This window comes from Actinokineospora sp. UTMC 2448 (assembly GCF_024760565.1).
Lineage (GTDB): Bacteria > Actinomycetota > Actinomycetes > Mycobacteriales > Pseudonocardiaceae > Actinokineospora > Actinokineospora fastidiosa.
On sequence record NZ_CP031087.1, the window covers coordinates 1,527,935 to 1,637,101 of the forward strand.

At 72.5% G+C, this 109,167-nt stretch carries 121 protein-coding genes, 3 tRNA genes and 4 pseudogenes (2 of these 128 only partly in view); 72 read left to right on the forward strand and 56 right to left on the reverse strand.

Annotated features, from left to right (window positions below; all coding sequences use genetic code 11):
- The 15 genes and pseudogenes from Actkin_RS07230 to Actkin_RS07300 all read left to right on the forward strand — a co-directional run.
- A pseudogene (locus Actkin_RS07230) lies at window positions 1-156 on the forward strand (PhoH family protein) (its annotated part extends 555 nt beyond the left edge of the window); the annotation flags it as partial.
- A 393-nt stretch (window positions 157-549) separates the two neighbouring features.
- A pseudogene (locus Actkin_RS07235) lies at window positions 550-978 on the forward strand (LAGLIDADG family homing endonuclease); the annotation flags it as partial.
- Window positions 979-1,233: 255 nt separating this feature from the next.
- A pseudogene (locus Actkin_RS07240) lies at window positions 1,234-1,575 on the forward strand (PhoH family protein); the annotation flags it as partial.
- Between the two features lie 18 nt (window positions 1,576-1,593).
- Window positions 1,594-2,145 (forward strand): rRNA maturation RNase YbeY, encoded by a 552-nt coding sequence (ybeY, locus tag Actkin_RS07245; protein ID WP_189212060.1) that lies wholly within the window; start codon window positions 1,594-1,596, stop codon window positions 2,143-2,145.
- 2 nt (window positions 2,146-2,147) lie between these two features.
- The gene (locus Actkin_RS07250) at window positions 2,148-3,467 is read left to right on the forward strand and encodes a hemolysin family protein (RefSeq protein WP_189212476.1); all 1,320 of its coding nucleotides are present in this window, start codon (window positions 2,148-2,150) and stop codon (window positions 3,465-3,467) included.
- Entirely contained in the window at window positions 3,460-3,795 is a 336-nt protein-coding gene (locus Actkin_RS07255) for a cytidine deaminase-like protein (RefSeq protein WP_189212059.1), read from the forward strand. Before Actkin_RS07250 ends, Actkin_RS07255 begins: the two co-directional genes overlap by 8 nt.
- Complete coding sequence (locus Actkin_RS07260) at window positions 3,792-4,109, forward strand: (2Fe-2S) ferredoxin domain-containing protein (RefSeq protein WP_258906453.1); 318 nt, start codon at window positions 3,792-3,794, stop codon at window positions 4,107-4,109. Before Actkin_RS07255 ends, Actkin_RS07260 begins: the two co-directional genes overlap by 4 nt.
- Window positions 4,102-5,001, forward strand: coding sequence for a GTPase Era (gene era, locus Actkin_RS07265; protein ID WP_189212057.1), 900 nt, complete (start codon window positions 4,102-4,104; stop codon window positions 4,999-5,001). Before Actkin_RS07260 ends, era begins: the two co-directional genes overlap by 8 nt.
- Window positions 5,002-5,012: 11 nt before the next feature.
- Window positions 5,013-5,432 carry a DUF2752 domain-containing protein gene (locus tag Actkin_RS07270; RefSeq protein WP_258906454.1) on the forward strand — a complete coding sequence of 140 codons (420 nt, stop codon included), beginning with the start codon at window positions 5,013-5,015 and terminating at the stop codon, window positions 5,430-5,432.
- Between the two features lie 80 nt (window positions 5,433-5,512).
- Entirely contained in the window at window positions 5,513-5,935 is a 423-nt protein-coding gene (locus Actkin_RS07275; RefSeq protein ID WP_189212055.1) for a CD225/dispanin family protein, read from the forward strand.
- Window positions 5,936-5,944: 9 nt separating this feature from the next.
- Window positions 5,945-6,682 carry a DNA repair protein RecO gene (recO, locus tag Actkin_RS07280; protein WP_189212054.1) on the forward strand — a complete coding sequence of 246 codons (738 nt, stop codon included), beginning with the start codon at window positions 5,945-5,947 and terminating at the stop codon, window positions 6,680-6,682.
- Window positions 6,683-6,735: 53 nt separating this feature from the next.
- Complete coding sequence (locus Actkin_RS07285; protein ID WP_373292417.1) at window positions 6,736-7,581, forward strand: isoprenyl transferase; 846 nt, start codon at window positions 6,736-6,738, stop codon at window positions 7,579-7,581.
- On the forward strand, window positions 7,578-8,015 hold the full coding sequence (locus Actkin_RS07290) for a hypothetical protein (RefSeq protein WP_258906455.1): 438 nt from the start codon (window positions 7,578-7,580) through the stop codon (window positions 8,013-8,015). Before Actkin_RS07285 ends, Actkin_RS07290 begins: the two co-directional genes overlap by 4 nt.
- 57 nt (window positions 8,016-8,072) lie before the next feature.
- The gene (locus tag Actkin_RS07295; protein WP_258906456.1) at window positions 8,073-9,092 is read left to right on the forward strand and encodes a permease; all 1,020 of its coding nucleotides are present in this window, start codon (window positions 8,073-8,075) and stop codon (window positions 9,090-9,092) included.
- Window positions 9,089-9,916, forward strand: a complete 828-nt coding sequence (locus Actkin_RS07300; RefSeq protein ID WP_258906457.1) for a TIGR03943 family putative permease subunit — start codon at window positions 9,089-9,091, stop codon at window positions 9,914-9,916. The genes Actkin_RS07295 and Actkin_RS07300 overlap by 4 nt, the downstream gene beginning before the upstream one ends.
- A 133-nt stretch (window positions 9,917-10,049) precedes the next feature.
- On the opposite strand, the gene Actkin_RS07305 is transcribed toward Actkin_RS07300, so the two are convergent.
- The 3 genes from Actkin_RS07305 to Actkin_RS07315 form a co-directional block, all read right to left on the reverse strand.
- Complete coding sequence (locus Actkin_RS07305; RefSeq protein WP_189212050.1) at window positions 10,050-10,463, reverse strand: Fur family transcriptional regulator; 414 nt, start codon at window positions 10,461-10,463, stop codon at window positions 10,050-10,052.
- Window positions 10,460-10,834 carry an ArsR/SmtB family transcription factor gene (locus tag Actkin_RS07310; RefSeq protein ID WP_189212049.1) on the reverse strand — a complete coding sequence of 125 codons (375 nt, stop codon included), beginning with the start codon at window positions 10,832-10,834 and terminating at the stop codon, window positions 10,460-10,462. Before Actkin_RS07310 ends, Actkin_RS07305 begins: the two co-directional genes overlap by 4 nt.
- Window positions 10,835-10,938: 104 nt before the next feature.
- Complete coding sequence (locus tag Actkin_RS07315; protein ID WP_229787091.1) at window positions 10,939-11,211, reverse strand: DUF6703 family protein; 273 nt, start codon at window positions 11,209-11,211, stop codon at window positions 10,939-10,941.
- Between the two features lie 72 nt (window positions 11,212-11,283).
- On the opposite strand from Actkin_RS07315, the gene Actkin_RS07320 reads away from it, so the two are divergent.
- Complete coding sequence (locus Actkin_RS07320; protein ID WP_189212048.1) at window positions 11,284-11,649, forward strand: antibiotic biosynthesis monooxygenase family protein; 366 nt, start codon at window positions 11,284-11,286, stop codon at window positions 11,647-11,649.
- Window positions 11,650-11,796: 147 nt separating this feature from the next.
- Window positions 11,797-13,182, forward strand: a complete 1,386-nt coding sequence (locus Actkin_RS07325; protein WP_189212047.1) for a glycine--tRNA ligase — start codon at window positions 11,797-11,799, stop codon at window positions 13,180-13,182.
- 465 nt (window positions 13,183-13,647) lie between these two features.
- Here Actkin_RS07325 and Actkin_RS07330 read toward each other — a convergent pair whose 3' ends face one another.
- Window positions 13,648-14,595, reverse strand: coding sequence for a hypothetical protein (locus tag Actkin_RS07330; RefSeq protein WP_258906459.1), 948 nt, complete (start codon window positions 14,593-14,595; stop codon window positions 13,648-13,650).
- A 232-nt stretch (window positions 14,596-14,827) separates the two neighbouring features.
- Between Actkin_RS07330 and Actkin_RS07335 the strand changes: the two genes are divergently transcribed.
- From Actkin_RS07335 to Actkin_RS07350, 4 genes are all read left to right on the forward strand, one after another.
- The gene (locus tag Actkin_RS07335) at window positions 14,828-15,412 is read left to right on the forward strand and encodes a YdcF family protein (RefSeq protein ID WP_229787090.1); all 585 of its coding nucleotides are present in this window, start codon (window positions 14,828-14,830) and stop codon (window positions 15,410-15,412) included.
- 13 nt (window positions 15,413-15,425) lie between these two features.
- Window positions 15,426-16,715, forward strand: a complete 1,290-nt coding sequence (locus Actkin_RS07340; RefSeq protein WP_258906460.1) for a deoxyguanosinetriphosphate triphosphohydrolase — start codon at window positions 15,426-15,428, stop codon at window positions 16,713-16,715.
- A gap of 53 nt (window positions 16,716-16,768) precedes the next feature.
- On the forward strand, window positions 16,769-17,845 hold the full coding sequence (locus Actkin_RS07345; protein ID WP_258906461.1) for a serpin family protein: 1,077 nt from the start codon (window positions 16,769-16,771) through the stop codon (window positions 17,843-17,845).
- 72 nt (window positions 17,846-17,917) lie between these two features.
- Window positions 17,918-18,484: a carboxymuconolactone decarboxylase family protein gene (locus Actkin_RS07350; protein WP_189212043.1), complete on the forward strand. Its 567-nt coding sequence runs from the start codon at window positions 17,918-17,920 to the stop codon at window positions 18,482-18,484.
- Window positions 18,485-18,913: 429 nt separating this feature from the next.
- Here the strand turns inward: Actkin_RS07350 and Actkin_RS07355 are convergent, their stop codons facing one another.
- Window positions 18,914-19,834, reverse strand: a complete 921-nt coding sequence (locus Actkin_RS07355) for a sigma-70 family RNA polymerase sigma factor (protein WP_258906462.1) — start codon at window positions 19,832-19,834, stop codon at window positions 18,914-18,916.
- A 38-nt stretch (window positions 19,835-19,872) separates the two neighbouring features.
- Between Actkin_RS07355 and dnaG the strand changes: the two genes are divergently transcribed.
- From dnaG to Actkin_RS07370, 3 genes are read left to right on the forward strand one after another with little or no spacing between them, the layout of a single operon-like run.
- Window positions 19,873-21,780 carry a DNA primase gene (dnaG, locus tag Actkin_RS07360; RefSeq protein WP_258906463.1) on the forward strand — a complete coding sequence of 636 codons (1,908 nt, stop codon included), beginning with the start codon at window positions 19,873-19,875 and terminating at the stop codon, window positions 21,778-21,780.
- The gene (locus Actkin_RS07365) at window positions 21,777-22,304 is read left to right on the forward strand and encodes a hypothetical protein (protein WP_189212040.1); all 528 of its coding nucleotides are present in this window, start codon (window positions 21,777-21,779) and stop codon (window positions 22,302-22,304) included. The genes dnaG and Actkin_RS07365 overlap by 4 nt, the downstream gene beginning before the upstream one ends.
- A 43-nt stretch (window positions 22,305-22,347) precedes the next feature.
- The gene (locus tag Actkin_RS07370) at window positions 22,348-23,100 is read left to right on the forward strand and encodes a trans-aconitate 2-methyltransferase (protein WP_258906464.1); all 753 of its coding nucleotides are present in this window, start codon (window positions 22,348-22,350) and stop codon (window positions 23,098-23,100) included.
- Here Actkin_RS07370 and Actkin_RS07375 read toward each other — a convergent pair.
- Window positions 23,097-23,309 (reverse strand): hypothetical protein, encoded by a 213-nt coding sequence (locus Actkin_RS07375; RefSeq protein ID WP_373292416.1) that lies wholly within the window; start codon window positions 23,307-23,309, stop codon window positions 23,097-23,099. The two genes, Actkin_RS07370 and Actkin_RS07375, sit on opposite strands and share 4 nt — an antisense overlap.
- Window positions 23,310-23,410: 101 nt before the next feature.
- Between Actkin_RS07375 and Actkin_RS07380 the strand changes: the two genes are divergently transcribed.
- Window positions 23,411-23,483 (forward strand) — tRNA-Asn (locus Actkin_RS07380).
- Between the two features lie 90 nt (window positions 23,484-23,573).
- Window positions 23,574-23,647: transfer RNA gene (locus Actkin_RS07385), tRNA-Ile, on the forward strand.
- 10 nt (window positions 23,648-23,657) lie between these two features.
- Here Actkin_RS07385 and Actkin_RS07390 read toward each other — a convergent pair.
- Window positions 23,658-24,104 (reverse strand): hypothetical protein, encoded by a 447-nt coding sequence (locus tag Actkin_RS07390; RefSeq protein ID WP_258906466.1) that lies wholly within the window; start codon window positions 24,102-24,104, stop codon window positions 23,658-23,660.
- Window positions 24,105-24,171: 67 nt separating this feature from the next.
- On the opposite strand from Actkin_RS07390, the gene Actkin_RS07395 reads away from it, so the two are divergent.
- Window positions 24,172-24,639 carry a hypothetical protein gene (locus tag Actkin_RS07395; RefSeq protein ID WP_258906468.1) on the forward strand — a complete coding sequence of 156 codons (468 nt, stop codon included), beginning with the start codon at window positions 24,172-24,174 and terminating at the stop codon, window positions 24,637-24,639.
- Window positions 24,640-24,658: 19 nt separating this feature from the next.
- Window positions 24,659-25,300 (forward strand): DUF2625 family protein, encoded by a 642-nt coding sequence (locus Actkin_RS07400; protein WP_258906470.1) that lies wholly within the window; start codon window positions 24,659-24,661, stop codon window positions 25,298-25,300.
- Window positions 25,301-25,460: 160 nt separating this feature from the next.
- On the opposite strand, the gene Actkin_RS07405 is transcribed toward Actkin_RS07400, so the two are convergent.
- A complete protein-coding gene (locus Actkin_RS07405) occupies window positions 25,461-26,321 on the reverse strand; it encodes an NAD(P)-dependent oxidoreductase (RefSeq protein WP_258906471.1) in 861 nt (286 codons plus the stop codon).
- 91 nt (window positions 26,322-26,412) lie between these two features.
- Here Actkin_RS07405 and Actkin_RS07410 point away from each other — a divergent pair, with 91 nt between their 5' ends.
- Both Actkin_RS07410 and Actkin_RS07415 read left to right on the forward strand, forming a co-directional pair.
- Window positions 26,413-26,742: a winged helix-turn-helix transcriptional regulator gene (locus Actkin_RS07410; RefSeq protein ID WP_189212034.1), complete on the forward strand. Its 330-nt coding sequence runs from the start codon at window positions 26,413-26,415 to the stop codon at window positions 26,740-26,742.
- Between the two features lie 28 nt (window positions 26,743-26,770).
- Window positions 26,771-27,223, forward strand: a complete 453-nt coding sequence (locus tag Actkin_RS07415; RefSeq protein WP_258906472.1) for an SDR family NAD(P)-dependent oxidoreductase — start codon at window positions 26,771-26,773, stop codon at window positions 27,221-27,223.
- Here Actkin_RS07415 and Actkin_RS07420 read toward each other — a convergent pair.
- On the reverse strand, window positions 27,220-27,621 hold the full coding sequence (locus Actkin_RS07420) for a hypothetical protein (protein ID WP_189212033.1): 402 nt from the start codon (window positions 27,619-27,621) through the stop codon (window positions 27,220-27,222). The two genes, Actkin_RS07415 and Actkin_RS07420, sit on opposite strands and share 4 nt — an antisense overlap.
- Window positions 27,622-27,737: 116 nt before the next feature.
- Between Actkin_RS07420 and Actkin_RS07425 the strand changes: the two genes are divergently transcribed.
- Window positions 27,738-28,163: a pyridoxamine 5'-phosphate oxidase family protein gene (locus Actkin_RS07425; RefSeq protein WP_258906473.1), complete on the forward strand. Its 426-nt coding sequence runs from the start codon at window positions 27,738-27,740 to the stop codon at window positions 28,161-28,163.
- A gap of 10 nt (window positions 28,164-28,173) precedes the next feature.
- Window positions 28,174-28,446, forward strand: a complete 273-nt coding sequence (locus Actkin_RS07430; protein ID WP_258906474.1) for a putative quinol monooxygenase — start codon at window positions 28,174-28,176, stop codon at window positions 28,444-28,446.
- Here the strand turns inward: Actkin_RS07430 and Actkin_RS07435 are convergent.
- From Actkin_RS07435 to Actkin_RS07465, 7 genes are all read right to left on the reverse strand, one after another.
- The gene (locus tag Actkin_RS07435; protein WP_258906475.1) at window positions 28,443-29,111 is read right to left on the reverse strand and encodes a VOC family protein; all 669 of its coding nucleotides are present in this window, start codon (window positions 29,109-29,111) and stop codon (window positions 28,443-28,445) included. The two genes, Actkin_RS07430 and Actkin_RS07435, sit on opposite strands and share 4 nt — an antisense overlap.
- 3 nt (window positions 29,112-29,114) lie before the next feature.
- A complete protein-coding gene (locus Actkin_RS07440) occupies window positions 29,115-30,386 on the reverse strand; it encodes an MFS transporter (protein ID WP_189212029.1) in 1,272 nt (423 codons plus the stop codon).
- A 26-nt stretch (window positions 30,387-30,412) separates the two neighbouring features.
- Window positions 30,413-31,108, reverse strand: a complete 696-nt coding sequence (locus Actkin_RS07445) for a peptidoglycan-binding domain-containing protein (RefSeq protein WP_258906476.1) — start codon at window positions 31,106-31,108, stop codon at window positions 30,413-30,415.
- Window positions 31,109-31,118: 10 nt separating this feature from the next.
- Entirely contained in the window at window positions 31,119-31,286 is a 168-nt protein-coding gene (locus Actkin_RS07450) for a hypothetical protein (RefSeq protein WP_189212027.1), read from the reverse strand.
- A 64-nt stretch (window positions 31,287-31,350) separates the two neighbouring features.
- Window positions 31,351-32,295 carry a CobW family GTP-binding protein gene (locus Actkin_RS07455; RefSeq protein WP_258906477.1) on the reverse strand — a complete coding sequence of 315 codons (945 nt, stop codon included), beginning with the start codon at window positions 32,293-32,295 and terminating at the stop codon, window positions 31,351-31,353.
- 54 nt (window positions 32,296-32,349) lie between these two features.
- Window positions 32,350-32,595 carry a hypothetical protein gene (locus Actkin_RS07460; RefSeq protein ID WP_258906478.1) on the reverse strand — a complete coding sequence of 82 codons (246 nt, stop codon included), beginning with the start codon at window positions 32,593-32,595 and terminating at the stop codon, window positions 32,350-32,352.
- Between the two features lie 132 nt (window positions 32,596-32,727).
- Entirely contained in the window at window positions 32,728-33,204 is a 477-nt protein-coding gene (locus tag Actkin_RS07465) for an NUDIX domain-containing protein (RefSeq protein WP_258906479.1), read from the reverse strand.
- Window positions 33,205-33,292: 88 nt separating this feature from the next.
- Between Actkin_RS07465 and Actkin_RS07470 the strand changes: the two genes are divergently transcribed.
- Genes Actkin_RS07470 through Actkin_RS07485 form a run of 4 tightly spaced genes read left to right on the forward strand, consistent with a single transcriptional unit; the run spans window position 33,293 to window position 39,490 of the window.
- Window positions 33,293-35,455 carry an NHL repeat-containing protein gene (locus Actkin_RS07470; protein ID WP_258906480.1) on the forward strand — a complete coding sequence of 721 codons (2,163 nt, stop codon included), beginning with the start codon at window positions 33,293-33,295 and terminating at the stop codon, window positions 35,453-35,455.
- On the forward strand, window positions 35,452-36,432 hold the full coding sequence (locus Actkin_RS07475) for an AAA family ATPase (protein ID WP_189212022.1): 981 nt from the start codon (window positions 35,452-35,454) through the stop codon (window positions 36,430-36,432). Before Actkin_RS07470 ends, Actkin_RS07475 begins: the two co-directional genes overlap by 4 nt.
- Complete coding sequence (locus tag Actkin_RS07480) at window positions 36,429-37,505, forward strand: DUF58 domain-containing protein (protein ID WP_258906481.1); 1,077 nt, start codon at window positions 36,429-36,431, stop codon at window positions 37,503-37,505. The genes Actkin_RS07475 and Actkin_RS07480 overlap by 4 nt, the downstream gene beginning before the upstream one ends.
- Window positions 37,502-39,490: a transglutaminase TgpA family protein gene (locus Actkin_RS07485; RefSeq protein ID WP_258906482.1), complete on the forward strand. Its 1,989-nt coding sequence runs from the start codon at window positions 37,502-37,504 to the stop codon at window positions 39,488-39,490. Before Actkin_RS07480 ends, Actkin_RS07485 begins: the two co-directional genes overlap by 4 nt.
- Here the strand turns inward: Actkin_RS07485 and Actkin_RS07490 are convergent.
- From Actkin_RS07490 to Actkin_RS07505, 4 genes are read right to left on the reverse strand one after another with little or no spacing between them, the layout of a single operon-like run.
- Window positions 39,487-41,484 carry a protein kinase domain-containing protein gene (locus Actkin_RS07490; protein ID WP_258906483.1) on the reverse strand — a complete coding sequence of 666 codons (1,998 nt, stop codon included), beginning with the start codon at window positions 41,482-41,484 and terminating at the stop codon, window positions 39,487-39,489. The genes Actkin_RS07485 and Actkin_RS07490 overlap by 4 nt on opposite strands.
- A gap of 37 nt (window positions 41,485-41,521) precedes the next feature.
- Window positions 41,522-42,202, reverse strand: a complete 681-nt coding sequence (locus Actkin_RS07495; protein ID WP_258906484.1) for a copper homeostasis protein CutC — start codon at window positions 42,200-42,202, stop codon at window positions 41,522-41,524.
- 32 nt (window positions 42,203-42,234) lie between these two features.
- Window positions 42,235-42,654: a VOC family protein gene (locus Actkin_RS07500; RefSeq protein ID WP_189212018.1), complete on the reverse strand. Its 420-nt coding sequence runs from the start codon at window positions 42,652-42,654 to the stop codon at window positions 42,235-42,237.
- Window positions 42,655-42,698: 44 nt separating this feature from the next.
- Window positions 42,699-43,760: a WD40/YVTN/BNR-like repeat-containing protein gene (locus tag Actkin_RS07505; RefSeq protein ID WP_258906486.1), complete on the reverse strand. Its 1,062-nt coding sequence runs from the start codon at window positions 43,758-43,760 to the stop codon at window positions 42,699-42,701.
- Window positions 43,761-43,861: 101 nt separating this feature from the next.
- Between Actkin_RS07505 and Actkin_RS07510 the strand changes: the two genes are divergently transcribed.
- Genes Actkin_RS07510 through Actkin_RS07520 form a run of 3 tightly spaced genes read left to right on the forward strand, consistent with a single transcriptional unit; the run spans window position 43,862 to window position 46,649 of the window.
- Entirely contained in the window at window positions 43,862-44,365 is a 504-nt protein-coding gene (locus Actkin_RS07510) for a PH domain-containing protein (RefSeq protein ID WP_189212017.1), read from the forward strand.
- Window positions 44,362-45,867 (forward strand): PH domain-containing protein, encoded by a 1,506-nt coding sequence (locus tag Actkin_RS07515; RefSeq protein ID WP_309569121.1) that lies wholly within the window; start codon window positions 44,362-44,364, stop codon window positions 45,865-45,867. The genes Actkin_RS07510 and Actkin_RS07515 overlap by 4 nt, the downstream gene beginning before the upstream one ends.
- Before the next feature lie 14 nt (window positions 45,868-45,881).
- Window positions 45,882-46,649, forward strand: coding sequence for an SGNH/GDSL hydrolase family protein (locus Actkin_RS07520; protein WP_189212016.1), 768 nt, complete (start codon window positions 45,882-45,884; stop codon window positions 46,647-46,649).
- Here Actkin_RS07520 and Actkin_RS07525 read toward each other — a convergent pair.
- From Actkin_RS07525 to Actkin_RS07535, 3 genes are read right to left on the reverse strand one after another with little or no spacing between them, the layout of a single operon-like run.
- A complete protein-coding gene (locus Actkin_RS07525) occupies window positions 46,639-47,694 on the reverse strand; it encodes an FAD-dependent oxidoreductase (protein WP_258906487.1) in 1,056 nt (351 codons plus the stop codon). The two genes, Actkin_RS07520 and Actkin_RS07525, sit on opposite strands and share 11 nt — an antisense overlap.
- Before the next feature lie 14 nt (window positions 47,695-47,708).
- On the reverse strand, window positions 47,709-48,125 hold the full coding sequence (locus Actkin_RS07530; protein ID WP_258906489.1) for a GNAT family N-acetyltransferase: 417 nt from the start codon (window positions 48,123-48,125) through the stop codon (window positions 47,709-47,711).
- 10 nt (window positions 48,126-48,135) lie between these two features.
- Window positions 48,136-48,894 (reverse strand): helix-turn-helix domain-containing protein, encoded by a 759-nt coding sequence (locus Actkin_RS07535; RefSeq protein WP_229787085.1) that lies wholly within the window; start codon window positions 48,892-48,894, stop codon window positions 48,136-48,138.
- 70 nt (window positions 48,895-48,964) lie between these two features.
- Between Actkin_RS07535 and Actkin_RS07540 the strand changes: the two genes are divergently transcribed.
- Genes Actkin_RS07540 through Actkin_RS07555 form a run of 4 tightly spaced genes read left to right on the forward strand, consistent with a single transcriptional unit; the run spans window position 48,965 to window position 53,556 of the window.
- The gene (locus tag Actkin_RS07540) at window positions 48,965-49,546 is read left to right on the forward strand and encodes a TIGR03086 family metal-binding protein (protein WP_189212014.1); all 582 of its coding nucleotides are present in this window, start codon (window positions 48,965-48,967) and stop codon (window positions 49,544-49,546) included.
- 10 nt (window positions 49,547-49,556) lie between these two features.
- Window positions 49,557-50,591, forward strand: coding sequence for an NAD(P)/FAD-dependent oxidoreductase (locus Actkin_RS07545; protein WP_258906490.1), 1,035 nt, complete (start codon window positions 49,557-49,559; stop codon window positions 50,589-50,591).
- A 36-nt stretch (window positions 50,592-50,627) separates the two neighbouring features.
- Complete coding sequence (locus Actkin_RS07550) at window positions 50,628-52,001, forward strand: FAD-binding oxidoreductase (RefSeq protein WP_258906491.1); 1,374 nt, start codon at window positions 50,628-50,630, stop codon at window positions 51,999-52,001.
- Between the two features lie 13 nt (window positions 52,002-52,014).
- Window positions 52,015-53,556, forward strand: coding sequence for an acetolactate synthase large subunit (locus Actkin_RS07555; protein WP_258906492.1), 1,542 nt, complete (start codon window positions 52,015-52,017; stop codon window positions 53,554-53,556).
- 66 nt (window positions 53,557-53,622) lie between these two features.
- Here Actkin_RS07555 and Actkin_RS07560 read toward each other — a convergent pair whose 3' ends face one another.
- From Actkin_RS07560 to Actkin_RS07575, 4 genes are all read right to left on the reverse strand, one after another.
- Window positions 53,623-53,922, reverse strand: a complete 300-nt coding sequence (locus Actkin_RS07560) for a hypothetical protein (RefSeq protein WP_189212010.1) — start codon at window positions 53,920-53,922, stop codon at window positions 53,623-53,625.
- Window positions 53,923-54,117: 195 nt separating this feature from the next.
- Window positions 54,118-54,366, reverse strand: a complete 249-nt coding sequence (locus Actkin_RS07565; RefSeq protein ID WP_189212009.1) for a hypothetical protein — start codon at window positions 54,364-54,366, stop codon at window positions 54,118-54,120.
- Window positions 54,367-54,383: 17 nt separating this feature from the next.
- Window positions 54,384-55,490, reverse strand: coding sequence for a fatty acid desaturase family protein (locus Actkin_RS07570; protein WP_258906493.1), 1,107 nt, complete (start codon window positions 55,488-55,490; stop codon window positions 54,384-54,386).
- 9 nt (window positions 55,491-55,499) lie between these two features.
- Window positions 55,500-56,576 carry a ferredoxin reductase gene (locus tag Actkin_RS07575; protein ID WP_309569122.1) on the reverse strand — a complete coding sequence of 359 codons (1,077 nt, stop codon included), beginning with the start codon at window positions 56,574-56,576 and terminating at the stop codon, window positions 55,500-55,502.
- 135 nt (window positions 56,577-56,711) lie between these two features.
- On the opposite strand from Actkin_RS07575, the gene Actkin_RS07580 reads away from it, so the two are divergent.
- The 5 genes from Actkin_RS07580 to Actkin_RS07600 all read left to right on the forward strand — a co-directional run bounded on the left by Actkin_RS07580 (window position 56,712) and on the right by Actkin_RS07600 (window position 61,132).
- Window positions 56,712-57,338, forward strand: a complete 627-nt coding sequence (locus Actkin_RS07580) for a TetR family transcriptional regulator (protein ID WP_258906495.1) — start codon at window positions 56,712-56,714, stop codon at window positions 57,336-57,338.
- 126 nt (window positions 57,339-57,464) lie between these two features.
- Window positions 57,465-58,553, forward strand: a complete 1,089-nt coding sequence (locus tag Actkin_RS07585) for a Re/Si-specific NAD(P)(+) transhydrogenase subunit alpha (protein WP_189212005.1) — start codon at window positions 57,465-57,467, stop codon at window positions 58,551-58,553.
- Complete coding sequence (locus tag Actkin_RS07590) at window positions 58,554-58,850, forward strand: NAD(P) transhydrogenase subunit alpha part 2 (protein ID WP_189212004.1); 297 nt, start codon at window positions 58,554-58,556, stop codon at window positions 58,848-58,850.
- A complete protein-coding gene (locus Actkin_RS07595; protein WP_258906497.1) occupies window positions 58,847-60,226 on the forward strand; it encodes an NAD(P)(+) transhydrogenase (Re/Si-specific) subunit beta in 1,380 nt (459 codons plus the stop codon). Before Actkin_RS07590 ends, Actkin_RS07595 begins: the two co-directional genes overlap by 4 nt.
- Window positions 60,227-60,259: 33 nt before the next feature.
- Complete coding sequence (locus tag Actkin_RS07600; RefSeq protein WP_229787083.1) at window positions 60,260-61,132, forward strand: oxygenase MpaB family protein; 873 nt, start codon at window positions 60,260-60,262, stop codon at window positions 61,130-61,132.
- A 46-nt stretch (window positions 61,133-61,178) separates the two neighbouring features.
- On the opposite strand, the gene Actkin_RS07605 is transcribed toward Actkin_RS07600, so the two are convergent.
- Window positions 61,179-61,511: a histone-like nucleoid-structuring protein Lsr2 gene (locus tag Actkin_RS07605; protein WP_189212002.1), complete on the reverse strand. Its 333-nt coding sequence runs from the start codon at window positions 61,509-61,511 to the stop codon at window positions 61,179-61,181.
- Window positions 61,512-61,682: 171 nt separating this feature from the next.
- On the reverse strand, window positions 61,683-62,948 hold the full coding sequence (locus tag Actkin_RS07610) for a hypothetical protein (protein WP_258906498.1): 1,266 nt from the start codon (window positions 62,946-62,948) through the stop codon (window positions 61,683-61,685).
- Window positions 62,949-63,183: 235 nt separating this feature from the next.
- On the opposite strand from Actkin_RS07610, the gene Actkin_RS07615 reads away from it, so the two are divergent.
- Window positions 63,184-63,687 (forward strand): DUF3145 domain-containing protein, encoded by a 504-nt coding sequence (locus Actkin_RS07615; protein WP_189212000.1) that lies wholly within the window; start codon window positions 63,184-63,186, stop codon window positions 63,685-63,687.
- A gap of 9 nt (window positions 63,688-63,696) precedes the next feature.
- Window positions 63,697-64,272, forward strand: coding sequence for a hypothetical protein (locus Actkin_RS07620; RefSeq protein ID WP_229787082.1), 576 nt, complete (start codon window positions 63,697-63,699; stop codon window positions 64,270-64,272).
- Window positions 64,273-64,329: 57 nt separating this feature from the next.
- Here Actkin_RS07620 and Actkin_RS07625 read toward each other — a convergent pair whose 3' ends face one another.
- From Actkin_RS07625 to Actkin_RS07645, 5 genes are all read right to left on the reverse strand, one after another.
- A complete protein-coding gene (locus Actkin_RS07625; protein WP_189211999.1) occupies window positions 64,330-65,574 on the reverse strand; it encodes a beta-ketoacyl-[acyl-carrier-protein] synthase family protein in 1,245 nt (414 codons plus the stop codon).
- Between the two features lie 50 nt (window positions 65,575-65,624).
- Window positions 65,625-65,876 carry an acyl carrier protein gene (locus tag Actkin_RS07630; RefSeq protein WP_189211998.1) on the reverse strand — a complete coding sequence of 84 codons (252 nt, stop codon included), beginning with the start codon at window positions 65,874-65,876 and terminating at the stop codon, window positions 65,625-65,627.
- A 60-nt stretch (window positions 65,877-65,936) separates the two neighbouring features.
- Window positions 65,937-66,911: a beta-ketoacyl-ACP synthase III gene (locus Actkin_RS07635; RefSeq protein WP_189211997.1), complete on the reverse strand. Its 975-nt coding sequence runs from the start codon at window positions 66,909-66,911 to the stop codon at window positions 65,937-65,939.
- Window positions 66,908-67,849 (reverse strand): ACP S-malonyltransferase, encoded by a 942-nt coding sequence (locus Actkin_RS07640; protein WP_309569123.1) that lies wholly within the window; start codon window positions 67,847-67,849, stop codon window positions 66,908-66,910. Before Actkin_RS07640 ends, Actkin_RS07635 begins: the two co-directional genes overlap by 4 nt.
- A 130-nt stretch (window positions 67,850-67,979) precedes the next feature.
- Window positions 67,980-69,179, reverse strand: coding sequence for a PucR family transcriptional regulator (locus Actkin_RS07645; protein WP_189211995.1), 1,200 nt, complete (start codon window positions 69,177-69,179; stop codon window positions 67,980-67,982).
- A gap of 889 nt (window positions 69,180-70,068) precedes the next feature.
- Here Actkin_RS07645 and Actkin_RS07650 point away from each other — a divergent pair.
- On the forward strand, window positions 70,069-70,890 hold the full coding sequence (locus tag Actkin_RS07650; protein ID WP_189211994.1) for a mechanosensitive ion channel family protein: 822 nt from the start codon (window positions 70,069-70,071) through the stop codon (window positions 70,888-70,890).
- Window positions 70,891-70,984: 94 nt separating this feature from the next.
- On the forward strand, window positions 70,985-71,602 hold the full coding sequence (locus tag Actkin_RS07655; protein ID WP_258906502.1) for a nicotinamide mononucleotide transporter family protein: 618 nt from the start codon (window positions 70,985-70,987) through the stop codon (window positions 71,600-71,602).
- A 20-nt stretch (window positions 71,603-71,622) separates the two neighbouring features.
- Here the strand turns inward: Actkin_RS07655 and aceE are convergent, their stop codons facing one another.
- Entirely contained in the window at window positions 71,623-74,385 is a 2,763-nt protein-coding gene (gene aceE, locus Actkin_RS07660; protein ID WP_189211992.1) for a pyruvate dehydrogenase (acetyl-transferring), homodimeric type, read from the reverse strand.
- A gap of 290 nt (window positions 74,386-74,675) precedes the next feature.
- Here aceE and Actkin_RS07665 point away from each other — a divergent pair, with 290 nt between their 5' ends.
- From Actkin_RS07665 to Actkin_RS07675, 3 genes are all read left to right on the forward strand, one after another.
- Window positions 74,676-75,107: a DUF3052 domain-containing protein gene (locus Actkin_RS07665; protein ID WP_189211991.1), complete on the forward strand. Its 432-nt coding sequence runs from the start codon at window positions 74,676-74,678 to the stop codon at window positions 75,105-75,107.
- 94 nt (window positions 75,108-75,201) lie between these two features.
- Entirely contained in the window at window positions 75,202-75,663 is a 462-nt protein-coding gene (locus Actkin_RS07670) for a peroxiredoxin (RefSeq protein WP_258906503.1), read from the forward strand.
- A gap of 41 nt (window positions 75,664-75,704) precedes the next feature.
- Window positions 75,705-75,779: transfer RNA gene (locus tag Actkin_RS07675), tRNA-Val, on the forward strand.
- A 132-nt stretch (window positions 75,780-75,911) separates the two neighbouring features.
- On the opposite strand, the gene Actkin_RS07680 is transcribed toward Actkin_RS07675, so the two are convergent.
- Window positions 75,912-76,565, reverse strand: coding sequence for a hypothetical protein (locus Actkin_RS07680; protein ID WP_258906504.1), 654 nt, complete (start codon window positions 76,563-76,565; stop codon window positions 75,912-75,914).
- Window positions 76,566-76,592: 27 nt separating this feature from the next.
- Between Actkin_RS07680 and Actkin_RS07685 the strand changes: the two genes are divergently transcribed.
- Window positions 76,593-77,249, forward strand: a complete 657-nt coding sequence (locus tag Actkin_RS07685) for a DUF6218 family protein (RefSeq protein ID WP_258906505.1) — start codon at window positions 76,593-76,595, stop codon at window positions 77,247-77,249.
- A 13-nt stretch (window positions 77,250-77,262) separates the two neighbouring features.
- On the opposite strand, the gene Actkin_RS07690 is transcribed toward Actkin_RS07685, so the two are convergent.
- The 4 genes from Actkin_RS07690 to Actkin_RS07705 all read right to left on the reverse strand — a co-directional run bounded on the left by Actkin_RS07690 (window position 77,263) and on the right by Actkin_RS07705 (window position 80,604).
- Entirely contained in the window at window positions 77,263-77,943 is a 681-nt protein-coding gene (locus Actkin_RS07690) for a DedA family protein (protein ID WP_258906506.1), read from the reverse strand.
- A gap of 118 nt (window positions 77,944-78,061) precedes the next feature.
- Window positions 78,062-79,063 (reverse strand): lipoyl synthase, encoded by a 1,002-nt coding sequence (lipA, locus tag Actkin_RS07695; protein ID WP_189211986.1) that lies wholly within the window; start codon window positions 79,061-79,063, stop codon window positions 78,062-78,064.
- A 46-nt stretch (window positions 79,064-79,109) separates the two neighbouring features.
- Window positions 79,110-80,027 (reverse strand): oxidoreductase, encoded by a 918-nt coding sequence (locus Actkin_RS07700; protein WP_258906507.1) that lies wholly within the window; start codon window positions 80,025-80,027, stop codon window positions 79,110-79,112.
- Between the two features lie 61 nt (window positions 80,028-80,088).
- Window positions 80,089-80,604 (reverse strand): hypothetical protein, encoded by a 516-nt coding sequence (locus Actkin_RS07705; protein ID WP_258906508.1) that lies wholly within the window; start codon window positions 80,602-80,604, stop codon window positions 80,089-80,091.
- Between the two features lie 115 nt (window positions 80,605-80,719).
- On the opposite strand from Actkin_RS07705, the gene Actkin_RS07710 reads away from it, so the two are divergent.
- Both Actkin_RS07710 and Actkin_RS07715 read left to right on the forward strand, forming a co-directional pair.
- Entirely contained in the window at window positions 80,720-81,325 is a 606-nt protein-coding gene (locus Actkin_RS07710; protein ID WP_258907879.1) for a TetR/AcrR family transcriptional regulator, read from the forward strand.
- Window positions 81,326-81,356: 31 nt separating this feature from the next.
- Window positions 81,357-82,376, forward strand: a complete 1,020-nt coding sequence (locus Actkin_RS07715) for a hypothetical protein (protein WP_258906509.1) — start codon at window positions 81,357-81,359, stop codon at window positions 82,374-82,376.
- Window positions 82,377-82,536: 160 nt separating this feature from the next.
- On the opposite strand, the gene lipB is transcribed toward Actkin_RS07715, so the two are convergent.
- The 5 genes from lipB to lpdA all read right to left on the reverse strand — a co-directional run bounded on the left by lipB (window position 82,537) and on the right by lpdA (window position 88,033).
- Entirely contained in the window at window positions 82,537-83,268 is a 732-nt protein-coding gene (lipB, locus tag Actkin_RS07720; RefSeq protein WP_229787081.1) for a lipoyl(octanoyl) transferase LipB, read from the reverse strand.
- Window positions 83,265-83,882 carry a phosphatase PAP2 family protein gene (locus tag Actkin_RS07725; protein WP_189211981.1) on the reverse strand — a complete coding sequence of 206 codons (618 nt, stop codon included), beginning with the start codon at window positions 83,880-83,882 and terminating at the stop codon, window positions 83,265-83,267. The genes lipB and Actkin_RS07725 overlap by 4 nt, the downstream gene beginning before the upstream one ends.
- Window positions 83,879-84,754 carry a TIGR01777 family oxidoreductase gene (locus Actkin_RS07730; protein ID WP_189211980.1) on the reverse strand — a complete coding sequence of 292 codons (876 nt, stop codon included), beginning with the start codon at window positions 84,752-84,754 and terminating at the stop codon, window positions 83,879-83,881. The genes Actkin_RS07725 and Actkin_RS07730 overlap by 4 nt, the downstream gene beginning before the upstream one ends.
- A gap of 99 nt (window positions 84,755-84,853) precedes the next feature.
- The gene (sucB, locus tag Actkin_RS07735) at window positions 84,854-86,596 is read right to left on the reverse strand and encodes a 2-oxoglutarate dehydrogenase, E2 component, dihydrolipoamide succinyltransferase (protein ID WP_189211979.1); all 1,743 of its coding nucleotides are present in this window, start codon (window positions 86,594-86,596) and stop codon (window positions 84,854-84,856) included.
- A gap of 60 nt (window positions 86,597-86,656) precedes the next feature.
- Window positions 86,657-88,033, reverse strand: coding sequence for a dihydrolipoyl dehydrogenase (gene lpdA, locus Actkin_RS07740; RefSeq protein ID WP_258906510.1), 1,377 nt, complete (start codon window positions 88,031-88,033; stop codon window positions 86,657-86,659).
- Between the two features lie 193 nt (window positions 88,034-88,226).
- Here lpdA and Actkin_RS07745 point away from each other — a divergent pair, with 193 nt between their 5' ends.
- Window positions 88,227-88,562: an oxidoreductase gene (locus Actkin_RS07745; RefSeq protein WP_258906511.1), complete on the forward strand. Its 336-nt coding sequence runs from the start codon at window positions 88,227-88,229 to the stop codon at window positions 88,560-88,562.
- A 25-nt stretch (window positions 88,563-88,587) separates the two neighbouring features.
- Here Actkin_RS07745 and Actkin_RS07750 read toward each other — a convergent pair whose 3' ends face one another.
- Window positions 88,588-90,081 carry a leucyl aminopeptidase gene (locus tag Actkin_RS07750; protein ID WP_189211976.1) on the reverse strand — a complete coding sequence of 498 codons (1,494 nt, stop codon included), beginning with the start codon at window positions 90,079-90,081 and terminating at the stop codon, window positions 88,588-88,590.
- 179 nt (window positions 90,082-90,260) lie between these two features.
- On the opposite strand from Actkin_RS07750, the gene Actkin_RS07755 reads away from it, so the two are divergent.
- The gene (locus tag Actkin_RS07755; protein WP_258906512.1) at window positions 90,261-91,373 is read left to right on the forward strand and encodes a hypothetical protein; all 1,113 of its coding nucleotides are present in this window, start codon (window positions 90,261-90,263) and stop codon (window positions 91,371-91,373) included.
- A 73-nt stretch (window positions 91,374-91,446) separates the two neighbouring features.
- On the forward strand, window positions 91,447-92,538 hold the full coding sequence (locus tag Actkin_RS07760; protein ID WP_189211974.1) for a branched-chain amino acid aminotransferase: 1,092 nt from the start codon (window positions 91,447-91,449) through the stop codon (window positions 92,536-92,538).
- A 19-nt stretch (window positions 92,539-92,557) separates the two neighbouring features.
- On the opposite strand, the gene Actkin_RS07765 is transcribed toward Actkin_RS07760, so the two are convergent.
- The 3 genes from Actkin_RS07765 to Actkin_RS07775 are packed head-to-tail and all read right to left on the reverse strand — an operon-like array spanning window position 92,558 to window position 94,867.
- Window positions 92,558-93,223 (reverse strand): adenosylcobinamide-GDP ribazoletransferase, encoded by a 666-nt coding sequence (locus tag Actkin_RS07765; protein ID WP_396122945.1) that lies wholly within the window; start codon window positions 93,221-93,223, stop codon window positions 92,558-92,560.
- Window positions 93,224-93,273: 50 nt separating this feature from the next.
- Window positions 93,274-94,317, reverse strand: coding sequence for a nicotinate-nucleotide--dimethylbenzimidazole phosphoribosyltransferase (cobT, locus tag Actkin_RS07770; RefSeq protein ID WP_258906514.1), 1,044 nt, complete (start codon window positions 94,315-94,317; stop codon window positions 93,274-93,276).
- 16 nt (window positions 94,318-94,333) lie between these two features.
- Window positions 94,334-94,867: a bifunctional adenosylcobinamide kinase/adenosylcobinamide-phosphate guanylyltransferase gene (locus Actkin_RS07775; RefSeq protein ID WP_258906516.1), complete on the reverse strand. Its 534-nt coding sequence runs from the start codon at window positions 94,865-94,867 to the stop codon at window positions 94,334-94,336.
- 26 nt (window positions 94,868-94,893) lie between these two features.
- Here Actkin_RS07775 and Actkin_RS07780 point away from each other — a divergent pair, with 26 nt between their 5' ends.
- Window positions 94,894-95,076: a hypothetical protein gene (locus Actkin_RS07780; protein ID WP_258906517.1), complete on the forward strand. Its 183-nt coding sequence runs from the start codon at window positions 94,894-94,896 to the stop codon at window positions 95,074-95,076.
- 31 nt (window positions 95,077-95,107) lie between these two features.
- Here the strand turns inward: Actkin_RS07780 and Actkin_RS07785 are convergent, their stop codons facing one another.
- The 4 genes from Actkin_RS07785 to Actkin_RS07800 form a co-directional block, all read right to left on the reverse strand.
- The gene (locus Actkin_RS07785; protein ID WP_258906518.1) at window positions 95,108-96,541 is read right to left on the reverse strand and encodes an MFS transporter; all 1,434 of its coding nucleotides are present in this window, start codon (window positions 96,539-96,541) and stop codon (window positions 95,108-95,110) included.
- A 73-nt stretch (window positions 96,542-96,614) separates the two neighbouring features.
- The gene (locus Actkin_RS07790) at window positions 96,615-97,103 is read right to left on the reverse strand and encodes a MarR family winged helix-turn-helix transcriptional regulator (RefSeq protein ID WP_258906519.1); all 489 of its coding nucleotides are present in this window, start codon (window positions 97,101-97,103) and stop codon (window positions 96,615-96,617) included.
- 96 nt (window positions 97,104-97,199) lie between these two features.
- Window positions 97,200-98,189 carry an aldo/keto reductase family protein gene (locus Actkin_RS07795; protein ID WP_189211968.1) on the reverse strand — a complete coding sequence of 330 codons (990 nt, stop codon included), beginning with the start codon at window positions 98,187-98,189 and terminating at the stop codon, window positions 97,200-97,202.
- Between the two features lie 51 nt (window positions 98,190-98,240).
- Window positions 98,241-98,891 carry a DUF3043 domain-containing protein gene (locus tag Actkin_RS07800; protein ID WP_189211967.1) on the reverse strand — a complete coding sequence of 217 codons (651 nt, stop codon included), beginning with the start codon at window positions 98,889-98,891 and terminating at the stop codon, window positions 98,241-98,243.
- A 33-nt stretch (window positions 98,892-98,924) separates the two neighbouring features.
- On the opposite strand from Actkin_RS07800, the pseudogene Actkin_RS07805 reads away from it, so the two are divergent.
- The 3 genes and pseudogenes from Actkin_RS07805 to Actkin_RS07815 all read left to right on the forward strand — a co-directional run.
- A pseudogene (locus tag Actkin_RS07805) lies at window positions 98,925-99,233 on the forward strand (glycerate kinase); the annotation flags it as partial.
- A gap of 127 nt (window positions 99,234-99,360) precedes the next feature.
- Window positions 99,361-100,035 (forward strand): glycerate kinase, encoded by a 675-nt coding sequence (locus Actkin_RS07810; protein WP_258906520.1) that lies wholly within the window; start codon window positions 99,361-99,363, stop codon window positions 100,033-100,035.
- Between the two features lie 108 nt (window positions 100,036-100,143).
- On the forward strand, window positions 100,144-100,506 hold the full coding sequence (locus tag Actkin_RS07815) for a HesB/IscA family protein (RefSeq protein WP_189211965.1): 363 nt from the start codon (window positions 100,144-100,146) through the stop codon (window positions 100,504-100,506).
- Between the two features lie 49 nt (window positions 100,507-100,555).
- On the opposite strand, the gene Actkin_RS07820 is transcribed toward Actkin_RS07815, so the two are convergent.
- Window positions 100,556-100,723: a hypothetical protein gene (locus Actkin_RS07820; protein ID WP_189211964.1), complete on the reverse strand. Its 168-nt coding sequence runs from the start codon at window positions 100,721-100,723 to the stop codon at window positions 100,556-100,558.
- Window positions 100,724-100,894: 171 nt separating this feature from the next.
- Between Actkin_RS07820 and Actkin_RS07825 the strand changes: the two genes are divergently transcribed.
- Window positions 100,895-101,830, forward strand: coding sequence for a carbohydrate kinase family protein (locus Actkin_RS07825; RefSeq protein WP_189212463.1), 936 nt, complete (start codon window positions 100,895-100,897; stop codon window positions 101,828-101,830).
- Window positions 101,831-102,697 (forward strand): NsdA family TPR-like regulatory protein, encoded by an 867-nt coding sequence (locus Actkin_RS07830; RefSeq protein ID WP_258906521.1) that lies wholly within the window; start codon window positions 101,831-101,833, stop codon window positions 102,695-102,697. It abuts the gene before it with no gap.
- Here the strand turns inward: Actkin_RS07830 and map are convergent.
- Window positions 102,586-103,350 carry a type I methionyl aminopeptidase gene (gene map / locus Actkin_RS07835; protein WP_258906522.1) on the reverse strand — a complete coding sequence of 255 codons (765 nt, stop codon included), beginning with the start codon at window positions 103,348-103,350 and terminating at the stop codon, window positions 102,586-102,588. The genes Actkin_RS07830 and map overlap by 112 nt on opposite strands.
- Window positions 103,351-103,406: 56 nt before the next feature.
- Here map and Actkin_RS07840 point away from each other — a divergent pair, with 56 nt between their 5' ends.
- The gene (locus Actkin_RS07840; protein ID WP_189211961.1) at window positions 103,407-103,655 is read left to right on the forward strand and encodes a helix-turn-helix domain-containing protein; all 249 of its coding nucleotides are present in this window, start codon (window positions 103,407-103,409) and stop codon (window positions 103,653-103,655) included.
- 94 nt (window positions 103,656-103,749) lie between these two features.
- Here the strand turns inward: Actkin_RS07840 and asnB are convergent, their stop codons facing one another.
- Window positions 103,750-105,678 (reverse strand): asparagine synthase (glutamine-hydrolyzing), encoded by a 1,929-nt coding sequence (asnB, locus tag Actkin_RS07845; protein ID WP_258906523.1) that lies wholly within the window; start codon window positions 105,676-105,678, stop codon window positions 103,750-103,752.
- Between the two features lie 245 nt (window positions 105,679-105,923).
- Between asnB and Actkin_RS07850 the strand changes: the two genes are divergently transcribed.
- The 4 genes from Actkin_RS07850 to Actkin_RS07865 form a co-directional block, all read left to right on the forward strand.
- A complete protein-coding gene (locus Actkin_RS07850) occupies window positions 105,924-106,895 on the forward strand; it encodes an aa3-type cytochrome oxidase subunit II (RefSeq protein WP_229787079.1) in 972 nt (323 codons plus the stop codon).
- Window positions 106,896-106,919: 24 nt separating this feature from the next.
- Window positions 106,920-107,318 (forward strand): cytochrome c oxidase subunit 4, encoded by a 399-nt coding sequence (locus tag Actkin_RS07855; RefSeq protein ID WP_189211958.1) that lies wholly within the window; start codon window positions 106,920-106,922, stop codon window positions 107,316-107,318.
- A 246-nt stretch (window positions 107,319-107,564) separates the two neighbouring features.
- Window positions 107,565-108,737: a pyridoxal phosphate-dependent aminotransferase gene (locus tag Actkin_RS07860; protein WP_229787078.1), complete on the forward strand. Its 1,173-nt coding sequence runs from the start codon at window positions 107,565-107,567 to the stop codon at window positions 108,735-108,737.
- Window positions 108,730-109,167, forward strand: the 5' end (the start) of a protein-coding gene (locus tag Actkin_RS07865; RefSeq protein ID WP_258906524.1) for a 2-hydroxyacid dehydrogenase. The gene runs 543 nt beyond the window's last position; 438 of the gene's 981 nt are visible here — the first part of the coding sequence; its start codon is at window positions 108,730-108,732; the stop codon falls past the right edge of the window. The genes Actkin_RS07860 and Actkin_RS07865 overlap by 8 nt, the downstream gene beginning before the upstream one ends.

The following is a 109,167-nucleotide window of genomic DNA, read 5'->3' on the forward strand; positions in this document are numbered from 1 at the left end:
CTCGGCTTCCTGCCCGGCACCCTCTACGAGAAGATCGACCCCTACCTGCGCCCCCTCTACGACGCCCTCCACGACATGGTCGACCCCGACTCCATCCCGCGCCTGATGACCGCGGGCACCATCGAGGTCGCCCCACTGGCATACATGCGCGGTCGCGCTCAACCGGTCTTCACCAAGGTGCTGACCCCGGACGGCTTCCGCCCGATCGGCGAGCTGCGGGTCGGCGACCTCGTGATCGGCTCGAACGGCGAGCCGACGCCCGTGCTCGGGGTCTACCCGCAGGGTGAGAAGGACATCTACCGCGTCACCGCGCAGGACGGGGCCTCCACGCTCTGCTGCGGCGAGCACCTCTGGACCGTCCGCACCCGCGCCGACGTGCGCCGGAACAAGCCGTGGCGGGTGCTGCAGACCAGGGAGATGATCGGGAAGCTGCGCGCGGCCCACGCCCGCCGGTTCGAGTTGCCGCTGCTGACCGCGCCGGTCTGCCACCCCGAGCAGCCCGTCCCGATGGACCCGTACGCGCTGGGTCTGCTCCTCGGCGACGGGTGCATGACCGGCTCGACGACCCCGTCGTTCGCCACGGACGACAGCGAGCTCGCCGTCGCCCTCGGCGCTGCGCTGCCCGGTGTCGCGGTCCGCCGGACGAGCGGGGTCGACTACACGCTCAACCGCGTTCGCCAGCCGGGAGAGGTCATCACGCTGGAGAACCCGGTCACCGGCGCTCTGCGAGCGCTGGACCTGCTGGGAACCCGCTCCCACACGAAGTTCATCCCGGAGGTCTACCTCCGCAACAGCGCCGAGGTCCGGCTCGCACTCCTGCAGGGCCTGCTCGACGCCGACGGTGGCCCGGTCAGCCAGCGGGGACGGACGTGCCGGGTCCAGTACGGCACGACCTCGCCGATGCTCAGGGACGGCGTGATGGAGCTTGTCCGCTCCCTGGGCGGCGTCGCGTACACGCGCACCCGAAAGGTCGAAGGCCGCAAGCCTGGGCTCGCCAAGGGACGCGTGGTCCGCTACTGCCACGACAGCCACGTCGTCGACATCCGGCTGCCCGAGGGCGTCGAGCCCTTCCGCCTCCAGCGCAAACTGGACAGGTACCGCGCCGCAGGCGGCGGCAGGCCGATGCGGTTCATCGACAGCATCGAGCCCGCGGGTCGCGCCGAAGCGGTGTGCATCCAGGTCGCGGCACAGGACTCGCTGTACGTCACCGAGGACTACCTGCTGACGCACAACACGCTCAATGACGCCTTCATCATCCTCGACGAGGCGCAGAACACCACGCCTGAGCAGATGAAGATGTTCCTGACCCGGTTGGGCTTCGGCTCGAAGATCGTGGTCACCGGCGACGTGACCCAGGTGGACCTGCCGGGCGGGCAGCGCAGCGGTCTGCGGGTGGTCAAGGAGATCCTCGAGGGCATCGACGACGTCCACTTCGCGACCCTCACCAGCGGCGACGTGGTCCGCCACCGGCTGGTCGGCGACATCGTCGACGCCTACGAGCGGTGGCAGAACGACCAGGACGACGACGAGCCCGCGCCGAGGGTGCGCGCGGGTGGGCGCAGGCCGGGTCGCTAGACCGGGGACAATGGCCGGGTGAGCATCGAGATTGCCAACGAGTCGGGAGTGGCGGTCGACGAGGCGTCGATCGTGGCCGCCGCCCGGTTCGCCCTGGACCGCATGAACGTCAGCGCGCTGGCCGAGCTGTCGGTCCTGCTCGTCGAGCTGGACGTCATGTCCGACCTGCACGAGCGCTGGATGGACCTGCCGGGCCCGACCGACGTCATGGCGTTCCCGATGGACGAGCTGGACAACGCCCGCAGGCCCGACGCCTCCGACCTGGGGCCCGCCCTGCTCGGCGACATCGTGCTGTGCCCGGAGTTCGCCAAGGACCAGGCCCGCAAGGCCGGGCACACCCTCGGCGACGAGCTGCACCTGCTCACCGTGCACGGCGTGCTGCACCTGCTCGGCTACGACCACGCCGAGCCCGCCGAGGAGCGCGAGATGTTCACGCTCCAGAAGCGCATCCTTGCCGACTTCAAGGCCGCCACGGCCGACGCCAAGCGGCGGGCGGCGCAGCGGGTCGAGGACGACAAGCTCCTCGGCGCGGTCGGGCTCGCCGAGCCCGATCCCACCGAGCGGGGGTGAGCGTGTCCGCGGACTCGGCAGGCCTGCTCGTCATCGCCGTTCTGCTCGTGCTCGCCGCGGGCGTGTTCGCCGCCGCGGACGCCGCGCTGTCCACGGTCTCCCAGGCCAGGGTGGACGGCCTGGTCCGCCAGGGCAGGGCGGGCGCCAAGCAGCTGCTCGCCGTGCTGGCCGAGCGGCCCCGGCACATCAACCTGCTGCTCCTGCTGCGGCTGAGCTGCGAGCTGGCCGCCACGGTGCTGGTCGCCGCCGTCTGCCTGCGCCACATCGACCCGGGCGTGCTGGCCGGCCTCATCGCCGCGATCGGCATGATCGTGGTGTCGTACGTGCTCGTCGGCGTCGGGCCGCGCACGATCGGCCGCCAGCACCCCTACGGCGTCGGCCTGCTGGTCGCCGGTCCGGTGCGCGTGCTGGGGACGCTCCTCGGGCCGCTGTCGCGGTTCCTGATCCTGGTCGGCAACGCGATCACCCCGGGCAAGGGCTTCCGCGAGGGCCCGTTCTCCTCCGAGGTCGAGCTGCGCGAGCTGGTCGACATGGCCCAGGAGCGCGGCGTCGTGGACGCGGGCGAGCGGGAGATGATCCACTCGGTGTTCGAGCTGCGCGACACCATCGCCCGCGAGGTGATGGTCCCGCGCACCGAGATGGTGTGGATCGAGCAGACGAAGTCGGTGCGGCAGGCGCTGGCGCTGTCGCTGCGCACCGGCTACAGCAGGCTCCCGGTCATCGGCGAGAGCGTCGACGACATCGTCGGCCTGGTGAACCTCAAGGGCCTGGTCCGCGCGTGGATGGAGCCCGGGGCGGAGAACCGCACGGTCGCCGAGCTGATGAGCGCCGCGGTGTTCGTGCCCGACACCAAGCGGGTGGACGACCTGCTGCGCGAGATGCAGCTGTCGAAGAACCACCTCGCCATCGCCGTCGACGAGTACGGCGGCACGGCCGGGCTGCTGACCATCGAGGACATCCTGGAGGAGATCGTCGGCGAGATCACCGACGAGTCCGACACCGACGACCGGCCCCCGGTCGAGCACCTGGAGGACGGCGCGGTGCGGGTCAGCTCCCGGCTGCCGGTCGAGGACCTCGGCGCGCTGTTCGGCCTGGTGCTGGAGGACCCGGACGTGGAGACCGTCGGCGGGCTGCTGGCCCAGCGGCTGGGACGTGTGCCACTTCCCGGGGCGGAGGCGGAGATCACCGGGCTACGGTTCCGTGCCGAGGGCGGCAAGGACAGCCGCGGCCGGGTGCGCATCACCTCGGTCGTCGTCCGCCGTGCCGAGACCGACGAGGCGATCGAGCAGATCGCGGGGGAGAGGAGCGCCGACCGTGGCTGAGCTTGACCCGGAGGACGCCAAGATCGTGACGCTGGCGCGGTCGAGCCGGGCGCGCACCGGCGCGGCCGAGGGCGCCGCGGTCCGCGACACCGACGGCCGCACCTACGCCGCGGCAAGCGTCGACCTCCCCTCGCTCAAGCTCACCGCCCTGCAGGCCGCCGTGGCCGCGGCGGTGTCCAGCGGCGCGCCCGGCCTGGAGGCCGCCGCCGTCGTCACCGCGGCCGACGCCGTGGACGCCGCGTCCGTGGCCGCCGTGCGCGACCTCGCGCCGCAGGCACCCGTGCTGCGGGCGGACGCGTCGGGCGCCGTCGTCGACGTGGTCCGGTGAGGCTCACCGTCTGCGGCGACTGCTACGCCGAGGACGCCGACCGCGCCGCCGGGCTGGAGCGCCTGCGGGCGGTCGCGGCCCGGGTCGGGGCGAGCGTGCGGCTGGTCGACTGCCTGGACGCCTGCGACACCGCCAACGTCCTGGTCGTGCAGCGCCCGGGCGAGTCCCCGGTCTGGCTCGGGTGGGTGCTCGGCGCCGACGTCCTCGCCGACGTGGCGGCCTGGCTGACCTCGGGTGGGCCGCTGCCGGACATCCTCGACCTGCACCGAGTCACCGCGCCCGGACTGCGGAAGGCACAATGGGCCGGTGAGTGACACGCACCGTTCCGGGTTCGCCTGTTTCGTGGGGCGGCCCAACGCGGGCAAGTCGACCCTGACCAACGCGCTCGTGGGCGGCAAGGTCGCCATCACCTCCAGCAAGCCGCAGACCACGCGCCACGCCATCCGCGGGATCGTGCACCGGCCGGACGCGCAGCTGGTCATCGTCGACACCCCCGGCCTGCACCGTCCGCGCACGCTCCTCGGCGAGCGGCTCAACGACGTCGTCCGGCAGACCTGGTCCGAAGTGGACGTCGTCGGGTTCTGCGCGCCCGCCGACCAGAAGGTCGGCCCCGGCGACAAGTTCATCCTCGGCGAGCTGGTCAAGGTGGCCCGCAAGACGCCGGTGATCGGCGTGGTGACCAAGACCGACCTGGTGCCGCCGGAGCAGGTGGCCGCGCAGCTGCTCGCCCTGCAGGAGGCCTTCGACTTCGCCGAACTCGTTCCGGTGTCCGCGAAGGACGGTTACCAGGTGGGCACGCTGGCCGACCTGCTGGTCGCCCGGCTGCCCGAGGGCCCGGCGCTCTACCCCGGCGGTGAGCTGACCGACGAGCCGGAGGCCGTGCTGGTCGGCGAGCTGATCCGGGAGGCGGCGCTGGAGGGCGTGCGCGACGAGCTGCCGCACTCGATCGCGGTCACCGTCGAGGAGATGGTCCCCCGCGAAGGCCGCGACGACCTGCTGGACGTGCACGCGTTCGTGTTCGTCGAGCGGCCGAGCCAGAAGGGCATCATCCTCGGCCACCGCGGCGAGCGGCTCAAGCAGGTGGGCACGGTCGCGCGGCAGCAGATCGAGGCGCTGCTGGGCACCCGGGTGTACCTGGACCTGCACGTCAAGGTCGCCAAGGACTGGCAGCGCGACCCGCGCCAGCTGCGCAGGCTGGGCTTCTGACCGTGGTGATCATGCCGCGGCGGTCGCTGCCCGCGGCGCTGGCGCCGCCGCTGGCCATCGGCGCGCTCGCCGCGGGCGGGTGCGCGGCCGTGCTGCTGGCCGATCCGACGACCCCCGGCGGCTGGCTGCCGACCTGCCCGACCAAGGCGCTCGCCGGGGTGTGCTGCCCCGGCTGCGGCGGCCTGCGGATGCTTTACAGCCTGCTGCACGGCGATATCGGCGCGGCTTTGCGCTACAACGCGGTGTCGTTCGTCTTCCTCGGACTGTTCGCCTGGGCCGTCGCGGCGTGGACGGTCAGCCGGGTTCGGGGGCGGCACGTGCGCTCCTGGCTGCACTGGAAGTACACCCCGCACGCGGTGATCCCGCTGCTCATCGTGTGGTTCGCGGTCCGCAACCTGCCCTTCGCGCCGTTCTCCGCGCTTTACGTGTGAATCCGCCACACGGCGGTCGGTGGCACCGGTTATCCTTCCGCGAAGTCGACACCGTTTCCGGGTTTCCCAGGGGGACTTTCGTGACCAATCCCTATGGTCAGCCGCAGCAGCCGTACGGGCAGCAGCCGCCCTACGGCCAGCCGCCGTATGGCCAGCAGCCCTATGGGCAGCCGCCCCAGCCGTACGGCCAGCCGGGCTACGGCCAGCCGTACGGGCAGCCCTACGGCCAGCCCGGTTACGGTCAGCCCTACGGCGACATCAACGCCATCCCGGACTACAAGGGCTGGGCGATCGCCAGCTTCTTCATCGGCGGCATCCTGTTCGGCATCCTCGCGCTGATGAAGTCGAACGAGGTCGGCCAGCACAAGATGCGCGGCGACTACCAGATGGCGCTCTCGGCGTCGAACACGACCAAGACGATCTGCCTGATCGGCACCATCATCGGCGGTCTCGGCTGCGTGTTCGGCATCATCTGGCTCATCGTGGTGCTCGCCTCGATCTAAGCTCGTCGGGTGAGCCTCTACCGCGACACCGGGGTGGTGCTCCGCGTGCAGAAGCTCGGCGAGGCGGACCGGATCATCACCCTGCTCACCCAGAAGCACGGCAAGGTGCGCGCCGTGGCGAAGGGCGTGCGCAGGATGACCTCGCGCATCGGCGCGCGGGTCGAGCCGTTCGCCCACGTCGACGTGCAGTTCTACACCGGACGCACGCTCGACGTGATCACCCAGGTGCAGACGCTGGACGCCTTCGGCGCGCCCATCGCCGCCGACTACCGCCGCTACACCGCGGGCTGCGCGGTCCTGGAGACCGCCGACCGGCTCTCCGCCGAGGAGGGCGAGCCGGTCCTGCGGCTGTACCTGCTGGTCGCGGGCGCGCTGCGGGCCCTTGCCGACGGCACCAGGGACGCGTCCCTGGTGCTCGACGCGTTCCTGCTGCGCGCGCTGGCGTTCGCGGGCTGGGCGCCCGCCATCGGCGAGTGCGCGCGGTGCGGCGAGCCCGGCCCGCACCCGGCGTTCAGCGTGCCCGCGGGCGGCTCGGTCTGCCCGCGCTGCCGTCCGGCGGGCTCGGCCAGCCCGTCCCGGGACGTGCTCACCCTGATGGACGCGCTCGCGCACGGCTCGTGGGACGTCGCCGAGGCCAGCGTCGAGCCGGTGCGCAGGGAGACCTCCGGGCTGGTGGCCGCGCTGCTGCAGTGGCACCTGGAGCGGCAGCTGCGGTCGCTGCCGCTGGTGGAACGCAAGCGCACCTAGCTCGGTACGATCGGCGCCCGGACGTCTTCTCCCCTGAACTCGGAGGTACCGCGGTGCTGCGACGGCGCCCGCCCAGCCGGAGCGAGGCGGGCAGGCCGGTACGGCCGCCCGCGCCCCACCCATCCGGCGCCCGTCCGCCCGCCATCCCCGCCGAGCTGGTACCCCGGCACGTCGCCATCGTGATGGACGGCAACGGGCGGTGGGCCAACCAGCGCGGGCTGACCCGCGTCGAGGGGCACAAGCGCGGCGAGGCGCGGGTCGTCGAGGCCGCGATCGGCTGCCTCGAACTCGGCGTGAAGTGGCTGTCGCTGTACGCCTTCTCCACCGAGAACTGGCGGCGCAGCGCCGAGGAGGTGCGGTTCATCATGGGGTTCTCCCGGGACGTGATCCGCCACCGCACCGACGAGCTCGACGAGATGGGCGTGCGCATGCACTGGGCCGGGCGGCGGCCGCGGCTGTGGCGCAGCGTCATCAGGGAGCTGGAGGTCGCCGAGGAGCGCACGCTGCCCAACGACAAGCTCCACCTGGCGATGTGCATCAACTACGGCGGCCGGGCCGAGATCGGCGACGCCGCGCGCCGCATCGCCCAGCTCGCCGCCGAGGGGAAGATCAACCCCGACAAGGTGGACGAGCGCACCGTCGCGAAGTACCTGTACCAGCCGGACATGCCCGACGTGGACCTGTTCATCCGGCCGTCGGGGGAGCGGCGCACGTCGAACTTCATGCTCTGGCAGTCCGCCTACGCCGAGCTGGTGTTCCAGGACGTCCTCTGGCCCGATTTCGACCGCACCCACCTGTGGGCCGCCGTCACCGAGTACGCCCGCCGCGACCGCCGCTTCGGCGCGGCCCGGGACTCCGACGAGGTCGCCGCCCAACTGCAGACCGGAGACACCGCATGAAGCCCGAGGCCGAGCTGCTCGAGCGCACCCGCGAGGCCCTTGAGCTCTACCACGACGTCACCGTCGACGACGACGGCTCGCTGACCTTCCTGCACGGCGAGGTGCCGTGCGCGGTGCAGGCCATGGAGCTGTCCGAGGGCCTGGTGGTCGTCAGCCTGACCTGTGTCGTCGCCTGGGACCTGCCCGACGACCCGGCGCTGGCCGTGTCCGCCGCCGAGCGCGCGGGCCAGGGCCTGTTCGGCACGCTGGGCGTCGTGCACACCGAGCGGGGCATGGACGTGACCCTGCGGTACGCCTTCCCCGCCCACGGCCTCGACACCGCGCCCCTCGGCACGCTCCTGCTGCTGGTCGTGTCGACGGCTTCCCAGTTGCGCGCGGATCTTCTGGGAACCACCGGATCGGGCAAACCCGTCGTCCAGCGCTCCCGCGACTGACACGTCTTACGGCATCATGCGCCGAGTGACATATCCGCATACCGCGATGGAGTGCCGATGACGGACGTCAGCACCGCAGAGCCGCGGGCCACCGAGGACAAGCCGACGCGCCGGATCACGTCGCTGGAAGTCCTGTGCGTGCTGCTGGTCGTGGCGCTGCTCGGACAGAGCTGGCTGACGTCCTGGCTGGACGTCGGCTCCATCCAGACCGGGGCGACGATCTTCGTCGCGGTGTGCGTCCAGGCCCTGCCGTTCCTGGTGCTCGGCGTGCTGATCAGCGGCGCGATCGCGGCGTTCGTGCCCGCCACGGCGCTCAACCGGCTGCTGCCGAAGAAGCAGGCGGCCGCGGTGCCGCTCGCGGGCGTGGCCGGGGTGGCGCTGCCGACCTGCGAGTGCGCCGCGGTCCCGGTGGCCAGGCGGCTGATGCAGCAGGGCGTGCCGACGTCGGTGGCGCTGGCGTTCCTGCTGGCCGCGCCCGCGGTGAACCCGGTCGTGCTGGTCGCCACCAACGTGGCGTTCCCGAACAACCCGGAGATGGTGGCCGCCCGCCTGGTCGGCTCGCTGGCGACGGCGATCATCATGGGCTGGCTGTGGGCGCGCTTCGGCAAGGCCGAGTGGATCATCGAGCGGGCGCTGCGGCGGCTGCCCGAGCCGCAGGGCCGCACCCGCTGGAAGCTGTTCTTCGAGACCTCCCGCGCCGACCTGGTCGACGCGGGCGGGTTCCTGGTCATCGGCGGCCTGACCGCGGCGGTGCTCAACGTGGCGATCCCGAGGTCCTGGGTGGACACCCTGGGCGAGCAGATCGTGCTCGGCGTCATCGTCATGGCGGTCCTGGCCGTGCTGCTGGCGCTGTGCAGCGAGGCCGACGCCTTCGTGGCCGCGTCGATCTCGGGCATGCCGCTGCTGCCCAAGCTGGTGTTCCTCGTCGTCGGCCCGGCCATCGACGTCAAGCTGTTCGCCCTGCAGACCGGCACGTTCGGCCGCTCCTTCGCGATGCGCTTCGCCCCGGCGACCTTCGTCGTCGCGGTGGCCTGCGCGGTCGTGGCGGGCCTGGTGTTCCTCGGAGGCATCGGATGAGGCGCGAGACCCAGAACATCCTGCTGATCCTGGCGGGCGGCGCCCTGCTCAAGATCAGCTTCACGGGCGCCTACCTGCAGTACGTCAAGCCCGCCCACCTCCCGTGGCTGGTCGGCGGCGGCCTGGTGATGGTGGCCCTCGCGGTCATCTCCATCGGCCGCGACCTGATCGGCCCCCGCCCCGAGCGCGCCGAGACCCCCGACGGCACGCACGAGCGCATCGACACCCCCGTCGACCAGGCCGACGCCGCAGTGACGGCCGACCCCTCCCATGCCGACCACGACCACGGCGCCGGCCACGAGGGCGAGCACAACCACTCCGCCCGCAGCGCCTGGCTCCTGCTCCTGCCGGTCCTGGCGATCTTCCTCATCGCCCCGCCCGCCCTCGGCGCCGACTCGGTCATGCGCACCGACAACTCCGCCGCCGCCAGCCGCGCCTCCGGCACCGACGGCCGCTCCCTGTTCCCACCCCTGCCCCAGGGCGAGGTCATCTCCGTCGCCATGAGCGACTTCGCCGCCCGCGCCGCATGGGACTCCGGCGACTCCCTCAAGGACCGCACCGTCCGCCTCACCGGCTTCATCGTCGCCCAGGAGGACGCCGTCTACCTGGCCCGCCTGTCCATCGCCTGCTGCGCGGCCGACGCCTTCCCCGTCAAGGTCAAACTGGACGGCGAGGGCACCTCCGCCCTGGAGAACGACATGTGGGTCGAGGCCGTCGGACAGGTCCAGATGGGCACCGCCACCAAGGAAACCGACTACGTCCCCACCCTCACGGTCACGGGCCTGTCCCAGATCCCCCAACCCGAGAACCCCTACGAGGCCTGACCCGGCCTTCCGCCCACTGACCGCCTCGGCCACCCCCTGCCGGGCAGTCCCGTCGCTGTCCATCCACAGCGCCCACCAACCCGTGGCCGGGCACCCACCGGGCTCGATAACCTGGCGGCGGGGGGCCGGACACTCAGGCCGCGCAGCGCTCGCAGGTGCCGAAGATCTCGACGGTGTGGCTGACGTCGGAGAAGCCGTTCTCGGCGGCGACCCGCTCGGCCCACCGCTCGACCGCGGGCCCCTCGACCTCGACGGTGTGCCCGCACGAGCGGCACACCAGGTGATGGTGGTGGTGGCTGGAGCAGCGGCGGTAGATGGCCTCGCCGGAGTCGGTGCGCAGCACGTCGATCTCGCCTGCGTCGGCCAGCGACTGCAGCGTGCGGTAGACCGTGGTCAGGCCGATGCCCTCGCCGCGCTTGCGTAGCTCCTCGTGCAGCTCCTGCGCCGAGCGGAAGTCGTCGAGCTGGTCGAGCAGGCGGGCGACGGCGGTGCGCTGGCGGGTGGAGCGCTTGCCCGGCACGGTCGCCGCGGAGCGGTCGTCGGTCACTCCTCCTCCACGTGCGCGACGGCGTCCACCACGATGTGCGACAGGTGCTCGTCGACCAGGCGGTAGACGACCTCGCGGCCGTGTCGCTCGCCGTGCACGACCCCAGCGGACTTCAGCACCCGCAGGTGCTGGCTGATGAGCGGCTGCGCGACCCCGAGGGCCTCGACCAGCTCGTGCACGCAGCGGTCGGCCTCGCGCAGTTCGAGCACGATGGCGATGCGCACCGGCGCGGCCAGCGCGCGCAGCAGGTCACCCGCGGCGGCCAGGGTGGTCGCTGGTCGCCGGGTCACCCGGTGCACCGCAGGTCGGTCCGGCGAGTGCTCGGTGGAGCGCAACTCGTCCGGGGCGGCGTCCGGGGTCACGGTCGACATCGTCCTCCCTCGCCTCCGACGACAGCCCGAGCCGCCGGGTGTGATGGTTTCCGTATTCACCATTCTAGGCGTCTCGGACAATTGCCGGTCGCCCCGCCGCGCCGTCACAGCACGGAGATCGCGATCGCCACCACCACGCCGACCACCAGGACACGCCCGGCCCGCTGCGCTGGCCCGAGCACTCCCCACGTCGCGGCGAGCAGTGCCGCGACGGCGACCGCGAGGGTGAGCAGCAGGGCCGCTCCCAGCGGCCCCTTGATCAGCACCCCGGCCGCGAACAGCCCGATGACCAGCAGGAACGCCGCGATCGGCGGCACCTTGGCCAGCGGCCCGCGCCCTGGCAGCAGCGGTGTCCGCATCGACCGGTTCCTGGCCACGGCGTCCTCCTCGTGCTGGACCGCTGGTGAAGCCGCTAGGTTAGCGACACCCCGTTCCCAGGAAGGCCCCGCGTGCTGCTCATCGCCCGGTTCACCGAGGCGGAGGCCCTGGTCGCCGACGCCAAGCGCGCCCTGTCGCTGCTGCTGGCCCAGCCGGGCTGCCGCCGCGGCCTGTTCGTGCGCTCCACCGAGACGGACACGTGGGTGCTGACCGTCGAGTTCGAGTCCATCGCCGCCTACCGCCGCGCGATGTCGCCGTTCGACGTCCGCACGCACGTCATCCCGTTCCTGGCCCGCGCGGACAGCGCCGAGCCCGCGGCCTACGAGGTCGTGCTGGAGGCCGACGGCGACGGCGTGCGCGAGCACACCAGCCTGCTGGCCGCCGACGCGGGCACCGTCCGGCTCGGCGAGGCGGGTGGTCCGGCGTCCGCGCGGTAATCCGCTTCCGGTCACCCGCTGTCCAGGCGTTACCGTTTACCGGGGCTGGCCGAGGCGAGCGGACGCCGGGACGAATCCCCCGGTCGGGTCCGCTGGCCGCATGGCTACCCTTGCGTCCTTGCTCGTAGTTCTCCCGCTGGAGGGTCAGTGGCAGCCGACCGGATCGACACCGTGGTCAGTCTCTGCAAGCGCCGAGGCTTCGTCTACCCGTGTGGGGAGATCTACGGCGGGACGCGGTCCGCGTGGGACTACGGCCCGCTGGGCGTGGAGCTCAAGGACAACATCAAGCGCCAGTGGTGGAAGACCATGGTGCAGGGCCGCGAGGACGTCGTCGGCCTCGACTCGTCGGTGATCCTGCCGCGCCAGGTCTGGGTCGCGTCCGGTCACGTCGGCGCCTTCCACGACCCGCTGGTGGAGTGCACCAACTGCCACAAGCGCTTCCGGGCGGACACCCTCGCCGAGGAGCACTCGTCGCGCACCGGCAAGGAGGTCTCGGAGGACAACCTCTCCGACGTCCCCTGCCCCAACTGCGGCGTCCGCGGCCAGTACACCGAGCCGCGCGAGTTCAACATGATGCTCAAGACCCACCTCGGCCCGGTCGAGTCCGAGGAGGGCCTGCACTACCTGCGCCCGGAGACCGCGCAGGGCATCTTCGTGAACTTCCTCAACGTGCAGACCACGTCGCGGCGCAAGCCGCCGTTCGGCATCGGCCAGATCGGCAAGTCGTTCCGCAACGAGATCACGCCGGGCAACTTCATCTTCCGCACCCGCGAGTTCGAGCAGATGGAGATGGAGTTCTTCGTCGAGCCGGGCACGGACGAGGAATGGCACCAGTACTGGATCGACGAGCGCACGCGCTGGTACACCGACCTGGGCATCGACAAGGACAACCTGCGGGTCTACGAGCACCCGAAGGAGAAGCTGTCCCACTACTCGAAGCGCACGGTCGACATCGAGTACCGCTTCGGCTTCTCCGGTTCGGAGTGGGGTGAGCTGGAGGGCATCGCCAACCGCACCGACTTCGACCTGACGACCCACTCCAACCACTCCGGCGTGGACCTGTCGTACTTCGACCAGGCCACCAACTCCCGCTACCGCCCGTTCGTCATCGAACCGGCAGCGGGCGTCGGCCGCCCGATGATGGCCTTCCTGGTCGAGGCCTACACCGAGGACGAGGCCCCCAACGCCAAGGGCGGCGTGGACAAGCGCATCGTCCTGCGCCTGGACCGCAGGCTGGCCCCGGTCAAGGTCGCGGTCCTCCCGCTGTCCCGCAACGCCGACCTCTCCCCGAAGGCCCGCGACGTCGCCGCCGCCCTCCGCAAGCACTGGAACATCGACTTCGACGACGCAGGCGCCATCGGCAGGCGCTACCGCAGGCAGGACGAGATCGGCACCCCGTTCTGCGTCACCATCGACTTCGACACCCTCACCGACCACGCGGTGACGGTCCGCGAGCGCGACACGATGTCGCAGGAACGCATCTCCCTGGACAACCTGGAGTCGTACCTGGCCGCGCAGCTGATCGGCTGCTGACCCCTCCACCCCCGCTGCCCCGCCCCGCATGGCGGGGCAGCGGCGTATTCAGTTGTGGTTTGGCTCCACCTCCTCGTTGGTTGCTACGGCCTCAGTGTTCAATCGCCCAGCTCAGCTTCCGCCGCTGGCCGTTAACTCAGCTGATCCACGGCCGCCGACGGGCTGACCTCGGCTGTGTGACCAACCAGCCCACCGACCCGGGGCACGATCGCGAGCGCTGGTTGCACGCTCCGATCCGCGGCGGCGACGCGGGCACCAGCGAGGTCGCGTGCTGCGGCCCAATGCCCACCCGAGAGCTGCTCTGGCCAACAGCCGGCACTACCCGTGATGCCCCTGCCCGGACCCCAGCCCAACCGCCGTCTCCTGATCCCTCCCCGCCTAGTCTCTCCCCGCCTGTCTCCCTTCCTCCGCCCGCACTGTCCGCTACTCGACCGCGTGCACAAGCCGCCTTCCTGTCCCCGGCACCTACCAATACGCCCGTACGTCCGGCATCGGGGTGGTCAACGCCAGCTGGTACAACGCCCGCAGCTCGCCCGCGACGGCCTCGGTGTGTTCGCGCAAGCGGGTAGGCACCGTGTGCGCCGCGATCACGCCCGCCGCCAAGTACCGCGACAGCCGGGTGGCGGCCGTGCCGTCGTCGCAGGGGTCGCCTGGGCGGTCGATGTCGGCGTCCCAGGCCAGGCCCACGTCCGGCCACCAGGCGTCGACGGTGCCGAGGTGGACGTTGTCTCCTGTGGACAGCCGTGTTCGCCAGGTCGGCGCGGGCAGTCCGGCGAGCTGCACGACCTCCTTCGCCAGCCTCTCGTGCAGCCGGTGCTCCATCTTGCGCATGTCGGCGAGGACCGCGCGCAGGATGGACGTTCCCTTGCGTCGTTCCCGCTGGAGTTCGCCATAGACCTCACCGATCGCCAGTCCACCGCGTTGCGTGGCCTCCAGCAGCAGGACCTTGATCTCCCCGATGGACCGCGTGCGCAGGCAAGCGTCCACAGTGGCCCGAACGAGCGGCGCCACCGGGAACCGGTGCCGGAGCTGAGCATCCGGCAACCGCGCCACCCGCTCCACCACCACCGACCCGTCGTTGCGCTCCGCGGCTCTGCCCGCCACCAGGAGATGGATCGCGCCCAGCGGGAACACCGGGAGCCCGTGCAGCCACATCGCCTCCCGTCCGGTGATGACGGCGCCGGGCGCGGCGACGCCCAGCGCCGCCTGTAGTCGGTGTTCGCGGGCGGGTTTGCTCTGGTGCATCAGCACGACGCCGTCGTCGAGTTGCTGCCAGGGCCCGGTCGGGCCGCAACACCGTTCGATCTCCGCGCCGGAGAAGCCGAGGGCGGCCAGTTCGGCCGCGCGGGCGACGCCGTGCGGGAACACGGACGGCAGTCGGTCGAGGTCCACGAGAGCTTGGTTCGTCGTCATGCTTCCAGCCAATCGCGGGTGGCCCGGAGGCCGCCAGGACAACTTCACGGTCTGTGGACAGTTAGTTGCCCTGTGGATGGATCCGGTTCCAAACTCCTCGGTTGTCGTTCCCCTCTGCTAAGTTCCCCGGCCCGGCGCGCGGGCCGTCACCTCTGGAAGAATGTGTCGGGTGTCGTCCCCACCACACCCGTTCCGCCGTTTCCTGCGCAGACTCCTGATCGGCTTAGTCCTGATGGGGCTCCTGTTGGTCGGCGGGACCGCGTTCCGGGTGTGGCAGGTCGCCCGCATCGACGACCGCGACCGCGCCGACGTGGTGATCGTCCTCGGGGCCGCGCAGTACGCGGGCAAGCCGTCCAAGGTGTTGGAGGCACGCCTGCGCCAAGCCAAGGCGCTCTACGAGCAGAACGTCGCCGACTACGTCGTCACCGCAGGTGGAAGGCGTGAGGGCGACCAGTACACCGAAGCCGAGGCGGGCCGGAACTGGCTGATGAAGCGGGGCGTGCCCGCCGACCGGATCATCGGCGTCGGCGAGGGCAACGACACGCTCGGCAGCCTGCGGGCCGTCGCCGCCGAGGTCAAGAAGCGCGGCTGGTCCACCGCGGTCATCGTCAGCGACCCCTGGCACTCCCTGCGCGCCCGCACGATGGCAGGCGACGCCGGTCTGGACGCCTGGACGTCGCCCACGCACACCGGACCCATCGTGCAGACCCGCGAGACGCAGCTGAAATACATCATGCGCGAGACCGCGGCCCTGCTCTACTACCGCGCCACGAACGCGAGCGCTGACCAGATCGCCATCGATCAGGAAGTCGGCTGAGTACGCTGCTGCGGTGATCTCCGGCTACACCGAGGCCGACTGGGAACGCGCGCACGTCGAGCCGCCCAAGAGCGCGGACCTGCCGGACGCCTGGCCCGCCGTCCGCACGCCGTTCAGCCGCGACCGCGCGCGCGTGCTGCACTCCGCCGCCCTGCGCAGGCTCGCCGGGAAGACGCAGGTCGTGGGCCCGCACGAGGGCTCGGAGGCCCACGGCGTCCCGCGCACCCGGCTCACCCACTCGCTGGAGGTCGCCCAGATCGGCCGGGGCATCGCCGAGGAGCTGGGCTGCGATCCCGACATCGTCGACACCGCGGGCCTCGCCCACGACATCGGCCACCCGCCGTTCGGCCACAACGGCGAACGCGCCCTCGACCAGGCGGCCCGGGCGTGCGGCGGCTTCGAGGGCAACGCCCAGACCCTGCGCATCCTCACCCGCCTGGAGCCCAAGGTCCTCGGTTACGGCATGAACCTCACCCGTGCCGCCTTGGACGCGTCGACCAAGTACCCGTGGCCGCGTCGCCCCGACACCGTCAAGTTCGGCGCGTACGGCGACGACCTGCCGATCTTCGAGTGGGTCCGCAGGGGTGCTCCCGACGGCCGCCGCTGCGTCGAGGCCCAGGTCATGGACTGGTCGGACGATGTCGCGTATTCCGTGCACGACGTGGAGGACGGGGTCCGCGCGGGACGCATCCGCGTGCGGTCGCTGGCCGACGGTCAGGAACGCGCCGTGCTGGCCGCGCTGGCCGCGAAGCACTTCTCCGACCACGCCGTGACCGACATCGAGGAAGCCGCGACGGTCCTGCTCCGGCTGCCGGTCGTGGCCGAACTCGCCGACCACGACTACGACGGCACCCTCGGCGCTCAGGTCGCGCTCAAGCGTCTGACCAGCGAACTCGTCGGTCGATTCGCCTCGGCGGTGGTCACCGCGACCCGGCGAGCGCACGGCGACGGACCGCGCACCCGCTATGCGGTCGACCTGGTGGTCCCCGAGCAGGTGCAGTGCGAGGTGGCGCTGCTCAAGGCGATGGCGCTGCACTACGTCATGAGCGATCCCGACCGGCTGGCAGTGCAGGCCAGGCAGCGGGCCATGCTGACCGAGCTGGTCGCGACGCTGTGCGACCTTGCTCCCGATGCTCTCGAGCCCGCGTTCCAGCCCGCCTGGGCGGCTGCTTCGGACGATGCCGAGCGGCTGCGCGTCGTGATCGACCAGACAGCATCCCTGACCGACGCCCAGGCCGCCACCTGGCACCTCGCCCTTGTGGACAACTCCAGCCCTGTGGATAACTTCCCCGGCACCCGCTGACCCAGCCGGCAGACTCGGCATCCGAGACCCCACCACAAGTCGGGAGAACTGCCGTGCTGGACTTCACCCTCAGCCTGCACCGGGCCGTCGCGCCGGATCCGGGAGAGCAGGTCTGCTGGTCGCCGTTCTCGGTGGCCAGCGCGCTCGGCCTGCTCGCCCTCGGCGCGCGCGGCCCCAGCCAGGACGAGCTCACCGCCGTGCTCGGCGACCTCGACGCGCTGACCTCGGCCATAGCGGGCGCGTCCCGGCTGGCTCCGTCGGACGACGAGGACGCCCCGGTGCTGGCGGTGTCCAACACGCTCTGGGCCGACGACACCATCACCATCCACCGGTCCTTCGCCGAGCTGCTCGCGGGCTGGTCGGACGGCTCCGTGCGCAGCGCGCCGTTCCGCACGGAGCCGGAGAAGGCCCGCGACATGATCAACGAGGACGTCGCCGAGACGACCCGGCAGCTGATCCCCGAGCTGCTGGCGCCGGGCACGATCCGCAGGGACACCGTGTCCTCGCTGGTCAACGCGCTGTACCTGAAGAGCGCGTGGCGGTATCCGTTCGAGGAGGGCGGCACGGCGGAACGGCCCTTCACCACCGCCGGGGGGCCGGTGGACGTGCCGATGATGACGCTGAACGAGCGGGTGGGCTACGCCGCCCGCGACGGCTGGCAGGTGGTGTCCCTGCCGGGCAAGGGCGGCGTCGAGGCCGTCGTCCTGCTGCCCGACGGTGAGCTCGCCGACGCCGAGGCCGCCCTGACCGGGCAGTCCCTCGGCACGCTGCTGGACGCGCCGGACCCGACCCAGGTCCAGCTGTCCCTGCCGCGGATGAAGGTCAAGACCCAGGCCGAGCTGAGCGACGCCCTGCAGGCGCTGGGCGTGCGCACGGTGTTCACCCGCGAGGCCGACCTCGGCGGCATCAGCCCGGACTGGCTGGCCGTGCAGTCGGTCATCCACGAGTCCGTGCTCAAGGTCGACGAGCAGGGCTTCGAGGGCGCGGCCGCGACCGCGGTGATGCTGCGGCTGATGTCGCTGCCGCCGGAGCCGGTCGTGGTCACCGCCGACCGCCCGTTCCTGTTCGTCGTGCGGCACAAGGAGACGGGGGTGGTGTACTTCGTGGCGCGTGTCACCGACCCGTCCTGATCCGGGGCTGTCACGGGTCCGCGCGGCGTCTCGTCCTCCTTGTGTCAGCCACCGACACCTGGGAGGTCAGCGATGCCCCGCATCCCCGCGGTCTCGAAGAAGGACGCAGGCCCGATCGTGCGTGCCCTGTACTGGTTCGCCCGCCGTCGTTTCGGCGCGGTGCCCGAGCCGTTCGCGGTGACGGCCCACCACCCGAAGCTGATGGTGGCGGGCGGCAAGCACGAGATGGCCGTGGAGAAGGCGTCCAAGACGCTGCCCGCGAACGTCCGGGAACTGGCGGTCTACCGGGTCGCCCAGGTCCTGGGGTGCTCGTGGTGCGTCGACTTCGGCGCCATGCTCCAGCGGCTGGAGGGCCTCGACCTCGAGCGCCTCAAGCACATCGACGCCTACGCAGAACACCCCGCCTACACGGCCGAGGAGCGCCTGGCCATCGCCTACGCGGACGCGATGACCGGCGACCAGGTCACCGTCACCGACGCCCAGGTCGCGGAACTCACCGCCACCTTCGGCGAGAAGGGAGTAATCGAGCTGACGTACCACATCGGATTGGAGAACATGCGCGCTCGCGTGAACAGCGCCCTCGGCATCGTCGACCAGGGCTTCAGCACCGGCGACGCGTGCCGGATCCCCACGCCCTGACGGTCGTGCGGACTGGCGCCGCAAGGGGTGATGCCGCACGGTCCCGCGTCGGCAGGCGCCTGCCACGGGCGTCGGGACCTCGCATCGCCGCTCAGGGGAGCCAGTGCTGGCAAGGTCACCGGGAGACCGGTGCCGGACCCTGACAGGGGTCCTGCGCGGACGGTCACCGGGAGCCGACTTGACCGGTTTCCGGGAGCCGTGCTGGGCGGTCGTCGGGAGCCGGTGGTGAGCGGTCGTCGGGGAGCCGGTGCCCGCGTTCACCGGATGCCGATGCCGGACCGGTTGGTTGTCGGACCGGTCGGTTGTCGGGCCGGTCGGTTGTCGGGCCGGTTGGTCGTCGGGCCGTGGCGGTGCCGGGTCGCTCGGGTGCTCTGAAGGAGCGGCGACTCGGACCAGCAACCCTTCGATCAACAGTCGAATGGGGCGCGGCTACTCCGGCAGCCGGGTGAGCTTGTCCGGGTTGACCACGTCGTAGATGCCGACGACGAGGCCGTCGCGGATCGCGAAGGCGGTGACGCGGCGGGCGATGGGGCGGGGGCCGGGGACGTCCGGCAGGGCCATGCCCATGTCGCCGTTGACCAGGACGGGGCATAGTTCGCCGAGGCGGTCCACGCCGTACTGGCGCAGCAGGCCGATGAGGAAGCGGGAGATCTTGTCCGTGCCCTCGATGCGGTGGCGGGCCGTGCGGGCCTTGCCGTCGCTGTCGCCGACGAAGACGGCGTCCGGGTGCAGCAGCTCGACGACGGACCGGACGTCGCCGGTGGCGAGGGCGGCCAGGAAGCGGCCGAGGACCTCCTGCTGCTCGGACAGGGCCTGGCGGGGCGGCGGGTCGGCGTCGGCGGCGATGCGCCTGCCCCGGGAGGCGTGCTGGCGGGCGGTGGCCTCCGTGCAGCCCAGCGTCGAGGCGATCTCGGCGTACGGGATGCCGAAGGCGTCGTGCAGGACGAAGGCGACGCGCTGCTCGGGGGTGAGGCGGTCGAGGACGACGAGGGCGGCCATGCGCACGCCGTCGTCGCGGACGACCACGTCCAGGGGGTTCTCGCCGGGGGCGCCGTCGAGCGGGGTGACCACGGGTTCGGGCAGCCACGGGCCGATGTAGCGCTCGCGGCGGACGGCGGCCGAGCGCAGGCGGTCGAGGCAGAGCCTGCCGACGACGGTGGTCAGCCAGCCGCGCAGGTCGCGGATCTCCGCCGGATTGTCCACAGTGGACAGGCGCAGCCAGGCGTCCTGGACGGCGTCCTCGGCGTCGGCGATCGTGCCGGTCAGCCGGTAGGCCACCCCCAGCAGGTGCCCGCGGTGCTCGGTGAAGCGCTCGGCGAGCACGGCGTTCCCAACGGTCACGAGGCCCATCGTAGTCCGGCTGATCGGCGCGCATAGACTCGACGGCTGTGGCGGGGCGCATCCGGGAGAGCGACATCGCGCTCGTACGCGAGCGCAGTCGCATCGACGACGTCATCGGCGAGTACGTGGCGCTGCGCAGGGCGGGCGGCGGCGCGCTGAAGGGGCTGTGCCCGTTCCACGACGAGAAGACGCCGTCGTTCAACGTGCGGGCCACGCACGGCACCTTCCACTGCTTCGGCTGCGGCGAGGGCGGCGACGTCATCGCCTTCATCATGAAGATCGACCACCTCTCGTTCGTCGAGTCGGTCGAGCGGCTGGCCGAGCGCTGCGGGGTGCAGCTCACCTACGAGGGCGGCGGCACCAGCGTCCAGCGCGACCGGGGCACGCGCGCCCGGCTCGTCGACGCGCACAAGGCCGCCGCCGAGTTCTACGCCGAGCAGCTGCGCTCGCCCGAGGCCGTCAAGGGCCGCGACTTCCTCGCCGAGCGCGGCTTCGACGAGGCGATCTGGACCAGGTTCGGCTGCGGCTACGCCCCCGCGGGCTGGGACCGGCTCACCAAGCACCTGCTCGGGCGCGGGTTCGAGGTCGCCGAGCTGATCAAGGCCGGGCTCTCCCGCGAGGGCAGGCAGGGGCCGATCGACCGCTTCCACCGCAGGCTGCTCTGGCCGATCAAGGACATCAGCGGCGACGTCGTCGGCTTCGGCGCGCGCAGGCTCTACGACGACGACCAGATCCAGGCGAAGTACCTCAACACCAACGAGACGGCGATCTACAAGAAGTCGCACGTGCTGTTCGGCCTCGACCTGGCCAAGCGCGAGATCGCCAAGCGGCACCAGGTCGTCGTCGTCGAGGGGTACACCGACGTCATGGCCATGCACGCCGCCGAGGTGCCCACCGCGGTCGCGTCCTGCGGGACGGCGTTCGGCAAGGAGCACATCGGCGTGCTGCGCAGGCTGCTGATGGACGACGACGCCTTCCGCGGCGAGGTCATCTTCACCTTCGACGGCGACGAGGCGGGCCAGAAGGCCGCGCGAAAGGCCTTCGACGAGGGCGACCAGCAGTTCGCCGCCAAGACGTTCATCGCCATCGCCCCCGACGGCATGGACCCCTGCGAGCTGCGCCAGCACAAGGGCGAGGTCGCCGTGCGCGACCTGGTCGCGCGCAGGCAGCCGCTGTTCGCCTTCGCCATCCGCGCCGTGCTCGCCGAGCACGACCTGGACACCGCCGAGGGCCGCGTCGAGGCGTTGCGGCGCACCGTCCCCATGGTCGCCGGGATCAAGGACCACTCCCTGCGCGACGACTACGCCCGTCAGCTCGCGGGCTGGGTCGGCTGGGACGACATGGCCACCGTCGTGCGCCGGGTCCGCGAGACCGCGGGCGGGACGGCGACCCAGCCGAAGAAGGCCAAGCCGGTCGACCCCAACCAGGGCGCGCTCGCCGTCGACGTCAGCGGCCCCCCGCGCCCGGACCCCCGCGACCACAAGCTCCGCGCGCAGCGGGAAGTGATCAAGCTGGCGCTCCAGGAGCCCGCCCTCGCGGGCCCGATGTACGACGCGCTGCCCGCCGAGGTGTTCACCCACCCCGCCTACGACGCCCTGCACCGCGCGATCCTCGACGCCGGGGGCGCGTCCTGCGGGCTGGCGGGCGCCGACCTGCTGGAGGCGGTCAGCAAGAACTGCGCCACGCAGGTCCTGCGCACCCTGGCCAGCGAGCTGGCCGTGGAGCCGATGCCGCTGCCGAACAAGAACGCCGCCGCCGAGCGCTACGCCGCCGCGATCCTCGCCGCGGTGCAGCGCGAGCTGGTCGCCCGGCAGATCGCGGACCTGAAGTCGCGGCTGCAGCGCGTGTCCCCGGTCGAGGAACCGGACGAGGCACGCGCGCTCTGGGGGGACATCGTGGCGATGGAGGAGTGGTACAAGGCATTGGGCAAGCAGGCGGCGGGTGAGTTCGAATGAGCCTCTTCTCCCGGATCTTCGGCGGCGGGCTCCCCTCGGGCTTCCCCGGTCAGCTCGACCGCGACGAGGCCGTGGCCGCGTCCGCGCCGGTCCGCGGTGGCGGTCACCTGGTGGCGACGTCGCTGGGCCTGTGGGTGCCCGAGGGCGAGGGCACGCGGCGCATCGGCTGGCACCTGGTGTCGAAGGCGGCGTGGGCGGCCGGTGTGTTCACCATCACAGAGGCCGAGGAGGCGGGTGCGGCGGGCAGCGCCGTCCTGCTGCGCGACCTCGCCCCGCGCCGGATCGCCGTCGAGCAGCCGGGCAAGCTGCCGCAGGCCGTCCATCAGCGGGTCACCGGGTCCATCCGGTCCCGCCACCGGCAGGAACTGCCCGGGGGCGGCGCGTGGTTCGTCCAGCGCAAGGTGCCCGGCCGCGACGGCGTGGTCCTGCAGGTCCGGCCGGACGAGGGCGTCGACGTCGAGGCGGTCCGGGCGGTCGCCGCGGAAGTCGCCGCCAAGATCGAGGCTGCCCGCGACCCCGACTGATCTGGTAAACCGTACGTACGGTTTACATGCTCAGGGAGGCGTCATGTGGAACCCCGCCGACTACCTCGCGTTCGGTGACCAGCGCGGCCGTCCGTTCTACGACCTGGTCGCCCGGGTCGCCGCCGCGCACCCGCGGTCCGTCGTCGACCTGGGCTGCGGCCCCGGCACGCTCACCGCGACCCTGTCGCACCGCTGGCCAGGCGCCCGGATCACCGGCATCGACTCGTCCGCGGAGATGGTCGCGGCCGCCAAGGCCCGCGGTGTCGACGTCCGCGAGGGGGACCTGCGAACCTGGGAACCCGCCGCCGACACCGACGTGGTGATCAGCAACGCCGCCTTGCAGTGGGTTCCCGACCACGCCGACCTCCTGCGCGCCTGGGCGTCGGCGCTGCCGTCGCACGCGTGGATCGCCGTGCAGGTCCCGGGCAACTTCGCCGCCCCGTCCCACGTCCTGACCCGCGAACTCGCCGCCGACCCGATCTGGCGCGACCGCATCGGCCCGCTGCGCGACGAGGACGCCGTCCTGACCCCCGCGGAGTACGCGGACCTGTTCACCGGCTGCGAGGTCGACGCCTGGGAGACCACGTACCTGCACTGCCTGGACGGCGAGGACCCCGTCCTCGAGTGGATCACCGGCACGGCCCTGCGCCCCGTCCGCGCCGCCCTGGACGACGCCGAGTGGGAGCAGTTCCGCGCCACCCTCGCGCCCCTGCTGCGCGCCGAATACCCACCCCGCCCGGACGGCACCACGTGGTTCCCGTTCCGCCGGGTGTTCGTCGTCGCCAGGACGCCCTAGCCGCGGCGCTTGTCGAACCCCAGCTTGGCCCGCGCGATCCCGGCGGCGCCCTGCACCGCGGGGTTGTCGCTCAGCCGCCGGTACGTCCGCACCAGCTGGTCGTACCGCCCCCGCCCCGCCTTGGCGCCAAGGACGTACCCGACCGCAGCTCCGAGCAAGAACCCCACCACAGCGCTCGCCTCCCGGCCCTCGACAGCAACTTGCTCCATCCTCCGTGCCCCCCGCGCACGGTCGGGGAGGTACCCCCGCGAAGCGGCCCCGAAGCATGCGCTAGAGTTACCTCCCGTCGGGCGCGCCCGACGGAGGCCCTTCCTCCATAGCTCAATTGGCAGAGCATTCGACTGTTAATCGAAGGGTTGCTGGTTCGAGTCCAGCTGGAGGAGCTTCTAGCCCAGGTCCGCTGACCTGGGCTATTTCTTTGCCTGGGTAGTGGATCATGTTCGGCCCGGTCGCCGGGTAGGATCCCCAGGGACGGGGCGGTAGCTCAGTTGGTCAGAGCAGGGGACTCATAATCCCTTGGCCGTGGGTTCGAGCCCCACCCGCCCCACAACCAGCGCTCACCCGCCCATCCTCCGGACGGCAGGGTCGGAACTCGCGAGGGCGCGCTCACGGACGGCGGTCAGTAGGTCTGTCGCGTTGAGGGCTCGGAGAAGGCTGATCACGCAGCCGTACTCGAATTCGGTGGCGCCTTCGGCGTTCAGTTCAGCCCAGATCAGCTTGGCCAGCCTCTCTCTGTCGACAAGTCCGCGTTCGTCGGCGCGGCGGAGCACCTCCCAGGCGGCCGGGCCGGTCTTGTGGGACACGGACGCCGCGAACACGCGGTCCAAGAGGATGGGCACATCGTCGGAGAAGGCGGCGAGGAACTCCAAGGCGGCTGCACGCTCCCATGCGCGACCTGTCAAGGCAGCACTCAGCCACTCCACTCGCTGGGATGCTTGCCGCACGGACGTCCTGGCCCGCGCAAGCGCTTGGAACGCTGCCACGTACTCCGACCAGCTGTCCACGATCGCGACGATATCCGCGATTGAATGAGGTTGGCAGCAGCCTGGTGGGAAGTGTCTACTCCCCGCCATGGGTGGAACGACGTTGGCTGTCTTGAATCCGTTCACCGCTGAGCGGGCTGAGGCGGTCGCGGTGGAGGAGATGATCGCCGAAGGCTTGACCCGGTGTGCGCTTGATTCCGAGTACTGGTACTCGGCCGACGGATTGCCCTACGGCTACTCCCTTGACTTCCCGGATGAGGAGTTTGATCTGCGGGCCGTCGAGCGGACGGCAGGAACCGGCATGCGCTCCGAAATCCTGCTGCACATCTTCACCAGCGACATCGCGGGTCGGCCTGCTCTGGGGCGGATGGCCCAGCGAGTTGCGGAGCGGGCCGGGGGTTGGGTTTTCGTTGAGTTCCGCACTCCTCCTTCTGCTGATCTCCTTCACTGCCTGGAGACCGCTGGCCGCTTGATCCGAGTCGACGGGGCCGTCTACCTCGACGGGCCCGCGATGGCCGCATGGAACGCGCACCCGGACTTTCATGTGGTGAAGTAGACGAGACGGGAAGGCCGGGATGACGAGCGCGTGGGACGAAGTGGTGGCGGCGATCGAGGGGTCGCCGTACGGCATTTCCGTGCTGCCTGCCGATCCTGCCCGTGCGCGGAGGTGTTTGAGCGGGTTGTCCATCACGGCCAAGTCCTGGCTCGGCGCGGTGGTGGCCGAGACCGGCGGTCTGCTTGTCGACCACGGGTGGCTGCGGGTCCTGGGGAGCGGGACCGAGGCGTTGCCGGACGTGTTCTCTGACGGTTCGACTATCGCCTATGACGTGCTGGGCGGACAGTTCGCCTGGATGCCTAACAGCGAGGGCCGACCGACGGTGCACTACTTCGGGCCGGATGACCTCAGTTGGGTCGACCTAGAACTCGGTTACGCGGACTGGCTGGAAGCGATGCTCAACGGCGCGCTGGACGAGTTCTACCGATCCCTCCGGTGGCCGGGATGGCAACCAGAGGTCGCCGCGATCGCCCCGGATCACGGCCTCCACACCTGGCCACCGCCGTGGAGCGTGGAGGGACACGATTTGTCGCGGGTGTCGCGAAAAGCGGTACCGCTAGGCGAGTTGATTTCCCTCCATTACCACGCTGCGCGGCAAACCGGGGCCGATTGCGGGTCATCGAGACCAGCGCGGCCGGACGTCGGGAACTTCGCTCATTAGCCGAGCGGCAGTGCGTCGTGGTTGTTGTAAGAGCGTTCTAGGCTTCCTGCTACCAGGTTGCCCGCAGAACTGCGGGCCCAGGCGCCCAGGCCCTGCGCCGCGCGCTGAAACCGACCCGTAGGACGATCCTCGTCGCGGCGCTGGGGCTTGGCGTTCTCGCCTACGCGGGCACCTTGGGCTGAGTGAGCAGGTCGACGATGCCGACCGTGTCCTCGTCGCCGTGGCCTTCCGACAGGCGGCGGCGCATGAGGGACAGGTATGGGGTCAGCAGTTCCGGGCTGACGCCCTGGTCCTTCGTCGTGTCCAGCAGTGTGGGGATGCCCGCGACCTGCATGGCCAGGTTGGAGACGACGCCCTTGCGGTAGTCGCCGCTCTCCAGCTGGTCGGCGTGCAGGTGCGCCACGTCCGCCATCGCCTTGAGCCAGTCGGCGAGCAGGGGTGCGAAGGCGGTGGGGGCGATGTCCTCGTTGCGGATCAGCGCGAAGGCGTGCGCCACTCCGCCGAACATGCCGTTCATCGCGCACAGCAGGGCCACGTCGTGGAGGGCGGCGTAGCCGGGGTCCTCGCCGACGTACTTCGTCCCGGCGGGCACCGCGAGGACGTCGGCGTGCAGGTCGAACAGCTCGCGGAAGCCGCTGTAGAAGATGTACGCCTCCGGGCCGCCGATCATCGGCGGGACGGCCATGATGCCGCCGTCGAGGAAGCGGGCGCCGCGTTCGCGGGCCCACTCCGCCCGCGCGCGGGCCTGGGCGGGCGTGGAGGTGGTCAGGTTGACCACGTCCTTGCCGGTGAGGTCGACGTCGGCCAGGGCCGCGCCGACGCTGGCGTCGTCGAGCAGGCACACGACGATGAGGCGGCTCGCGGCGACGGCCTCCGCCGCGGTCGCGACGGCGGCGTCGCCGAAGGGCTCGGCGCGGGCCGGGGTGCGGTTCCACACGGTCAGGGAGCGGCCTGCGGCGAGCCAGGTGCGGGCCAGCGCGGCGCCCATGTCGCCGAGGCCGAGAAGGGTCAGGTCGGTCATGCCCCTACCTTCGGTCCGCGCCGAGGCTTGATCAAGTACGCACTTCGAAGTGGGTGGTTACCCTGAAGTGCGTACCGAGACAGGGGGAGACATGGCGAAGCGGCCCGGCGCGTACCACTGTGGAACCGAGGCGGCGATGGACATCATCGACGGCAAGTGGAAGGTGGGCATCCTGTGGGCGCTCGGCGAGGGCGTCCGGCGCTTCGGCGAGCTGCGGCGGATGCTGCCCGGCGTGACCGAGAAGGTGCTCGCCTCGCACCTGCGCGAGCTGGAGCAGGACGGCATCGTGCGCCGCGAGGCCCTGCCGACGGTGCCGCCGCACGTGGAGTACTCCCTGACCCCGCTCGGCGTCTCGCTCAACGACGCCCTCGCCCCGCTGGCCAGGTGGGGCGAGCAACACATCCTGTCCGCCGTTCGGTGACAGAGCCCGCTGGCAGAGTGGATCACAGGTGGTCGCGAAGCGGCTCGACGTCACCGACGCCGAACTGCGGTCGCTGTTCGACGTGCACGTGTTCGGCGGCTACAGCGCCACGAAGTTCGCCCTGGAGGGCCTGTCCGAGGCGCTGGCCGACGAGGTGCGGCCGCTGGGCGTCAAGGTGCTGATCGTCGAGCCCGGGGCGTTCCGCACAGGGCTGTTCGGCAACAGGAGCGCCAGCCCGGAGATCGCCGACTACGCCGACACCGCGGGCGCGACCCGGCGGATGGTGTCCACAGCGGACGGCGCCCAGCCCGGCGACCCGGCCAAGGCGGCCGCGGCCATCATCGCCGCCCTGGACGCGGACGACACGCCGTTGCGGCTGCCGCTGGGCGCGGACGCCGTCGACGCGATCGTGGGGCACCTGGACGCCGTGCGCGCCGAGATCGGCGCCTGGGAGAAGGTCGCCCGCGGCACCGCCTTCTAGACGGGCTGGCCCGCGAACCAGTCCCTGGCCTCCTGCCGGGTGAGCGCCTGGATGACCAGCACGCCGAACACCAGCGGGAGCAGCATCATCGGCGAGAACGCGCCAGCGGACAGGCCCGCGATGAGGTTGATGACGCCGTTGGCCACCACGATCGCCTCGACCGTGAGCACGGTCGGGCGCACCCACGGTGGCCTGCGGTGCATCATCGCCGCGGCGACGAGGATGACCGCGGCCAGCACGACGCCCACCACCGTGAGGGCGATGAGCAGGCCCGCGCCCTCGTCGTCGACCGCGGCCAGCAGCACGAGGATCAGCAGGTTGCCCAGGATGCCCAACCCGCCCTGCACGTACATCAGCACGCGGGTGGGGCGCAGGGCCTTCGGCAGCTTCTCTTCCATCCGCCCAGTCAACCGGGTCCGGCTCCTTGATCCAATGGTGTGACCGGAACCTGCCTGCGCCGGGAATGCGGGTCCGCTCCGCACGGTTGTCCTGACCGAGCGAGGGGAGACGAACGATGACGCAGGTGATGACGGTTGAGGAGCGCGAGGCGTTCCTGAACGAGCGCAGGGTCGGGGTCTTCGCCGTCGGGCGGGCCGATCGGGGTCCGCTGGCGGTGCCCGTCTGGTACCGCTACGCCGACGGCGAGGTCCAGGTGTGGATCGAGCGCGATTCCGTCAAGGACAAGGTGCTCCGCAAGGCGGGCCGGTTCACGCTGGTGGCGCAGAGCGAGGAGCTGCCGTACCGGTACGTCTCGGTCGAGGGGCCGGTCGTGGCCGCCGACGCCCCGCCGACCCGGGAGCAGGCCGTGGCCATCGCGGGCCGCTACCTCTCGCCGGAGGAGGCCGACGGCTACGTCGACTCGGCGCTGGGGGAGTCGTCGGTGCTGGTCCGGATGCGCCCGGAGAAGTGGCTGAGCAGCGACCAGGGCAAGACCGGCTAGCCTTGCGGTCATGGTGATCGTCGCTGGTTCCCTCCGGATCGCACAGGGGCGGCGGGACGAGTTCGTCGCCGCGTCCCGGCCCGCCGTCGTCCAGGCCAGGGCGACCGTCGGCTGCCTGGAGTTCGTGGTCACGGCCGACCCGGTGGACGACGACCGGGTGGTCGTCTACGAGCGCTGGGAGTCGGTGGAGGCGCTGGCGGGCTTCCGCGGCGACGGCCTCGGCGACGACCTGAGCGCGATGATCGTCTCCGTGGACGTCGGGCAGTACGCGGTCATGTCCTAGCGACAGCCCTCGGCCAGTTCCTCGGGGATCTCGACGCCCATGCCGGTCAGCTCGGCGACGATCTCCCGCGCGCGGTCGTGGTCCTGCACGCGCAGCGCCAGTTCCGCGCGGTACAGCAGCGCTTCGGCGCGGTCGTCGTCCGGGCCCGCCTTGGCCAGGTTCGTGTCGAGGATGCGGATCGCCTGGGCCGTCTCGCCTCGGCTCTCGCCCTGGACGACGGCGTTGGCGAGGGCCTTGGCCAGCGGGCTGCTCGCCTCCGCGCCAGCGGGCCCGGGCTTGGCCGGGAAGATCCGCAGCCAGTTGCCGCCCGGGTCCACCACGGTGAACCCGCTGAGGTTGTCCTGGTTCTTGCGCTTGCGGGGCCGGGTGATCCGCGGGATGCCCGCGAGCGGGAGCTTGCCGTAGCGCTCCCTCAGCCCGGCGGCGAACTCGGCGAACAGCGCCCCGGTGTCGGGGACGATCACCAGGCAGGAGCCGTAGGAGTCGGCGGGGTCGAACGGGTCCATGCCGAAGAAGTGCAGCTCCAGGTCTTCCCGGCGCACGCACAGGTAGGGGTTGGGCTTCGTCTGGCGGTAGGTTTGGGTGAAACCGAGCGCGCGGTAGAAGTCCTCGGTCTCGTCGATCGACGGGCAGGGCAGCAGCGGAATGGTCTTCTCGTCGGCCACGCCTCAGCGTAGCGGCGTGCCCCTGGTCTCCGGCAGCGTCAGGATCACGACGAACGCGATGGCCGAGCCCGCCGCCACGTACCAGAAGAACGCCGTCGCCATGCCCGCCCCGGACAGGGCGCTGATCAGCAGCGGGGCCGTGCCGCCGAAGACGGCGACGGTCAGGTTGTACCAGGCGCCGATGCCGAGTCCGCGCAGCTCGGTGGGGAACAGCTCGCTCATCAGCGCGGGCGCGATCGACGTCATCGCCGTGTAGAGGGCCAGGCCGACGGTGAACACCACCAGCAGGTTGCCCAGCCCTGGTTTGACCAAAGTGGACAGCGGGACGATGAGCACCGCCGTCGCCCCCGACCAGGCCAGCAGCTGGGGCTTGCGGCCGAAGCGGTCCGCCAGCGCGCCCATGGGGTACTGCAGCACGACGAACACCGCAGTGGCGATGGACAGCGCCAGGAACACGTCGACCGCGTCGGCGCCGCGCGTCTTCACCGCGAACGGGGTCAGCGCGCTGAAGAAGGTGTAGTAGCACAGCGTCGACAGCATGGTGAAGCCGACGAGCTGGCCGACCGCCTTCGGGTGCTCCCGCAGCGTCGTGCGCAGCGGGTGGGGCACGCGGTTGGCCTTGTGCGCCTCGAACAGCTCGGTCTCGGCCAGGCTGCGGCGCAGCCACAGCCCGATCAGGCCCAGCGCCCCGCCGAGGAGGAACGGCAGCCGCCAGCCCCAGGACTGCATCGCGTCCTCGCTGAGCACGCGCGCCAGCGTGAAGCCGAGGACGGACGCGCACAGCACCGCGCTGCCGGTGGAGATGTAGAAGAACGCCGAGTAGCGGCCGCGCCGCTCCTTCGGCGCGATCTCGCCCAGGTACGCCGAGGCGTTCGACACCTCGCCGCCCAGCGACAGGCCCTGCACGATGCGGGCCAGCAGCAGCCCGATCGGGGCGAGCCAGCCCGCCTGCTCGAACGTCGGCAGCACGCCGATCAGCACCGACCCGCCCGCCATCATGACGATGGTCAGCACCATCGCCGGTTTGCGCCCGCGCACGTCGGCGAAGCGGCCCAGGATGATCCCGCCCAGCGGCCGGAAGAAGAACGCCAGCGCGTAGGTGGCGAAGGTGTTGATCTGGGCGAGCGTGTCGTTGCCCGAGGGGAAGAACGCGGTGGCGAAGTAGATGCTGAACGTGGCGTAGATGGTCCAGTCGAACCACTCCAGCGCGTTGCCCACGCTCGCGGCGACCAGCTTGCGCACCGGCAGCCGGTGCCGAACGGCGGTGTCGACCATGTTTGACACACTAGGCCGACGGTTGGTTAGCGCACCAGCTCGAATTCCCACTTCAGCCGGGGGCCGACGTACCAGTCGAAGTCGCCGCGGTTCTCCCTCGGCGTCCACTGCAGGTTGAACTCCCCGTGCAGGGTGATCTCGAAGTTGCGCATCGGGCGGACCCCGAAGTCGGCCTCGTTGTCCAGGCCGAGCTCGAAGCCGTGGGCGCGTGACCAGTCCAGGGTGAACTGGTGGGTGTGCCGCAGGAACCAGTTCGGCCACAGCCGGATCTCCCGGTTGAGCAGCTCGACGCTGCCGTTGCCCGCCAGCGGGCCGACCCCGCTCCCGTTCAGCCGCAGCTGCGCGCCCGGGTGGGTGGTCAGGTCGAAGTCGCGGAAGTCGTCGAGCATCCGCTCGATCGTCGTCTCCTCCCACCGCAGCCACAGGTGGAACGGGATGCGCAGGTTCAGCGGCTGCAGACGGGTGCTCGAGGGCGGCTGGGCGGGCTCGCGCTCCAGCGCCTCCCAGGTCGCGTCGTCGACCACGCCGGTCCCGGGCAGGCCCTCGCGGCGCTGGAAGAACTCCACCGAGACCCTGGTGATGGGGCCGAACTTCCCGTCGACCCGGCTGAGCCGGACCTCGCCTGCCTCGGCCTCGGCGGCGAGCCGGTCGGCGAGCAGGCCCTGCAGGTACTTCACCCAGTCTTCCTGGTCGCTGTCCTGGCGCAGTTCGGGGTTGCCCATGTCGCCCTCCTCAGGCCAGCGCCGTGTCGCCGGAGCCGTGGCGCAGCGACCCGTCCACCCCGTCGACGCAGGACGGAACGGGCTGGTCCTCCAGCCAGGCGACCCACTCGGCGGTGAGCTCGACGCGTTCCTCGGCGTCGATCTCGCTCTCGAACTCGACCCGGATCTGCTCGTCCATGCCCCCGATCGTGGCCGGCGGCCCGACGTGCGCCAATGTCCGAACGGGCAAGCCAACGGGCAGCTCAGCCGCGCTCGTACCGGGTGATGGACAGCATCGCCACCGGGTCGGCCGGACCGGCGGCCACAGTGGCGCGCAGCCGTTCGTGCAGGGCGTCGGAGTCCATGTCCTTGCCGATGAACACCAGTTCGGTCCCGGCCCCGGGCTCCCTGGCGACCCGCACCGAACCGCCGACGACCTGCACGGCGAACCGCTCGTCGAGTCCGAAGTCGACATAGCCCTTCGCCCGGTACACACCCGTGTGCCGGTCGGTGAGCACGGCGGCCAGGCGGACGGGGTCCAGCGGGTCGGCGCAGGTGAAGTCGACGGTGTCGTAGCCCGCGTGGATGTGCGCGCTGTGGTCCTCCAGGTCGAAGAACGACAGCTGTTCGGCAGCGGGCCGCTCGACCGGGTCGAACAGCAGGTCGGGATCGATGCGGCCGTGCTCGGTCGGCACCACGGGCGCGCCGCCCGCCAGTTCGCGCACCAGCCCGGCAAGCCCGGGGTCGGTCGCGCGGTCGATCTTGTTGAGCACCACCAGGTCGGCGTAGCGCAGGTGCTTGTCGATCTGCGGGTGCCGCTCGCGGGTGGCGGCGAACTCCGCGGCGTCGACCACCTCGACCAGTCCGGCGAACTCCACGCCCGGGCAGGCCAGCACCATCCGGGCCATCGCGGGCGGCTCGGCCAGGCCGCTGGCCTCGATGACGATGGCGTCGACGTCGGCGTCGGCCAGCCGGGCGAGCATGTCCGCCAGGTCCGAGGCGTCCACCGCGCAGCAGAGGCAGCCGTTGCCGAGCGTGACCATCGAGTCGACCTGGGCGGCGACGGCCATCGCGTCGACGTTGATCCGCCCGAAGTCGTTGACGATCACCCCGATCCGCCGCCCGCCCGCGGTGCGCAGCAGATGGTTGAGCAGGGATGTCTTGCCCGAGCCGAGGAAGCCCGCCACCACGACGACCGGAATCAGCACGGCCGAAGGGTAAGCCCCCGCCGGAACCCCCCGTTCCGGCGGGGGCGGTGACCGTCAGTAGCAGACGTAGAGGCTCCAGCCCGCCCAGTCCTCCTCGCATTGATACGCCCACCAACTGGTGCCGAGGCCCGAGTAGCCGACGGTCTCGCAGTCCTGCCGCGTCCAGTAGCTCCCGTAGAACGTGTCGCACATGAGCCGCCGCGGTTGCGCGCTCGGCTCGGCATCGGCGATGGCGGACACCGAGGTCGGCAGGGCGAGCGCGGCGGTCATGGCGGCGGTGATCCAGGTCTTGCCGAACATGGCGATATCCCCCTTTGTCCCCAGTCGGTCGCGGTGTTCCGCGGCCATGGGGACGACGCTACGGCGCGGGCGGGCGCGGGGCGTCCTGCGCGCGCACGATTCCCGCGTCCTCCCGAAGCCGGACCCCGACCCCTAACGGGCGTCCACTTTGGTCGAGTCGAAGTACCGGCGGACGGCGGCGGTGTGCAGGGGGAACGCCAGCGGGGCGGGGGCGCGGAGCACTTCCCAGCCGGTGGATTCCTGGGTCGGCCGCGACGGCGGCGGGTCGTCGACGCGCGGGGCGATGCCGAAGACGAGCAGCGTGCCGTCGGGAGCGCTCACGGTGTCGAACAGGGCGATCCCGGCCGGATCGACCGGCACGCCCGCCTCCTCGGCGCACTCCCGCGCGGCGGCCTGCTGCCACGTCTCGCCGTATTCGATGAAACCGCCTGGCAGCGCGGGCAGTCCGCGCCCGGGGTCGATGGCGCGGCGGACGACCAGCAGCCCGTCGTGGACCGGAAGGAGCAGCACGGCGACGGGCGTCGGATTGCGGTAGGCCGTGTGGCCGCAGCCGCACCGGCGCGGCCACTCGGGGGCGACCGGACGTCCACAGGCAGTGCAGAACGGCATCCGCGCGACTCCTACCGGAACATAGTCGGTTCCGACGAAAATGGTCGGGCCGGGCGGGCTACCATCCCGGCGGCCAGGGGAGTGTGTCATGACCATGAGTGCGCGAACGACGTCCAGGCGCCAGTCCGCCAGCATCGGCGCGGCGGTGCTGGGAGTGCTGCTGCTCGCGGGCGCGGCGCTGGGCACCGGCATCGCCCGCACGGCGGTGGCCGTGTCCGACGGGCTGACGTGGCTCGGCGACGACCAGCGCGGCGAGGTCGTGCAGGTCAACCCGGCGTCCGGGCGGCCGGAGACGCGGCTGGCGGTCGCGGGCGGAGACGCGCGGCTCGACATCATCCAGCGCGACGGGATGCTCGTGGTGCTGGACCGGCGCACCGGGCAGATCACCGTCATCGACCTGGCCACGCTGCTGGCCAGCGGGCGCAGGCAGGCCCCGGCGGGCACGGCGAGCAAGGTGCTGCTGGCCGAGGGCAGGCTGTTCATCGTCGACCGAGCGGGCGGCACCATCGCCCACGTCGACCCGGTCACCCTCGCCGACGTCGGCGAGCCGTGGGCGGCGGGCGGACCGCTGGCCGACGCGGCCGCCGACGAGGACGGCCTGCTCTGGGCCGTGGACGCGGGCGGCGTGCTGCACAGCCTGGAGTGGTCGGACGCGCAGACCCGGTTCGTCGAGCGGGGCAGCCGGGCCGTTCCCGGTGCGGGGCCGAGGACCGTGCTCGTGCCGCACCGGCAGGGCGTCACGCTGCTGGGCCTGGAGGGCGGCGTCGTCCTGCAGGACGGGACCGGGAGCGACCACCGCGCCACGACCGCGCCCCAGGCGGGCGACGTGCTCGCCGCGCAGACCAGCCCGCACGACCTCGTCCCCGCGGCCGTGCCCGCGTCCGGGATCGTGGTGATCCTGGTCGGCGACCGGGTGCTGACCGTCGACGTCGGCGCGCTCGGCTGTCCCCGCCCCGGTCAGCCCGCGGTGTTCCACGACCGCGTGTACGTGCCGTGCCTGGGCTCGGGCAAGGTCATCGTGCTCAACCGCGACGGCAGGCGCGGCGGCGGCGACGTGCACACCGGCGCGGGCGACCCGAGGCTGGTGTTCGACGACGACCGGCTGTTCATCCAGACCCCGGGCGCGGAGACCGGCGTGGTCGTCGACCCCGACGGCGACACCCGCGCGGTCCGCGTCCGCGACCCCGAGCTCCCGGTGACCGACCCGGAGCGCGACCCGCCGCCGACCGTGCCGTCGCCGCCGAAGCCGGACCCGGACGAGCCCACCCGCACCCGGCCCAACCAGCCGCCGCCGCGTCAGCCGAGCGGGCCGCCGTCGGTGGACGCGCCGCGCCCCGGCTCGCCGACCACCACGCCGTCGGTCTCCGGCGTCGCCGCGGCGCCCGGCCAGCCCGCTGGCATCACGGTGTCGCTGGCGAACCGGACCGACACCCAGGTCACGCTGCGGATCGGCTGGAGCGCGCCCGCCGAGGACGGCATCGCCGGGTACACGATCACCGCCACCGCCGCGGGGGACAGCGCCACCAAGCAGTCCGCGGGGACCAGCGACGAGCTGACGCTGGACTGCAAGGCGCTGTGCGCCGCGGGCGGGCCGATCGAGATCCAGGTCGCCGCGTACACCGGGTCGGCCGTCGGCACGCCCGGCGTCACGACGTGGAACCTGCCCGCCCGGTCGGCGCCCCCGACGACCACGGCCGCGCCGCCGCCGCGCTCGACGACCACCACCCCGCCGCCCCCGCCGCCGACCACCACGCAACCGCCGCCTCCGCCGACGACCACGACGACCACGACCCAGGCGCCGCCGCCCGCGAGCGTGCCCACGGCGGGCGCGACCGTCATCACCGGCGTGTCGGGCGTCAACTACCAGCGGACCGTCGCCATGGCCCCGCCCGCCGACTGGGCGAACCACGACGGCACGTGCGAGGTCGTGAACCGCACCTACGGGTACACCACGCCGATCGCGTGCTCGGCCACGTCCGCGGTCATCTCCATCGAGGAGGGCTCGAACTCCATCGTCGTCCGGGCGCACGCCCGCGACGGCAGCCGGTCGGTGGACTCGGCCGCCCGCGCGGTCTTCAAGCGCATCGACGAGCCGACCTGCAGGCCCGGCACCCGGATCTGCGAGCGGCCGAGGGTCGCGACCGCGCCCGCGGAGGAGACCGCGGGCACCGGGGTGATGGTCGCGGCGGGCATCGGGCTGCTGATCACGTCCGCGCTGCTGCGCGTGCGCCGCAGGGGAGAGCACGGGTGACCGCGACCGTCCAGGTCGGCGAGGCCGAGATCGCCGCGTTCCGCACGCTGCACGCCCGCGTCGGCGACGCCGTGGAGACCGCGCTGCGCGGCAAGCGCCCGGTGATCGACCTGGTGCTGGTGTCGTTGTTCGCCGGTGGGCACGTGCTGTTGGAGGACGTGCCCGGCACGGGGAAGACGACGCTCGCCCGCGCGGTCGCAGGCGCGCTGGGCGGGATGTCGCGCCGGGTGCAGTTCACCCCCGACCTGCTGCCCTCGGACGTGACGGGCACGTCGGTGTACGACCCGCAGACCGGGCAGATCCGGTTCCGGCCCGGCCCGGTGTTCGCCAACGTCGTGCTGGCCGACGAGATCAACCGCGCCGCCGCGAAGACGCAGTCGGCGCTGCTGGAGGTCATGGAGGAGCGCACGGTCACCGTCGACGGCGTCGCCCACGCCGTGCCCGACCCGTTCCTCGTGGTGGCCACGCAGAACCCGATCGACCTCGACGGCACCTACCGGCTGCCCGAGGCCCAGCTCGACCGGTTCATGCTGCGCACCGCGATCGGCTACCCGGAGAGCGACCACGAGCTGGCCGTCCTGCGGCCCGGCAGCGGCGCGGGCGCGGTCGGCTCGGTGCCGACCGTGACCAGCCCCGCCGAGGTGGCCGACTGCTCCCGGCGGCTGGCCCTGCTGCACGTGGCCGACCCGATCCTGCGCTACATCACCGACCTCGGCGCGGCCACCCGCGCCGACGACCGGCTGCGGCTCGGCGCGTCCACCCGGGGCCTGCGCGCTCTGGTGCGCTGCGTCCAGGTGCACGCCGCCGCGCACGGCCGCCACTTCGCGGTGCCCACCGACGTCCAGCGGCTGCTCGTCCCGGTGCTGGCCCACCGGCTCGTGCTCACCCGCGAGGCGCAGCTGGCGGGCGCGTCCACCGAGGACGTGCTGGCCGACGTGCTCGACCGGGTCGAGGTGCCCCGGCCGACGGCGCGATGACCGTCCGGGGCGCGGCTGTCCTGGCAGCGGGCGCGCTGTGCGCGGGATGCGGGCTGTGGTGGCGGTATCCGGGGCTGACGGCGCTGGGCCTCGCGTTGGCCGCGGTGGTCGTGCTGTCCTTTGTGGTCGTGCTGGTGGCCTCGCCGGTCGACGCGGTCCGGGAGGTGCGGCCGAGGACCGTTCCCCGGTTGGCGGCGTGCACCGCGTCGGTCGTGGTGAGCGGGACGGGCAGGCTCCCGGTCGAGGTGGTCGACACGGTGGCGGGGTCGCCGGTCGCGCTGGACATCCCGGAATCCGGGCGGGTGTCGTATCCGGTGCCGACACAGCGCCGGGGCGTGGTCGCCGTGGGGCCGTTGACCGTGCGCCGGTACGGGCCCGCGGGGCTGGCGGTGTCGTCGCGCGTCGCCGCGGGTGAGGTGACGGTGCGGGTCGTGCCGAGGGTGCTGCCGGTGCGCGGGTTGCCCGCGGGCGCGCGGCGCGGGCAGGTGGGCGCGGACGAGCGGGTCGAGCGCGGCGGCACGGACCTGGTGGGGTTGCGGGAGTACGTCCCCGGCGACGATCTGCGGCGGCTGCACTGGGCGACCAGCGCGCGCACGGGCACGCTGATGATCCGCGAGGACGCCGATCCCGCGCGTCCGCACCTGGCTGTCCTGCTGGACGACCGGGAGTCCGCGCACACGGCGGAGTCCTTTGAGGAGGCTGTGGAGGTCGCGGCGTCGCTGGTGGCCTCGGCGGCGGCGGACGGCCACCCGGTCCGGCTGTTGTCGGCGTCGGGCTCGGTGGACGTGGAGGTGCTGGAGCCGGACGCGGCGGAGGCGCTGTCGGCGCTGGCGGACGTCGTTCCCGTTGCGGCGCAGGACGTCCGGCCGGTTCCGGTCCGCGACCTGGACGTGGTGGCGGCCATCGGTTCGTTCGCTGTGGACGAACTGATTCTGGCTGCAGGCCGGGGCGCGTACGGCGTAGTGTTGTCGGTGGGGTCGGAGGATTCGGTGAGCGCGGGTGGCGTGGTCATCGTGTTGCGGGGCTCGTCCGCCGAGGCGCTGCTGCGCGCGTGGGACGCGGTGGTCCTGTGAAGCGGTTCGCGTGGTCCGCGGTGCTGCTGGCGGTGGCGGCGGTGCCGTTGGCGCAGGGCTGGTCCGGTGTCGTGGCGTACCCGGTGTTCGCCGCGGCGATCGTGGTCGCGCACGCGCTGGTGGCGGCCGCGGAGTCGCGGTTCGGCGGCGGGACGGTGCTGTCCGTGCTGCTGCCGGTCGGGCTGTTCGGCGGGTACTTCGCCGCGCGGGGCGCCATCCCGGGCGGGCCGCTGGAGGTGCTGCGGGACAGCGTTCCCCGGCTGCTGACGGCGGCCAGACCGGCGCCGCCGTCGGTCGACCTGCTGATGCCCGGCGCGGTCCTGGTGTTCTGCGTCGCCGTGCTGGCCGCGGTGTCGCTGCGGGGCGCGCGCCTGCTGGGGCCGCCGCTGGCCGCGGTGGCGCTGTACGCCGCGGGCGCGCTGCTCACCGGCGGGCAGGCGGACCCGTACGGCCTGGTGGCGGTCGGGGTCGTGGCGGTGACGTTGGCCGGGTGGGTGCGCGTCGCGGAGGCGCCGCTGATCCTCGGCGCGGTGGTCGCGCTGGTGGCCGTCGTGCTGCCGGGGGCGAACGCCTTCGAGCCGCGCGAGCTGGTGCGCCCGCCGGTCGCCGACGTCCAGGTGGCCAACCCGCTGCCGAGGCTGGCGGCGTGGGCGGCCGCGCCGGAGACCGAGCTGTTTCGCCTGCGCGGGCCGCAGCTGCCCGTGCGGCTGGCCGTGCTCGCCGACTACACCGGCGCGAGCTGGCGCGCGTCGGCGCTGTACGGGCCGCTGGGCGCGGTCGACGCGCCGGACCTGCCTCCGGGGCAACGGGTCGAGGAGGCGTCGGTCGAGTTCGTCGTCGGCGCGCTCGACGGGACCTGGCTGCCCGGGGTCGGCCGGACGGTCTCGACCAGCATCGGCGACGCGCTGGTCGACGCCGACTCCGGCGCGCTCGTGCTGCCGCGCGGGCTGGCGCCGGGGCTGCGGTACACGGTGCGCGGCGTCGTCGACCAGCCGACGGACGAGGCGCTGGCCGCGGCCGGGGTGCCCGGCGGGCCCGCTGTCCGCCGGTACCTCGCGCTGCCCAATCTGCCCACCGAACTCGCCGAGTACGCCCGGCGCGGCGTGGAGTCCGCGCGCACGCCCTATGAGCAGGCGGTCGCCCTGGAACAGGTGGTCCGCCTCGACCGCGTGCCCGACGCGGAGGCGCCGACCGGGTCGTCGTACGCGCGGATCGCGCAGTTCCTCTTCGGCGCGCCCGGCAGCACGGGGGCGGGCAAGGGCACCGCCGAGCAGTTCGCCACCGCGTACGCCGTGCTGGCGCGGGCCGTCGGCCTGCCCACCCGCGTGGTCGTCGGCTTCCCGCCCGTGCCCGAGGGACCGGACGGGTACCGGGTGGTGCGCGGCATCGACGCGACGGCCTGGCCGGAGGTGTACTTCGACGGCTGGGGCTGGATCCCGTTCGACCCGGTGTCCGGCACCGACAGCGGCCCGAGCGCGGCGGCGAAGCGGGAGGTGCTGGACCGGCTCGCGTCGATCACCGCGTCCCCGACCACGCCGCCCACCGACGCCCCGCCGCTGGTCCAGCCGCCCGCGCCGGTGGTGGAGCCGCCCGTGGCGGCCGAGCCGTCGCGGTGGCCGGTCGTCCTGGCGGTGGTGCCGGTGCTGCCGGTGGTCCTGTTGTTGGCGCTGCGCGGGATCCGCCGCTCGCGGCTGCGCCGCGCGGGCGCGGCGGGCGCGTGGCGGCACGTCCTCGACCTGCTCGTGGTGTCCGGCCGCGCACCCGCCCCTCGGCTGGCCGCGCCCGAGGTCGCGTCGTCGCTCCCCGCGCCCGCGCCACGCCTGGCGGACCTCGCCGACCGCGCCGCGTTCAGCCCGGAAGGCGACGTGGCCGGCGCCGAGCCGTGGCTCCTGGCCCGTCAGGTCCGGCGCGCGGTCTCCCGGGGAGTGCCGTGGTACCGCAGGGTGTGGTGGCCGATCGACCCGCGGCCGCTGCGCCGCCGCTAACGGCTGACGCACACCCGCCCGGAGGCGCCCCGCTGCGTGGCGGGGTCGTCGAGGCCGATCGCCACGACCTGGAAGCAGTATTCGGGCGCGGCCGGGTCGAGGTCGACGACGACGAAGCTGGTCAGCCCCGCGGCCACGCTGGTGATCGGGACCGGCGGCCCGTCCGGCGCGGTGACGTCGTAGAGCACGAACTGCGCCCGGCCGCCCGTCGGGTCCTCCCACACCAACTCGGCAGTGTCCCCCTGATCGTCCACTTCGGTCAGCACCGGCGCGATGGCGGGATCGCCGCCCGGTGGGATCGGCGCGGTGGAGGAGGTCGCGGGTGGCGGCGGAGTGGTGGTCGGCGCGCTGGCGGGCACACCCTCCCGATTGGCGAGGAACCCGATCCCCACGCCGATGACGGCCGCCACGGCCCCCGCGATCACGAACCCCCGCAACCGCCGCCGAGGCGCTTCCTCGTCGTCCCGGGGTTCGGGCATGGCGGGGAACCCCGGAACCTGCGCGGGCGACAGCTTCGGCACGGTGGGCAACTCGTCCCGTCCCGCGGAAACGCCGGGCGAGCCCGGGAGTGCTCCCGCCTGGGCAGCGGTGTCGCCACCCCAAGGACCGCGGTACTCGTGATCGAACCCGACCGCGCTCTCCGCCTCCGGGAGTTCGCCCACGCCAGGGCCGAACTCCGGCCCTACCGGCTCCCCATGCCGGACGGTGAGATCCGCCAGCCGTCCCGTCATGGTCCCGCGCGACTCCACCGGCGGTGCGGGCACAGGAGCGGGCTCGACGGGCGCGGGCGGACTCGGAGCGGGCCCGAAGTCAGGCAACTGCGTCACGTCGTCGCCAAGGCCCCCAGGCGCGATGGCCGTGGCTTCAGCGCTCCGACTGTCGTCCACCGGCACAGCCGGATGCGCGGTATCGGCGGGAATACCTGGGCTCGCGGAGGAAGCCGGTTCCGGCTCATGCACGGAATCGGGTGAGGCGGAGTGCGGGGTGTCGGTGGCAGGCGCGCCCGGTCCGCTGACGGCCGTCGCCGAATCGCCTGCGCCCTCTCCCGAGCCACCTGGCATAGCGAGCGGGGGAGGGGTGCCGCGGCTGGGCGCGCCAGGAGGCTGCCAGCGGCGGAGGTCGGTGGCCACGGCGGCGAGGGCGTCGCGGAGGGTGGTGGCGTCGGGGTAGCGGTCCTCGCGGTTCTTGCGCAGGCAGCGGTCGATGACCTCGGCCAGGGCCTCGGGGACGTCGGGGCGGGTGAGGGGGCGGGGGTCGGCCGAACGGACTCGGTCGAGGTAGGAGAGGACCGTGTCCTCGTCGGGGTTGTCGCCCGCGAACGGGGGGACGCCCATGAGCAGGGTGTGCAGGGTCGAGCCCAGGGACCACACGTCATCCGCCGCCGCGGGGGCGGTCCCGTCGAGCATCTGGGGCGCGGCGTGGCGGTAGCTGACCAGCTGCAGCGACGCCGAGTGGCCCGCGTCCGCTCCCCGGGCGATCCCGAAGTCGGCCAGCACGTACGACGTGGGCAGGACCAGCACGTTCTGCGGCTTGACGTCGCGGTGCAGGATGCCCTGGGCGTGGGCGAAGGCCAGGGCGTCCGCGACCGCGACCCCCGCGGCGACGACCTCCGACACCGGCAGGGGGCCGTGCGTGGCCAGGCGGTCGTGGAGGGAGCCCAGGTCGTAGTACTCCATCACGATGCACGGCCGCCCGTCCGGCAGGGTGCCGGTGTCGAGGACGGTCACGATGTGCGGGTGCTGACGCCCCAGCCGGACGGTGATCTCCAGTTCCCGCCGGAAACGGGCCTGGGTCGCCGGGTCGACGGCCTGCAGGGCCTTGATGGCGACATCGCGCCCCAGCCCGTCCTGACGGGCCCGGTACACCGCCCCCTCGCCGCCCTGGGCGATGAGCCGGAAGCCGCTGTAGCCGGGGAGCCGCAGGTCCGGTGCGGCGGCAGGCCTCGGTCGCGGGGCCCACGCCCGCATCTCCTCCGCCGACAGGTCGTCCTGCACGCCACGCCCCCGCTTCTCCCCGGCGCATCGTAATCGGTCAGGCGTCGAGCAGGGACCGCAGGACGCGGACGCGGTCGGCCTCCACCGGGTGGTCCCAGCTCCTGCGCACCAGCCCGCCTGCGTGGATCGCGGTGACGCCGATGGCCCGCAGCGCGGGGACGTGGTCGTGGCGCAGCCCGCCGCCCGCGAGCAGCCGGGGCCCGGCCACCGGCCAGTCGGTGCGGGCGGCCAGGACGGGCAGGCCGTCGCAGAGGCCGCTGGCCGACCCCGCGGTGAGCACGGTGTCGAGCCCGGGCAGCCCGGCCACGTCCGCCCACGCCTTGCGCGCGTCGCCCGCGTGGTCGACCGCCCGGTGGAACGTCCACGGGCAGCCGTCGACCGCCTCCACCACCGCCGACGTCGCCGCGAGGTCGACCTCGCCGTCCGGGGTGAGGAACCCGAACACGAACTCCTCCGCGCCCGCCGCCCGCAGGGCGCGCGCGGCCTCGACCATGCGCTCCACCTCGGCCTCGTCCGCGGTGAACCCCGCCCCGCCGCGGAGCATGACCCGCAGCGGGATGCCCACCGCCGCCCGCATCTCGGCGACCAGGGCCGCGTCTGGCGTGGTCCCGTCCCGGGACATGTCGGCGACGACCTCGAGGCGGTCGGCGCCGCCCCGCTCCGCGGCGCGGGCGTCCTCGGTCGTCAGGGCGATGATCTCCAGCAGTGGTGTGCGCACCCCACCATAATGGGTCTAGACCAATTGACGCGTCACGCCGGGTCCGGAACCGCTTCCGGCGCGGGGTTCCACCCGTGGTTGGGCGGGGTGTTGCCCGGTCCGCGCAGCACGCAGAACTCGTTGCCCTCCGGGTCGGCCAGGACGGCCCAGCCCAGGCCGTCGGGCTTGCGGCGGTCGACGAGCATGGTGGCACCGATGCCCAGCAGGCGCTCCACCTCGTCCTCGCGGTTGGTCTCCGGCTTCAGGCACAGGTGCAGGCGGTTCTTCCCCGACTTGGGCTCGGGGACCTGGGCGAAGAACAGGGCGGTGCCGCCGGGCAGCACGACGACCGCCTCCGGGTCGCCGGGCTGGTCGTCGTCGGCGAGCGGGTAGCCCACGACCTTCGACCAGAAGACGGCGAGCCCGTAGGCGTCGGCGCAATCGATCACGATGTTCTGGATTGTGCTCGTCATGGGCCGAACCGTTCCCGGATCGGCCCCGCCCCGTCAAACCGGTTTCAGCTCCAGCCGAGCTTGCCCACCCGGCCGCGAGCGCCCGACGCCCAGCACGCGCCGTCGCGGGCGCAGTCGACGGTGTCGAAGCTGCCCGCGTCGAACGAGTGCCACCGCAGGCCGCCGTCGACGGTCACGTCGCTGCCGGTCGGGCCCACGGCGATCGCCACCGTCGGCAGGAACGGGTGCCACGCGACGCCGGAGCGGTAGCCCTGCGGCGCGACCGCGGGCCTGCTCCACGTGCGCCCGCCGTCCCGGGTGACACCGAGCGCGTCGACCCCGCCGGTCGGGTCCGTGTAGTCCCCGCCGACGGCGATGCCGCGCGAGCGGTCCCGGAACGCGGTGGCGTACACGCCCGCGCTCGGCCCGCTGGCCAGCACGGTGTCGTGGGCGGTCCAGGTGCGGCCCCGGTCGGCGGAGTGCAGCACCCGCGCCGTCGCGCCGCCGCCGGTGGCGATCCAGGCGTGCCTGCCGCCCGCGACGGTCAGGCACTGCCCGCTCGCGGCGAACCCGAACTCGCCTGCCAGCGCGGGCGGCATCCCGGCCTCCGGCACGACCTGCCAGCTCGCGCCGCCGTCGTCGGTGCTCAGCACGCGGAACTTCCCGTCGACCGGGTCGCTCATGGCGAGTCCGTGCCTGCGGTCGAAGAACGCCATGCAGTCGTAGAACGCGGCAGGCTCCGCGCTGCGGAACGTCTCGGTCCACGTGGCGCCGCCGTCGGTGGTCCGGTAGATGCGCGACTGGTCGCCGGGCCCGATCGACATCGTCACCGCCGTGCGCGCGTCGAAAGCCTCGATGTCGCGCAGGTCGAGCGCCTCGCTGCCGGGCGGCGTGCTCCGCTGCCACGTCCGTCCACTGTCGACGGTGCGCAGGACGGTGCCCCTGGCCCCGCTCGCCCACGCCACGCGGGAACTCACCGCCGCGAGCCCGCGCAGCTGCGCGTCCGTGCCGGTGACCGAAAGCCGCCAGGTCAGGTCCGGGTGGCGGGCCGGGGTCGCCGCCCCCGCCGCCGGTGCCCCGCCGAGCGCGACCGCGACCAGCGCGGCCATGATCAAGGATCGCCTCATGCCCGCGCACCGTAGTCGACCGGACGCGCAGCGGACAGGGTTCGGCGATATCAGACCTGCGGATGACGCACGGTGACCGGACCGGATGATCGACTGTGGACATGCAGGATTCGCACGCGTCCCCTCGGCTGCGCCCGCCGAGGAACCCGGTCGAGCGCCGTGCCGTCACCTGGTGGGCGACGCAGGCGGCGCTCTGGTGGGGCGGGATCGTCGTCGTGCTCGCCGTCGCCGCGGCCGTCATCGGGCCCGCCCGGTTCTGGCTGCTGCTCGCCGCGGCCGTCACGGCGGTCGTGTGCCTGGTCGACGCGCTCGTGGTCTCGCGGGTGCGGTTCCGGGTCCACCGCTGGGAAGTGACCGACGACGCCGTCTACGCCAGGACCGGCTGGTTCATGCAGGAGTGGCGGGTCGCGCCGATGTCGCGCATCCAGACCGTCGACACCAAGCGCGGGCCGCTGGAGCAGCGCTTCGGCCTGTCGACGGTGACCGTCACCACCGCGTCGGCGCACGGCGCGATCAAGATCCCCGGCCTCGACCACCGGATGGCCGACGACCTGGTCCAGACCCTCACCGCGATCACCCAGGCGACGCCCGGTGATGCCACGTGACGGCCGGCTGGCGGCGCCTGGACCCGCGCACGCTGCGGGTCACCCTGGTGACCATGCTCGGCGTCGCGGTCGTCGCGGGCGTCCCGACCACCGTCGGCCTGCTCGGCACCGGACTCCCGTTGCTGGTGATCGTGCCCGTGGGCGCGGTGCTGCTCGTGCTCGGCGGCGTCGGCATCGACTGGCTGCGATGGCGGCACACCCGCTACCGGGTCACGGACTCGCGGGTGGAGGTGCGGCACGACTTCGTGGTGCACACGGTGAAGTCGATCCCGCGCGAGCGCGTGCGCAGCGTGGACATCGACGCCGGGCCCGTGCACCGGCTGTTCGGCGTGGTGAAGGTGCGCATCGGCACCGGGCAGCAGGACAAGGCGGGCGAGGTGATCACCTTCGACCCGCTGGACCGCGCGCTCGCCGAACGGCTGCGCGGCGACCTGCTGCGCCGCACGACGACCGAGCCCGCGACGGCCGTCCCCGGCGAGTTGGCCCGGCTGGACTGGGCGTGGCTGCGGTACGCGCCGCTCTCGGTGTCCACGCCGATCCTGGGCGCGGCGGCGTTCGGCGCGGTCATGCAGGTCGCCGAGTGGTTCGGCGTGCAGGCCGACGTGGTGCGCGCGGTGGGCGGGTTCTTCGCGAGCCTGTCGGTCGTGGAGCTGGTGGCCGTGCTCGTGGTGATCGGGCTCGTGGTGGGTGTCGTCGGCTCGCTCGGCCTGTTCGTCGAGATGTGGTGGAACTACCGGCTGACCAGGGAGTCCGGCGCCCTCGTCATGCGCCGCGGCCTGGTGACGACGCGGTCGCTGACGCTGGAGGAGCGGCGGGTGCGCGGGCTGGAGTTCGTCGAGCCGCTCGGCGCGCGGCTGGCGGGCGCGGCCCGGCTCGACGCGGTGGCCACCGGCCTGCGGGTCAAGGACGAGAAGGGACACAGCGTCCCGCGCTCGCTGGCCCCGGCGATGCCCAAGGCGAAGGCGCAGGCCCTGGCCGCGTCGATCCTGGGGGAGTCGCCGCCGCCGACCGAGGCCGCCGGGCTGACCGCGCACCCGGTCGCCGCGCGCAGGCGGCGGCTGGTCTGGGCCGTCTCGGGGGCGTTGGCCCCGGTGGCCGTGCTCGCGCTGCTCGGCGTGCTGCTGACCGACGTGCTGCTCGTGATCGCCGGGGTCGTCGCGGTGATCGCGGTGCCGCTCGCCGTCGCGCTCGGCGCGGACGCGTACCGCAATCTCGGGCACGGGCTGCGCGGGGAGTACCTGGTCGCCCGGTCCGGGGCGGTGCGCAGGCGCACGGTCGCGCTGCGCCGGGGCGGGGTGATCGGGTGGCGCGTGGTCAGCTCGCCGTTCCAGCGGCGGGTGGGCCTGCTGAACCTGGTCGCGGTGACGTCGGCGAACTCCGGCGCCTACGAGATCCCGGACGTGGACGCCGCCGGACTGGCCTTCGCCGACGACGCCGTTCCCGGTGTGCTGGGCCAGTTCCTGGACTACGGCCCCGGCGAAGCCGCTGCTACCGACAAGTAGGCTGCCGGTTCGTCATGAGCAGACACACCACCTTCGTCGCCGTGGGCGACTCGTTCACCGAGGGCATGTCCGACGACCTGCCCGACGGCACCTGCCGGGGCTGGGCCGACCTGGTCGCCGCGCGGCTGGCCGAGGACACCGCTGGCTTCCGGTACGCCAACCTCGCCGTGCGCGGGAAGCTGGTCGGGCAGATCGTCGACGAGCAGGTCGGCCTCGCCGCGGCGATGCGCCCGGACCTGGTCAGCTTCGCCGGGGGCATGAACGACGTCATGCGGCCCGGCTGCGACATCGACCTGGTGCTGCGGCGGGTCACCGAGGCCGCCGACCGCCTCGCCGAGGCGTCGGGCAGGCTCCTGCTGTTCCGGGTGATCGACCCGACCCGCAGGATGCGCGGCGCGGCCCGGCTGCTGCCGCGCATCACCCGCCTCCTGGACGCCGTCGACGCCGCGGCCGAGCGGCACGACGCGGTGGTCGTCGACCTGTTCTCCGCGCGGGTGTTCGACTCGCCCGCGCTGTGGGCGGAGGACCGCATCCACCTCAACGCCGAGGGCCACCGCAGGACCGCCGAGGCCGTCCTGTGCGCGCTGGGCCTCGAGCCCGAGTTCGAGTGGGACGCCCCGGTGCCGCCCCCGCCGCCCCTGCCCTGGCGCGAGCGCGCCAAGGCCGAACTCCGCTGGGCGAGGACGCACGCGCTCCCGTGGATCGGCCGCAGGCTGACCGGTCGCTCGTCCGGCGACGGCCGCGCGCCGAAGCGGCCGGAGCTGACGCCGGTCAGGCCGTAGCGGTGGCGGGCGCGGCCAGATAGGCCCGCAGCTCGGCGACGGCGGCGCGGCCCGCGCGGTTGGCGCCGATGGTGCTCGCCGACGGGCCGTAGCCGACCAGGTGGACGCGGGGGTCCGCGGTGACCCGGGTGCCGGTCATCGGGATGCCGCCGCCCGGGGCGCGCAGGCGCAGCGGGGCCAGGTGGTCCAGCGCGGCGCGGAAGCCGGTGGCCCACAGGATCGTGTCGGCCTCGGTCTCGGCGCCGTCGGGCCAGCGCACGCCGGTCGGGGTGATCTCGGTGAACATGGGCCTGCGGCGCAGCGGTCCGTCGGCGATGGCGGCCCTGATCCGCGACGTGAGCGCGAGGTCGGTGACGCTGACGACGCTGGCGGGCGGCAGTCCCGCGGCCACCCGCTCGGCGACCTTCGCGACGGCCGCGCGGCCCCACTCGGGGGTGAACGGCTCGTCCCGGAAGACCGGCGGGCGCCGGGTCGCCCAGGTCGTCTCGGCGGCCACCGGCCCGATCTCCAGCAGCGCCTCGACGGCCGACGTGCCGCCGCCGACCACGACCACCCGCTCGCCCCGGAAGTCCTCGGGCGAGCGGTAGTCGGCGCTGTGCAGCTGGCGGCCGAGGAAGGCGTCCTGGCCGGGGTAGCGGGGCCAGAACGGCTTGTCCCAGGTGCCGGTGGCGTTGACCACGGCCCGGGTCGTCCACTCCCCGGAGTCGGTGGCGACCAGCAGGCGCCCGTCGCCTGCCTCGGTCACCGCCGTCACCCGGACGGGCCGCAGGACGGGCAGGTCGAACTCGGCCTCGTAGCGGGCGAAGTAGTCGGTGATGGCCGCCGACGCGGGCTCGTCCGGGTCCGCGTCGGGCAGGGCGAGACCGGGCAGGGCGTGGAACCCGTGAACGTGCTCCATGACCAGCCCCGGCCTGCGGTGCCGCCACGCTCCGCCCGGGGTGGCATTCGCGTCGAGGACGACGAAGTCCACGCCGTGCCTGCGCAGGAAGTAGGCGCTGGACAGCCCCGCCTGCCCCGCGCCGATCACCACCACATCGGTTTCCACACCCTGGTCAACGCTCAGGACGTCGTCGGCATGCCCGGGCGCTCGAGGTAGGTGTCGTCCGGGCCGGTGAAGCCGAAGCCCTTGTAGAGGCCGTGGGCGTCGTTGGTGTGCAGCAGCCAGCGGAACCGCGCGCCCGGCCCCTCGTCGATCATGCGCCGCACCAGCGCCTTGCCCAGGCCCCGCCCGCGCGCGTGCTCCAGCACGAACACGTCGGCGAGGTAGGCCAGGGCCACCCCGTCGGACACCGCGCGGGCGAATCCGACCTGGGCGCCGGTCGCCGACTCGTACACGCCCACGACCCGCCACGCGCCGCGCAGCTGGGCGTCGAACTGGGCGCGGGTGCGCCAGCGGCCCCAGTAGGCGTCGGTGGACAGGTACGCCCACACGGCGTCGGCGTCGATGCGGCCGGGATCATCGTCCAACTCGTACACGTGCGCGAACCTACCTGCCCGCGGCGTAGCGGGCGGGGGAGATTCCCACGGCGGACCGGAACTCGCGGCTGAAGTGCGCCTGGTCGCTGAAGCCGAGGTCGGCGGCCAGCCGCGCCCAGTCGACGGCGCCGCCCTCGTCGGCGCGGGCCGCGGCCTCGTGCATCCGGTACCGGCGGATGACCCACTTCGGGCCGACGCCGACGTATTCGTTGAACAGCCGCTGCACCGACCGCACTGTCCGGCCGAACCGGTCGGCGAGGTCGTCGACCCTGGTCAGGCCCCGGTCGTCGCCGATCGCCGCGACCATGGCCCGGACCTCGGCCACCACCGGGTCGACCGGCGGGCACAGCGGCAGCAGCGCGGCCTCCAGCGCGTCGACCTCCGGCGCGACGTCCGGGGCGAGCCCGGGCACCAGGTCGGCCGCGGCGAAGCGCTCGTCGGTCAGGACGGACACCCGCCTGCCCAGCCACGGCCGGAAGCCGCCCGCGTGGAACCGCACGCCCAGCACGTGGCCGCGCCCGACCAGCGTCCGCCGGAACAGCCCGTGCAGGACCCCGTACACCCACGTCCCGTCCGGCTCGACCACCAGGTGCACGTTGGGATGCGGCACGACCCGCTGGGTGAACTCCTCGGCCAGGTCCCAGGAGACCTGCCAGTAGTACTCCACGAACGGCGCCAGCGCCGGGGCGGGCGGGATCTTGCGCAGGTCGAACTTCGTGCGCGCCGTCGTCGGGTCCAGCACGCCCGGGCTCACCTGGTCCACCTGCACGGACCCCACGGTAATCGGACCGGCCGACACTGTCGCGTTTGTTCAAGACGGGCCGGCTACCGTCGATGGCATGGAACAGGACCTGATGGCGAAGGTGGCCTCCGCCGCCGTGGACATCGCCCGCAACATCAAGCCCAGCCAGTACGACCTGCCCACCCCGTGCGCCGAGTACGACGTGCGCGCGCTGATCAACCACTTCACCCACTGGTCGGCCATCGTCCTGGAGCGCACGGCCCGCAAGCTGCCCCCGCCGACCGACGGCTCGGAGGACGAGAGCACCGACTACGCCGCCAAGCCGGACTGGCCCGACTTCTTCGCCACCCACGTGGACCGCTCCATCGCCGCGTGGGCCGAGCCCGGCGCGTGGGAGGGCGAGACGGTGATGGCGTCGAGCCCGATGCCCGCGCGGACGATCGGCACCATGATGACCGCCGAGCTCGCCCTGCACGGCTGGGACCTCGCCGCCGCCACCGGCCAGGCGTACACCCTCCCCGACGACGTCGCCGCGGATTTGCTGCGCACCGTCGAGAGCATGGCGGACATGGCGCGCCAGTGGGGCGCGTTCGGCCCGGAGGTGGGCGTTCCCGCCGACGCGCCCGCGCTGGACAGGGCGCTCGCGCTCAGCGGCCGCGACCCCGGCTGGAGGCCGTAGTCTCGCGCGCATGGCGTGGGATGTGCTGGTGGTCGGCGGCGGGATCGCCGGGGTGTCCGTCGCCGCCGAGCTGGCCGCCCGGGGGTCGGTGCTGCTCGCCGAGGCCGAGCCGGAGCTGGCCAGGCACACCACCGGCCGGTCCGCGGCGATCTACGTCCCCTCCTACGGCGGCCCGCTCGTCCGCGCGCTGACCGCCGCCTCCCGCTTCCCCGATGGCGTGCTCACCCCGCGCGCCATGCTCTGGGTGACCACCGACGGCCCGTCCCCCGGCCGCCCCGGCGCCCGGCCGATCAGCGTCGAGCAGGCCCGCGAGGTCTGCCCGGCGCTGCGGCCCGGGGCCATCGCCGCCGCCGACCTCGACGAGCGCACCGCCGACATCGACGCGATGGGCCTGCACCAGCACTACGTCCGCGCGCTGCGCGCCCACGGCGGCGAGATCCGCCGCGGCGCGCCGGTCACCGCGCTGCGCAGGGACGGCGCGGGCTGGCGGGCCGCCGTCGGCGCGGACGAGGTGCGCGCGGGCCTGGTCGTGGCGGCCGCGGGCGCGTGGACCGACCGCGTGGCCGCGCTGGCCGGGGTGCCGCCCGTGGGCCTGCTGCCGCTGCGCAGGACGATCGCCATCGCCGCCGGTCGGCCCGTCGAGCCCGACTGGCCGCTGGTCGTCGACACCGCAGACCGCTTCTACTTCCGCCCCGAGTCCGGCGCGCTGCTGGTCTCCCCGGCCGACGAGACGCCCAGCGAGCCGGTGGACGCCAAGCCCGACGACCTCGACGTCGCGCTGGCCGTCGAGCGGGTCAACGCGGTCACCACGCTCGGCCTGCGCACCGTCCGCACCGCGTGGGCCGGGCTGCGCACCTTCGCCCCCGACCGCGATCCCGTCGTCGGGGTCCGCGACGGCCATCCCGGCTTCGCGTTCTTCGCCGGTCAGGGCGGCCACGGCATCCAGCTGGCCCCCGCGCTGGCCGCCACCGGCGCGGCGATCATCGCCGGGGACGACCCGGGGGACGGCCTCGCCGCCGCGCTTTCCCCCGATCGGTTCCCCTGACTACTGTTACGCGCCAGTAAGGGCGGAGGGAGTCCAATGACGGACATGCGGTCGCGGCTCGCCGACATCGTCGGCGCGGCCAACGTGCGGGACGGGGCGGACGCCGCCGAGGACTACGCCCGCGACGAGGGCCTGACCAGCGTCGCGACCCGGCCCGCGTTCGTGGTCGCCCCCGGCGACGCGGGCGAGACCGCCGAGATCCTCAAGGCCGCAGCCGAGACCGGCACCCCGGTCACCGCGCGCGGCTCCGGCACCGGCCTCTCCGGCGCCGCCGTGCCGAGGACGGACGCGATCCTGGTGTCCTTCGAGCGGATGAACCGCGTGCTGGAGATCGACACCGAGAACCACGTCGCCGTCGTCCAGCCCGGCGTCACGCTGCGGGAGCTGGAGGAGAAGACCGCCGAGCACGGCCTGGTCTACCCCGTGTACCCCGGCGAGCTGAGCGGCAGCCTGGGCGGCAACGTCGCCACCAACGCGGGCGGCATGCGCGCGGTCCGCTACGGCGTCACCCGCCACCACGTGCTCGGCGTCGAGGCCGTGCTCGCCACGGGCGAGGTCATCCGCTGCGGCGGCAAGTACGTCAAGGCCAGCACCGGCTACGACCTCACCCAGCTCATCGTCGGCTCGGAGGGCACGCTGGCCCTGGTCACCGAGGCCACGCTCAAGCTCCAGCCGCGCGTGGCCCACCAGGCCACCGTGCTCGCGCCGTTCGGCGACCTCACCGCCGTGGTCAGGGCCGTGCCCAAGGTGGTCGCCAGCGGCATCGGGCCGCTGATCCTCGAGTACATCGACGCCATGACCATGGGCGCGATCACCTACACCCACGACCTGCAGCTCGGCATCCCCGACCAGGTCCGCGACACCTCCCAGGCCTACCTCGTGGTCATGCTGGAGAACCGCGACGCCGAGCGCCTCGACGACGACGTGGCCGCCACCGGCGAACTGCTGACGGCCCTCGGCGCCGTCGACGCCTACGTGCTGCCCGGCCCGTCCGCGCGCCGCCTGATCGAGGCCCGCGAGCAGGCCTTCTACACCGCCAAGGGCGCGGGCGCCGACGACGTGATCGACACCGTGCTGCCGCGCGCCGCGCTGCCGGAGTTCATGGCCCGCGTGCAGGGGATCGCGCAGGCCAGCGAGACCTTCGTCGTCGGCTGCGGGCACGCGGGCGACGGCAACGTCCACCTCGCGGTGTTCCAGAAGGACGCCGACAAGCGCGCCAAGGCGCTGCGCGAGCTGTTCGCCGCGAGCATGGAGCTGGGCGGGGCGATCTCCGGCGAGCACGGGATCGGCCACGCGAAGAAGGCCTACTTCCTCGACCTGGAAGACCCGGCGAAGATCGCGCTGATGAAGCGGATCAAGCAGGCGTTCGACCCCACGGGGGTGCTCAACCCCGGCGTCCTCTTCGACTGACGGAATGGATCACATGAACGGGGCACAATCGCTCATCCGCACCCTCGTCGACTCCGGCGTGGAGGTGTGCTTCGCCAACCCCGGCACCTCGGAGATGCACTTCGTCGCCGCGCTGGACACCGTGCCGAGGATGCGCGGGGTGCTGGCGCTGGCCGAGGGCGTGGTCACCGGCGCGGCCGACGGCTACGGCCGGATGGCCGACAAGCCCGCGGCGACGCTGCTGCACCTGGGCCCGGGCATGGTCAACGGCATGGCGAACCTGCACAACGCCCGCCGCGCGCACACCCCGATCGTCAACGTCATCGGCGACCACGCGCTGACCCACAAGGGCTTCGACGCGCCGCTGGAGTCCGACATCAACGCGCTCACCGGCTGGACGCACGGCTGGAGCCGCACCTCGACGGACACCGCGTCGGTCGGCAAGGACGCCGCGGAGGCCGTGGCCGCCGCGCGCGAGGGCCGCGTCGCCAACCTGGTCCTGCCCGCCGACGTCTCCTGGGGCGAGGGCGGCGAGCCCGCCGCCGAGGTGGTCCCGCCCGCGCGCGCGACCGTCGCCGACGACCGGATCGCCGAGATCGCCGGGGTGCTGGGCGAGTCCACTGTGGTCCTGCTGGGCGCGGGCGCCACCCGCGAGCGCGGCCTGCGCGCCGCGAGCCGGATCGCCGCGGCGACCGGGGCCAGGCTGTTCGCCGAGACCTTCCCCGCGCGCATCGAGCGCGGCGCGGGCCTGCCCGCCGTCGACCGGCTCGGCTACCTGGCCGAGCAGGTGCAGTGGCAGCTCACCGGCGTCACCCACCTGGTGCTGGTCGGCGCGAAGGCGCCCGTCTCGTTCTTCGCCTACCCGGGCAAGGCCAGCGAGCTGACCCCCGAGGGCTGCGCCGTGCACACGCTGGCCGAGGTGGGCGAGGACACCGCCGACGCGCTCGACCGGCTCGCCGACGCGGTGGCCGAGGGCGTCGAGCCCGTCCTGCAGGCCGAGTCCCGGCCCGCGCTGCCCAGCGGCGACCTCACCCCGCAGAACTGGGCCGAGGTCATCGGCGCGTTGCTGCCCGAGGGCGCGATCATCTCCGACGAGGCCAACACCTCCGGGCTCATGATCCCGATGGCCACCGCGGGCGCGCCCCGCCACGACGTGCTCACCCTGACCGGCGGCGCGATCGGCCAGGGCCTGCCGGTGGCCGTCGGCGCGGCCGTGGCCTGCCCGGACCGCCCGGTCGTCTGCCTGCAGTCCGACGGCTCGGCGATGTACACGATCTCGGCGCTGTGGACGATGGCGCGGGAGAACCTCAACGTCACCACGATCCTGCTCAACAACCGCGCCTACGCCATCCTGCGTGTTGAGCTGACCAGGGTGGGCGCGGAAGGCGCTGGCCCGAAGGCGAACTCGCTGCTGGACCTGTCCACCCCGGACATGGACTTCGTCGCGATCGCCACCGGCATGGGCGTCCCGGCGACCCGGGCGCGCACAGCGGAGGAACTGGCCGAGCAGTTCCGGCGGGCGCTGGCCGAGCCGGGCCCGCACCTGATCGAGGCCATGGTGCCCTCGCTGATCTGACAGTTGCGGGCGCCCCCATCCCGCCCGGTCGGGAATGGGGGCGCCACGCCGCCGCGAGGTCTGGGGTTACCGCAGGTCCATCGACACTTCCTCGTCCTCATCGTCCTCGTCGTACTCGACCCACTCCTCGAACTGGGTCCAGGAGACACCGTCGGTCTCGGCGTGGGTGAACCAGAAGCCCCAGGACTCCCAGTCGTCCCCGCATTCCCCGGGGCCGTCGTACTGGTGGTGGGGATCGATGGTCACGAAATCGGTCTCCACCGGGTCGTCGTAGGGGACGGTGGCGGACGCGGCGGTCGCGGTCATGCCGCACGCGAAGACCGCCGCGCCGATGATGGAGCCGATTCGCCTTGCCGTGGTGCGCATCAAGTCACTCCTAGCTGGACGGACGATACGGTCATCTCGACTCTCGCACGTGGAGACCACACTGGACATTCATCGGTCGAGTGGACCTGTCCGTCCCCGATCCGCGCCATCCGCCCGGCGCACGCACCGACCGCGACTACCACACCGGTCCGCGGCGGTCTAAATCCAACAACCGGGTGTACCCGATCGGGGACATCAAGGTGACTCGTCAACCACCACCGGGCCCGGCGCCTCCCGGTCGGCCGACGGCGCGCGCCGCTCGTCGGCCCGGGCGCGGCGGCTGGCCTCGTTCATCTCGATCACGTCGGTGGCCCAGTCGCCGATCTCCCTGGCCACGTCGCGCACCGCCGCGGTGATGATCTGCGCAATGCGCCCGACGTGGTCGGCCGCGGACTCCGTCAGCTCCTGGATGGTGTCCTTGCGCGTCTCGAACTCGCTGACCATCGGCTGCTCCCCAACCCTCACGCCGCGCGCCGTGCGCGGTCGGTCTCGACGGTACCGCTCCACGCCCGCGTCAGCCGGTCCGGCAGCGCCAGCCGGACGATCTTGCCGAACACCGATCCGAGCTGCTTCGCCAGCCCGCCGGTGTTGTACGGCAGGCCGTACTTCGCGCAGATCGCGCGCACCTCCGGGGCGATCATCGGATAGCGCCGCGCCGGGATGTCGGGGAACAGGTGGTGCTCGATCTGGTGCGAGAGGTTCCCCGACAGGATGTGGAACAGCGGGCTCCCGGTGATGTTGGCCGAGCCGAGCATCTGCCGGTAGTACCACTGCCCCCGGGTCTCGTCTGCCGTCTCCTCCTCGGTGAACGACTCGACCCCGGCGGGGAAGTGTCCACAGAAGATGATGGCGAACGCCCAGAGGTTGCGCGCCAGGTTCGCGGTCATGTTGCCCAGCAGGGTCGGCAGGAACAGCGGGCCGCTCAACGCCGGGAACAGCGCGTAGTCCTTGAGGACCTGCTTGACGCCCTTGTGCCACATGCGCCTGCGCTCCGCGGCCGTCTCCGACCACTTCTTCTCCCCGGACGCCAGCTTCTCCGCCTCCAGGTCGTGCAGCATCACGCCCCACTGGAAGAACACCGCCAGCAGCGCCGCGTACACCGGGTTGCCCAGGTAGTACGGGTTCCACTTCTGCGCGGGGTCGATCCGCAGGACGCCGTAGCCGATGTCGCGGTCCTTGCCGATGATGTTGGTGTAGGTGTGGTGGACGTAGTTGTGCGAGTGCTTCCAGTTCTCCGCGGGCGCGACGGTGTCCCACTCGAACATCCGGGAGTTCAGGGCCGGGTCGCGCATCCAGTCGTACTGGCCGTGCATGACGTTGTGGCCGATCTCCATGTTGTCGAGGATCTTCGACAGCGACAGCGCGCCGACCCCGGCCAGCCAGGCGGGCGGCAGGAAGCCGAGGAACAGCAGCCCGCGTCCCGCCACCTCCAGGGCGCGCTGGATCTTGACGATGTCGAGGATGTACGCGCGGTCGGCCTCGCCGAGGTCGGCGAGCACCCGCTGGCGGAGCGCGTCGAGGTCGCGGCCGAGCGCCGCGTACTGGTCGGGGGTGAGCTGGGGAGCCATGGTGTTCCTCTACAAGTCGAGGGTGACGTCGCCGACGGGGACGCGGACGCAGAGCTGGATCTCCTCGTCCGGGTCGGTGGAGGTCTCGCCGCTGCGCACGTCCCGCACGCGGCCCGCGGTCTTGACGCTGGTGCAGGAGAAGCAGATGCCCATGCGGCAGCCGTGCTCCGGCGTGAGCCCGGCGGCCTCGGCCTGCTCCAGCAGCGTCCGGCCGCTGTTGGGGGCGCGGCGTCCGCTGCGGGCGAAGGTGACCGTGCCCGTGGCCTCCGCCGTGTCCACGGCGACGGGGGCGGGCGCGAACTCCTCGGTGCGCAGCAGCCCGCCGATCCCGAGCCCGTCGTAGACGCCGCGGACGGCGGCCATGAGTCCGGGCGGACCGCACAGGTACGCGGGCGCCTCGGTGAACCACGGGGCGGCGGCGCGCAGGTGCTCCTCCGTGCAGAACCCCTGGAGGTCGCCGTCGGCCGCGTCGGTGTAGCCGAGCACGAGCCGGACGTTCGGGTGCCGGTCGGCCAGCGCCCGCAGGTCCGCCAGGTGCGGCACATCGGACCGGCGGTAGGCGTAGTGCAGGAACACGATCTCGCCGTCGTGGCCCTCGTCGGTCAGGGTGCGCAGCATCGACAGCACGGGCGTGATGCCGCTGCCGCCGCTGACGAGCAGCACCCGGCGCGGTCGGGCGGTGTCCAGGGTGAACTCGCCCTCGGCCTGCGACAGGTGCACCACGAGCCCGGTCCGGGCGTTGGCGTGCAGCCAGCGGGAGACCAGCCCGCCGTCGTGCGCCTTGATCGTCAGGTCGAACGAGCCGGGGCGGTGCTCGGAGGTCGAAGGGGAGTAGCAGCGGGTCCGCCGAATGCCGTCGATCACGACCGACAACCGGACGAATTGCCCAGATCGGAACCCGCGCCACCGTCGGGTGGGCCGGATGGTCAGCGTGACCGTGTCCGAGGTGGTTCGGTGCACGCTTGTCACCTGACCGCGCAGCTCGCGAACGGTCAGCATCGGGTGGACCAGTTCGAGGTATCTGTCCAGGCCATGCGGGGTGGCGAGGGCTTCGAGCAGGCGGAGTCCAGCGGTGACCGCCATCATGTCCTCCGGTCATAGTGAACGTGCGTACACTGAAAAGTGGAGCGCGGGACGAGGTCGGGTGTCAACGTGGAAAGCTGTGAAAACCGCAACAAGGTGGGCGGATACCGGGTGGATCACGCGCGTACGCTCACGCAGGTGAGCGAAGTGGCCCTGGGGATTCGGCAGGAACGCAAACGGCGCACGCGGCAGGCGCTGCTGGACGCCGCCCTGCGCCTGCTGGACCGCAGCAGCCTCGCGGGCCTGAGCCTGCGCGAGGTCACCCGCGAGGTGGGCATCGTCCCGACGGCCTTCTACCGCCACTTCGCCTCGATGGACGAGCTCGGCGTCGCCCTGGTCGAGGAGAGCATGCGCACCCTGCGCGACATGCTCCGCGACGCCCGCCGCACCAGAGTGGACGACGCGATCCGCGGCTCGGTCCGGATCATCGCCGAGCAGGTGCTCGCGCACGAGAACCACTTCCGCTTCCTCATCCGCGAGCGCCACGGCGGCGTCCCGGACGTGCGCAGGGCCATCGCCACCGAGTTGCGGTTCATCGGCAGCGAGCTGGCCACCGACCTGGCCCGGTTCCCGGGGCTGTCCGCATGGGACACCGAGGACCTGCGGATGGTCGCCGACCTGATGGTCTCGGCGATGCTCGGCATCGTGACCGCCCTGCTCGACCGCCCCCGCGACCCCGACCACGTCGCCGAGGCGACCCGGGTGGGCGAGCGCCAGCTCCGGATCATCGCCCTGGGCACGGCGCAGTGGCGGAGCCCGCGCTAGCACTGGCAAGCCGAACGTACGGACTGTTATTTTTCGGGTGTTTCCCCAGGTCAGCCCATGATTGTCAGTGAACGGCAACTGGCACGCCCTGCCGGAGAGCACCCATGAGGTGGTAAACCATCCGGTGTGACGGCCAACACTCGCGTAGGCGTCCCGAAGGAGTCCGCTCCGGGTGAGCGGCGGGTGGCGCTCGTGCCCAAAGTCGTCGAACGGCTCCGATCCCGCGGCATCGACGTCGTCGTCGAGCCGGGAGCCGCCACCGCCGCGCTCATCCCCGACGAGGCCTACACGGCGGCGGGCGCCGTGCTCGGCGACCCGTGGCAGGCCGATCTGGTGGTCAAGGTCGCCGCCCCCACCGCCGAGGAGGCGGCACGGCTGAAACCCGGGGCCACGGTGATCGGCTTCCTCGCCCCGCTCACCGACCCGGCCGGGATCGAGACGCTGCGCAACGCCGGGGTCACCGGGTTCGCGATGGAGTCGATCCCGCGCATCTCCCGCGCCCAGTCCATGGACGCGCTGTCCTCCCAGGCGAACGTGGCCGGTTACCGCGCCGCGCTGCTGGCCGCCGAGCACCTGACCCGGTTCTTCCCGATGCTCACCACCGCGGCGGGCACGGTGCCGCCCGCCAAGGTGCTCGTCCTCGGCGCGGGCGTCGCCGGGCTGCAGGCCCTGGCCACCGCCCGCAGGCTCGGCGCGCACACCACCGGCTACGACGTGCGCCCCGAGGTCGCCGAGCAGGTCCGCTCGGTCGGCGCGCAGTGGCTCGACCTGGGCATCGAGGCCACCGGCAGCGGCGGGTACGCCCGCGCCCTCACCGACGCCGAGCGCGAGGAGCAGCAGCGCCAGCTCGGCAAGGCGATCGGCGGGTTCGACGTGGTGATCACGACCGCGCAGGTCCCCGGAAGGCCAGCACCCCGGCTGGTCACCGCCGAGGCCGTGCGCGGGATGCGGCCCGGCGCCGTGGTGGTCGACCTCGCGGGGGAGTCCGGCGGCAACTGCGAGCTGAGCGAGCCCGGCGGCACGGTCGTCGCCCACGACGTCACCGTCACCGCCCCGCTGAACCTGCCCGCCACCATGCCCGAGCACGCCAGCGAGCTGTACGCCCGCAACGTGCTCGCGCTGATCGAGCTGCTCATCACCGACGACGGCGCGCTCGCGCCCGACTTCGCCGACGAGATCGTGCGCGGCGCGTGCGTGACGCGGGAGGGGGAGTAGATGCTGCTGCAGAACCTGGCGGTGCTCGTGCTCGCGGGCTTCGTCGGCTTCCTGGTGATCTCCAAGGTGCCCAACACCCTGCACACCCCGCTGATGTCGGGCACCAACGCCATCCACGGCATCGTGCTGCTCGGCGGGCTCATCGTCCTCGGCCTCGGCGCCGAGGGCACGCTCGACAAGATCCTGCTGGTCATCGCCATCGCCTTCGGCACCATCAACGTCGTCGGCGGCTTCCTGGTCACCGACCGGATGCTCGGCATGTTCAAGGGCCGCTCCGACAAGGACGCCAAGCGATGACCGCCGTCCAGATCCTCTACATCGTCGCCTTCGCCCTCTTCGTCTACGGCCTCATGGGCCTGACCGGTCCCCGGACTGCCGTGCGCGGCAATTGGATCGCCGCGGCGGGCATGGGCGTGGCCGTGATCGCCACGCTGATGATCCCCGGCATGGGCAACTGGTGGCTGATCCTGCTCGGCCTGGCCATCGGCGCCGCCGTCGGCGTGCCGTCCGCGCGCCGGGTGAAGATGACGGCGATGCCGCAGATGGTCGCGCTGTTCAACGGCGTCGGCGGCGGCGCGGTCGCGCTGATCGCGTGGGTCGAGTTCCGCCAGAGCGACGGCTTCGCCCACGAGGCCGCCTACGTCGCCGTCGCGAGCCTGTTCGCCGCGCTGGTCGGCTCGGTGTCGTTCTGGGGCTCGCTGATCGCCTTCGGCAAGCTGCAGGAGATCCTGCCCGGCCGCCCGATCGGCGCGGGGCGGCTCCAGCAGCCGATCAACCTGCTCCTGCTGGTGGGCGGCCTCGCGTGCGGGACCGCGATCGTCGCGGGCGCGTCGGCGGAACTGCTGGTCATCGGGCTGCTGGTGCTGTCGGCCGCGCTGGGCGTGCTGGTGGTCCTGCCGATCGGCGGCGCGGACATGCCGGTGGTCATCTCGCTGCTCAACGCCCTCACCGGCCTCAGCGCCGCGGCGATGGGCCTCGCGCTGGACAACACCGCGCTGATCGTCGCGGGCATGATCGTCGGCGCGTCCGGCACGATCCTGACCAACCTCATGGCCAAGGCCATGAACCGCTCGATCCCGGCCATCGTGGCGGGCGGCTTCGGCGGCGGCGGCGGACCGGCGGCCGAGGTCGACGGCGACCGCACCGTCCGGCGCACCAGCGCCGCCGACGCCGCGGTCCAGATGGCCTACGCCAACCAGGTCATCGTCGTCCCCGGCTACGGCATGGCCGTCGCGCAGGCCCAGCACGCCGTGCGCGAGATGGCCGACCTGCTCGAGGCCCGCGGCGTCGCGGTCTACTACGCCATCCACCCGGTCGCGGGCCGCATGCCCGGGCACATGAACGTCCTGCTCGCCGAGGCCGACGTGCCCTACGACCGGCTCAAGGAGATGGACGAGATCAACGGCGAGTTCGCCCGCACGGACGTGGCCATCGTGATCGGGGCCAACGACGTCACCAACCCGGCGGCCCGCACCGACCCGTCCTCGCCGATCTACGGCATGCCGATCCTCAACGTCGACGAGAGCCGCTCGGTGATCGTCCTCAAGCGCGGCATGGCCACCGGGTTCGCGGGCGTGGACAACGCCCTGTACTTCGACCCCAGGACGGCGATGCTGTTCGGCGACGCGAAGGCGTCGGTGTCGGACGTCACCGAGGAGCTGAAGAACCTGTAGCCGCGGCCGCCCGCGCGGGTGGAGACTGGGCCCATGAGCCAGCCCGCGGTCATGGACAGCGCGGAACTCGGCCTGTTCGGCCCCGACTCGGTGACCTGGCAGCTGCACAGCGACCCCGCCATGTGGCTGGCGGGCGTGCGCGGGCTGTTCCTGCAGGCCCTGCACCCGCGCACGGTCGCGGGCGTCGTGCAGAACTCCGACTTCCGCGGCGATCCCCTCGGGCGGCTGATGCGCACCGCCACCTACATCGGCACGACCACCTACGGCACCGTCGACGAGGCCCAGGCCGCCGCGGCCCGGGTGCGCGCACTGCACCGCACGCTGCGCGCGACCGACCCCGACACCGGCGAGCGCTTCCGCGTCGACGAGCCGGACCTGCTGCTGTGGGTGCACTGCGCCGAGGTGGGGTCGTTCCTGTCGGTCACCCGCCGCGCGGGCTTCCCGCTCACGAAGGCGCTCGCCGATCGTTACCTGTACGAGCAGCGCACCAGCGCGGGCCTGGTGGGACTGGACCCGGAGGAGGTGCCCGGCTCGGTCGAGCACCTGCGCGCGTACTTCCGCCGCGTGCGTCCCACTCTGCGGAACACCCCGGACGCCGAGGTGATCAACGACTTTCTGCACTCCCCGCCGGTGAAAGGCAGGCTGGCCGCCGGGCTGCCGCTATACCGGCTCGCGATCGGGCGGCTGTCGTATTCGCTGTTGCCGGGATGGGCCCGCCGGATGTACGGCGGCGGGGGCTATCCGGAAAGGGTGTCGACGCTGGCACTGCGCGCCTTCCGCGCCGCGGCGCTGGCCGTCCCCGGCGGTTTCCGCATCGCCGGGGACGTCGAACCGGCACAGGTGGGCGCGGTCCGCAGGCTCGGCGAGTGGGCAGCGCCGTCCCCCAGGCGACTTCCCCGGCTATGACCGATTGAGCAGACACCCGCGCGCGGGTGCCTGCCACCGGCGTCGACTAGCTGTGCGCTTCCTGGAATCGCATGACCAGCGCCTGCGGGATGCGGCCGCGCTCGGCGATGGCCTCGCCCTGGCTGCGGGCCCATTCCCGGATGGCCTGGTTGTCCGGCTTGTCCGCGCTCGCCGCCTTGCGGACCGCGCCCTTCCCGCGCTTGCCCCCGGTCTTGCGGGCGTGCCCGACGAACTCCGCCAGCGACTCGCGCAGGCGGGCGGCGTTCTCCGCGGACAGATCGATCAGGAAGTCCGTGCCGTCGAGGGCGAAGGCGACGGTCTCGTCGGCCTTGCCACCGTCGAGATCATCCACCAACTCGACAACGGTCTTCTGTGCCACGGTTTCCTCCGCGTTGTGTGTGCCAGTCTGGAATCGGCTTGCCGGAATATCCCCCTGCCGATGGTCATGAGCTTATCTGCCCGCCCCGCCGGTTGACATCGGGCCGCGCCGAAACCGCTGCGGAACAATCTTCATCTTCAATTGTCGGTGGCTCTCACACAAGGCATTTCGCTAGCCGGTGACCGCCAGCCGCAGCGCGCGTTCGGCGATGCCGAGCAGGTCCGGGTCGGCCGGGTCGGACGGCTTGTCCAGCCAGACGGCCTGCGCCACTTTCACGCTGTTGCCCTCGTGGCCGGTGACGAAGGCAGCGGAGTCGAACGTCGGGGCGAGCCCGCCCGGCCACGCGCCGTCGAGGTCGCGGACGCCGCCGGTGCCCGGCTCCTCGGCCACCGCCCGCAGCTCGGTCGCGGTGGCGCTCGCGGCGAACCGCAGCACCGAGACCAGCACCGCCGCCTGCTTGCCGTCGGCCGTGGCGGCGTAGCGGGCGCGGACGACCTCGTCGCACCCGTTGCGCTCCAGCCACGCCTTGACGTCGCCGTACGTCACCGCCGCGCAGTCGGGGCCGGACGCGGCGCCGTGGACGGTGAACGCCACACCGTCGACGCCGACCGGGGCAGCGGGCCGCTCGGGCGGCGGCTCCTGCGAGGCGGAGTCGCCCGAGCCGAGCGCCAGCACCACCCCGATGATCAGCAGCAGCACGACCAGCGCCGCGGCGGCGACCGGCAGCCAGCGCGGCCCGCGCCGCGACCGCTGCGCGGACGGCGGCTGGGCGGGGGCGGCGGCCTTGGGGGCGACGGCCGACTTGGGGATGAACGTCGTGGCCACGGCGGGCGCGGACTCCGGGAAGCCCTCGGCGACCAGGTCCGCCTGGCTCAAACCCGAGTTCGGGTGCAGCGCCTCCAGGATGCGGACGGCCTGCGGCGCCGCGCACGCGTGGTCGTGGGTCGCCAGCTCGCGCGCCGCGGACAGCAGCGTCAGCGGCTCCGGGTGCAGGATGCGCACGCCCCGCACGAGATCGGCGGTCGGCTGCGACACCTGCTTGACGTACGGCCCGACGGCGATCACCACGCCCACCGGCAGCGGCTCGACCCGCGCGCCCTGCAGCAGGGCCGTCACCGCGCTGCCTGCGGCCAGCGCCTCGGCGCCCGGGTTCGTCGCGCCGTCATGGCGCACCAGCGGCCAGCCGTCGGTCTTCCACCCGCTGTTCAGCGGGGCGTCGAGCCGGACGGCGGGATCGGGAAGGTCGACGCCGGAGACGACGATCACGCCGCGCGGCAGCAGGATCACCGCGTCGATCGGCCGCTGGCCGCGCGCCGGGCGGACCCCCACCAGCGCGACCCCGCCGAGCACGGAACCGCCCGGCCCCCACGAGGCGAGCGCGGCCCGGACGTCGGCCCCCACCTGCGAGGCGGGTTCCCCGATGCGCACCAGCCGCACGTCACACCTCCCGATCGGCGTGATTCCCGGTCAGTATCGGATCAACACGCTAGCGGGCGTGCGGTTCACCTGTCCGGGTGGGCGTGGGGCGGGCGTGGTCTTCGTGGTTCGTGTGGCCAAAGTGTTCGGTTGCGGGCACAATGGCATCCGGGTAACACCGCGCACGTGCCAGCGGGCAGCCGGAGCGTCGGGGACGTAGGGGAAGACGATCCTCGTCGAGCACCGGAGGTCAGCAGTGAGCACCCGTGGCAACACCCGTGGCGTGGTGTACGTCCACTCGTCGCCGACTGCGGTTTGCCCGCACGTCGAGTGGGCGATCTCCGGCACGCTGGAGGCACGCGCCGAGCTGCGCTGGACACCGCAGCCCGCCGCACCCGGCCAGCTGCGCGCCGAGTACGCCTGGACCGGCGCGCCCGGCAGCGGCGGCAAGCTGGCCGCGGCGCTGCGCGCCTGGCCGATGATCCGCTTCGAGGTCACCGAGGACCCCAGCCCCGGCGTGGACGGCGAGCGCTGGTGCTACGCGCCCGCGCTCGGCCTCTGGCACGCCCGCACGAGCGCCAACGGCGACATCGTCGTCGGCGAGGACCAGCTGCGCGCGCTGGCCGCGGGCGCCCGCGCGGGGGAGTCCTTCGCCTTCGGCGTCGACGAACTGCTCGGCGCGTCCTGGGACGAGGCGCTGGAGCCCTACCGCAGGGCGGGTGACGGCGCGCCCATCACCTGGCTCCACCAGGTGGGTTAGCGTTGGAGCGTGCGCTCTGAACGGCAGTCCTGGCTGCTCCCTGCCGTCCTGCTCGCGGTGATGGTCACCGCGGCGGGCGGTCTGCTCGCCCGCGACCTCTACGCCGAGTCGACGCCGATCGTCCAGCAGCCGGTCGTGCCGAGCGAGACCCCGGTGCCGCGCTCGGAGCAGCCCGGCTCGCGCGCCGTCGAGGGCACCGAGGACGCCGTCCGCCACCCCATGTACGAGACGGTCCGCCAGCTCCTGCAGACGCACTTCGACGCCATCAACGGCCGCAACTACGAGCGCTGGATGACCACGGTCACCTCCGCGCACATCAAGAGCCGCCCCGAGCCCGACTGGCGCGCCGCCTACCGGTCCACCCAGGACGGCAGCGTCGTGGTGTACCGGATCGAGAGCGGGCCGCCGGACCAGGCCCGGGTCATGCTGGGCTTCGTCAGCACCCAGGACGTCGCCGACGCGCCGCCGGAGCTGCCCGAGGAGTGCATCCAGTGGCACGTCATCTACGCGCTGGCCGTGGAGAACGGCGCATGGCGCATCGACGCGGGCGCCACCGGGGCCAGCCCCCAGCACGAGGCCTGCTGAGACGACCGGACGCCCCGCTCCTGACCAGGAGCGGGGCGTCCGGGAGATCTTGCGGGCCTACGCGGTGAACGCGAGCGCCACGTTGTGGCCGCCGAAGCCGAACGAGTCGTTGATCGCGGCCTGCAGCTCCACCTTGCGCGGCTGGCCGGAAACCACGTCCAGCGCGACCCGGGGGTCGAGCTGCTCGAGGTTGCGGGTCGCGGGGATGATCCCGTAGTAGATCGACAGCACGGTGAAGATGCTCTCCACCGCGCCCGCCCCGCCGACCAGGTGGCCCAGCGACGACTTCGGCGCGGTGAGCACCACGTGCTCGCCCAGCGCCTTGCGGATCGCCGCGGCCTCGCCCACATCGCCGACCACCGTCGAGGTGGCGTGCGCGTTGACGTGGCCGATGTCGGCCGGGGTCAGCCCGGCCATCGCCACGGCGTGCTCGATGGCCTTGATCTGGCCGATCCCGTCCGGGTGGTTGCCGGTGATGTGGTGGGCGTCGGAGGTCATGCCGTAGCCCGCCAGCCGCCCGTACACCCGGGCGCCGCGCGCGGCGGCGTGGTCGGCGCGCTCCAGCACCAGCACGCCTGCGCCCTCGCCGAGCACGAACCCGTCGCGGTCGGTGTCGAACGGGCGCGAGGCGCGGTCCGGCTCGTCGTTGCGGGTGGAGAGCGTGCGCGACTGCGCGAACCCGGCCACGGTGATCGGGTGGATGCACGCCTCCGCGCCCCCGGCGACGACCACGTCGGCCCTGCCGTTCTGGATCATCTGGTAGGCGCTGGCCAGCCCCTCCGCGCCCGACGCGCACGCCGACGCGGGGGAGTGCACGCCAGCGCGGGCGCGCAGCTCGATGCCCACGTGGGCGGCCGGGCCGTTGGGCATCAGCATCGGCACCGTCAGCGGCGAGACCTTCCGCAGGCCCTGCGTCTCCAGGATGTCGTCCTGGTCGAGCAGGGTCACGGGGCCGCCGATCCCGGTGCCGATGCTGACCCCGAGCCGCTCGGGGTCGACCGAGGTGTGCTCGTCGGACGGGAGCTCGAAGCCCGCGTCCGCCCAGGCCTCCCGGGCAGCGATCAGCGCGATCTGCTCGCACCGGTCGAGCCTGCGGGCCTGCACGCGCGGCAGCACGTCGCTGGGGTCGACCGCCAGCGGTGCCGACAGCCGCGCGGGCAGGTCGTAGCGCTCGACCCAGTCCGCGTCATTGGCGCGGATGCCGTTCGCGCCCGCCAGCAGTGCTTCCCAAGTGGCGGACACGGTCCCACCGAGCGGCGTGGTCGCGCCGATGCCGGTGATGACGACGTCAACGTTGCTCATGGGTATTCCTTCGCAAGCGGGTGTGGCCCGGGGAGTGCCTGAGGGGTGGATCAGACGTGGGCGGAGACGTACTTGACCGCGTCGCCGACCGTCTTGAGGTTCGCCAGCTCGTCGTCGGGGATCTTCACTCCGAACTTGTCCTCGGCCTGCACGGCGATCTCGACCATCGACAGCGAGTCGATGTCCAGGTCGTCCACGAAGGACTTCTCCGGGGTCACGTCGTCGGGAGAGACGCCCGCGACCTCCTCGACGATCTCGGCGAGGCCTTCGAGGATCTTCTCATCGCTGGGCTTGTCCGCCATCGCTGACGTCCTTCCTGTTGTGCCGACCGGGCCGGTACCGCACCGCCCGGAGAATGGGGGTTAGGGGCAGATCACCGCTTGCCCGGCGTAGGACAGGCCCGCGCCGAAGCCGATCAGCAGCGCCACGTCGCCGGGCTTGACCCGGCCCGCGGCGCGCATGTGGTCCATTGCCATCGGGATCGACGCCGAGGAGGTGTTGCCCGAGTGCACGATGTCGTCGGCGACGACCATGTCCTCGCGCGCGCCCTTGGCCCGCAGGCGCTTGGCGATCGCCTCGACGATGCGCAGGTTCGCCTGGTGCGGGATGAGCACGTCCACATCGGACGGCTGCAGGCCCGCCACCTCCAGCGCGCGCAGCGCGATCGGCGCGATCTGGGTGGTCGCCCAGCGGAAGACCGACTGGCCCTCCTGGTAGATCCAGCGGTCGTCCCGCATGTAGATCATGTCGACGAGGTCGCCTGCGCTGCCCCAGACCACCGGGCCGATGCCCGGGGTCTCGGCCGGGCCGACCACCGCCGCGCCTGCGCCGTCGGCGAAGATGATCGCGTTGGCCCGGTCGGTCGGCTCGACCCAGTCGGTCAGCTTCTCCGCGCCGATGACCAGCACCCGCCGCGCCGAGCCCGCCCTGACCAGGTCGGAGGCGGTGTTGAGGGCGTAGCAGAAGCCCGCGCAGGCGGCGTTGAGGTCGAACGCGCCAGCCGCCTTGACCCCGATCCGGTCGGCGACCTGGGCCGCGCCGTTGGGGATGGGCGTGGGCATGGTGCAGTTCGCCAGGATCACGGTGTCCACATCGGACGGCGCGAGCCCGGCGTCGGCCAGTGCCTTGGACCCGGCGATGACGGCCATGTCGACCAGCAGCTCGTCCTTGGCGGCGAACCGGCGCTCCCGGATGCCGACGCGCTCGCGGATCCACTCGTCGGTGGTGTCCATGATCTTGGACAGGTCGTCGTTGGTGACGACCCGCTCCGGCTGGTGGCTGCCGACGCCCAGCAGGCGGGTGGCGGCCGCGCCCTGGGTGATGCGCAGTGCGGTCATGCGGTGGTGCTCCCGATCAGCTCGGCCACCGTGTCGAGGTCGGCGGGGGTCTTGAGGGCCACGGTGGGGACGCCCTTCAGCTCGCGCTTGGCGAGGCCGACGAGCGCGCCCGCAGGCGGGAACTCGACGATCGCGGAGACGTCCCTGGCCCGCATGGTCGCCATGCACAGGTCCCACCGCACGGGGTTGGTGACCTGCTCGACGAGGCGGGACAGCACGTCGGCCCCGGTGGTGACGACGGCGCCGTCGCGGTTCGACAGCAGGGTGGCGGCCGGGTCGGCCGGGGTGGCCAGCGTCGCGGCGTGGGCGGCCAGCGCTTCTTGGGCGGGGGCCATGTAGCGGGTGTGGAAGGCGCCCGCGACCTTGAGGGTGATCGCCTTGGCGTCCTTCGGCGGCTCGGCGGCCAGCTCCTTGAGCGCCTGCAGCGACCCGGCGGCGACGATCTGGCCCGCGCCGTTGCGGTTCGCCGGGACGAGGTCCAGCTCGGCGAGGCGGGCGAGGATGTCCTCCTCGGTGCCGCGGACCAGCGCGGCCATGCCGGTGGGCTCCAGCTCGCAGGCCGCGGCCATCTCCCGGCCGCGCACGGCGGCAAGGGCGAGGGCGTCGGTCTTGGTGAGGACGCCCGCCATGGCCGCGGCGGCGAACTCGCCGATCGAGTGGCCCGCGATGAGGACGTCCGCCGGGATCGCCACGCGCTCGGCCAGGGCCTCGTGGGCCAGCAGGGTGGCCGCGACGATCAGCGGCTGGGTGATCGCGGTGTCCTTGATCTCCTCGGCGTCGGCCGTGGTGCCCAATCGCGCCAGGTCCAGGCCCGTGACCTCGGAGAACTCCGCCAGGCGCGCGGCGGCGCCGGGGAGTTCGAGCCAGGATGACAGCATGCCTGGGGTCTGGGAGCCCTGTCCGGGGGCGAGGAGAGCGATCACGCGTCCACTGAACACTGTCGGGGGGCCGGGCGCGCATGCCGTGGCTGACGAAGTCGGCGCGCCTGGATTGTAGGAACCCTCCAAAGGTTACCGGTGGATGAACCCCGTGGGCGTCGCTGCGTTGTGCAAAGTGGTGGGGTGAGCCTCACCACAGCCCGCGCGCCCGGGAGAGCCTGCCGACGGCGAGCGCCACCCGCAGCACCAGCCCGTCCCGGGGGTCGGCCGCGTTGCGTCCGGTGAGCTCGGCGGCCTTGCGCAGCCGGTAGCGGACGGTGTTCGGGTGGACGAACAGCTGGCGGGCGCAGGTCTCCAGGACCCCGCCCGCGCCCAGGTAGGCCTCGACGGTCTCCAGGAGCGCCCCGCCCGCCTCCTCCAGCGGCCGCGCGACCCGGTCGATGAGCTGCCACTCGGCCTCGGGGTCCCCGGCGAGGGCCCGCTCGGGCAGCAGGTCTGCCGAGCGCACGGGCCGGGGCGCCTCCGGCCAGGCCACGACCGCCCGCAGCCCGGACAGCGCGTCCGCGGCGCTGCGGTGCCCCTCGGCCAGGCTGGCGACCGTCGGACCGGCGACCACGGCGCCGTCGCCGAAGGCGTTGGCCATGCGCTTGAGCATCTCCATGTCGGCCGCGCTGTCGGTCGGCCCGGCCAGCACGACGACGAGCCGCGACCCCTGCACGCCCAGCAGCACCGCCCTGCCCGCCCGGGCTGCCCGGCTGCGCACCTCGTAGACCACGGTGGGCGGGTCGTCGGACGGCGGGTTGCCGACCAGCACCGTCGCCTCGGCGGCCGGGTCCCAGCCCAGGGCGGCGGCCCGGGACAGCAGCGACTCCTCGGCGTCGCCCCGGACGATGCCGTCGACGACCAGCGCCTCCAGCCGGGCGTCCCACGCGCCCCTGGCCTCGGCTGCGGAGGCGTAGGACATGGCGGAGGCGAAGGCCACCTCCCGGCCGTACCGCAGGACGGCCTCGGATAAGACGGCCCGCTCGTCGTCGTCGGCGGCGAGGTCGGGGACCATCTCCTCGAAGACCTGGAGGGAGACCCGCACCATCTCGACGGTCTGGCGGAGGCTCACCCACCGCGACAGCTCGCGCGGCGCGCCCCGGAAGGTGTCGGTGGTGAGGCGCAGGGCCTCCCGGGGGTCCTTCAACCAGGCGGTGAACCCGGCGACGCCGCTCTGGGCGACGAGCGAGACGCTGGCCCGCTGGTCGGCGGGCATGCGGCCGAACCAGGGAAACTCCCGGTCCATCGCCGCGACGGCGGCGGAGGCCAACTTGCCGGACGCACGCTCCACCGCGCCCAGGGTCTCCGCCGACAACCGCCGCCCGTTCACCCGATCAGACTCCCACATCGGCGCTGTCCCTTGCTGCGGGTCTTTCGGTGGGGGTCTTGGGTCCTTGGTGACGTTGTTCTTGGATCGGCTCGCCGGTTCCCGGCGTTGCTCTTGGTTTAAGAGCGTCCTCGCCGGACGGGCAGGTCTCCAGGATGGTCGGGCTTGCCTGCCATCCCGTCGACCTCCCGGAGGGTTACCACAGCCAGGGTGGGGGCGCGGAGCTTGCGTTTTCGCGGGTTAGGGCCCTGGGGCCCTAACCTGGCAAGTCCTGTTTCGTCGAGGGCCGCACCCCCACCCTGGCTGTGGTAAGGCTTCGCCAGGTCGACGGGATGGCAGGCAAGCCCTGCTTTGGGGGTGGGGCGGCTGAGTGTCCTCACCCTTCACCCACAAGATGATTGAGGCTCCAACGACTGGGTATCTACCCAAAAAAGAACAGCGAACTCGCCATGGTGTGGCTGGTTTGCATTCCCGCAACTGCCAGCCCGCCACTCCAGATCATTTGATCGCCAGTCGCCAGTCGCAGTCGCCAGTTGCCTGCCGTCAGTCGACCGCCGTCAGCCCACTTCCCCGAACTGGCACCCGCTGGGTCAGGAACCCACCGCACCGTGGGGGTCTGGGGGCTCGGCCCCCAGGCATCACAGCGGCCCGACCCCTAGCGAAGCGCGAAAGCGCGAGTAGGCCGGCCCGGTCCGGGCCGGCCGCCCGGCATGTCGGTGCGCTCGATGCCGGGCGGCCATCTCCCCGGTCCCCACCGGTGATTCCACTATGGAGGGCTGGTGATCGGGGTGCCAGGCGGGACAAGGGATTTCCCCCATTCGTGGCACCGGTTGCGGTTGCCGGTCCATGACCGGGGGGAAAGGATCACACAGGACAGTTGTGACCGTCGGGGGTCGTTGGGAGGTTCGTGATGGGTGAAGAGCTCCGCCAAGGGCTCGGGGCGGCGTGGTCGATGGTGGCCACGTTCGTGCCGAAGTTGCTCGCTTTCCTGGTCATCCTGTTCATCGGGTGGCTGATCGCGAAAGCGGTGGCCAAGGGGTTGTCGATGCTGATGGGGAAGATCGGCTTCGGTCGCCTCATGGAGAGGACCGGGATGCACAACCTGACCCGGAACTCCGGTATCGATCCCGGCAACATCATCGTCAAACTCGTCTACTACTTCATTCTGCTGATCGCGCTGCAGTTGGCGTTCGGGGTGTTCGGGCAGTCGAACCCGGTGAGCCAGCTGTTGAACCAGGTGATCGCCTTCCTGCCGCGCATCCTGGTGGCGATCGTGCTGCTGATCGTGGCCGCCGCCGTCGCGCGGGTCGTGCGGGATCTGGTGACCAGTGCGCTCGGGAACCGGCCCTACGCGCGCATGATCGGGACCGGCGCGTTCGTCTTCATCCTCGCGCTGGGCGTCATCGCGGCGCTCAACCAGGTCAACATCGCCACGACCGTCACCATGCCGGTGCTGATCACCGTCCTGGCGACCATCGGCGCCATCCTCGCCATCGGCCTGGGCGGCGGCCTGATCAAGCCCATGCAGGACCGCTGGGGCGGCTGGCTGGAGCGGGCGCAGTCGGAGATGAGCAGCGGCCGCGGCGCGCCGACGCCGCGCACCGAGCACGCTCCCGGCATGCAGACCGCCTCGGCCACGTCCACCGCGTCGACCGCGACGGGCGCCCGGCACGGGGCCACGCCGACCGACACGCCTACGCCGCCGACGGGGTTCGAGCAGCGGCCGCGGTAGCGGGCACGTCGAGGGGCGTCGGGCACATTCCCGACGCCCCTCGACGCGTTCGGGGGGAGGATCGACATCAGCACCCGCGAACGGGGGAGGACGCATGCACGTGCTGATGGAATCCGGCTTCACCGTGCTCGGGCAGCCGATCACCTGGGCCGAGCTCATCGGGCAGGTGTTCGCGCTGGCCGTGGTGTTCCTGGCGCAGCGGCGCACGCTGTGGACGTGGCCGGTGCAGCTGGTCTCGGTGGGCCTGTTGTTCGCCGTCTACGTCAGCGCGCACCTCGGCGGGCTGGCGATCCGGCAGGTCGTCGTCGGCCTCATCGCCGTCTACGGCTGGTGGGCGTGGACGCGCCGCCGCGACCCGGTCTTCGGGGTCGCCGTCCGGCGGGCGACGCCGGTGGAACTCGGCGTGGTCGGCGCCGCCTACGTCGCGGGGACGGTCGCGTTCGCGCTGGTCCTGACCGCGCTGGAGGCGTCATGGGCGCCGTGGCCGGACGCGGCGATCTTCGTCGGGACGGTCATCGCCTTCGCCATGCAGGCCCGGGGCGTCGTGGAGTTCTGGCTGGTCTGGCTGGTGGTGGACGCCGTCGGCGTGCCGCTGCAGATCGCGTCGGGGCTGTGGTTCAGCGCCGTGGTCTACCTGGTCTTCGCCGGATTGGTCGTCCACGGCTGGATGAGCTGGTTCCGGTCCGCGCGGGCCCAGCTCGCCCCCGTGTGAGGGCGAGCCGGGCCGCCGGACTATGCCACGCCCGGGTCGGACGTCTGCGGGCCCGCCGCGGTGACGTCGTCGATCCGGTAGCGCCGGGCCGCCTCCTCCGCCTTCGCGGTGTCGATCTCGCCTCGGCGGGCCAGCGCGGTCAGCACGCCGACGGTGATCGACTCGGCGTCGACCATGAAGTGCCTGCGGGCGGCCGGGCGGGTGTCGGAGAAGCCGAACCCGTCGGTGCCCAGGGTGACCATGTCGGTGGGCACCCACGGCCGGATCAGGTCCGGCACCGCGCTCATCCAGTCCGACACCGCCACGACCGGGCCGGGCTGGCCGGACAGCGCCGTGGTGACGTATGGCACGCGCGGCTCGGCACCGGGGTGCAGCAGGTTGCGCCGCTCGGTGTCCACGCCGTCGCGGCGCAGCTCGGTCCACGACGTCGCCGACCAGATGTCGGCGCGCACGCCCCACTCCTCGGCCAGCAGCTCCTGGGCCCGCAGCGCCCAGGGCAGCGCCACACCGGAGGCCAGCACCTGCGCGCGGGGGCCGTCGCCCTCGGCGCGCTTGTACCGGTAGAGCCCGCGCAGCAGGCCCTCGACGTCCAGGTCCTCCGGCTCGGCGGGCTGCACGTACGGGTCGTTGTAGACGGTGAGGTAGTAGTAGATGTCCTCCGCCTGCTCCCCGTACATGCGGCGCAGGCCGTCCTTGACGATGTGGGCCAGCTCGTAGCCCCACGCCGCGTCGTAGGCCACCACGGCCGGGTTGGTCGCCGCCAGCAGCAGCGAGTGCCCGTCGTTGTGCTGCAGGCCCTCGCCGGTCAGCGTCGTGCGGCCCGCGGTGGCGCCGAGCACGAAGCCGCGCGCCATCTGGTCGGCCGCGGCCCACAGGCCGTCGCCGGTGCGCTGGAAGCCGAACATCGAGTAGAAGATGTAGACCGGGATCATCGGCTCGCCGTGCGTGGCGTAGGACGTGCCCGCCGCGGTGAACGACGCCGTCGAGCCCGCCTCGTTGATGCCCTCGTGCAGGATCTGGCCCTGCTCGCTCTCCTTGTAGCTGAGCATGAGCGAGGCGTCGACCGAGGTGTAGAGCTGGCCGAGCGGGTTGTAGATCTTCTGCGTCGGGAACATCGAGTCCATGCCGAACGTGCGCGCCTCGTCCGGGATGATCGGCACCAGGCGCGGGCCGATCTCCGGGTCCTTGGCCAGGTCGCGGACCAGCCGGACGAACGCCATCGTGGTGGCGACCTCCTGCTTGCCGGACCCGCGGCGCACCACGTCGTAGACCTTGTCGCCGGGCAGCACCAGGGCCTTGGCCTTGCCGCGGCGCTCAGGCAGGTACCCGCCGAGCTGGCGGCGGCGCTCCTGCATGTACTGGATCTCCGGGGCGTCGGTGCCCGGGTGGTAGTACGGCGGCAGGTACGGGTCGTGCTCCAGCTCCGCGTCCTCGATCGGGATGCGCAGCGTGTCGCGGAACAGCTTGAGGTCCTTCAGCGCCATCTTCTTCATCTGGTGCGTGGCGTTGCGGGCCTCGAAGTGCGGGCCGAGGTTGTAGCCCTTGATCGTCTTGGCCAGGATCACCGTGGGCTGGCCGACGTGGTCCATCGCCGCCTGGTAGGCCGCGTACACCTTGCGGTAGTCGTGGCCGCCGCGCTTGAGGTTCCAGATCTCCTGGTCGGACATCGGCTCGACCAGGGCCTTGGTGCGCGGGTCGCGGCCGAAGAAGTGCTCGCGGACGAAGGCGCCGTCGTTGGCCTTGTAGGTCTGGTAGTCGCCGTCGGGCGTCTGGTTCATCAGGTTGACCAGCGCGCCGTCGCGGTCGGCGTGCAGCAGGGCGTCCCACTCCCGGCCCCAGATGACCTTGATGACGTTCCAGCCTGCGCCGCGGAAGTAGGACTCCAGCTCCTGGATGATCTTGCCGTTGCCGCGGACCGGGCCGTCGAGGCGCTGCAGGTTGCAGTTGATGACGAAGGTCAGGTTGTCGAGCTGCTCGTTGGCCGCGACGTGGATCAGCCCGCGCGACTCCGGCTCGTCCATCTCGCCGTCGCCGAGGAAGGCCCACACGTGCTGCTGGGAGGTGTCCTTGATGCCGCGGGCGTGCAGGTAGCGGTTGAACCGCGCCTGGTAGATCGCGTTCATCGGGCCGAGGCCCATGGAGACGGTCGGGAACTCCCAGAAGTCCGGCATCAGCCGGGGGTGCGGGTAGGACGGCAGGCCGCCGCCGGGCCCGGCGTGGGAGAGTTCCTGGCGGAACCCGTCGAGCTGGTCGGCCGAGATGCGGCCCTCGAGGAACGCGCGGGCGTAGATGCCGGGGGAGGCGTGGCCCTGCACGAAGATCTGGTCGCCGCCGCCCGGGTGGTCCTTGCCCCGGAAGAACCAGTTGAAGCCGACCTCGTAGAGGGCTGCCGAGGAGGCGTAGGTCGAGATGTGCCCGCCGACGCCGACGCCCGGCCGCTGCGCGCGGTGCACGGTCATGGCCGCGTTCCAGCGGATCCAGGCCCGGTAGCGGCGCTCGACCTCCTCGTCGCCGGGGAACCACGGCTCCTTCTCGGTCGGGATGGTGTTGACGTAGTCCGTGCTGGTCAGCGCGGGCACCCCGACGTGGCTCTCACGGGCGCGCTCCAGCAGGCGCAGCATCAGGTAGCGGGCGCGCTGCTGGCCCCCCGAGGCGAGCGCGGCATCGAACGACTCCAGCCATTCCGACGTCTCCTCCGGGTCGATGTCGGGGAGGTACGCCGCGAGGCCGTCGCGGATCACGCGTACGCGCTCGGGGGTTCCCGGGCTGTTCTGGGAGGCCAAGAGGAACTCCAGACTGGGTCGTTGGGACAAGTCACGCGCGCGCGTGTGCGCGCGCGTGTAGGAACCACTCTGCCATGTTCCGCTGAATCGAGATTGACGTCATCGTTACTGGTCAGTAGGGGTGCCCGGGCGCGGCCCCGCGTACACCATCGCGGCGTGTCGGGAAGCAGACGGTTGCGCAGGTGGGCACTGTCAGTGTTCGCTATCGCCTAACCGAACAGGCATTACGCTCCTCGGACGGGACGAGAACGCCCGGCGGGACGTGTGAGCGGGACTGGAGGAAAGACACCGTGGTGGCCGCGGGAGACGCCGGGTACGCAGGCGTCGCCGACAAACTGGGGATCACAGAAGACGACGTCGTCCAGGAGATCGGCTGGGACGAGGACGTCGACGATGAGATCCGCGCAGCTGTCGAGGAGCGCATCGGCAGCGAGTTGCTCGACGAGGACGCCGACGAAGTCGTCGACGTCGTCCTGCTCTGGTGGCGGGAGGGAGACGGCGACCTCGTCGACGCGCTCATGGACGCCATCGGGCCGCTGGCCGACAGCGGGGTGATCTGGGTCCTGACTCCCAAGACCGGCCGTCCGGCCCACGTCGAGCCGAGCGAGATCGCCGAGGCGGCGCCGACCGCGGGCCTCGCGCAGACCTCCAGCATCAGCGTGGGCGACGACTGGATCGGCACCCGGCTGGTCTCGCCGAAGTCGGTGAAGACCAAACGCTGAGTCCCACCGGACGAACACCCGGGCGGCGGTCCGTCCGGGTGCCCTAGGCTTGGGCGCTGTACCAGGCCCTTGAGTAATCGGAGGACTCCGCACGATGGCGATCGAGGTCGGCTCCAAGGCCCCGGACTTCACGCTCAACGACTACAACAAGCAGCCCGTCACGCTGTCCTCGTTCCAGGGCGAGAAGAACGTGCTGCTGGTGTTCTACCCGTTCGCGTTCAGCGGCATCTGCCAGGGCGAGCTCTGCCAGGTCCGCGACGAGCTGTCGGAGTACTCCGACAAGAACGTCCAGGTCATCGGCGTGTCCGTGGACACCCCCTTCAGCCTCAAGGCGTGGGCCGACCAGCAGGGCTACACCTTCCCCCTGCTCTCGGACTTCTGGCCGCACGGCGAGGTCGCCAAGACCTACGGCGTCTTCCACGAGGACGCGGGCCTGGCCCTGCGCGGCACCTTCCTGATCGACAAGACCGGCACCGTCCGCTACGCCGAGGTCAACGCCCCCGGCGAGGCCCGCGACCAGGCCGCCTGGAAGAAGGCAGTGGCCGAACTGGCCTAGTGTTTGTGGGGTTCCGCGGGTTCGCCCCCGTGGGGCCTTGCGGGCGTATAGCTCAGCGGAAGAGCACTCGGTTTACACCCGAGCGGTCGCAGGTTCAAATCCTGCTGCGCCCACCAGAACGTAGATCATTCAAACCACGCTCCGAACAGATGTCGCGGAGCGCGTTGTCAGGCGAACAGCCGCGGGGCTGGTGTGGTCGGATGCTCGCCGATAAATCTGTCGCTTGACGTTGGGCGGTGTGTTTCCGGTTATTCGGCCGTCGGTAGGCGGGCGATGAGGGGTGGGGTTTCGAGGAGGCGTTTGGGTTGTTCGTGGGCGGTGCGCTCCCACCAGCGGCCGTTGGCGTCGTGGAAGACGATTGTGGGGTAGTAGAGGGCGGCGACCGGGTCGGCTTCCTCGGGCCAGGTGACGGTGATGGGTGGGGTGGTCACCGTCTTGCCTGGGGCTACCGCGCCGAGGACGTAGGGGGCTGCTGTGCCGTCGATGTGCCACGTGGTGGTCTTGATGTCGCCGCAGCGGCCGTACAGGGCGGTTAGGCGGACGCTGGTGATCGGGAAGGCGCCGAAGTTGGTGTAGGAGATGCGCAGGGCGGGTGGGTTCTCGGCGCGGGCCGCGGAGAGCAGGCGGGCGTGGGCGGACTCGCTGTCGCGGCGTTCGGCGTCGCGGTGCCTGCTGTCGCGCAGGGCGATCCAGAAGGCGACCACGACCGCGGCGACCGTGGCCATCGCCCCCGCGACCTGGCCCCACGCGGCGAGCACGTCCGCCTCCACGACGGTGAAGCCGAGGTCGACGAGGGTGGCCGAGGAGATCATCAGCCTACGATCGGCGATGCCCGCATAGCCGGGCAATCGGGCGTCCGGGTTGTCCTGGCTCTCGGGCGACTGCTCGGGGCATATCGTCACCGGGAACAGTGATCACGAGGAGGTCAGGTGGTCGAGGAGATCGCGCCGGTTGCCCGGACTATCACGACCAGGGCCGCTGACGGGCGGACCATGATCGGGCACGTCGTGCTGTGTCGGGATGACGACTTCGTGGCGTTGTGGCAGGTCAGCGCGGATGGGTTGGCTACCGGTGCTTGGGTTGTGCCGGTGGGGGAGGCGTTGGGGGATGCCGCCTCGTGGATGGTCGGGTGTTGTGCTCAGCGGGCGTTGATTGACGTTGACCCAGCCGGTGGGGTGGAGATCCTGGGCGAGTTGCGGAAGGCGGCGGGGGTCGAGGGGGCCGCGCCGCGGGTTGTGTCGCTTGTGGATGGTTACCGCGAGATCGTGGGAATCCGGGCGGCCTGTGCTGAGGCGGTCGCGGAGCGCAAGCAGGCCAAGGCGGTGGAGTGGCCGGTGGATTTGCCGGAAGAGGCTCCGACGGATCTGCGGGGCTTCCAGGAGTTGGCACGGCTTCCGAAGCCGCGGGCGGACCGCGAAGTGGCCGCGGAAGCACTGCTGCGGTGTGCTGTCACCGCCTGGGTACTGCAGCGGTGGAAGGAGACGGTCACCGCCGTGCGCAGGCGGAGCTATTTGCAGGAGTTGGCCGTCCCAGCGCTAGTGCCGCCGCGCTGGGAGGCCGAACTCTGTGCCGCGTTCGCCGACTAGTCGGCAAGGCGTTCTAGCGGGCGGGCTCGAGGTCCTCGTCCGGGTCGGCCGACTCGGCGGCCAGGGCGGTCGCGGGGGCGGTGGCGTTCTTCTTCCGCTTGCGGAGGATATGGACGATCACGAAGATCAGCACCGCGCCGCCGACGATGAAGGCGCCGCCTCGGCCCATGTGCTTCTCGATCTCCTTGGCCGCCTCGCCCAACGCCGCGCCGATGGCGATGTGGACGGCCGACCAGCACGCCGCCCCCGCGACCACGGCGGGCAGGAACTTGCGGTACGGCAGGCCGGACGTGCCCGCGGCCGCCGGGGTCAGCGTGCGCACGACCGGCAGGAACCGGGCGAAGAACACCGCCCACGCCCCGCGCCTGCGCAGGATCCCGGTGGCCTTGTCCCAACCGTCCACGCCGTATTTCTGGATGAGCTTGGTCTCCCGCAGCCTGGGGCCGAACCGCCTGCCGATGCCGTAGCCGATGGAGTCGCCGATGCCAGCGCAGACGGTGACCACCGCCCACAGCACCATGAAGCGCGCGGGGGTGTCCACCGTCGTCGCGGCGATGAGCAGACCGCCCTCACCGGGCGCGATGAACCCCAGCCCCACGGTGCACTCGGCCAGCACCAGCCCGCCGGTGGCGGCGACCAGCGCGGGCTGCGGCAGCGCCTGGAGCCATTCCAGGACGTCGGTCAGCAGAGCCACGTAACCCCCTCAAGAACCGCGGCCCCCCTCTGGCGCCGCCCGTGCAGTCTCTCGTTCAGAGGGAGCGTGGCATAACCGGGTTCCACCCTGAATCAGACCAGGAGATGACCCTGAGGTCTCACTTCCGGAGTAGGGCCGTGATCTCCTGACGGGCGTCGCCCGCCTCGGCGAGGTGCCGCAGGTTCTCCGGGACGGTGTCGCCGCGGTGCGCGACCGCCTGCGTGTAGAGCCTGCCCGCGCGGTAGGACGAGCGCACCAGCGGACCGGCCATGACGCCTGCGAACCCGATCGCCTCCGCGGCCTCCTTGTGCTCCAGGAACTCCTCGGGCTTGACCCAGCGCTCCACGGGGTGGTGGCGCACGCTCGGGCGCAGGTACTGGGTGATCGTGATGATCTCGCAGCCCGCGGCGTGCAGGTCGCGCAGCGCGGCGGTGACCTCGTCGGGGGTCTCGCCCATGCCCAGGATCAGGTTGGACTTGGTGACCAGGCCCTCGGCGCGGGCCCGGGTGATGACCTCCAGCGAGCGCTCGTACCGGAACGCCGGTCGGATGCGCTTGAAGATGCGCGGCACCGTCTCGACGTTGTGCGCGAGCACCTCGGGGCGCGACGAGAACACCTCGGCGAGCTGGTCGGGCTCGGCGTTGAAGTCCGGGATCAGCAGCTCGACGCCCGTGCCGGGGTTGAGCGCGTGGATCTGGCGCACCGTCTCGGCGTACAGCCACGCGCCGCCGTCGGGCAGGTCGTCGCGGGCGACGCCGGTCACCGTCGAGTAGCGCAGGCCCATCGCCTGGACGGACTCGGCGACCCGGCGCGGCTCCTCGCGGTCGAACTCGGCGGGCTTGCCGGTGTCGATCTGGCAGAAGTCGCAGCGGCGCGTGCACTGGTCGCCGCCGATGAGGAAGGTCGCCTCGCGGTCCTCCCAGCACTCGTAGATGTTGGGACAGCCCGCTTCCTCGCACACGGTGTGCAGGCCCTCGCGTCGGACGAGGCCCTTGAGTTCGCGGTACTCCGGGCCCATCTTGGCCCGGGTCTTGATCCACGAGGGCTTCTTCTCGATGGGCGTCTCGCTGTTGCGCACTTCCAGTCGCAGCAGCTTCCGACCCTCAGGCGTCACCGTCACGCCAGCCAGGCTACGCCGCGCCCCGAGGTGACCGGTATCACGCGCGTCACTCGGGCGCGGGCGCGATCCCGGTCAGCTCGGCGGTGCGCTCCCAGAGGCGTCGTCCCAGGTCGGCGTTGCGGGCCGCGGAGCGCGCGCGGGCGCGTTTGGGGCTGCCCGCGACCTCGCCGATGCCCTGCGGCCCGAAGTACTCGCCGCCGGTGACGTCCGGGGCGGTCGCCGCGTAGAGCTGGGGCAGCGCGCCGCGCTGGAGGGACTGGGTGATGAGTCGGTTGCCGAAAGAGACGATCGAGGTCGCGGCCTGGCCGAAGCGGCCGGAGCCTCGGGTGCGGGCGGAGTTGGCGGCCAGCTCGGTGTCGGTCAGGCCGGGGTGCGCGGCGACGCTGACGACCTCGGACCCGGCAGCGCGCAGCCGCCGGTCCAGCTCGATGGCGAAGATCAGGTTGGCCAGCTTCGAGGCGCTGTACGCCCCGACCGCGCGGTAGCGGCGGCGCTCCCAGTTCAGGTCGTCGACGTCGAGGCCGGGGCCGCGGTGGGCGAGGCTGGAGAGGGTGACGACGCGGCCGGTGACCGCGGGCAGCAGCAGCCAGGTGAGCGCGGCGTGGCCGAGGTGGTTGGTGCCGATCTGCAGCTCGAACCCGTCGACCGTGACGCCCTTGGGCGGGCCCATGATCCCGGCGTTGTTCATGAGCACGTCCAGCCGGTCGCCGGTGCGCTCGCGGACCTCCTCGGCCGCCTTGCGCACGGAGGCGAGGTCGGCCAGGTCGAGCTGGAGCAGTTCGGCCGCGCCGTCGATGGTCGCCAGCGCGGCCTTGCCCTTCTCCGGCGAGCGGCAGGCCATGATCACGTGCGCGCCCTTCGCGGCGAGCACCTGCGCGCTGCGCAGGCCCAGCCCGGAGTTCGCGCCGGTGACCAGCACCGTCCGGCCGGTCTGGTCGGGGATGTCGGCTTCGGACCACGCCATCGGCTCGCCTTCCTACTGGTGAGTACGCCGCCATGCTAGGGGGATCACCATGAGAAGGGCCTCAGGCGCTGGCGACCAGCCTGCGCAGGAACTGCTCGACCCGGTTGCCCCGGTGCCGCTCGCGGCTGGGCGTGCTGCGGATCAGCGCGAGGTAGGCCGCGCCGACCCGGGCGATCTCCTCGGCGGGCTCGGTGTGCTCGGCCAGGCCGGAGGCGATGGCCAGCATCCGCTGCTCGCCCTCGATCGCGGGCCTGAGCACGCCGCCGTGGGTGTCGGTGTTGGCGTCGAGCACGCGGCGCAGCACCGGGTGCTCGGCGGCCGTGGCCCGCCACGCCTGCGCGACGGCCTCGACCGGATCGATGGTGGCGTCCTTCTCCGCCTCGGCCTGGGCCAGCCCCACCCGGCCGGTGAGGCGGACCGACCACCGGTAATGCAACGCCAGCAGCAACTCGCCCCGATCGGCGAATTCCGCGGCGGCCTGCTCCGGAAAGGGCAGCGGCCCCTCCGGGTCGTGCCGAGCCAGTTCGAGCACCGCGTCCAGGGCGTCTCGCCTGCGGTAATAGTCCGTCCAGCTCATGGTCTCGTCCCCTCTGCGTGACCTGCGCCATACCGTGGGTTTGCGGCATACCGTCGGTACGGTGCCAACCTACCACGAGTACGTACCCGTGGTATGTCGTAATCTTGTGAACGTGGTGACAGCGCAGTCGCGAAAAGCGGACTACAGCGAATCGACCCGGCAGGCGCTGGTCGACTCCGCTGTCTCGCTGTTCACCGAGGGCGGTTACGCCGCGACGTCCCTCGACGCCGTCGCCCGCCGCGCGCGGGTGACCAAGGGCGCGCTCTACCACCACTTCAGCGGCAAACAGGCGCTGTTCGAGGCCGCGTTCGACGCCGTCGAGGTCGCCGTGATGACCCGGCTCGGCCAAGTCGTGGCGGGCGGCCCCGAGGGCGTGTGGGACCGGGCGATCAGGGGCGTGAAGGCGTACGTCCGGGTGTGCCTGGAGCCCGCCTACCAGCGCATCGTCATCCACGAGGGCCCGGTCGTGATGGGCTGGGAACGCTGGCGCGCCGCCGAGGAGCACTTCAGCTTCGGCCTGGTGCGCGCGGTCCTGGAATCGCTCATCGCCGCGGGCGAGATCGACGAGCTGCCGATCGAGACCACGTCGCGCATCCTGTTCGGCGCCCTGTCGATGGGCGCGGCGATCATCGCCGACGCCGACGACCCGGAACGCGCGGTGTCGGAGGTGTCGACGACGGTCGTGCGGGTCCTGGAAGGCATGCGCCGCACGGCGTCGTAACACGGGACGTCGTGCTCGCGGTGTTACCGGTGTGATCCCTGCTCCGGTCCTGCCCGGTCCCGCGTTGTCCGATCCCACGACCGCGCTCATGGTCGCCCGCGCGGTGTATATGCGGCGGTGGTCGCTCCTCTTGCCCGCGGTCGTACCGTTTGTGGTCATCTCGGCCTGGCTGAGGGTCGCCGCGGGCGAACTCCCGTTCGCGAACGCGCTGATCCTGACGGTCCTGGCCTGCTACCTGGTGGCCTGGTGCGTCGGGAAAGTGGTCACGCTGCGCTGGACCCGGGGCAGGGGGCGGCTCGCCGTCGAGCCGTGGCAGCCGGTCGCCGCGGTGGTCCTCCGGCGGGCGACCGGGTTGCGGCGCACCGTGCTCGACATGGGCCTCGGGCGACAGGTGGCGGTGCGCTTGCCCGCCGGGCACGAGGAGACCGTGGTCCGCACCGGCCGCGCGTGGCTGGTCGCCGGACCGCGGGTGCTCATGGTCAGGGCGGACGGGTCGCACCGGGTGTTCGCCGCTAACGCGACGGAGTTGGTCGCGGCGGCGGCGGTGGAGCCCGTCGACGCCGACCCGTTCACCCCCGCCGTCCTGGCGGCACGGGCGATGCGCCGGAGCACGGCGCTACTCGTCTCGGTGGCGGCGTCGTGGTCGGCGGCTTACGTCCTCATCTGGTGGGAGATCGGCAGGCCCTGGTACGCGCCCGTGCTCACGGCCACGCCGCTCGTGCTGATCTGGATGGCGCCCCTGCTGATGGTGGCCCTGCCCGCGTGGCGCGCCGTGGCCCGGCCGGCGTCGGGGCCGTGGACGTGGGTGTCCGCGGTGATGGACCCGTGGAAGGCGCACACGGACGCGCCGACCAGGGCCTCCGGGAAGGCGACGCTGGCCGACGGCGCCCGGCTGGTGGTCAAGCTCCCCGCCGCGCCCGCCGACTTCCTCGGCGCGGTGTGGGAGACCGGTGGCTTCTGGGTGGCGGGGACCCCGGAGCCGGGGCGCGTGCTGGCCGCGGGCTTTCCCCACGCTCCGCTGGCCGCCGCCGTCCGGTTCCGCCCGTTGTGACAGGGGGACCGGCTGGTGTCGTCCTGCCGCTCGGAGGTGCGGTCTACCTCGTGCTCGACCGGCGCGCGCGAGGTGGTGGCCAGGACCGGTCGGGTGCGTGGCCGGGCCCGTCCTGCCCGCCATCCGGCGCGCGCCGGATGGCGGGGATGCGGCCCAGGGGTCAGCTCAGGGCGAAGGTGACGCCCGGGCTGGTCGGCTGCGCGCGCTCGATCACGTGCTCGCGCACCGGCAGCACGCCCTCCAGCGCGTCCAGCACCGCCGCCCGCGCCAGGGGCAGGACCTCCGCGACGGTCACCCGGCGCCCCAGTTCGGCGGTCAGCGAGGTGACGCCCGCGTCCCGGATGCCGCACGGCACGATGCGGTCGAAAGCGGTCAGGTCGGCGTCGCAGTTGATCTCGAAGCCGTGCAGCGTGACGCCGCGCTGGACGCGGATGCCGATGGCGGCGATCTTGCGCTCCGGACGGGTGGCGTCCCCGGCCAGCCACACGCCGCTGCGGCCGTCGACCCGGCCGGTCTCCAGGCCGAACGACGCGCACACGCTGATCATGGCCTCCTCGATGCGGCGCACGTACTGCACCACGTCGATCGGGTCGGACAGCTTGACGATCGGGTAGCCGACCAGCTGGCCCGGCCCGTGCCAGGTGATCTTGCCGCCGCGGTCGACGTCGATCACGGGGGTGCCGTCCGTCGGGCGGTCGGCGGGCTCGGTGCGCTTGCCCGCGGTGTAGACCGACGGGTGCTCCAGCAGCAGGAGGGTGTCCGGGCCGAGGTCGTCGGCGCGGGCGGTGGCCAGCTCGCGCTGGAGGTCCCAGGCGGGCAGGTACTCGATGACGCCCAGTTCGCGCACGGCCACCGGCTCGGTGGCGGCGCGGGCGGAGATGTGCGCGCTCACGACCGCGACCCTACGCTCCTCGACCGCACCGGCAGCAGGCCGAGCCCGGTCGCGGTGAGCAGGCCGAGCCCGACCACGCCCAGCGTCGCGCCGAGGACGTCGGTCAGCCAGTGCACGTCCAGCACCATCCGGCACAGCGCGGCGGCCGCGACCGCCGCGACCGACCACCACACCACCGCGCGCAGCCGCCGCACGGCCAGCCACGCGCACAGCACGACCACGGTGAACGCGACCGACGCCACCGACACGACGTGCCCGCTCGGGAAGCTGAAGTCGGGGTACTCGCGCGGTCGCGCCCGCTCGAACAGCGGCTTGGCCAGCGACACCGTCCGGCACACCGCCAGCAGCACGGCGGCGCGCAGCAGCAGGCCGCGCAGCCGGGCGTCGTGGCGGCGCGTCCAGGCCCCGATCAGCAGCCCGAGCCCGAGGAGCACCGGCAGGACCGGGCCCAGCACCGCGCTCCCCACGAACGCGATGTCGCCCGCGGTGTGCTGCCAGCCGCCGCCCAGCGACTCCGCGGCGATCCGGTCCACGGTGGGCGTCGTGTCCGCGACGGTCACGCCGAGCACCAGGAACGCGATCAGCAGCAGCCCGCCCGCGCCGACGACGGTCATCGGCCCTCGGTGGCCGCCAGGGCGTCCCGCACGGTCGGGTAGGTGAACCGGAAGCCGTTGTCCAGCAGGACCTTCGGCAGGACGCGCTGGTCGCGCAGGGCGTCGTCGGCCAGCTCGCCCATCGCCAGGCGCATCGCCGCCTTCGGCACGAAGAACGGGGCCGGGCGGCGGCGCGTCTCGGCGAAGGCCCGGGTGAACTCGGTGTTGGTCGCCGGGGTCGGCCCGACAAGGTTGACCGGACCGGCGATGTCCGCGCGCAGCAGGAAGAGCATCGCGGCGATGGCGTCGTCGAGGTGGATCCACGGCATGTGCTGGCGGCCGCTGCCCAGCCGCCCGCCCAGCCCCAGGGCGAAGAACGGGCGGATCGGCCCCAGCATCCCGCCGTGGTCGGCCAACACGGGCCCGGTGCGCATGCGGACCACGCGCGCGTCGCCCGCGCCCGCTGTCGCGTGCTCCCACCGCGCGCACAGCTCGGCGGTGAAACCCGCGCCCTGCGGCCCGGACTCGTCCACCGTGCCGGAGGTGTCGCCGTAGTAGCCGGTGGCCGACTGGTTCAGCAGCACGGGGACGCCGTGCTCGGCGACGGCGGCCGCCAGCACCTCGGTCGGCTCGACCCGGCTGTCGACCAGCGCCTGCTTGCGCGCGCCGGTCCAGCGCCGCGTCCACATCGGCGCCCCGCACAGGTTGACCACGGCGTCCGCGCCGTCGAGCGCGCCGGGGTCGATCTTCCCGGCTGGCGGGTCCCAGCCCCGCTCGTCGCCAGCCATCGGGGCGCGGCGCACCAGCCGCGCCACGTCGTGGCCGTCGCGGCGCAGCCGCGCGACCAGGGCGGTGCCGATGAAGCCGGACGCTCCGGCGACCACTACGCGCATACGGTGATCGTCCCTGACCCGAGGCACGCGCGCAGGACCGGGCGGATGTGAGACGGGCCGCCCCTCGCCATGAGGGACGGCCCGTCGACGGGTGGTGCTCTACAGCCCCAGGTCGGCCTCGAACGCGCCCTCTTCCAGGCGGTTCTTCACCGTGGTGAGGAACCGGCCCGCGTCGGCGCCGTCGACGAGGCGGTGGTCGTAGGTCAGCGCCAGGTAGACCATCGAGCGGATGGCGATGGTGTCGTCGCCGTTCTCGTCGGTCACCACGACCGGGCGCTTGACGACCAGTCCGACGCCCAGGATGCCGACCTGCGGCACCGGGATGATCGGCGTGTCGAACAGCGCGCCCTGGCTGCCCAGGTTGGTCAGCGTGAACGTGGCGCCGAACAGCTCGTCCGGGGTCACCTTGTTGGCCCGGGTGCGCTCGGCGAGGTCGGCGATCTTGTGCGCCAGCCCGGCCAGGTTCAGCTCACCGGCGTTGTGCAGCGCCGGGGTGAGCAGGCCGCGCTCGGTGTCCACGGCGATGCCCAGGTGCTCGGCGGCGTGGTAGGTGACCTCTTTGGTCTCGTCGTCGATCGAGGCGTTCAGCTTCGGGTGCTGCTTGAGCGCCTCGACGGCGGCCTTGGCGAAGAACGGCAGGAACGTCAGCTTGACGCCCTCGCGCTGCTCGAACGCCGCCTTGGACCGCGCCCGCAGCTTGGCCACCTTGGTGATGTCCACCTCGACGACCTGGGTGAGCTGCGCGGCCGTCTGCAGCGACTCGACCATGCGGCGCGACACCGTCTGGCGCAGCCGCGACATCTTCTGCGTGGTGCCGCGCAGCGTGGTGTCGACCTGCACCGGGCGGCTCGGGGCCGCCGGGGTGCGCGCCGCGGCGGGGGCGGTCGGCTCGGGCTTGGGGGCCTTCGCCGCCTCGGCGGCGGCCAGCACGTCCTGCTTGCGGATGCGCCCGCCGATGCCGGAGCCGCGGACCGTGGCCAGGTCCACGCCGTGCTCGGCGGCCAGCTTGCGCACCAGCGGCGTCACGTAGGGCGAGCTGTCGCGCGGGGCCTCGTCCTGCTGGGGAGCCTCCGGCTTGGGCGCCTCCGCCTTCGGGGCCTCCTGCTTGGGGGCTTCCTGCTTGGGGGCCTCCGGCTGCGGGGCGGGCTTCGGCTCCGGCTTGGGGGCCTCCTGCTTCGGGGCCTCCGGCTGGGGAGCGGGAGCGGCGGCCTGCGGGGCGGCGGCGCTGTCGCCGATCACGCCGAGCTTGCCGCCGACCTCGACGGTGGCGTCCTCGCCCGCGGTGATCTCCAGCAGCGTGCCTGCCACCGGCGACGGGATCTCGGTGTCGACCTTGTCGGTGGACACCTCCAGCAGCGGCTCGTCGACCTCGACGGAGTCGCCGACCTGCTTGAGCCAGCGGGTCACGGTGCCCTCGGTGACGCTCTCGCCCAGCGCGGGCATGGTCACGTCGGCGCCCCGGCCGCCGCCCTTGGGCGCGTCGGCGGAGGGCTGCGGCGCGGGCGCGGGCTCGTCGGCCAGCTCCGACGGCTGCTGCCCGGTCGCCTCCTGCGGGCCGGACGAGGATTCGACGTCACCGCCGGACTGCGGCGCGGAATCCCCGGAACCATCACCGATGACCGCGAGCTGCCCGCCCACGGCCACGGTCTCGTCCTCCTGCGCCACGATCTTCTGCAGCACCCCGGCCGCGGGAGAGGGGATCTCGGTGTCGACCTTGTCGGTGGACACCTCCAGCAGCGGCTCGTCGACGGCGACGGTGTCGCCCTCCTGCTTGAGCCACCGCGTGACGGTGCCTTCGGTCACGCTCTCGCCAAGCGCGGGCATCTCTACGGAGAACGCCATGGTTTCCAGGACTCCTCGGACTTGCTGGGGCTGACGGGTCGGTTGGGGACTGACCTGCGGTCAGCCGTGCACGTGCAGTGGCTTGCCAGCGAGGGCGAGGAACGCCTCGCCCAGGGCCTCGTTCTGCGTCGGGTGGGCATGCACCAGCGGGGCCACGTCCTCCGGGAAGGCCTCCCAGTTGTAGATCAGCTGGGCCTCGCCGATCAGCTCGCCGACCCGCTCGCCGACCATGGTGATCCCGACGACCGGCCCGTTCGGCTCGCGGACCAGCTTCACCCCGCCGGAGGTCTTGAGGATCTGGCTCTTGCCGTTGCCGGACAGGGCGTACACCAGGGTCTCCGCGCCGCCGAACTTCTCCTTGGCCTGCGCCTCGGTCAGGCCGACGGAGGCGACCTCCGGGTTGCAGTAGGTCACCCTGGGGATGCCCGCCTCGTCGATGACCTTCGGGTTCTGGCCCGCGATCTCCTCGGCGACGAAGATGCCCTGCTGGAAGCCGCGGTGGGCCAGCTGCAGCCCGGGGACCAGGTCGCCGACCGCGTAGACGCCGGGCAGGTTGGTGCGCAGGCGCTCGTCGGTCACGACGAAGCCGCGCTCCATCGCCACCCCGGCCTCCTCGTACCCGTGGCCCGCGCTGTTGGGGCCGCGGCCGACGGCGACCAGCAGCAGGTCGGCCTCCAGCGTCTCACCGGACTCCAACGAGACGCTGACACCGGTCTCGCTCTGGATGGCCCCGGTGAACCGCACGCCGGTCTTGAAGCCGATCTTGCGCTTGCGGAAGGCGCGCTCGAGCTGCTTGGAGGCCCACTCGTCCTCGGCGGGCACCAGCCTGGGCAGCGCCTCGACCACGGTCACCTCGGCGCCGAAGGAGCGCCACACGCTGGCGAACTCCACACCGATGACGCCGCCGCCGAGCACGACGACCTTCTCCGGGATGTAGTCGAGGTTGAGCGCCTGGTCGCTGGTGATGATCCGGCCGCCGATCTCCAGGCCGGGCAGCGTGCGCGCGTACGAGCCGGTGGCCAGCACGACGTTCTTGCCGGTGTAGCGCTTGCCGTCGACCTCGACGGCGTTCGGCGCGACGAAGGTGCCCGCGCCCTCGACGAAGGTCACCTTGTTGGCCTTGACCAGGCCCTGCAGTCCCTTGTAGAGACCGGCGACGATCTTGTCCTTGTAGGAGTTCACGCCGTTGATGTCGATGCCCTCCAGCGAGGACTTCACGCCGAACTGGTCGCCCTCGCGGGCGAGGTCGGCGACCTCGGCGGCGTGCAGCAGCGCCTTGGTCGGGATGCACCCCCGGTGCAGGCAGGTGCCGCCGACCTTGTCCTTCTCCACCAGGATCACCGAAAGGCCGAGCTCGGCGGCGCGGAAGGCGCACGCGTAGCCGCCCGAGCCGCCACCGAGGATCACCAGGTCGGCTGTGGCGGGGGTGTCAGTCACGGGTTCTCCTCGACGAGCGACTACGTGGTCCAGGCCGCCCAGCGTGGTCAACGGGCGAGCCACCAGCGCTATCTTTCCACTTCGCGGGGGTGGGCTGCGAGGTGGCCATGGTGTCTCGGGCCACGATCGAGTTACCCGTCGGTACCGCTGGAACAATGGGACGAAAGCACCACGAACCCGGAGGGGGAGCGACGTGGGCCTTTTCGACAAGCTGCGCCCCAAGCGCGGCAAGGGCAAGCCCGGCACCCTGCGCCAGGCCAGCAAGCAGGACACCTCGCACCTGGACGAGTGGGCGGCGAGCCGCACGGGCGTCGAGGCCTACGTCGAGCCGCGCACGAACGTCACCGACACCACGGTGGTGCTGGTCGCGCACGACGGGGAGTGGACGCGGCGGCGGATCGCCGACTTCGACGCGGCGCTGGAGTTCGGCCGCAAGCGCCAGATCCCGGTCTACGAGGTCGCCAGGGTGGGCTATCCCAAGCGCATGCGCGAGTACATGGCGCGGCAGAAGAAGGAGGGCCGGGGCTGAGTCAGCCCCGGCCCTGCGCGTCGGATCAGCCGTTCTCGGCGATGTCCGCCAGCACGGCGGCCAGGGTGCGCACCGGGACGCCGGTGCCGCCTCGGCTGGTGTAGCCCCACGGGCCGCCGTCGTTGAACGACGGGCCCGCGATGTCGATGTGCGCCCACGGCACGCCCTCGGCGACGAACTCGCGGAGGAACACGCCTGCGGCCAGCATGCCGCCCCAGCGGTGGCCCGCGACGTTGGCCAGGTCGGCCAGGCGCGAGTCCAGGTCGGCGCGCAGTTCCTCGGGCAGCGGCATGGCCCAGGCGTTCTCGCCGACCGCGCGGCCCAGCTCGGCGACGCGGTCGCGGAACGCGGGCTCGCCCATGACGCCCGCCGTGCGCTTGCCGAGGGCGACGACCTGCGCGCCGGTCAGGGTGGAGGTCTCGATCAGGTAGTCCGGGGCGTCCTCGCAGGCGCGCACGATCGCGTCGGCCAGGATCAGGCGGCCCTCGGCGTCGGTGTTGAGCACCTCGACGGTCTTGCCGCCGTACATGGTGAGCACGTCGCCGGGGCGGTAGGCGTCGCCGGAGGGCATGTTCTCCGCCATCGGGACGGTCGCGGTGACCTCCAGCGGGTACTTCAGCTTCGCGGCCAGCACGACGGTGGCCACGACCGCTGCGGCGCCGCTCATGTCCGAGGTCATCTGGTCCATGGACGCCGCGGGCTTGATCGAGATGCCGCCGGTGTCGAAGGTGATGCCCTTGCCGATCAGCGCGACCTTGGCCTTGGCCCGCGCGCCCTTCCAGGTCAGCCGGACCAGCCGGGGCGGGCGGGCGGAGCCGCCGCCGACGCCGATGATGCCCCCGTAGCCGTTCTTGCGCAGCGCCTTCTCGTCGAGCACCTCGACGGTCAGGCCCGCGGCGCGGCCCAGCGCGGCGGCCTTGTCGGCGAAGGAGCCGGGGTAGAGGTCGTTCGGCGGGGTGTTGATGAAGTCGCGGGTGGTCGTCACGGCCTCGGCGATGGCGGTCGCTGCCTTCAGCGTGGCCTTGTGCTCCTTGGCGGAGCCGTCCTCCGGCGCGATGAAGTCGACCTTGACGGTCGGGTTCTTCTTCTCCGGCTCGGACTTGTACGCGGTGAAGGTGTACGCGCCCAGCACGGCGCCCTCGACGGCGGCCTGGAGGTCCAGAGTGGACAGCAGGCTGGCGATGCGCGCGGTGCCGACGAGCGAGCGCGCCGCCGCGCCCGCGGCCCGGCGGACCTGCTCGCCGCTGATGCCCTCGTCGGCGGAGCCGAGGCCCGATGCGACGAGGACGGTGGCCTTGATCTTGCCCAGGGCGGGGAGCTTGACGACCTCGTCGGCCTTGCCGGTCGCGCCCAGCGCGGTCAGCGTCTCGACGAGGGCGCCCCCGAAGGCGGCGTCGACGGCCTCGGCGCCGGGCTGCAGGGCCACGCCGTCTTCCGTGCGGACGGTGCCGATGACGAGCGCGTCGACGGCGGCCTCCGCGGCGGACGCGGTGGCCAGGGCCAGCTTGGGGGCGGTCACTGAATGAGCTCCTCGGGTTTCGCTGTCCGCCTCGGCCTCGTGGGTCCGGGCGAGATGTGGACGCATGCTAACGACTTGCGTTGACCTTTCAACCGGAAGTCGGCTGGAGAAACACCCGGGTGTCTGGCACGGTTGTGCCCGTGACAGATCTGGGACAGGCGACGGGCACCACCTCGGTTATGGTGCCAGGTTTCCTGCTCGGCGCTCTGGCGGCGGCGACGCTCGCCGCCTCCGGCGCGGTGGCCGAGGCGGGCGGATGGGCGCTCGCCGGGCTCGCCATCACCGCCCTCGCCGCGGGCCTCACCGCGGCGTCCCTGGTCGACCTCACCGCCATCAACGGGCCGATGAGCGGATACGCCCACGTCAACGCCACCCGGGGAGCCTGGGCGGCGCGGTTCACCGGCGTGCTCGGCGTCGCGGGGCGGATCGTCGCGGCGGGCGCGCTGGCCGCCTTCGCGGGCCCGGCGGTGCTGCCGTCGGCGCCGCGGGTGGTCTCGGTGGTGATCGTCGTGCTCGCGGGCGCGCTCGTCATCGCGCGCGTGCGGCCGCCCGCGTGGGCGCTGCATGTGGTGATCGTCACAGTCGGACTTGTGGTCGCGACCTGCCTTCTGATCGTGCCGGTTGTGCCCGGCGGAGCAACCGTCGACGTGGCCGGGGCCGACGACTGGCGCGGCACCGCCGCCGCGGCGGGCGTGCTGTTCCTCGGGCTGGCCGGGGTCGAGCGGGTGTCCGGCGGGGGCATGGGCCGCGCCCTCGGCGCGGTCGCCTGCGGCGTCGCCGTGGTGGGCGTCGTGGTGTTCGCGCTGTTCCGCCAGCTCGGCGGGCCGAGGATGGCGGTCTCGCCCGCGCCGCTGCGCGACGCGCTGGCCGCGGCCGACGGCGCGGCGCTGACGCCGCTGCTGGTGGTCGGGGTCGCCGCGCTGGCCGTGCTCGCCATCCGCCCGCTGCTGGCCGACGCGGCGCGGGTCGTCGACGAGATGCCGGAGCTGCCGTCCCGGGCGGCCGTCGCGGTCGTGGCCGCCGCCGCGCTGGCGGCGCTGCTGCTGCCGCCCGCGTTCGCGGTGACGCTCGCGGTGACGCTGCTGCTGGCCTACTACGCGATGGTCAACTCCGCGGCGCGGCTGCTCGTGCGGTCCGAGCGGTCGTCATGGGTGCGGTCGGGGTGCTGCGGGCTGGCGCTGTGCGTGGTGCTGTCGGTGAACGTCTCCGTGCCCGCGCTGCTGGTCGGCGTGGGGGTGCTGGCGATCGGCGGGATCGCGTGCTGGGCGTCATCTCATCGTCACATCGAGTGATTGTTCGATAGTTGGACGTCCGATCCTCGGGACACCGATTTCCCCAGGCGGGGCGGGGGGATACCGTGCTCGCATGACGCCATTCACCATCACTCCCAACCCCAAGCCGGCGACCCCGGAGCGGGTCGCGGAGGTATTGGCGAAGCCGGGGTTCGGCGCGTACTTCACCGACCACATGGTGACGATCCGCCACGACACCGCCCAGGGTTGGCACGACGCCCGCGTCGAGCCCTTCGCCCCGATCTCGCTGGACCCGTCCGCGATGGTGCTGCACTACGGGCAGGCCATCTTCGAGGGCCTCAAGGCCTACCGCCAGCCCGACGGCTCCATCGCCTCGTTCCGCCCCGAGGCCAACGCCAGCCGCTTCCGCGACTCCGCGCGCCGCATCGCGATGCCGGAGCTGCCGGACGAGCTGTTCATGCAGTCGCTGCGCGAGCTGGTGTCCATCGACCAGCGCTGGGTTCCGTCGGAGGGCGAGGCATCGCTCTACCTGCGGCCGTTCATGATCTCCACGGAGGCCGGGCTCGGTGTGCGGCCCTCCTCCGAGTACCTGTACGTGTGCATCGCCTCGCCCGCGGGCTCCTACTTCGCCGGCGGCCTCAAGCCGGTGACGGTGTGGCTGTCCGCCGAGTACGTGCGCGCCGCCCCCGGCGGCACGGGCGCGGCCAAGTTCGCTGGCAACTACGCCGCGTCGCTGGCCGCCCAGGCCGAGGCCGCGTCGCAGGGCTGCGACCAGGTCGTCTGGCTGGACGCCGTGGAGCGCCGCTGGGTGGAGGAGATGGGCGGGATGAACCTGTTCTTCGTCCTCGGCTCCGGCGCCAACGCCCGGGTGGTCACCCCCGAGCTGTCCGGCTCGCTGCTGCCGGGCGTCACCCGCAACTCGCTGCTGACCCTGGCCAAGGACCTCGGCTACGGCGTCGAGGAGCGGCGGATCTCCACCGACGAGTGGGAGAAGAAGGCCGAGTCCGGCGAGCTGACCGAGGTCTTCGCCTGCGGCACGGCAGCGGTCATCACCCCGGTCGGCCACGTGAAGCACGCGGGCGGGGAGTTCGACATCGCCGACGGCGGCACCGGCCCGGTGAGCAGCCAGCTGCGGGAAAGCCTCGTCAGCATCCAGCGCGGCGGCGTGGCCGACACGCACGGCTGGATGACCAGGCTCGTGTGACGCCTCCCGGGCGTCCGCGTCACAGGGCGCCCGGGACGAGCACGGTCAGCGTGGCCAGCTCGCACGCCGCGCCGAGGACGTCCCCCGTGACGCCCTCGATGCGGCGGCGCACGTGCCGGACCAGGACGGCGACCACCACTGCGGCCAGCGCGACGCCGGTCCACGCCCACGGGCTGGCGATGATCGCCGCGCCGCTGGCGGCCAGCAGCCAGGCGGCGGGGACGGGCCACGGCTGCGTCCCGGCCACGAGCGCGCCCAGGCCCTCGGGCCGGGCGGCCGGGACGCCGCGCAGGCAGCAGGCGGTGAAGGCGATCCGGCCCGCCGCGACGGCCAGGACGGCGACGCCGAGCCGATCGGGCTCCAGCGCGGCGAACGCGGCGGCCTGCCCGCCCATGACGACGATCAGCGCGGCCACGGCGAACGGCCCCGCGCCGCCGTCGCGCATGACGGCGAGGGCGCGCTCGGGCGGGCCGTAGCAGCCCAGGCCGTCCGCGGTGTCGGCCAGTCCGTCGATGTGCATTCCGCGCGTGGCCGCCGCGAGGAAGGCCACGGCGAGGAAACCGGCCAGCAGCGGCGGCATGCCGACGAACTGAGCCGTCCACAGTAGACCCGCGACGACGCCGCCGAGCGCGATGCCGACGACCGGCGCCACGGCGATCGCCCGCGCCGCCCGCTTCCTGTCCACTGAGGACACGTGGAGCGGGAGGACGGTCAGCCAGGAGAGGGCGAGGCGCACTAGTCCCCGGCCGCCGTGCTGACCCCCGCCTCGTCGAAGGTCGCCATCTCCGCCAGGACCCGCACGGCCGCGGTCAGCACCGGCAGCGCCACCGCGGCGCCGGAGCCCTCGCCGAGCCGCATCCCCAGGTCCACGATCGGCTCCAGCTCCAACTGCTCCAGCACCAGCGCGTGCGCGGGCTCGACGGAGCGGTGCCCGGCCACCCACCACTTGCTCGCGCCCGGGGCCAGGTCCTCGGCCACGAGCGCGGCCGCGCTCACCACGACGCCGTCGAGGATCACCGGGGTCTTGCGCACGGCGGCCTGGGCCAGGAACCCGGCCATCGCGGCCAGGTCCGCGCCCGCCGAGGTGCGCAGCAACGCCACGGGATCCCCGCCCGCGGCCCGCGCGCGGCGCAGCGCGTCGCGGATGGCGACGGCCTTGCGCATCCAGGTCTGGTCGTCGATGCCGGTGCCGCGGCCCACGACGGCCACCGGCTCGGCCCCGGTCAGCGCCGCGATCAGCACCGCGGCCGGGGTCGTGTTGCCGATGCCCATGTCGCCCGCGATCAGCAGGTCCGCGCCGCCGTCGACCTCCTCGTCGGCGATCGCCCGTCCGGTGGCGATGGCAGCGCGGGTCTCCTCGTCGGTGAGGGCGTCCTCGCGGTCGATCGAGCCGCAGGAGCGGCGGATCTTGTGGTCGCCCACCGAGGTGTCGGCGTTCACGGCCATGTCGACCACGCGGACGGTCGCGCCCGCCGCGGCGGCCAGGACGTTGATCGCCGCGCCGCCCGCGACGAAGTTCGCCACCATCTGGCCGGTGACCTCGCTGGGGTAGGCCGACACGCCGGACGCGGCGATCCCGTGGTCCCCGGCGAACACCACGACCCGTGCCCGTGCGAACGGCGTCGGCGGGCACCGGTCCTGGCAGGCCGCGACCCACGCGCCCAGCGCCTCCAGCCTGCCCAGCGACCCGAGCGGCTTGGTGAGCCGCGCGTGCCGCCGCAGAGCGGCGTCCTCGGCCGCGCGGCTGGGGGTGTCGACGCGGGGGAATTCGGTGCTCACCTTGAGGTCGCCTCCATCACTTCAGGCGCAGCGGCAGGCCCGCGACCAGCAGCAGCACGTCGGTGCACACCTCGGCCAGGGACGCGTTGACCGCGCCGAGCTCGTCCCGGAAAAGCCTGCCAGAGCGGGTGGGCGGGACGACACCCAACCCGACCTCGGCGGAGACGAGAGTGACCGGCATCGCACAGCGCTCGACGGCGTGCACGAGGGTGCTCCGCGCGGAGGTCATGTCGACCCCGCCGTCCCAGGCGTTCGCGTCGTCCATGGCGTTGGCGAGCCAGGTGGCGATGTCGTCGACGAGGACGGGGGTGATGGCGGCGTCGAGGTGGCCGATCAGCGAGTCGGTGTCCGGTGTCTCCTCGGTCCGCCAGGTCGCGGGCCTGCGCGCGACGTGCGCGGCGATCCGCGCGTCCCAGTCGCCGTCCCCGTCGATGCGCCGCGCGGTGGCGAGGTAGAGCGCCACGTCCCCCATCAGCCCCTCGGCGTGCGCCGACTTCCCTGACCGCGCTCCGCCCAGTACCAACGTCTTCGGCGCCACCGTCCTGGTCACGGCCGCGGAGGCTACCGTTGACCACCGTGACCTACTTCTGGCGGTACCACCCCTCGGGCGACGCCTCCGACCACTTCGATGACCAGGGCGCGGCCGAGGAGTGGCTGTCCGCGCACTGGCGCGACCTCGCCGACCAGGGCGTCGACGAGGTGACCCTCATGGACGACACGGAGACCGTCTACGGCCCGATGAGCCTGCACGCCCCCTGACGGGGGAGCACAGTGGACACACGCGACGGCGTCAGGCGGTGGGGCGCGGGGACTTGCGCAGGACGGTCAGCGTGACCACGAACGCGGCGGCGAGGAGGGCAGCGGCGAGCGTGAACGCCACCTGGTAGCCGGCGGTGAGCGCGACGGGCTCGGGGAGGCCTGCGGCCAGGTCCCGCTCGGTGCGGGCGGCGGCCACAGTGGACAGCACCGCGACTCCCACGGCCATGCCGACCTGCTGGGTGGTGTTGTACAGCCCGGACACCAGGCCCGCGTCGTCCGGCTTCGCGTCGGACATGCCCAGGGCGGCCAGCGCGGGCAGGACCAGGCCGCCGCCCGCGATCAGCAGCATGACCGGAAGCAGGTCGGCGACGTAGTCGGCGTCCACCGGGACCGAGACGAGCTTGACCATCGCGCCCGCCAGCAGCGCCAACCCGGCCAGCAGCACGGCGCGTTCGCCGAACCGGGCGGTCAGGCGGGCGGAGGCGAACAGCGACACGCCGCCGATCGCGACCGCCGCGGGCAGCATCGCCAGCCCGGTGGCCAGCGCGCCGTAGCCCAGCACCTTCTGCAGGTAGAGCGCGACGATGATCTGGAACGCGAACATCGCCGCCAGGGTGAGGACCTGCACCAGGTTCGCCCCCGCCACCGTGCGCGACCGCAGGATCCGCAGCGGCATCAACGGCGTCCTGGCCCGCGCCTGACGGACGGCGAACGCGGCCAGCAACGCCACCGACAGCGCGCCGAGGCCGAGCGTGTGCGCCGCCGCCGGGCCGTGCTGCTCGATCTTGACCACGGTGTAGATGCCGAGCATCAGGCCGCTGGTGACGAGCGCGGCGCCGAGCACGTCCGCGCCCGCCGACCAGCCCGCGCCCCGGTCGGTCGGCAGCACCCGGACCGCCAGCAGGACCGTGGCCACGCCGATCGGCAGGTTGATGAGGAAGATCCAGTGCCAGCTCAGCGCGTCGGTGAGGACGCCGCCCAGCACCTGGCCGATGGACGCGCCCGCCGCCCCGGTGAAGCTGAAGACGCCGATCGCCTTCGCGCGCTCCCTCGGATCGGTGAACAGCGTGACCAGGATGCCGAGCACCACCGCGGACGCCATCGCGCTGCCCGCGCCCTGGAGGAACCGCGCGGCGATCAGCATGCCGGGCGTGGCGGCCGCGCCCGCCAGCAGCGACGCCGCGGTGAACACGGCGTTCCCGGCCAGGAACATCGTCTTGCGGCCGACCAGGTCGCCGATCCGCCCGGCCAGCAGCAGCAGCCCGCCGAACGCGATCAGGTAGGCGTTGACCGTCCAGCTCAGGCCCGCGGGGGAGAAGCCGAGGTCACGCTGGATGGCGGGCATGGCGACGGTGACGATGCTGCCGTCGAGGATGGTCATCAGCACCGCCGAGGACAGCACGACCAGCGCGGACCAGCGGTTGGCGCGGGGCGTGCCCAGCGGGGTGTCGAGCGAGGACGTCATGGGTCTCTCCTGTTCCGGGAACGACAGGAGCGACCGTAGCGGATAGTTCCGTTGCAGACAATCTCTCGCGGACTTACTTCGTGCTCTCCCGCGCCCTCCGGGCCGTGCCCGGAGCCGGGACCGGCTTGGCCAGATGTCCGCTGACCAGCAGGTTCAGTGCGTGCAGCAGGGCTTGGCGGTCCTTGGTGGGCAGCGACTCCAGGGCGGCCCGGTGCACGCCGTCGACGATGGCCTGGCTCCGCTTGGCCAGCTCGGCGCCCTTCTCGGTGACCGCGATGATCCGCGCGCGCCGGTCCGTGCTCGACGGCCTGCGCTCGGCCAGCCCCGCCTTCTCCAGCGCGTCGACGGTGACGACCATCGTCGTCTTGTCCATGTCGCCGATCTCGGCCAGCTGGATCTGGGTGCGCTCCTGCTCCAGGGCGTGGACCAGCACGCAGTGCATGCGGGCGGTCAGGCCGACCTCGGCGAGCGCCGCCGCCATCCGGGTGCGCAGCACGTGCCCGGTGTGGTCCAGGAGGAAGGACAGGTCGGATTCGGCGCGCGCGGGGGCCAGTGCGGACATGGCCCCAGTCTAGTTACCGGTCCAGCGCGGGATTATCCGCAAGAGAACGAAATGCCCCGCCGTCCAGAGGGCCGGCGGGCATCGCGGCGTCCGGCGTCAGGGCGTGACGGTCAGCATCGGGTCGGTCTCGACGACGCCCGCGAGGACCTCGTCGATCTTGGCCATCAGGTCGGCGTCGAGCTTGACGCCCGCGGCCTTGACGTTCTCGGTGACCTGCTCCGGCCGCGACGCGCCGATGATGGCGGAGGCGACGTTCGGGTTCTGCAGGACCCAGGCGATGGCCAGCTGCGCCAGCGACAGCCCGGCCTCGTCGGCCAGCGGGCGCAGGTTCTGCACCGCGGTCAGCACGTCGTCGCGCAGCCAGCGGGAGATCATGTTCTTGCCGCCAGCCTCGTCGGTGGCGCGGGAGCCCGCCGGCGGCTCGGCGCCCGGCTGGTACTTGCCCGTCAGCACGCCCTGGGCGATCGGCGACCAGACGATCTGCGAGATGCCCTCGCGCTCGCAGGTGGGCACGACCTGGGACTCGATGACCCGCCACAGCATCGAGTACTGCGGCTGGCTGGAGATCAGCGGCACGTTCAGCTCGCGGGCCAGCGCGGCGCCGCGGGTGATCTGCTCGGCGTTCCACTCCGAGACGCCGACGTAGAGGACCTTGCCCTGCCGCACGAGGTCGGCGAAGGCGAGCATCGTCTCCTCCAGCGGCACGGTCCGGTCGAACCGGTGCGCCTGGTAGAGGTCGACGTAGTCGGTGTCGAGCCTGCGCAGCGAGGCGTGCGCGGACTCCATGATGTGCTTGCGGCCCAGCCCCCGGTCGTTCGGGCCGCCGGGGCCGGTGGGCCAGAAGACCTTGGTGAAGATCTCCAGGCTCTCCCGGCGCTGCCCCTTCAGCGCCCGGCCGAGGACGGCCTCGGCCTTGGTGTTGGCGTAGACGTCGGCGGTGTCGAAGGTCGTGATGCCCGCGTCCAGCGCCGCCTTCACGCAGGCGTGCGCGGCATCCTCCTCGACCTGGGAGCCGTGGGTGAGCCAGTTGCCGTACGAGATCTCACTGACGTTCAGGCCGCTGCGGCCAAGGCGACGAAACTCCATGCGCCCAGCATAGTTCGTCCTGCTAACGAACAGGGTGACCAGGGTGTTCGGTCAGCGCACCGCGTCACCGGGGCGCACCCGGGGCTTGGGGACGCGGAGCCTGCGCAGCTGCGTCGCGCGCACGAAGGCGTACCAGCCGACGCCGAAGCCGCGCACGTGCTCCTTGGGGAACTTCGCCCGGACCTGCTTGGTGACCCGCCGCCCGTTCAGGATCGCCTCGCCGATCATCGCCACGAGCATCAGCAGGCAGACCAGGGTCGCGTAGTACTGCACGAGCGGCGACGGGAACAGCAGCGCCACGAACACCACGACCGCCAGCGGCATGAACAGGCCCAGCAGGTTGCGGCGGGAGTCCACGAGGTCGCGGATGTAGGCCTTGACCGGGCCGCGGTCGCGCGGCATCAGGTACTTGTCGTCGCCAGCCATCATGCGCTCGCGCTGCTGCAGGCGCTGCTCGCGGCGCTTGGCCGCCAGCTCCTTGCGCTGGTCCTTCGACCCGCGCGAGCGCTTGATGGCCTCGCGGGTCGTCTTCGGCGGGGGCGCGACCGGGCCGCGCTTGCGCACGGTCTCGTTGCGCTTGGGCGTGGCGCGGCCCTTGCCGGGGGTGTAGCCCTTGGGCAACGGGTCCTCGCCGACGGTGACGGCCGACTCCTCGGCCTGGTCGGCGGAGTCGGTCGTCGAGTTGCGGCGAAGGAACCTCACGACGACAAGGGTAAGACAACCGCGTTGATCGCTATGCTCCGGCTTGTGCGAGTCGTCATAGCCCCCGACTGCTTCGGCGGCACGCTGACCGCGGCCGAGGCCGCGTCGGCGATCGCGGACGGATGGCGCCGCGGCGCTCCCGACCACGACCTGGTCCTGCGCCCGCTGGCCGACGGCGGCCCCGGGTTCGTCGAGGTGCTGCACACCGCGCTCGGCGGGACCCTGCGCACCGAGACCGTCACCGGGCCGCTGGGCGAACCCGTCACCGCCACCTGGCTGAGCCACGACGACATCGCCTACATCGAGTCCGCCGAGGCGTGCGGGCTGCACCTGGTGCCCAAGGACCGGCGCCCGCTTGTCTGCGAGACCGTGACCACCCGGGGCGTCGGCGAGTTGCTGGCGCCGCGCGCGCCACCGGAGGGCGGTCATCGGCCTGGGCGGCTCGGCCACCACCGACGGCGGCGCGGGGATGCTGGCCGCCCTGGGCGCGGTCGCCGTCGCCGAGGACGGCACGCCGCTGCCCCCCGGCGGGACCGCGCTGGCCCGCTGCGCGCGCATCGACGGCGGCGTGGACGGCCTTCCCGAGATCATCGCCGCAACGGACGTCACCAACCCCCTGCTCGGGCAGCACGGCGCCGCCGCGACCTTCGGGCCGCAGAAGGGCGCCGATCCAGCCGCGGTCGAACGGCTGGAGGCGGGCCTCGCCCGATGGGCTGACGTCCTGGCCGCCTGGCGCGAACCGGTCGCCGACGAGGACGGCGCGGGCGCCGCGGGCGGCCTCGGCGCGGCCATCCTGGCTCTCGGCGGGGCCCGCGCGTCCGGCGCCGGGCTGGTCCGCAGCGCGACCGGCCTGGACGCCGCCGTGGCCGGGGCCGGGCTGGTGATCACCGGGGAGGGCAGCCTCGACTGGCAGTCCCTGCGCGGCAAGCTGGTGACCGGCGTGGCCGAGGCCGCCGCCGAGCGCGGGGTGCCGTGCCTGGCCCTGGCCGGTCAGGCCAGCGTCGGCCGCACCAGGGCCGCGGCCGTGGGCATCTCCGAGGTGCACGCCGTGGCCGAGCACGCCGGATCCGTGGCCGCCGCCATGGCCGACCCCGCCGGAACCCTCGCCGACCTGGCCGAACACGTCGCCCGTCAGTGGCGGTGAGTGGCGATGCGCACTTGCCCGGCAGCCGCATGGCTGTGTCACCATGGGGAACAAAGCCTGCGCGTACGCTGTTAAGACGGGTGTACCGGACCTGTCCGAGGGAGAACGATGACGACCGCTCAGCAGAACAGCACCGAGGACGCCACCCACGGTGTCGAGCTGACCGACGCCGCCGCCACCAAGGCCAAGGCCCTGCTCGACCAGGAGGGCCGCGACGACATGCACCTGCGCATCGCGGTGCAGCCCGGCGGGTGCGCGGGTCTGCGCTACCAGCTCTTCTTCGACGAGCGCACGCTGGACGGCGACCTGATGAAGGACTTCGGCGGCCTGAAGGTGGCCGTCGACCGCATGAGCGCGCCGTACGTCCAGGGCGCGGTCATCGACTTCGTCGACACGATCGAGAAGCAGGGCTTCACGATCGACAACCCGCAGGCCACCGGCTCCTGCGCCTGCGGGGACTCCTTCAACTGACCCCGACCGACAAGGGCCGTGACGCCGCGTCACGGCCCTTCTCGCGTGCTCAGATGTAGGACTCCATGCCCTCGACCTGGGCCGCGCACCGCTCGTCGACCGCCCACGGCGCGTGCGGCCCGGCCGCCTCGGCGACGCCTGCCTCGGTGAGGGCTGCGGGGATGGCCGCGCAGTCGGCGATCAACTCGCCGATGTTCTCCGGTTCCAGAGTGCTCATTCCGGCACACTAAGCACGTTCGCACGGCTGGTGATAGGCGTACGCCCCGGTAGTGTCGAACAGTGATCGAAGGCCACCCCGGCGGGTGGTCGCCCCAGCAGACGACCAGCCCGAGACAGGGAGCGCCTCGTGCCCGTTGCCGTCAGCGGAAGCATCGCAACCGACCACCTCATGCACTTCCCCGGCAGGTTCGCCGACCAGTTGGTCGCCGAGCAGCTGCACCGGGTGTCGCTGAGCTTCCTGGTCGACGACCTCGTGGTCCGCCGTGGCGGGATCGGCGCCAACATCGCCTTCGGCATGGGCGTGCTCGGGTGCGCGCCGGTGCTGGTCGGGGCGGTGGGCGCCGACTTCGCCGACTACCGCGCCTGGCTGGAGCGCCACGGCGTCGACTGCGCGGGCGTGCACGTCTCCGAGGTCGCCCACACCGCGCGCTTCGTCTGCACCACCGACGACGACATGTGCCAGATCGCCTCGTTCTACGCCGGCGCGATGGCCGAGTCGCGCAACATCGAGCTGGCCCCGGTCGCCGACCACGCAGGCGGGCTCGACCTGGTGCTGATCAGCCCGGACGACCCGGAGGGCATGGTCCGCCACGCCGAGGAGTGCCGCCAGCGCGGCTACCGCTTCGCGGTGGACCCCTCGCAGCAGATGGCCCGCATGGACGGCGCCGCGATCCGCTCGTTCGTCGACGGCGCCGACTACCTGTTCAGCAACGACTACGAGTGGGAGCTGCTGCGCCAGAAGACCGGCTGGACCGAGTCCGACGTCATGTCCCGGGTCGGCCTGCGGATCACGACGCTGGGCGAGAAGGGCGTGGAGATCGTCTCCGCCGACGGCACCAGCATCCACGTCGGCGCGGTCCCGGAGACGGCCAAGGCCGACCCGACGGGCGTCGGCGACGGCTTCCGCGCGGGCTTCATCGCCGGTGTCACTCAGGGCCTCGGCCTGGAGCGGTCCGCGCAGCTGGGCTCGCTGATCGCCGTGCTGGTGCTGGAGACCGTCGGCACCCAGGAGTGGACCTTCGACAAGGCCACCGCGCTGACCCGCATCGCGGGCGCGTACGGCCAGGACGCGGCCGACGAGATCGCGCCGATCCTGCCGGGCTAGGTGGAGGTCCGCGAGACCATCCGCGCGCTGGTCGCCCTCGACGCCCGAGTCGGGGGCGACCGCACCGCCGCCCGGGCGCTGCGCGCGTTCCGGTCCGCCCCCGTCCACGGCCGCGACGCCATGGCTGCGGCGGGCGAGCTGGGCGAGGTGACCGGGTGGCTGCTGTTCGACGCGGGCAGGCACCGGCTGGCCGAGCGGGTCAACCGGGCGGCGCTGCGGCTGTCGCGGCGGGCAGGTGACCGCGCCGTCGAACTGCTCACCCTGCAGAACATGGCCCTGCACGCCGGGTATGTCGGCAGGCCGCGCGCGGGGCTGGACATCATCGGACAGGTGCTCTCCGGCCCGCTCTCACCGCGGCTGGAGGCGTTGTTCCGCCTCCGCGAGGCCCGCGCGCGGGCGCTGGCGGGCGACCGGGACGCGCCCCGGCTGTTCGCCCGGGTGCGGTCCCGCTACCTCGACGGCGTCCGGGACGACGACCCGGCGTGGACGTGGTGGATCGACGACCCCGAGCTGGCCTGGCACGAGGCGATGGTCCACGGGCACGCGGGCGACTGGGCGCGCGCGGCCGACCTGTTCCACGCCGCCGCCGAGCTGGTGCCCGCCGACCAGGTGCGCCGCCGCTACCTGCACCTCGCCGCGCTCCTCGGCGCCCAGGCCAGGGCCGGGGCGCGGCGGGACGCGGAGGACACCCTGACGGCGGTGCTGCCGTACTACCGCGCCGTCGGCTCCACCCGCACGGACGCGATCGTCCGGGCTCACGCGGTGAGGATCACCGGGCCGTCTGCGGTGATGGCGACGGTGTGCTCGGAGTGGGCGGCGCGGCTGCCGTCGCGGGTGCGCAGGGTCCAGCCGTCGTCGTCGACGTAGTACGGGTCCCTCCCGCCTTTGTGGACCATCGGCTCGATCGCGAGCACGAGCCCTTCCCGCAGCCGCATGCCGCGTCCCGGGTCGCCCTCGTTGGGCACGGACGGGGACTCGTGCATGGCGCGGCCGATGCCGTGGCCGCCGAAGTCCGGCGGGATGCCGTAGCCGGCCTCGCGGGCGACGACGCCGATGGCGTGGGCGATGTCGCCCATGCGGTTGCCGGGCACGGCCGCGGCGATCCCGGCGGCCAGCGCCCGCTCCGACGCCTCGACCAGGGCGGTGTCGGTCGGGTCGGGCGTGCCGACGACGAAGGACATCGCCGCGTCGCCGTGCCAGCCGTCGACGTGCGCGCCGAAGTCGATGCTGAGCAGGTCGCCGTCGCTCAGCCGGGTCCTGTCGGGGATGCCGTGCACGATGGCGTCGTTGAGCGAGGTGCACAGCACCGCGGGGAACGGCGTCGGCGCGAACTGCGGCCGGTAGCCCAGGAACGACGAGCCCGCCCCGTGCTCCGCCAGCACGCCCCTGGCCACGTCGTCGAGTTCCAGCAGGGTCGTGCCCACGGTGGCGGCGGCGCGCACAGCGGCCAGCGCTGCCGCCACGACCGCGCCCGCCGCGCGCATGGCGGAGATCTCCGCCGGGGTCTTCAGCTCGATCATAGGGATAACAATACCGGTATTCCTATCCCGGTCAACCGGCCGTACAATCGACGGTCATGGTGCGACCACCGCTGACGGCCCAAGAGCGCGAGCGCGGCGAACGCCTCGGCCGCATGCTCCGCGAGGCCCGGGGCCCGCGCAGCATGACCGAGGTCGCCGCCGAGGCGAGGGTGCCGGTGGAGACGCTCCGCAAGATCGAGAGCGGCCGCGTCCCCACCCCGGCGTTCTTCACCGTGGCCGCCCTGGCGGGCGCCCTCGGCATCTCCCTCGACGCCCTCGTCGCCGATCAGATCCTGACCGGGTAGCTCCCTCGGGACACGAGGTCGGCGGCATGCGTGCTCAAGCACGCACACCGCCGAAGTCGCGTACGGCGGACCTGTTCTCGGGCTAGCGCCGGGCTCAGATCTTGACCGGGTAGTGCGGCTCCGGCACCACCGGGCGGATGCGGCGCTCGATGAAGATGCCGTGCCAGAGCATGAAGACCAGCAGCGCCCAGATGCGGCGGCTGTGGTCGAGGTTGCCCGTGCGGTGCTCCTCCAGCAGCCGCATGACGGCGTTCTTGTCGAGCAGGGCGTCGGTCTCGGAGTCCAGGATGATGGTGCGCGCCCAGTCGTACATCTCGTCGCGCAGCCACAGCCGGATCGGGACGGGGAAGCCGAGCTTGCGGCGGTTGAGCACGTGCGCGGGCACCACGCGGCGCAGGGCCTGGCGCAGGGCGAACTTCGTCGTCTCGCGGGTGATCTTCTGGTCGAGCGGGACCTGCGCGGCGACGGCGAAGACCTCCGGGTCCAGGAACGGGACGCGCAGCTCCAGGGAGTTGGCCATGGTCATCTTGTCGGCCTTGACCAGGATGTCGCCCCGCAGCCACGTGTAGAGGTCCACGTGCTGCATGCGGGTCACCGGGTCCCAGCCCGCCGACTCGCGGTACGGGCCCGCGGTGAGGTCGCGGTGGCCGATCGCCGGGTCGAACGTGCGCAGCACCGGGGCGAGCTGGTCGTCGCGGAAGATGCGGGCGTTGCCGTAGTAGCGGTCCTCCAGCGACAGCGAGCCGCGGCGCAGCAGGTCCTTGCCCCGGGTGCCCTCGGGGATCTTCGCCGAGACCTTCCCCATCAGCTTGCGCAGCGAGCCGGGGACCCGCTCGAACGGGGCGAGCGACAGCGGCTCGCGGTAGATCGTGTAGCCGCCGAACAGCTCGTCGGCGCCCTCGCCGGACAGCACGACCTTGACGTGCTTGCGGGCCTCCCGGGCGATGAACCACAGCGGCACCAGCGCCGGGTCGGCCACCGGGTCGTCGAGGTACCAGACGATCAGCGGCAGGGCCTCCATCATCTCCGGCGCGGAGACCGTGCGGACCACGTGCTTGACGCCGAGCGCCGCGGCGGACTCGGCGGCCACGTCGACCTCGGAGTAGCCCCGGCGCTCGAAGCCGGTGGTGAAGGTGATCAGGTCCGGGTTGTGCTGCTTGGCCAGCGCGGCGATCGCGGTGGAGTCGATGCCGCCGGAGAGGAACGAGCCGACCGTCACGTCCGCGCGCATGTGCATGCGGACCGAGTCACTCATCACGTCGGCGATGCGCTGGTACAGCTTCTCCGCGTCGGCCGGGCCGCCGACCGGGCGCGGGGCGAAGCGCGGGGTGAAGTAGCGGCGCTTCTTCGGCTCCTCACCCGGCGTGAGCGTGAACGACGTCCCCGACTCGATGCGGTGCACCGCGCTGTGCAGGGTCGCGGGCTCGGGTACGTACTGCAGCGTCAGGTAGTGCTGCAGGGCCCGCTTGTCCATCTCCAGCTTGACGCCCAGCACGGGGGCCAGCTCCAGCAGGGACTTCTTCTCGCTGGCGAAGGCCGCGCCACCCGGGCCCACGGCGTAGAACAGCGGCTTGATGCCGAACGGGTCGCGCGCGCCGAAGAGGACCTGGCGGTGGTTGTCCCAGATCAGGAACGCGAACATGCCGCGCAGCCGGGACACCGCGGCCTCGCCGAGGTAGTGGTAGGCCGCGACGATCGTCTCGGAGTCGCCGTCGGTGTGGAAGACCGCGCCGAACTTGGCGGTCAGCTCGGCGCGCAGCTCGAGGTAGTTGTAGATCTCGCCGTTGAACAGCAGCGTGTAGCGCTGCGGCGTCTCCGGCGGGCCCCACAGCAGCGGCTGGTGGGAGTGCTCGATGTCGATCATCGACAGCCGGTTGAAGCCGAACACGGCCTCACCGCCGGTCCAGGTGCCGCTCTCGTCCGGGCCCCGGTGCCGCTGGCACCGCATGGCCGCGCCGACGGCCGACCGGGCCGCTGCGGCGTCCATGTCGGAGGGACAGATCAGGCCAAGGAGACCGCACACGGCTACTCGCGCACCTCTCGTGTGTCAGCGGGGGAGAGGCCAGTATGCCGGTCGCGCCCGGGCCGCCCGCCGACCGCCCGCGCCCACCGCGCGTGGCCCAGGTCACCAGGCCAGACTGGGAAGTAGCTCCGATCACCCTCCCCGGGTGTGGCCCCTGTCGCTGGGCTAGGCTCCGGGTGCTCCCAGGCCCGTGTTCCGCCGCGCGCCGGGAAGCGAGGATTCATCGTGTCGAGGAGGATCGCGCAGTGGGCACACCCCAGGCCACCGGGGCCGATCGGCCCGGGAACCGCACGGCACGGGCGGCGAGGCTGGCCTGCCTGGTCGCCGTGGTCGCTGTCCTGGCCACCGGCTGCTCGGCCAACGAGGTCCTGCGCTTCGGCTGGCCCGAGGGCATCACGCCGCAGGCCGACTCGATGCGCGTGTTCTGGACATGGTCGGTCGTCGCCGCGCTCATCATCGGCGTCATCACCTGGGCGCTGATCCTGTGGCCGGTGGTCGCCCACCGCAAGCGCGGGGACAGGCTGCCGAAGCAGTTCCAGTACAACCACTTCCTGGAGATCATCTACACCGGTCTCCCGGTGATCATCGTGGTGGTGCTGTTCTACTTCACCGCGACCACCCAGAACTACGTCCAGGCCGAGACCGACGACCCCGACGTGGTGGTCGACGTCGTCGCCTTCCAGTGGAACTGGGAGTTCGACTACGTCTCCTACAAGGACACCGCGGGCGTCGAGCAGGAGCCCGCCGCTCCCGGCGACGACACCGTGCGCACGATCGGCTCGTCGGCCGAGATCCCGCTGCTGGTGCTGCCCAACGACCGGGTGATCGAGTACCGGCTGCGCTCCACCGACGTCATCCACTCGTTCTTCGTGCCGGACTTCCTGTTCAAGCGGGACGTCTTCCCGCACCCGGACAAGAACAACCAGGACTGGGACTTCCAGAACCGGATCGACCAGACCGGCTCGTTCGTCGGCCGCTGCGCGGAGCTGTGCGGCACCTACCACGCGGTGATGAACTTCGAGGTCCGCGTCGTCACCCCCGAGATCTTCGACCAGTACATGGACCTGCGCACCACGGTCAACCCGGCCACCGGCAAGGGCTACACCGCGGCCGAGGCGCTCGCCGAGATCGACTGCGGCGACCTGTGCACCCCGCACGCGGTGACCACCAAGCCGTTCGACACCGACCGCACCGCGCGTGAAGCGTCGGGTTCCTAAGCTCTCACCCAAAGGACTGCAGCTATGAAGGTCGAAGCCAGGCTGTTCGACGTCACCACGGGCTTCTTCTTCCTCTCGGCCATCGTCTACGGGCTGTGGGCGCAGGAGCCGGTCGGCACGGTCGCGCTGATCCTGACCGGTGGTCTGTCGCTGATCATCGGCTCGTACTTCCACTTCATCGCCCGGCGGCTCAAGCAGCGCCCCGAGGACAACCCGGACGCCGAGATCAGCGACGGCGCGGGCGAGCTGGGCTTCTTCAGCCCGGGCAGCTACTGGCCGGTCGGCCTGGCCGCCTCCGCGGCGCTGATGGGCTTCGCCATGGCGTTCTGGCAGGTGTGGCTGATGGTGATCGCGGGCGTCCTGGTGCTGATGGCCGTCGGCGGGCTGGTGTTCGAGTACCACACCCGGCCCGACCACGACTGACCCGATTCTTCCGACGAAGACCGCCGCCTCGACTGCGAGGCGGCGGTCTTTTCACTTTATTCGCGGCTTTGACCAGCGATCTTTTCGTGCAAGGCTCGATGGGCGGAAGGACTTCCGTGCCCGCGCGGTCCGCGGCGGCGGTGTTCCCGGCCGACCCCGGGACGACCGCGGGAGCGGCACGATCGCGGGTACCCGGACCACGGCCGCCCGGCGATCCCGCGCGGCCAGACGAAGAGGGAGCCGCTCGTGAAGCTCGCCAGTCGCATGGACCGCCTCGGCACCGAGTCCGCGTTCGAGGTGCTGGCCAAGGCCAGGGCGCTGGAGGCGACCGGCGCGCCGGTGATCCACCTGGAGATCGGCGAACCGGACTTCGACACCCCCGCGCACATCGCGCGGGCCGCGCGCGAGGCGCTGGACCGGGGGATGACCCACTACGTGCCCGCGCCGGGCATCCCGGAGCTGCGCGCGGCCGTCAGCGCCGCGCTGGAGCGCGACGGGCGGATGACCGCGTCGCCGGACCGGGTGATCGTGACGCCGGGCGCCAAGCCGATCATGTTCTTCGCGATCCTCGCGCTGTGCGAGGAGGGCGACGAGGTGCTGTACCCGGACCCGGGCTTCCCGATGTACGCCTCCATCGCCGCGTTCGCGGGCGCGCGGCCGGTGCCGGTGCCGCTGCGCGAGTCGAACGGGTTCACCGTCGACCCGGACGAGCTGGCCGCGCTGGTCACGCCGCGCACCAAGCTGCTGATCCTGAACTCGCCGCACAACCCGTGCGGCAGCGCGCTGGACCGGGCCCAGGTGGAGGCCATCGCCGAGATCGCGATCCGGCACGACCTGACGGTGCTGTCCGACGAGGTGTACTGGGCGCTGCGCTACGGCGGCGACCACCACAGCGTGCTGGACGTGCCGGGCATGGCGGAGCGGACGATCCTGCTCGACGGCTGGTCGAAGACCTACGCCATGACCGGGTGGCGGCTCGGCTACGGCGTCTTCCCGACCGAGCTGGTGGAGCCGGTGAGCAGGCTGGTCATCAACTCGGTGTCGTGCACCTCGGCGTTCAGCCAGTACGCGGCGATCGCGGCGCTGACGGGCCCGACCGACGACGTCGACCGCATGCGGGCGGCGTTCGCTGAGCGGGCCGAGGTCGTGGTGGACGGGCTGAACGCGATCCCCGGCGTGTCGTGCGTGCGGCCGGGCGGGGCGTTCTACGCGTTCCCCAACGTCACCGGGCTGGGGCTGCCGGAGGGCGAGCTGGCGGACCGGCTGCTGAACGAGGCCGGGGTCGCGGTGCTGCCCGGGACGGCGTTCGGCGAGTACGGCAAGGGCTATCTTCGGTTCTCCTACGCCAACTCGACCGACAACATCAAGGCCGCGCTCGGCGCGTTCGCCGACCTGGCCGCGGAGGTGACCCGTGCCTGACGTGCTGGTGACGCGCCGGATGGTGGACGCGGCGATGGCCGCGCTCGACGGCCTGGGGACCGTCGAGGTCTACACCGGCCCGCCGACGGCGATGCCGCGCGCGGAGCTGCTGACCCGGGTCGCCGGTGTGCGGGGCCTGCTGACCGTGCTCACCGAGCGGATCGACGCCGAGCTGCTGGACGCCGCGGGTCCTGGCCTGCGGATCGTCGCGAACCACGCGGTCGGCGTCGACAACATCGACATCGCCGAGTGCACCCGGCGGGGCGTGCTGGTGACGAACACGCCGGACGTGCTGACCGAGGCCACCGCCGACCTGGCCTGGGCGCTGATCCTGGCCTGCGTGCGGCGGGTGGCCGAGGGCGACCGGTTCCTGCGCGCCAAGACGCCGTGGATCTGGGACCCGCGCATGATGCTCGGGCACGACCTGCAC

Excerpts from the sequence above, each read along its gene's own strand:
- Actkin_RS07645 (WP_189211995.1), bottom strand. The coding sequence starts at position 69,179 with ATGTGGGAGTCTGATCGGGTGAACGGGCGGCGGTTGTCGGCGGAGACC.
- Actkin_RS07410 (WP_189212034.1), top strand. The coding sequence starts at position 26,413 with ATGGCGAAGCGGCCCGGCGCGTACCACTGTGGAACCGAGGCGGCGATG.
- Actkin_RS07760 (WP_189211974.1), top strand. The coding sequence starts at position 91,447 with ATGACGCCATTCACCATCACTCCCAACCCCAAGCCGGCGACCCCGGAG.
- Actkin_RS07440 (WP_189212029.1), bottom strand. The coding sequence starts at position 30,386 with ATGGTCGACACCGCCGTTCGGCACCGGCTGCCGGTGCGCAAGCTGGTC.
- Actkin_RS07540 (WP_189212014.1), top strand. The coding sequence starts at position 48,965 with ATGGAACAGGACCTGATGGCGAAGGTGGCCTCCGCCGCCGTGGACATC.
- Actkin_RS07270 (WP_258906454.1), top strand. The coding sequence starts at position 5,013 with ATGCCGCGGCGGTCGCTGCCCGCGGCGCTGGCGCCGCCGCTGGCCATC.
- Actkin_RS07840 (WP_189211961.1), top strand. The coding sequence starts at position 103,407 with ATGGTGCGACCACCGCTGACGGCCCAAGAGCGCGAGCGCGGCGAACGC.
- Actkin_RS07815 (WP_189211965.1), top strand. The coding sequence starts at position 100,144 with ATGACGACCGCTCAGCAGAACAGCACCGAGGACGCCACCCACGGTGTC.
- Actkin_RS07520 (WP_189212016.1), top strand. The coding sequence starts at position 45,882 with ATGAGCAGACACACCACCTTCGTCGCCGTGGGCGACTCGTTCACCGAG.
- Actkin_RS07635 (WP_189211997.1), bottom strand. The coding sequence starts at position 66,911 with ATGACCGCACTGCGCATCACCCAGGGCGCGGCCGCCACCCGCCTGCTG.
- Actkin_RS07570 (WP_258906493.1), bottom strand. The coding sequence starts at position 55,490 with ATGGCTCCCCAGCTCACCCCCGACCAGTACGCGGCGCTCGGCCGCGAC.
- map (WP_258906522.1), bottom strand. The coding sequence starts at position 103,350 with ATGATCGAGCTGAAGACCCCGGCGGAGATCTCCGCCATGCGCGCGGCG.
- Actkin_RS07650 (WP_189211994.1), top strand. The coding sequence starts at position 70,069 with ATGGGTGAAGAGCTCCGCCAAGGGCTCGGGGCGGCGTGGTCGATGGTG.
- Actkin_RS07600 (WP_229787083.1), top strand. The coding sequence starts at position 60,260 with ATGAGCCAGCCCGCGGTCATGGACAGCGCGGAACTCGGCCTGTTCGGC.
- Actkin_RS07575 (WP_309569122.1), bottom strand. The coding sequence starts at position 56,576 with ATGATGGCGGTCACCGCTGGACTCCGCCTGCTCGAAGCCCTCGCCACC.
- Actkin_RS07790 (WP_258906519.1), bottom strand. The coding sequence starts at position 97,103 with ATGTCCGCACTGGCCCCCGCGCGCGCCGAATCCGACCTGTCCTTCCTC.
- Actkin_RS07375 (WP_373292416.1), bottom strand. The coding sequence starts at position 23,309 with ATGGAGCAAGTTGCTGTCGAGGGCCGGGAGGCGAGCGCTGTGGTGGGG.
- Actkin_RS07630 (WP_189211998.1), bottom strand. The coding sequence starts at position 65,876 with ATGGCGGACAAGCCCAGCGATGAGAAGATCCTCGAAGGCCTCGCCGAG.
- Actkin_RS07335 (WP_229787090.1), top strand. The coding sequence starts at position 14,828 with ATGGGGCTCCTGTTGGTCGGCGGGACCGCGTTCCGGGTGTGGCAGGTC.
- Actkin_RS07855 (WP_189211958.1), top strand. The coding sequence starts at position 106,920 with ATGAAGGTCGAAGCCAGGCTGTTCGACGTCACCACGGGCTTCTTCTTC.
- Actkin_RS07300 (WP_258906457.1), top strand. The coding sequence starts at position 9,089 with ATGAGGCGCGAGACCCAGAACATCCTGCTGATCCTGGCGGGCGGCGCC.
- Actkin_RS07795 (WP_189211968.1), bottom strand. The coding sequence starts at position 98,189 with ATGGAGTTTCGTCGCCTTGGCCGCAGCGGCCTGAACGTCAGTGAGATC.
- Actkin_RS07785 (WP_258906518.1), bottom strand. The coding sequence starts at position 96,541 with ATGACGTCCTCGCTCGACACCCCGCTGGGCACGCCCCGCGCCAACCGC.
- Actkin_RS07290 (WP_258906455.1), top strand. The coding sequence starts at position 7,578 with ATGAAGCCCGAGGCCGAGCTGCTCGAGCGCACCCGCGAGGCCCTTGAG.
- Actkin_RS07595 (WP_258906497.1), top strand. The coding sequence starts at position 58,847 with ATGACCGCCGTCCAGATCCTCTACATCGTCGCCTTCGCCCTCTTCGTC.
- Actkin_RS07730 (WP_189211980.1), bottom strand. The coding sequence starts at position 84,754 with ATGCGCGTAGTGGTCGCCGGAGCGTCCGGCTTCATCGGCACCGCCCTG.
- Actkin_RS07395 (WP_258906468.1), top strand. The coding sequence starts at position 24,172 with ATGGGTGGAACGACGTTGGCTGTCTTGAATCCGTTCACCGCTGAGCGG.
- Actkin_RS07545 (WP_258906490.1), top strand. The coding sequence starts at position 49,557 with ATGGCGTGGGATGTGCTGGTGGTCGGCGGCGGGATCGCCGGGGTGTCC.
- Actkin_RS07670 (WP_258906503.1), top strand. The coding sequence starts at position 75,202 with ATGGCGATCGAGGTCGGCTCCAAGGCCCCGGACTTCACGCTCAACGAC.
- Actkin_RS07470 (WP_258906480.1), top strand. The coding sequence starts at position 33,293 with ATGACCATGAGTGCGCGAACGACGTCCAGGCGCCAGTCCGCCAGCATC.
- Actkin_RS07295 (WP_258906456.1), top strand. The coding sequence starts at position 8,073 with ATGACGGACGTCAGCACCGCAGAGCCGCGGGCCACCGAGGACAAGCCG.
- Actkin_RS07555 (WP_258906492.1), top strand. The coding sequence starts at position 52,015 with ATGAACGGGGCACAATCGCTCATCCGCACCCTCGTCGACTCCGGCGTG.
- Actkin_RS07310 (WP_189212049.1), bottom strand. The coding sequence starts at position 10,834 with ATGTCGACCGTGACCCCGGACGCCGCCCCGGACGAGTTGCGCTCCACC.
- Actkin_RS07445 (WP_258906476.1), bottom strand. The coding sequence starts at position 31,108 with ATGGGCAACCCCGAACTGCGCCAGGACAGCGACCAGGAAGACTGGGTG.
- Actkin_RS07450 (WP_189212027.1), bottom strand. The coding sequence starts at position 31,286 with ATGGACGAGCAGATCCGGGTCGAGTTCGAGAGCGAGATCGACGCCGAG.
- Actkin_RS07565 (WP_189212009.1), bottom strand. The coding sequence starts at position 54,366 with ATGGTCAGCGAGTTCGAGACGCGCAAGGACACCATCCAGGAGCTGACG.
- Actkin_RS07700 (WP_258906507.1), bottom strand. The coding sequence starts at position 80,027 with ATGGCGTGGTCCGAAGCCGACATCCCCGACCAGACCGGCCGGACGGTG.
- Actkin_RS07350 (WP_189212043.1), top strand. The coding sequence starts at position 17,918 with ATGCCCCGCATCCCCGCGGTCTCGAAGAAGGACGCAGGCCCGATCGTG.
- Actkin_RS07330 (WP_258906459.1), bottom strand. The coding sequence starts at position 14,595 with ATGACGACGAACCAAGCTCTCGTGGACCTCGACCGACTGCCGTCCGTG.
- Actkin_RS07655 (WP_258906502.1), top strand. The coding sequence starts at position 70,985 with ATGCACGTGCTGATGGAATCCGGCTTCACCGTGCTCGGGCAGCCGATC.
- Actkin_RS07825 (WP_189212463.1), top strand. The coding sequence starts at position 100,895 with ATGCACTTCCCCGGCAGGTTCGCCGACCAGTTGGTCGCCGAGCAGCTG.
- Actkin_RS07505 (WP_258906486.1), bottom strand. The coding sequence starts at position 43,760 with ATGAGGCGATCCTTGATCATGGCCGCGCTGGTCGCGGTCGCGCTCGGC.
- Actkin_RS07560 (WP_189212010.1), bottom strand. The coding sequence starts at position 53,922 with ATGCGCACCACGGCAAGGCGAATCGGCTCCATCATCGGCGCGGCGGTC.
- Actkin_RS07625 (WP_189211999.1), bottom strand. The coding sequence starts at position 65,574 with ATGAGCAACGTTGACGTCGTCATCACCGGCATCGGCGCGACCACGCCG.
- Actkin_RS07500 (WP_189212018.1), bottom strand. The coding sequence starts at position 42,654 with ATGACGAGCACAATCCAGAACATCGTGATCGATTGCGCCGACGCCTAC.
- Actkin_RS07810 (WP_258906520.1), top strand. The coding sequence starts at position 99,361 with ATGCTGGCCGCCCTGGGCGCGGTCGCCGTCGCCGAGGACGGCACGCCG.
- Actkin_RS07460 (WP_258906478.1), bottom strand. The coding sequence starts at position 32,595 with ATGTTCGGCAAGACCTGGATCACCGCCGCCATGACCGCCGCGCTCGCC.
- Actkin_RS07465 (WP_258906479.1), bottom strand. The coding sequence starts at position 33,204 with ATGCCGTTCTGCACTGCCTGTGGACGTCCGGTCGCCCCCGAGTGGCCG.
- Actkin_RS07420 (WP_189212033.1), bottom strand. The coding sequence starts at position 27,621 with ATGGAAGAGAAGCTGCCGAAGGCCCTGCGCCCCACCCGCGTGCTGATG.
- Actkin_RS07550 (WP_258906491.1), top strand. The coding sequence starts at position 50,628 with ATGACGGACATGCGGTCGCGGCTCGCCGACATCGTCGGCGCGGCCAAC.
- Actkin_RS07480 (WP_258906481.1), top strand. The coding sequence starts at position 36,429 with ATGACCGTCCGGGGCGCGGCTGTCCTGGCAGCGGGCGCGCTGTGCGCG.
- Actkin_RS07365 (WP_189212040.1), top strand. The coding sequence starts at position 21,777 with ATGAGCCTCTTCTCCCGGATCTTCGGCGGCGGGCTCCCCTCGGGCTTC.
- Actkin_RS07755 (WP_258906512.1), top strand. The coding sequence starts at position 90,261 with ATGGTGCCAGGTTTCCTGCTCGGCGCTCTGGCGGCGGCGACGCTCGCC.
- Actkin_RS07430 (WP_258906474.1), top strand. The coding sequence starts at position 28,174 with ATGGTGATCGTCGCTGGTTCCCTCCGGATCGCACAGGGGCGGCGGGAC.
- Actkin_RS07355 (WP_258906462.1), bottom strand. The coding sequence starts at position 19,834 with ATGGGCCTCGTGACCGTTGGGAACGCCGTGCTCGCCGAGCGCTTCACC.
- Actkin_RS07370 (WP_258906464.1), top strand. The coding sequence starts at position 22,348 with ATGTGGAACCCCGCCGACTACCTCGCGTTCGGTGACCAGCGCGGCCGT.
- Actkin_RS07400 (WP_258906470.1), top strand. The coding sequence starts at position 24,659 with ATGACGAGCGCGTGGGACGAAGTGGTGGCGGCGATCGAGGGGTCGCCG.
- Actkin_RS07820 (WP_189211964.1), bottom strand. The coding sequence starts at position 100,723 with ATGAGCACTCTGGAACCGGAGAACATCGGCGAGTTGATCGCCGACTGC.
- Actkin_RS07425 (WP_258906473.1), top strand. The coding sequence starts at position 27,738 with ATGACGCAGGTGATGACGGTTGAGGAGCGCGAGGCGTTCCTGAACGAG.
- Actkin_RS07725 (WP_189211981.1), bottom strand. The coding sequence starts at position 83,882 with ATGACCGTCGTCGGCGCGGGCGGGCTGCTGCTGATCGCGTTCCTGGTG.
- sucB (WP_189211979.1), bottom strand. The coding sequence starts at position 86,596 with ATGGCGTTCTCCGTAGAGATGCCCGCGCTTGGCGAGAGCGTGACCGAA.
- Actkin_RS07705 (WP_258906508.1), bottom strand. The coding sequence starts at position 80,604 with ATGAGCTGGACGGACTATTACCGCAGGCGAGACGCCCTGGACGCGGTG.
- Actkin_RS07405 (WP_258906471.1), bottom strand. The coding sequence starts at position 26,321 with ATGACCGACCTGACCCTTCTCGGCCTCGGCGACATGGGCGCCGCGCTG.
- Actkin_RS07510 (WP_189212017.1), top strand. The coding sequence starts at position 43,862 with ATGCAGGATTCGCACGCGTCCCCTCGGCTGCGCCCGCCGAGGAACCCG.
- Actkin_RS07590 (WP_189212004.1), top strand. The coding sequence starts at position 58,554 with ATGCTGCTGCAGAACCTGGCGGTGCTCGTGCTCGCGGGCTTCGTCGGC.